Annotated in this window: 98 protein-coding genes and 4 pseudogenes; 49 read left to right on the top strand and 53 right to left on the bottom strand. The window is 62.1% G+C overall.

What is annotated here, in order from left to right; genetic code table 11:
* Nucleotides 1–170: 170 nt before the first annotated feature.
* The 3 genes and pseudogenes from AB4136_RS26785 to AB4136_RS26775 form a co-directional block, all read left to right on the top strand.
* Nucleotides 171–638 (top strand): annotated as a pseudogene (locus AB4136_RS26785) (DUF1419 domain-containing protein); the annotation flags it as partial.
* Between the two features lie 11 nt (nt 639–649).
* A complete protein-coding gene (locus AB4136_RS26780) occupies nt 650–1,048 on the top strand; it encodes a DUF3085 domain-containing protein (protein ID WP_137902143.1) in 399 nt (132 codons plus the stop codon).
* 83 nt (nt 1,049–1,131) lie between these two features.
* Complete coding sequence (locus AB4136_RS26775) at nt 1,132–6,234, top strand: lactate dehydrogenase (RefSeq protein ID WP_137902144.1); 5,103 nt, start codon at nt 1,132–1,134, stop codon at nt 6,232–6,234.
* A 91-nt stretch (nt 6,235–6,325) separates the two neighbouring features.
* On the opposite strand, the gene AB4136_RS26770 is transcribed toward AB4136_RS26775, so the two are convergent.
* A complete protein-coding gene (locus AB4136_RS26770; protein WP_441931811.1) occupies nt 6,326–7,243 on the bottom strand; it encodes a hypothetical protein in 918 nt (305 codons plus the stop codon).
* A 426-nt stretch (nt 7,244–7,669) separates the two neighbouring features.
* Between AB4136_RS26770 and AB4136_RS26765 the strand changes: the two genes are divergently transcribed.
* The 11 genes from AB4136_RS26765 (at nt 7,670) to AB4136_RS26715 (ending at nt 15,972) form a co-directional block, all read left to right on the top strand.
* Nucleotides 7,670–9,343, top strand: a complete 1,674-nt coding sequence (locus AB4136_RS26765) for a ParB N-terminal domain-containing protein (protein ID WP_137902146.1) — start codon at nt 7,670–7,672, stop codon at nt 9,341–9,343.
* An 86-nt stretch (nt 9,344–9,429) separates the two neighbouring features.
* Nucleotides 9,430–9,900 carry a hypothetical protein gene (locus AB4136_RS26760; RefSeq protein WP_137902147.1) on the top strand — a complete coding sequence of 157 codons (471 nt, stop codon included), beginning with the start codon at nt 9,430–9,432 and terminating at the stop codon, nt 9,898–9,900.
* A complete protein-coding gene (locus AB4136_RS26755; protein ID WP_137902148.1) occupies nt 9,897–10,784 on the top strand; it encodes a DUF7007 domain-containing protein in 888 nt (295 codons plus the stop codon). The genes AB4136_RS26760 and AB4136_RS26755 overlap by 4 nt, the downstream gene beginning before the upstream one ends.
* Nucleotides 10,781–11,137 carry a hypothetical protein gene (locus tag AB4136_RS26750; RefSeq protein ID WP_137902149.1) on the top strand — a complete coding sequence of 119 codons (357 nt, stop codon included), beginning with the start codon at nt 10,781–10,783 and terminating at the stop codon, nt 11,135–11,137. Before AB4136_RS26755 ends, AB4136_RS26750 begins: the two co-directional genes overlap by 4 nt.
* Before the next feature lie 12 nt (nt 11,138–11,149).
* Nucleotides 11,150–11,551, top strand: coding sequence for a hypothetical protein (locus AB4136_RS26745; protein WP_137902150.1), 402 nt, complete (start codon nt 11,150–11,152; stop codon nt 11,549–11,551).
* 34 nt (nt 11,552–11,585) lie between these two features.
* Nucleotides 11,586–11,888: a DUF7673 family protein gene (locus AB4136_RS26740; RefSeq protein ID WP_137902151.1), complete on the top strand. Its 303-nt coding sequence runs from the start codon at nt 11,586–11,588 to the stop codon at nt 11,886–11,888.
* 402 nt (nt 11,889–12,290) lie between these two features.
* A complete protein-coding gene (locus tag AB4136_RS26735; protein WP_137902152.1) occupies nt 12,291–12,881 on the top strand; it encodes a hypothetical protein in 591 nt (196 codons plus the stop codon).
* Nucleotides 12,882–13,214: 333 nt separating this feature from the next.
* A complete protein-coding gene (locus AB4136_RS26730; RefSeq protein WP_137902153.1) occupies nt 13,215–14,141 on the top strand; it encodes a zincin-like metallopeptidase domain-containing protein in 927 nt (308 codons plus the stop codon).
* A 251-nt stretch (nt 14,142–14,392) separates the two neighbouring features.
* A complete protein-coding gene (locus AB4136_RS26725; RefSeq protein WP_137902158.1) occupies nt 14,393–14,701 on the top strand; it encodes a type II toxin-antitoxin system RelB/DinJ family antitoxin in 309 nt (102 codons plus the stop codon).
* On the top strand, nt 14,698–14,991 hold the full coding sequence (locus AB4136_RS26720) for a type II toxin-antitoxin system RelE/ParE family toxin (protein WP_137902154.1): 294 nt from the start codon (nt 14,698–14,700) through the stop codon (nt 14,989–14,991). The genes AB4136_RS26725 and AB4136_RS26720 overlap by 4 nt, the downstream gene beginning before the upstream one ends.
* Nucleotides 14,992–15,654: 663 nt before the next feature.
* Nucleotides 15,655–15,972, top strand: coding sequence for a DUF736 domain-containing protein (locus tag AB4136_RS26715; protein WP_065996880.1), 318 nt, complete (start codon nt 15,655–15,657; stop codon nt 15,970–15,972).
* 81 nt (nt 15,973–16,053) lie between these two features.
* On the opposite strand, the gene AB4136_RS26710 is transcribed toward AB4136_RS26715, so the two are convergent.
* Nucleotides 16,054–17,445, bottom strand: a complete 1,392-nt coding sequence (locus AB4136_RS26710; protein ID WP_137902155.1) for an IS1182 family transposase — start codon at nt 17,443–17,445, stop codon at nt 16,054–16,056.
* Between the two features lie 367 nt (nt 17,446–17,812).
* Between AB4136_RS26710 and AB4136_RS26705 the strand changes: the two genes are divergently transcribed.
* A complete protein-coding gene (locus tag AB4136_RS26705; protein WP_167523835.1) occupies nt 17,813–17,977 on the top strand; it encodes a hypothetical protein in 165 nt (54 codons plus the stop codon).
* Nucleotides 17,978–18,011: 34 nt separating this feature from the next.
* Here AB4136_RS26705 and AB4136_RS26700 read toward each other — a convergent pair whose 3' ends face one another.
* A complete protein-coding gene (locus tag AB4136_RS26700) occupies nt 18,012–18,278 on the bottom strand; it encodes an HU family DNA-binding protein (RefSeq protein ID WP_137902156.1) in 267 nt (88 codons plus the stop codon).
* Nucleotides 18,279–18,408: 130 nt separating this feature from the next.
* Nucleotides 18,409–18,657 (bottom strand): WGR domain-containing protein, encoded by a 249-nt coding sequence (locus tag AB4136_RS26695; protein WP_137902157.1) that lies wholly within the window; start codon nt 18,655–18,657, stop codon nt 18,409–18,411.
* A gap of 1,356 nt (nt 18,658–20,013) precedes the next feature.
* Between AB4136_RS26695 and AB4136_RS26690 the strand changes: the two genes are divergently transcribed.
* From AB4136_RS26690 to AB4136_RS26665, 6 genes are all read left to right on the top strand, one after another.
* Nucleotides 20,014–20,778 (top strand): ParA family protein, encoded by a 765-nt coding sequence (locus AB4136_RS26690; protein ID WP_137901826.1) that lies wholly within the window; start codon nt 20,014–20,016, stop codon nt 20,776–20,778.
* A gap of 32 nt (nt 20,779–20,810) precedes the next feature.
* Complete coding sequence (locus tag AB4136_RS26685; protein ID WP_137901817.1) at nt 20,811–21,275, top strand: hypothetical protein; 465 nt, start codon at nt 20,811–20,813, stop codon at nt 21,273–21,275.
* A 2-nt stretch (nt 21,276–21,277) separates the two neighbouring features.
* Complete coding sequence (locus tag AB4136_RS26680) at nt 21,278–21,673, top strand: hypothetical protein (protein ID WP_137901816.1); 396 nt, start codon at nt 21,278–21,280, stop codon at nt 21,671–21,673.
* The gene (locus AB4136_RS26675; RefSeq protein WP_137901815.1) at nt 21,639–23,672 is read left to right on the top strand and encodes a hypothetical protein; all 2,034 of its coding nucleotides are present in this window, start codon (nt 21,639–21,641) and stop codon (nt 23,670–23,672) included. Before AB4136_RS26680 ends, AB4136_RS26675 begins: the two co-directional genes overlap by 35 nt.
* A gap of 103 nt (nt 23,673–23,775) precedes the next feature.
* Nucleotides 23,776–24,231, top strand: a complete 456-nt coding sequence (locus tag AB4136_RS26670) for a DUF192 domain-containing protein (protein ID WP_171021036.1) — start codon at nt 23,776–23,778, stop codon at nt 24,229–24,231.
* A 727-nt stretch (nt 24,232–24,958) separates the two neighbouring features.
* Nucleotides 24,959–25,696 (top strand): hypothetical protein, encoded by a 738-nt coding sequence (locus tag AB4136_RS26665; RefSeq protein ID WP_137901813.1) that lies wholly within the window; start codon nt 24,959–24,961, stop codon nt 25,694–25,696.
* A gap of 6 nt (nt 25,697–25,702) precedes the next feature.
* Here AB4136_RS26665 and AB4136_RS26660 read toward each other — a convergent pair whose 3' ends face one another.
* Nucleotides 25,703–26,263: a hypothetical protein gene (locus tag AB4136_RS26660; RefSeq protein WP_441931805.1), complete on the bottom strand. Its 561-nt coding sequence runs from the start codon at nt 26,261–26,263 to the stop codon at nt 25,703–25,705.
* Nucleotides 26,264–26,391: 128 nt separating this feature from the next.
* Nucleotides 26,392–27,420 (bottom strand): hypothetical protein, encoded by a 1,029-nt coding sequence (locus AB4136_RS26655; RefSeq protein WP_171021035.1) that lies wholly within the window; start codon nt 27,418–27,420, stop codon nt 26,392–26,394.
* Nucleotides 27,421–28,295: 875 nt separating this feature from the next.
* Between AB4136_RS26655 and AB4136_RS26650 the strand changes: the two genes are divergently transcribed.
* From AB4136_RS26650 to AB4136_RS26615, 8 genes are all read left to right on the top strand, one after another.
* Nucleotides 28,296–29,810 (top strand): WD40 repeat domain-containing protein, encoded by a 1,515-nt coding sequence (locus AB4136_RS26650; protein ID WP_137901810.1) that lies wholly within the window; start codon nt 28,296–28,298, stop codon nt 29,808–29,810.
* Nucleotides 29,791–30,129: a hypothetical protein gene (locus tag AB4136_RS26645; RefSeq protein WP_137901809.1), complete on the top strand. Its 339-nt coding sequence runs from the start codon at nt 29,791–29,793 to the stop codon at nt 30,127–30,129. The genes AB4136_RS26650 and AB4136_RS26645 overlap by 20 nt, the downstream gene beginning before the upstream one ends.
* A gap of 65 nt (nt 30,130–30,194) precedes the next feature.
* Nucleotides 30,195–30,797, top strand: a complete 603-nt coding sequence (locus tag AB4136_RS26640; protein WP_137901808.1) for a hypothetical protein — start codon at nt 30,195–30,197, stop codon at nt 30,795–30,797.
* Nucleotides 30,794–31,549, top strand: a complete 756-nt coding sequence (locus AB4136_RS26635) for a hypothetical protein (protein WP_137901807.1) — start codon at nt 30,794–30,796, stop codon at nt 31,547–31,549. The genes AB4136_RS26640 and AB4136_RS26635 overlap by 4 nt, the downstream gene beginning before the upstream one ends.
* 31 nt (nt 31,550–31,580) lie before the next feature.
* The gene (locus AB4136_RS26630) at nt 31,581–32,051 is read left to right on the top strand and encodes a hypothetical protein (RefSeq protein WP_137901806.1); all 471 of its coding nucleotides are present in this window, start codon (nt 31,581–31,583) and stop codon (nt 32,049–32,051) included.
* A gap of 77 nt (nt 32,052–32,128) precedes the next feature.
* A complete protein-coding gene (locus AB4136_RS26625) occupies nt 32,129–32,635 on the top strand; it encodes a hypothetical protein (protein ID WP_137901805.1) in 507 nt (168 codons plus the stop codon).
* A 107-nt stretch (nt 32,636–32,742) separates the two neighbouring features.
* Complete coding sequence (locus AB4136_RS26620; RefSeq protein ID WP_441931802.1) at nt 32,743–33,117, top strand: hypothetical protein; 375 nt, start codon at nt 32,743–32,745, stop codon at nt 33,115–33,117.
* Between the two features lie 39 nt (nt 33,118–33,156).
* Nucleotides 33,157–33,789 carry an SHOCT domain-containing protein gene (locus AB4136_RS26615; RefSeq protein WP_137901804.1) on the top strand — a complete coding sequence of 211 codons (633 nt, stop codon included), beginning with the start codon at nt 33,157–33,159 and terminating at the stop codon, nt 33,787–33,789.
* A gap of 46 nt (nt 33,790–33,835) precedes the next feature.
* Here the strand turns inward: AB4136_RS26615 and AB4136_RS26610 are convergent, their stop codons facing one another.
* Nucleotides 33,836–34,915: a LuxR C-terminal-related transcriptional regulator gene (locus tag AB4136_RS26610; RefSeq protein ID WP_137901803.1), complete on the bottom strand. Its 1,080-nt coding sequence runs from the start codon at nt 34,913–34,915 to the stop codon at nt 33,836–33,838.
* A gap of 177 nt (nt 34,916–35,092) precedes the next feature.
* Between AB4136_RS26610 and AB4136_RS26605 the strand changes: the two genes are divergently transcribed.
* Complete coding sequence (locus AB4136_RS26605; protein ID WP_137901802.1) at nt 35,093–35,503, top strand: hypothetical protein; 411 nt, start codon at nt 35,093–35,095, stop codon at nt 35,501–35,503.
* Nucleotides 35,504–35,823: 320 nt separating this feature from the next.
* On the top strand, nt 35,824–36,525 hold the full coding sequence (locus AB4136_RS26600) for a DUF4336 domain-containing protein (protein ID WP_137901801.1): 702 nt from the start codon (nt 35,824–35,826) through the stop codon (nt 36,523–36,525).
* A gap of 251 nt (nt 36,526–36,776) precedes the next feature.
* Here the strand turns inward: AB4136_RS26600 and AB4136_RS26595 are convergent, their stop codons facing one another.
* Complete coding sequence (locus AB4136_RS26595; protein ID WP_137901800.1) at nt 36,777–37,148, bottom strand: nuclear transport factor 2 family protein; 372 nt, start codon at nt 37,146–37,148, stop codon at nt 36,777–36,779.
* 377 nt (nt 37,149–37,525) lie between these two features.
* Here AB4136_RS26595 and AB4136_RS26590 point away from each other — a divergent pair.
* Nucleotides 37,526–38,209 (top strand): annotated as a pseudogene (locus AB4136_RS26590) (chloride channel protein); the annotation flags it as partial.
* 53 nt (nt 38,210–38,262) lie between these two features.
* Here the strand turns inward: AB4136_RS26590 and AB4136_RS26585 are convergent.
* Entirely contained in the window at nt 38,263–41,238 is a 2,976-nt protein-coding gene (locus tag AB4136_RS26585; protein ID WP_137901799.1) for a Tn3 family transposase, read from the bottom strand.
* A gap of 163 nt (nt 41,239–41,401) precedes the next feature.
* Between AB4136_RS26585 and AB4136_RS26580 the strand changes: the two genes are divergently transcribed.
* The 5 genes from AB4136_RS26580 to AB4136_RS26560 all read left to right on the top strand — a co-directional run bounded on the left by AB4136_RS26580 (nt 41,402) and on the right by AB4136_RS26560 (nt 47,102).
* Nucleotides 41,402–41,986: a recombinase family protein gene (locus AB4136_RS26580; RefSeq protein ID WP_137901798.1), complete on the top strand. Its 585-nt coding sequence runs from the start codon at nt 41,402–41,404 to the stop codon at nt 41,984–41,986.
* Between the two features lie 647 nt (nt 41,987–42,633).
* On the top strand, nt 42,634–43,176 hold the full coding sequence (locus tag AB4136_RS26575; protein WP_137901797.1) for a Chromate resistance protein ChrB: 543 nt from the start codon (nt 42,634–42,636) through the stop codon (nt 43,174–43,176).
* Between the two features lies 1 nt (nt 43,177).
* A complete protein-coding gene (locus tag AB4136_RS26570) occupies nt 43,178–44,431 on the top strand; it encodes an MFS transporter (RefSeq protein WP_137901796.1) in 1,254 nt (417 codons plus the stop codon).
* Nucleotides 44,432–44,488: 57 nt separating this feature from the next.
* A complete protein-coding gene (locus AB4136_RS26565; protein WP_137901795.1) occupies nt 44,489–45,046 on the top strand; it encodes a phosphatase PAP2 family protein in 558 nt (185 codons plus the stop codon).
* 10 nt (nt 45,047–45,056) lie between these two features.
* A complete protein-coding gene (locus AB4136_RS26560) occupies nt 45,057–47,102 on the top strand; it encodes a bifunctional DedA family/phosphatase PAP2 family protein (protein WP_137901794.1) in 2,046 nt (681 codons plus the stop codon).
* Nucleotides 47,103–47,141: 39 nt separating this feature from the next.
* Here the strand turns inward: AB4136_RS26560 and AB4136_RS26555 are convergent, their stop codons facing one another.
* From AB4136_RS26555 to AB4136_RS26530, 6 genes are all read right to left on the bottom strand, one after another.
* Nucleotides 47,142–47,777, bottom strand: coding sequence for an ATP-binding cassette domain-containing protein (locus AB4136_RS26555; protein ID WP_137901793.1), 636 nt, complete (start codon nt 47,775–47,777; stop codon nt 47,142–47,144).
* Nucleotides 47,774–49,525, bottom strand: coding sequence for an ABC transporter permease (locus AB4136_RS26550; protein ID WP_441931796.1), 1,752 nt, complete (start codon nt 49,523–49,525; stop codon nt 47,774–47,776). The genes AB4136_RS26555 and AB4136_RS26550 overlap by 4 nt, the downstream gene beginning before the upstream one ends.
* A complete protein-coding gene (locus AB4136_RS26545) occupies nt 49,501–50,706 on the bottom strand; it encodes an ABC transporter substrate-binding protein (RefSeq protein ID WP_137901792.1) in 1,206 nt (401 codons plus the stop codon). Before AB4136_RS26545 ends, AB4136_RS26550 begins: the two co-directional genes overlap by 25 nt.
* On the bottom strand, nt 50,703–51,392 hold the full coding sequence (locus AB4136_RS26540) for a CDP-alcohol phosphatidyltransferase family protein (protein ID WP_137901791.1): 690 nt from the start codon (nt 51,390–51,392) through the stop codon (nt 50,703–50,705). The genes AB4136_RS26545 and AB4136_RS26540 overlap by 4 nt, the downstream gene beginning before the upstream one ends.
* A 5-nt stretch (nt 51,393–51,397) precedes the next feature.
* On the bottom strand, nt 51,398–53,533 hold the full coding sequence (locus tag AB4136_RS26535) for a bifunctional TVP38/TMEM64 family protein/FAD-dependent oxidoreductase (protein WP_137901790.1): 2,136 nt from the start codon (nt 53,531–53,533) through the stop codon (nt 51,398–51,400).
* A gap of 64 nt (nt 53,534–53,597) precedes the next feature.
* Entirely contained in the window at nt 53,598–54,170 is a 573-nt protein-coding gene (locus tag AB4136_RS26530) for a peroxiredoxin-like family protein (RefSeq protein WP_137901789.1), read from the bottom strand.
* Nucleotides 54,171–54,347: 177 nt separating this feature from the next.
* Here AB4136_RS26530 and AB4136_RS26525 point away from each other — a divergent pair, with 177 nt between their 5' ends.
* The 3 genes from AB4136_RS26525 (at nt 54,348) to AB4136_RS26515 (ending at nt 56,739) form a co-directional block, all read left to right on the top strand.
* Entirely contained in the window at nt 54,348–54,890 is a 543-nt protein-coding gene (locus AB4136_RS26525) for a TetR/AcrR family transcriptional regulator (RefSeq protein ID WP_171021034.1), read from the top strand.
* On the top strand, nt 54,887–55,987 hold the full coding sequence (locus AB4136_RS26520) for an FAD-dependent oxidoreductase (RefSeq protein WP_171021033.1): 1,101 nt from the start codon (nt 54,887–54,889) through the stop codon (nt 55,985–55,987). The genes AB4136_RS26525 and AB4136_RS26520 overlap by 4 nt, the downstream gene beginning before the upstream one ends.
* Nucleotides 55,988–56,268: 281 nt before the next feature.
* Nucleotides 56,269–56,739, top strand: a complete 471-nt coding sequence (locus AB4136_RS26515; protein WP_441931793.1) for a DUF302 domain-containing protein — start codon at nt 56,269–56,271, stop codon at nt 56,737–56,739.
* A gap of 93 nt (nt 56,740–56,832) precedes the next feature.
* On the opposite strand, the gene AB4136_RS26510 is transcribed toward AB4136_RS26515, so the two are convergent.
* The 18 genes from AB4136_RS26510 to AB4136_RS26425 all read right to left on the bottom strand — a co-directional run bounded on the left by AB4136_RS26510 (nt 56,833) and on the right by AB4136_RS26425 (nt 70,539).
* The gene (locus AB4136_RS26510; protein ID WP_441931791.1) at nt 56,833–57,663 is read right to left on the bottom strand and encodes a DUF547 domain-containing protein; all 831 of its coding nucleotides are present in this window, start codon (nt 57,661–57,663) and stop codon (nt 56,833–56,835) included.
* Nucleotides 57,650–58,927 (bottom strand): radical SAM protein, encoded by a 1,278-nt coding sequence (locus AB4136_RS26505; RefSeq protein ID WP_441931789.1) that lies wholly within the window; start codon nt 58,925–58,927, stop codon nt 57,650–57,652. The genes AB4136_RS26510 and AB4136_RS26505 overlap by 14 nt, the downstream gene beginning before the upstream one ends.
* 134 nt (nt 58,928–59,061) lie before the next feature.
* Nucleotides 59,062–59,784, bottom strand: a complete 723-nt coding sequence (locus tag AB4136_RS26500) for an urease accessory protein UreH domain-containing protein (protein WP_137901785.1) — start codon at nt 59,782–59,784, stop codon at nt 59,062–59,064.
* Between the two features lie 9 nt (nt 59,785–59,793).
* A complete protein-coding gene (locus AB4136_RS26495; protein ID WP_137901784.1) occupies nt 59,794–60,198 on the bottom strand; it encodes a thioredoxin family protein in 405 nt (134 codons plus the stop codon).
* Between the two features lie 60 nt (nt 60,199–60,258).
* On the bottom strand, nt 60,259–60,930 hold the full coding sequence (locus AB4136_RS26490; protein WP_137901783.1) for a DUF1109 domain-containing protein: 672 nt from the start codon (nt 60,928–60,930) through the stop codon (nt 60,259–60,261).
* A complete protein-coding gene (locus tag AB4136_RS26485; protein WP_441931787.1) occupies nt 60,927–61,586 on the bottom strand; it encodes an RNA polymerase sigma factor in 660 nt (219 codons plus the stop codon). Before AB4136_RS26485 ends, AB4136_RS26490 begins: the two co-directional genes overlap by 4 nt.
* Nucleotides 61,586–62,110 (bottom strand): DoxX family protein, encoded by a 525-nt coding sequence (locus AB4136_RS26480; protein ID WP_137901782.1) that lies wholly within the window; start codon nt 62,108–62,110, stop codon nt 61,586–61,588. Before AB4136_RS26480 ends, AB4136_RS26485 begins: the two co-directional genes overlap by 1 nt.
* The gene (locus AB4136_RS26475; protein WP_137901781.1) at nt 62,107–62,910 is read right to left on the bottom strand and encodes an HvfC/BufC N-terminal domain-containing protein; all 804 of its coding nucleotides are present in this window, start codon (nt 62,908–62,910) and stop codon (nt 62,107–62,109) included. Before AB4136_RS26475 ends, AB4136_RS26480 begins: the two co-directional genes overlap by 4 nt.
* The gene (gene bufB / locus AB4136_RS26470; protein WP_137901780.1) at nt 62,894–63,793 is read right to left on the bottom strand and encodes an MNIO family bufferin maturase; all 900 of its coding nucleotides are present in this window, start codon (nt 63,791–63,793) and stop codon (nt 62,894–62,896) included. Before bufB ends, AB4136_RS26475 begins: the two co-directional genes overlap by 17 nt.
* Before the next feature lie 75 nt (nt 63,794–63,868).
* Nucleotides 63,869–64,213, bottom strand: a complete 345-nt coding sequence (locus AB4136_RS26465; protein WP_137901779.1) for a BufA1 family periplasmic bufferin-type metallophore — start codon at nt 64,211–64,213, stop codon at nt 63,869–63,871.
* A gap of 155 nt (nt 64,214–64,368) precedes the next feature.
* Nucleotides 64,369–65,001, bottom strand: a complete 633-nt coding sequence (locus AB4136_RS26460) for an NrsF family protein (RefSeq protein WP_171021031.1) — start codon at nt 64,999–65,001, stop codon at nt 64,369–64,371.
* Between the two features lie 2 nt (nt 65,002–65,003).
* Nucleotides 65,004–65,531 carry a sigma-70 family RNA polymerase sigma factor gene (locus tag AB4136_RS26455; protein ID WP_441931786.1) on the bottom strand — a complete coding sequence of 176 codons (528 nt, stop codon included), beginning with the start codon at nt 65,529–65,531 and terminating at the stop codon, nt 65,004–65,006.
* A gap of 38 nt (nt 65,532–65,569) precedes the next feature.
* Nucleotides 65,570–66,385 (bottom strand): lipo-like protein, encoded by an 816-nt coding sequence (locus AB4136_RS26450; RefSeq protein WP_137901776.1) that lies wholly within the window; start codon nt 66,383–66,385, stop codon nt 65,570–65,572.
* A 29-nt stretch (nt 66,386–66,414) separates the two neighbouring features.
* Nucleotides 66,415–66,867 (bottom strand): DUF6789 family protein, encoded by a 453-nt coding sequence (locus AB4136_RS26445; RefSeq protein ID WP_137901775.1) that lies wholly within the window; start codon nt 66,865–66,867, stop codon nt 66,415–66,417.
* A gap of 63 nt (nt 66,868–66,930) precedes the next feature.
* Nucleotides 66,931–67,440, bottom strand: a complete 510-nt coding sequence (locus AB4136_RS26440; RefSeq protein WP_137901774.1) for an RNA polymerase sigma factor — start codon at nt 67,438–67,440, stop codon at nt 66,931–66,933.
* Between the two features lie 675 nt (nt 67,441–68,115).
* Nucleotides 68,116–69,558, bottom strand: coding sequence for a mercury(II) reductase (merA, locus tag AB4136_RS26435; RefSeq protein ID WP_137901773.1), 1,443 nt, complete (start codon nt 69,556–69,558; stop codon nt 68,116–68,118).
* Between the two features lie 263 nt (nt 69,559–69,821).
* Nucleotides 69,822–70,109, bottom strand: coding sequence for a cation transporter (locus tag AB4136_RS26430; protein ID WP_137901771.1), 288 nt, complete (start codon nt 70,107–70,109; stop codon nt 69,822–69,824).
* A 16-nt stretch (nt 70,110–70,125) separates the two neighbouring features.
* Nucleotides 70,126–70,539 carry a mercuric transporter MerT family protein gene (locus tag AB4136_RS26425; RefSeq protein WP_137901770.1) on the bottom strand — a complete coding sequence of 138 codons (414 nt, stop codon included), beginning with the start codon at nt 70,537–70,539 and terminating at the stop codon, nt 70,126–70,128.
* 98 nt (nt 70,540–70,637) lie between these two features.
* On the opposite strand from AB4136_RS26425, the gene AB4136_RS26420 reads away from it, so the two are divergent.
* Together AB4136_RS26420 and AB4136_RS26415 are read left to right on the top strand one after the other, a co-directional pair.
* Complete coding sequence (locus AB4136_RS26420) at nt 70,638–71,078, top strand: MerR family transcriptional regulator (protein WP_137901820.1); 441 nt, start codon at nt 70,638–70,640, stop codon at nt 71,076–71,078.
* Nucleotides 71,079–71,111: 33 nt separating this feature from the next.
* Nucleotides 71,112–71,810: pseudogene (locus tag AB4136_RS26415) on the top strand (chloride channel protein); the annotation flags it as partial.
* Nucleotides 71,811–71,854: 44 nt separating this feature from the next.
* Here the strand turns inward: AB4136_RS26415 and AB4136_RS26410 are convergent.
* The 20 genes from AB4136_RS26410 to AB4136_RS26315 all read right to left on the bottom strand — a co-directional run bounded on the left by AB4136_RS26410 (nt 71,855) and on the right by AB4136_RS26315 (nt 92,070).
* Nucleotides 71,855–72,379, bottom strand: coding sequence for an OsmC family protein (locus AB4136_RS26410; protein ID WP_137901769.1), 525 nt, complete (start codon nt 72,377–72,379; stop codon nt 71,855–71,857).
* A gap of 83 nt (nt 72,380–72,462) precedes the next feature.
* A complete protein-coding gene (locus AB4136_RS26405; protein ID WP_441931782.1) occupies nt 72,463–72,996 on the bottom strand; it encodes a carboxymuconolactone decarboxylase family protein in 534 nt (177 codons plus the stop codon).
* 80 nt (nt 72,997–73,076) lie between these two features.
* The gene (locus tag AB4136_RS26400; RefSeq protein ID WP_137901768.1) at nt 73,077–74,030 is read right to left on the bottom strand and encodes a sigma-70 family RNA polymerase sigma factor; all 954 of its coding nucleotides are present in this window, start codon (nt 74,028–74,030) and stop codon (nt 73,077–73,079) included.
* A 203-nt stretch (nt 74,031–74,233) separates the two neighbouring features.
* The gene (locus AB4136_RS26395) at nt 74,234–74,698 is read right to left on the bottom strand and encodes an RES family NAD+ phosphorylase (protein WP_137901767.1); all 465 of its coding nucleotides are present in this window, start codon (nt 74,696–74,698) and stop codon (nt 74,234–74,236) included.
* Nucleotides 74,698–75,141, bottom strand: coding sequence for a type II RES/Xre toxin-antitoxin system antitoxin (parS, locus tag AB4136_RS26390; protein WP_137901766.1), 444 nt, complete (start codon nt 75,139–75,141; stop codon nt 74,698–74,700). Before parS ends, AB4136_RS26395 begins: the two co-directional genes overlap by 1 nt.
* A 134-nt stretch (nt 75,142–75,275) precedes the next feature.
* The gene (locus AB4136_RS26385; RefSeq protein ID WP_441931779.1) at nt 75,276–78,329 is read right to left on the bottom strand and encodes a type IV secretory system conjugative DNA transfer family protein; all 3,054 of its coding nucleotides are present in this window, start codon (nt 78,327–78,329) and stop codon (nt 75,276–75,278) included.
* Entirely contained in the window at nt 78,298–79,419 is a 1,122-nt protein-coding gene (virB11, locus tag AB4136_RS26380) for a P-type DNA transfer ATPase VirB11 (protein WP_083237638.1), read from the bottom strand. Before virB11 ends, AB4136_RS26385 begins: the two co-directional genes overlap by 32 nt.
* Before the next feature lie 2 nt (nt 79,420–79,421).
* Nucleotides 79,422–80,699: a type IV secretion system protein VirB10 gene (virB10, locus tag AB4136_RS26375; protein ID WP_441931777.1), complete on the bottom strand. Its 1,278-nt coding sequence runs from the start codon at nt 80,697–80,699 to the stop codon at nt 79,422–79,424.
* Nucleotides 80,700–80,793: 94 nt separating this feature from the next.
* Nucleotides 80,794–81,627: a P-type conjugative transfer protein VirB9 gene (virB9, locus tag AB4136_RS26370; protein WP_373426420.1), complete on the bottom strand. Its 834-nt coding sequence runs from the start codon at nt 81,625–81,627 to the stop codon at nt 80,794–80,796.
* A 5-nt stretch (nt 81,628–81,632) separates the two neighbouring features.
* On the bottom strand, nt 81,633–82,367 hold the full coding sequence (locus AB4136_RS26365) for a VirB8/TrbF family protein (protein ID WP_137902173.1): 735 nt from the start codon (nt 82,365–82,367) through the stop codon (nt 81,633–81,635).
* 54 nt (nt 82,368–82,421) lie between these two features.
* On the bottom strand, nt 82,422–83,483 hold the full coding sequence (locus tag AB4136_RS26360; protein ID WP_137902174.1) for a type IV secretion system protein: 1,062 nt from the start codon (nt 83,481–83,483) through the stop codon (nt 82,422–82,424).
* 227 nt (nt 83,484–83,710) lie between these two features.
* The gene (locus AB4136_RS26355) at nt 83,711–84,529 is read right to left on the bottom strand and encodes a conjugal transfer protein (RefSeq protein WP_441931814.1); all 819 of its coding nucleotides are present in this window, start codon (nt 84,527–84,529) and stop codon (nt 83,711–83,713) included.
* A gap of 5 nt (nt 84,530–84,534) precedes the next feature.
* Nucleotides 84,535–85,677 (bottom strand): lytic transglycosylase domain-containing protein, encoded by a 1,143-nt coding sequence (locus AB4136_RS26350; RefSeq protein WP_441931774.1) that lies wholly within the window; start codon nt 85,675–85,677, stop codon nt 84,535–84,537.
* Nucleotides 85,678–85,708: 31 nt separating this feature from the next.
* Complete coding sequence (locus AB4136_RS26345) at nt 85,709–88,198, bottom strand: VirB4 family type IV secretion/conjugal transfer ATPase (RefSeq protein ID WP_137902175.1); 2,490 nt, start codon at nt 88,196–88,198, stop codon at nt 85,709–85,711.
* Entirely contained in the window at nt 88,195–88,506 is a 312-nt protein-coding gene (locus AB4136_RS26340) for a VirB3 family type IV secretion system protein (RefSeq protein WP_065996915.1), read from the bottom strand. Before AB4136_RS26340 ends, AB4136_RS26345 begins: the two co-directional genes overlap by 4 nt.
* A 14-nt stretch (nt 88,507–88,520) precedes the next feature.
* Nucleotides 88,521–88,892, bottom strand: coding sequence for a TrbC/VirB2 family protein (locus AB4136_RS26335; RefSeq protein WP_137902176.1), 372 nt, complete (start codon nt 88,890–88,892; stop codon nt 88,521–88,523).
* Complete coding sequence (locus AB4136_RS26330) at nt 88,889–89,755, bottom strand: lytic transglycosylase domain-containing protein (protein WP_441931771.1); 867 nt, start codon at nt 89,753–89,755, stop codon at nt 88,889–88,891. Before AB4136_RS26330 ends, AB4136_RS26335 begins: the two co-directional genes overlap by 4 nt.
* A gap of 258 nt (nt 89,756–90,013) precedes the next feature.
* Nucleotides 90,014–90,472 (bottom strand): hypothetical protein, encoded by a 459-nt coding sequence (locus AB4136_RS26325; RefSeq protein ID WP_065996921.1) that lies wholly within the window; start codon nt 90,470–90,472, stop codon nt 90,014–90,016.
* Nucleotides 90,473–91,249 (bottom strand): hypothetical protein, encoded by a 777-nt coding sequence (locus tag AB4136_RS26320; protein ID WP_137902178.1) that lies wholly within the window; start codon nt 91,247–91,249, stop codon nt 90,473–90,475.
* Between the two features lie 452 nt (nt 91,250–91,701).
* The gene (locus tag AB4136_RS26315; RefSeq protein ID WP_171021063.1) at nt 91,702–92,070 is read right to left on the bottom strand and encodes a hypothetical protein; all 369 of its coding nucleotides are present in this window, start codon (nt 92,068–92,070) and stop codon (nt 91,702–91,704) included.
* A gap of 107 nt (nt 92,071–92,177) precedes the next feature.
* On the opposite strand from AB4136_RS26315, the gene AB4136_RS26310 reads away from it, so the two are divergent.
* From AB4136_RS26310 to AB4136_RS26280, 7 genes and pseudogenes are all read left to right on the top strand, one after another.
* Nucleotides 92,178–92,870, top strand: a complete 693-nt coding sequence (locus AB4136_RS26310; protein WP_441931769.1) for a nuclease — start codon at nt 92,178–92,180, stop codon at nt 92,868–92,870.
* The gene (locus tag AB4136_RS26305; protein ID WP_441931767.1) at nt 92,870–93,532 is read left to right on the top strand and encodes a thermonuclease family protein; all 663 of its coding nucleotides are present in this window, start codon (nt 92,870–92,872) and stop codon (nt 93,530–93,532) included. Before AB4136_RS26310 ends, AB4136_RS26305 begins: the two co-directional genes overlap by 1 nt.
* Entirely contained in the window at nt 93,529–94,149 is a 621-nt protein-coding gene (locus tag AB4136_RS26300) for a thermonuclease family protein (protein ID WP_065996937.1), read from the top strand. Before AB4136_RS26305 ends, AB4136_RS26300 begins: the two co-directional genes overlap by 4 nt.
* A gap of 1 nt (nt 94,150) precedes the next feature.
* Nucleotides 94,151–94,465, top strand: coding sequence for a hypothetical protein (locus AB4136_RS26295; RefSeq protein ID WP_065996939.1), 315 nt, complete (start codon nt 94,151–94,153; stop codon nt 94,463–94,465).
* Nucleotides 94,466–94,478: 13 nt separating this feature from the next.
* Nucleotides 94,479–94,859, top strand: coding sequence for a hypothetical protein (locus tag AB4136_RS26290; RefSeq protein ID WP_065996941.1), 381 nt, complete (start codon nt 94,479–94,481; stop codon nt 94,857–94,859).
* A gap of 18 nt (nt 94,860–94,877) precedes the next feature.
* Entirely contained in the window at nt 94,878–95,435 is a 558-nt protein-coding gene (locus AB4136_RS26285) for a hypothetical protein (protein ID WP_137902180.1), read from the top strand.
* A 315-nt stretch (nt 95,436–95,750) separates the two neighbouring features.
* Nucleotides 95,751–95,864 (top strand): annotated as a pseudogene (locus tag AB4136_RS26280) (Ku protein); the annotation flags it as partial.
* Between the last annotated feature and the right edge of the window lie 172 nt (nt 95,865–96,036).

The following is a 96,036-nucleotide window of genomic DNA, read 5'->3' as shown; positions in this document are numbered from 1 at the left end:
TCGCCCTTGGCGAGAGGACAAGAATTTGATGGCTTTCCTGAACGCCCTTTAGCCAGAAAATTAGGTTGCGGCGCTGGGTGAACTTTAGCTGATCAGCCAAGCTACGATCACGTCGCCGCAACATAACCGTCTACGCAACATATTCGAACTTATGTGCTGTTCAACATAAGTTCGAGATTTCTCAGGCCGAGCACAACTATATGTTCAACATCCTGACGCCGCTCTGGATGCGCTACGGCATGTTCGCGATGCGGGAGTTCCTGACCTGCAATGTGACGAGCGTCTTCTTCACGTTGAAGATCGATGACCACATCCGGTATTTCCACGGCTATTGCGATCTGAGCGACAGGCGCTCGCCCGACCTGATGCGCGATGTCATCGTCGAGCGCGAGTCGCGGCCGGTTCGGGCGATGACGCGCGAGGAGCGCATCGAGCACATCTGGTCGAGCACTCACGACGACTATCGCGGCTACGCGGACTGGCGCTTTCCGATCGCCCTGCGAGGAGCTCGCGTCGTAATCGTCTATCTCTCTGGTCAAGCCCATCCCTTCAAACTGCTCGACCAACTCACGGATGACGAGATCGCGGCCAAGCTGCCGGTGCATCTGCGCCACCTCCCTGACGCGATTGCTGCGTGATGGAGGCGACGATGTTCACATTCCCCATCCTTGCGGTTCGCAAGGTCATCGAGCGCGGCATTGCCGACGCCAAGGCCAACGGCGGCTTTCGCCTTCCGCACGGCGATTTTTCGTCTACCGAGCAAGCCCGCCCCGGTCTCTGGCTGATCGGAGACCAGGGCGTCTACATCATGGCCAACGGCAAGTTGCCCGAGGGCGGCAAACCCTTTGTCGTCTATTCGGAGCAATGCCATCCGAAGGGCGACATCGACTGGTGGGACTACAAGCGCCGCCATTTCGGTGGCGATGACGGCGTCGAATTCATCGCAGCCGAGCAGCTGATCCCGCTCTTCGACCGCAACCTCCGCGCCACGCATATCAACATGGATCTCACCGAGGACGAAATCGTGTTCTCGCTGATTACTCGCTGATTCCCCTTCAACCGCAACACCCATCGAGCGGCCAGCCTGCCTGGCCGGTCGATCGCGTGCGCCTTCATCACGGAGAAATCCCGATGTCCAACGATCCCTTCACCATCGACCTCTTCGGCAACACCGCGCTTTCGTCCGGACTCGGACTCGGCGTCACCGCTTTCGCGGGCGATTTCGATCCCGACGACGATCCCGATCCCGCGACGCCTGCGCCGGCGATGCCGGTTGCGCCGACGAAAAAGCCGGCATCGCCCGCCTATCGCGCGCGCGGTTCGAACTTCTACCTGGCCGACGACCGCCGCCTTGCCCGCGGCTGGAAAGAGCGTGCGCGCGACAATATCGCGGCCATTCGGCTCGCTGCCGAGATCGAGGCGGCCGAGCGGCCTGCTACGATCGAGGAGCAGGAGACGCTGGTCCGCTTCATCGGCTTCGGCGCATCCGACCTTGCGAACCATGTCTTTCGCCGGCCCGGCGAGATCGAGTTCCGAAAGGGCTGGGATGAAATCGGCTCGGCGCTCGAAGACGCCGTCGACGAGACCGAGTACGCCTCGCTCGCGCGCTGCACGCAGTATGCCCATTTCACACCCGCGTTCATCGTGCGGGCGATCTGGTCCGGCCTCCAGCGTATGGGATGGCGGGGCGGTCGCGTGCTGGAGCCGGGGATCGGCACTGGACTGTTCCCGGCGCTGATGCCGGAAGGCTTGCGCGATGTCTCCCACATCACCGGCATCGAACTGGACCCCATCACGGCGCGCATCGCCCGTCTGTTGCAGCCGTGGGCGAGGATCCTCACCGGAGACTTCGCGCGCACTGAGCTGCCGGCGAGCTTCGACCTCGCCATCGGCAACCCGCCCTTCTCCGACCGCACCGTGCGGTCGGACCGGGCCTACCGCTCGCTCGGTCTTCGTCTGCACGATTATTTCGTCGCGCGAGCGATAGACCTGTTGAAGCCGGGCGCGTTCGCCGCCTTCGTCACCAGCTCCGGAACCATGGACAAGGCAGATTGTGCGGCGCGCGAACATATCGCGAAGTCGGCCGACCTGATCGCCGCCATTCGCCTGCCCGAGGGCAGTTTCCGCGCCGACGCAGGCACCGATGTCGTGGTAGACCTCCTATTCTTCCGCAAGCGCAAGATCGGTGAGCCGGAAGGCGATCAGTCCTGGCTCGATACAGAGGAGGTGCGGCCGGCGACGGACGACGAAGGCGCCATCCGCGTCAATCGATGGTTCGCCCGCCATCCGGATTTTGTGCTCGGCACACACGCGATGACTTGCCGAGCCTTCGGCGAGACCTACACATGCCTGCCGCGGAAGGGCGAGGACCTGGCGGCCGCGCTCGACGTGGCAATCTCCCTGCTCCCGGAAGACCGCTATGACGGCGAGCCCACCGAGATCGATTTCGATCTGGAGGATGCGGTCGACGCTGCGCCCGTCGGCCTTCCCTCCGAGCGCCATGTCCGCGAGGGCAGCTTCTTCGTCGATAACGCCAAGGGCCTGATGCAGGTCATCGACGGTGAACCCGTCGCGGTGAACGTCCGCAAGGGCCGAGATGCCGATGGCATGCCGGAGAAGCATGTCCGCATCGTCCAGAAGCTGATCCCGGTGCGCGACGCCGTGCGCGAGGTGCTGAAGGCGCAGGAACTCGACCAGCCCTGGAAGGAATTGCAGGTCAAGCTGCGCATCGCCTGGTCGAGCTACGTGCGCGATTTCGGCCCGATCAATCACACCACCGTCTCTATCGTTGAAGACGAAGGTCGCCTTGGCGACGGCGAGGTGCGCGAGACGCACCGCCGCCCCAACCTCGCGCCGTTCCTCGACGATCCCGATTGCTGGCTCGTAGCCTCCATCGAGGACTACGATCTGGAGAACGACACGGCGCGGCCCGGGCCGATCTTCTTCGAACGGGTGATATCCCCGCCGGCGCCGCCGGTGATCTCCAGCGCCGCCGATGCGCTCGTTGTCGTGCTGAATGAACGCGGCCGCGTCGATCTCGACCATATCGCCGAGCTTCTGCACCGCGATCCGGACGATGTCGTCGCCGAGCTTGGCAGCGCCATCTTCCGCGACCCCGCCGATGGTTCCTGGCAAATGGCCGACGCCTATCTGTCCGGCCCTGTCCGCGACAAGCTGAAGGCGGCGGAGGCGGCCGCCGCGCTCGATCCCGCGTACGAACGCAACGTGGCGGCCCTTCAAACCGTGCAGCCGGCGGATCTTCGGCCCTCCGACATCACCGCCCGTCTTGGCGCGCCATGGATCCCTGCCGCCGACGTCGTCGCCTTCGTGAAAGAGACGATGGGCGCAGACATCAAGATCCACCACATGCCGGAACTGGCGTCGTGGACGGTCCGCGCCGGCCAGCTCGCCTATCTCGCCGCCGGGACGTCCGAGTGGGGCACGAACCGTCGGCACGCCGGCGAACTGCTCACCGACGCGCTCAACAGCCGTGTCCCGCAGATCTTCGATACGGTCCAGGAAAACGGCAAGGAACGTCGTGTCCTTAATGTGGTCGACACCGAGGCGGCCAAGGAAAAGCTCCAGAAGATCAAGGACGCCTTCCAGCGCTGGATATGGTCCGATCCGGATCGGACCGACCGTCTGGCGCGCGTCTACAACGACCGTTTCAACAACATCGCGCCACGCCGCTTCGACGGTTCCCACCTTCAACTGCCGGGCGCGAGCGGAGCGTTCACGCTCTACCCGCACCAGAAGCGCGGCATCTGGAGGATCATCGCGTCGGGCTCGACCTATCTCGCCCACGCCGTCGGCGCCGGCAAGACGATGACCTACTCGGCCGCGATCATGGAGCAGCGGCGGCTTGGCCTCATCAACAAGGCGATGGTGACGGTGCCCGGCCATTGCCTCGCGCAGGTCGCGCGCGAATTCCTGGCGCTCTATCCGATGGCTCGGATCCTCGTTGCCGACGAGACCAACTTCACCAAGGACAAGCGCGCCCGGTTCCTGTCGCGTGCGGCAACAGCGAACTGGGACGCCATCATCATCACGCATTCCGCATTCCGGTTCATCGGCGTGCCGGCCGTCTTTGAGCAGCAGATGATCCATGACGAGCTGGAGCTCTACGAGAAGCTTCTCCTCGACGTCGACGACGAGGACCGGGTCTCGCGCAAGCGTCTGGAGCGCTTGAAGGAGGGCCTGCAGGAGCGTCTGGAGTCGCTTGCCACGCCCAAAGACGATCTCCTGACCATCGCGGAGATCGGCATAGATCAGATCATTGTCGACGAGGCGCAGGAGTTCAGGAAGCTCTCCTTCGCCACCAACATGAGCACGTTGAAGGGTGTCGACCCGAACGGCTCGCAGCGCGCCTGGGACCTCTATATGAAATCCCGTTTCATCGAAACGAAGAATCCCGGCCGGGCCCTCGTGCTCGCCTCCGGCACGCCCATTACAAATACGCTCGGCGAGATGTTCACGGTGCAGCGGCTTATGGACTTCGCCGCGCTGATGGAGCGCGGCTTGCACGAGTTCGACGCCTGGGCGTCGACCTTCGGCGAAACGGTGACAGAACTGGAGCTTCAGCCGTCGGGCAAATACAAGCCCGTCTCGCGCTTCGCCAGCTTCGTCAACGTCCCGGAGCTGATCGCGATGTTTCGCAGCTTCGCCGACGTGGTGATGCCGGAGGACCTGCGCCAATACGTGAAGGTGCCGGCGATATCGACAGGCAAGCGCCAGATCGTCACCTCGAAGCCTACGCAGGATTTCAAGAACTATCAGATGGTGCTTGCGGAGCGGATCAAGGCGATCGAGGTGCGTGGTAGGCCGCCGGAGCCGGGCGACGACATCCTGCTCTCCGTCATCACCGACGGCCGGCACGCTGCCATAGACCTGCGCCTGGTCGATCCAGACAATGACAACGAGCCGGATAACAAGCTCAACAACCTCATCTCGAATGCCTACCGCATCTGGCGGGAGACGGCGGAGCACCGCTTTGTCCGGGCCGACGGCAAACCCTACGAGCTTCCCGGCGCCGCGCAGATGATCTTCTCCGACCTCGGCACGATCAGCGTGGAGAAGACGCGCGGGTTTTCTGCCTATCGCTGGATCCGCGACGAGCTGGTACGGATGGGTGTACCGGCGTCCGAAATCGCCTTCATGCAGGACTACAAGAAGTCGGAGGCCAAGCAGCGGCTGTTCGGCGACACGCGCGCCGGAAAGGTCCGATTCCTGATCGGATCGTCTGAAACCATGGGCACCGGCGTCAATGCCCAGCTCCGGCTGAAAGCCCTCCATCATCTCGACGTTCCATGGTTGCCCTCACAGATCGAGCAGCGCGAAGGCCGCATCGCCCGGCAGGGCAATCAGCACGACGAGATCGACATCTTCGCCTATGTCACCGAAGGCTCGCTCGACGCGACCATGTGGCAGAACAACGAGCGCAAAGCCCGGTTCATCGCCGCGGCGCTCTCCGGCGACACGTCGATCCGTAGGTTGGAGGATTTGGGCGAAGGGCAGGCGAACCAGTTCGCCATGGCCAAGGCCATCGCATCCGGCGATCAGCGCCTCATGCAAAAGGCAGGACTCGAAGCCGATATCGCCCGGCTGGAACGCCTTCGTGCCGCGCACATCGACGACCAGCACGCTGTTCGACGGCAGCTTCGCGATGCCGAGCGCGAAATCGAGCTCTGCACGCGTCGGATCGCCGAGATCGGAAAGGACATCGAGCGCCTGGTCCCCATCGCGGGCGATGCCTTCGTGATGACCGTTATGGGCAAGTCCTATTCCGGGCGCAAGGAGGCGGGCAGGGCGCTTTTGAAGGAAGTCCTGACGCTGGTGCAGCTCCAGCAGAAACGCGAAAGCGTTATCGCCTCGATCGGCGGCTTCGATCTCGAATATGCCGGCGAACGCGCCGGCCGGGACGGTTATCGCTATTCCACCGCGCTGCTGCGCACCGGCGCCGACGATGAGATCGATCTGCCGATCACGGTGACGCCGCTTGGGGCAGTTTCGCGCCTCGAGCACGCCATAGACGGTTTCGAGAGCGAGCGGGTGCGCTATCGCCAGAACCTGGCCGACGCGCAGCGCCGGCTAGCGTCATACAAGGCCCATGGCGACGGCGGCGACTTCGCGTTCGCCGGCGAGCTGGCAGAAAAGCGCCGGCAGCTTGCTGGGGTCGAGGCGGCACTGGCGAAGGATATAGACGGCATTCATGAGCCGGCAGCAATTGCCGCATGATCCATGAACTGGCCGGTGCGTCGCATGATGCTCCGGCCAGTTTGCTGTCGCGCTTCAAGCGCCACGGCGCCGATCGTTGTTTCTCGAGCGCTTAGGCAGCGGCGAGGTCGTCGATGATTTGCTGGATCGCGTCGCGAATCTGAGCCGTGCTCTGGCTGTCATGAACTCCGGAATAGGTGCTCGAGGAACCGTTCCAGATGCTTCCCTTGGTGACGAACATGATCTGACCGTTCAGCAGCCGCAAGACTGTCCGAGCGTCGTCGGGCAACTCGCGCTCGTTGCCGTGATGGTCGATGAAGTAACCATCGTCATAAACAGAGCGCCCGGCATACTCTCCGCGACCGACTTCGACGACTTCCTCCTGACGCCGCGCGATGCTTCGTTCACGATCTTCGCGGGTCGTTCCGGAAGGCTCGAGATCGTCCAGTTCGAGCATGAGGAAGGATTCCGCAGGATCCGATGCAATGCGCTCCAGGACGAGCCTGCGCGGTTTGACCACGACAGTCGTCCCCGAAAAAATCCCGAACTCGATGCAGCCTGGTTCGCTCCCTTTCGCAACCGAAAGAAAGTCGAAGCCGCCGCCGCGCGGCAGATGCGCGTGGTTCTTGCTCGAGCCCATGAATGGCTGCAGCGTGGTCACGATGTCGTCGACGCGCTGCCATGACAGCGTCGCGTCGCCGTTGCTGGTGATGTGGTTGACCTTGGAAGTCCACTCTGCGCGCGAGCGGATATGAAAATCAGATTGAGACATTGGTGATTGCGACCTCTTGGTGGAGGCATGCGACGTCGACCGTGGCGCTGTGCGTGGCGGCGATAGTGCATGCTTTGCGTGGATGAAATTCTGGTAGCCGGCAAGGACTGCTGCCTCATTGAGCGCAGTTGTGTGCTTGACCGACTTCTCGGACGCAATCTTCTTGGCGAGGCGCTTGATGCCTTCGATTGACGAAGGCCGGGCCGACCCAGTCGACATGTCGATTCTCCGGCTCTTGCGAAGTGTCGCCCGATCCACTCCCGAGCCCGAACCAGACATGGACGGGTGGGTGGTAGAGAGCAGTGCCGCTTGCAGCTTTGCGATATCGGGCGTCAGGCTCCTGCCGAGAGCCAGCTACAAGGTGGGCGCTCAGCCTCGCTTTGGCAAGAGGGCGTGAAGAATTTCGCTTGGCCGACGAGGGTCAGCAGGAAAGGGAGGAAAAAGGGAAGAGAAAGCCCGCTCGCAGATCGGGCGGGCCGCTGGCGCTTCCGCTCAACTGCGCTGCTCGCAATCCCGGCCCGGCGTCCTGCGCAGGGCTGTAAGCCCCGCTGGGCCGACCGGGCAGGGATGCTCGGCCGCAGTTGCACCGGCCCGTCCGCTCCGCGGGCCGGAGGGGGTCTTCGGAAAGAAGACAGAGAAGGACCGGCAAGCCGCCGCGTTCCCAACCCTGAAAAGGAGCATACCATGTATCTCATGAAGATGGACCCGCGCGCTCTGGTGGAGAATCCCAACCATTCGCGCCAGACCAAGCCTTCGCCGCAGGCCGATGCGCTTCTGCTGGCGTCGATCAAGGCGATCGGCATCGTGCATCCGCCTGTCGTCACGCCGCAGAGCGATGGCGGCAACGGTTTCGTCATCGAAGCCGGCCGGCGCCGTGTCAGGCTCGCGCTCAAGGCAGGAATCGAGGAGATCGAGATCCTTGTCAATGATGCCGATAACGACAACACCGCAGCCAACGGCGCCATGCGCTCCTTCGCGGAGAACATCGTCAGGGAGCCGCTCAACCCTGTCGACCAGTGGCGGGCGATCGAGCGTCTGGTCGCTCTCGGCTGGACCGAGGAAGCGATTGCCGTCGCGCTGGCGCTCACACCTCGCCGGATCAAGCAGCTCAGGCTGTTCGCCAACGTGCTGCCCGCCATGCTCGACCAGATGGCCAAGGGTGACATGCCCAACGAGCAGCAGCTGCGCACCATCGCATCCGCGTCCCTCGACGAGCAGAAGGAAGTCTGGAAGGCGCACAAGCCGTCGAAGGCCGATCCGAGGGTCGGCTGGTGGAACGTTGCCAACGCGCTGGCCAAGACCCGCATGTACGCCAAAGACGCCAGCTTCGACGACGAACTTGCGCGGGCCTACGGCATCGAATGGGAGGAAGACCTGTTCGGACCGGCCGACGAGGACGGCCGCTACACGACCAATGTCGAGGCGTTCCTCGGCGCGCAGCAGGAATGGATGGCGAACCATCTGCCGAAACGCGGCATCATCACGGAAGCCAACACCTGGGGTCAGCCCGTCCTGCCCCCCAAGGCCGAGCGCGTCTACAGCAGCAAGCCGGCAAAGACCGACTGCGTGGCCATGTATCTCGATCGTGACGGCAAGGTCCAGAGCGTGGCCTACCGCATGCCGGAGGCGAAGAAGAAGGGCAAGGACGCCGATGACGTCGGTGCTGTTACCAAGGCCCGGCCGCCTGTCACCAACAAGGGTATGGACATGATCGGCGACTTTCGTACCGATGCGTTGCGCGAGGCGCTCGACCGGGCGCCGATCGAGGACGACACGCTGATGGCGTTGCTGATCCTCGCCTTTGCAGGACAAAACGTGTCGGTCAGGACCGATGGGAGCCAGTCGCTCTATGGCAGCAATCGACTGGCCCAGCACGCCGCGACGCTGTTCAACGCCGAGGGTCATCTCCAGTGCAGCGAGGAGACGTTGCGCGTCGCCGCGCGCCTCACGCTCATGGAGGTCCTGTCGTGCAGGCGCAACGCCTCCAATAGCGGCATCGTCGCACGCGTCGCCGGCGATGCGATCGGTGCGAACGCCTTCCTGCCCAATATGGGCACCGAGGGCTTCCTGTCGTGCCTGTCGCGTCAGGCACTTGAAGCGGCCTGCTCCGGCACGTCGGTGCTGCCGCGAGCACGGGTGAAGGACACGCGCGCGGCCCTTGTCGAGCACTTCAAGGACGAACGGTTCGTCCATGTGAGCGCGCTGTTCGCACCGGAGGAAACGAAGCTCACGCAGTGGCTCGAGGCCAATGCACCAGAGCCGGAGCAGGACGAGGAGCCCGAATCCGCCGAGGAGCCGGGCCATGCTCCGGAAGAGCCCGACGACGTCGAGGGCGAGTTCCGCGAAGCGGCCGAATAGCTGCTTCCCACGCACTGTCGCATGACATCCGCCGCCGGCTCGTCCGGCGGCGGCTCTGTTTTCACCATCCAGAGAAGGAGGATGCTGTGTCCGCTTTACTGATCTTCGACCACGCGCCGCTCGGCGCAATCGTAAAATATTCCGACGGCACGCCGCAGCCGCCGGAGCGTCACCGCAAGAAGCTCGCGGCGTGGAAACACCGCAACAGCAGCGGCCGGCTGATCGCCAAGCAGCTCCGTCGCGTCATCGGCAACACCACGATCACGGACTCCTTCAAGCTCCACGAGGGCGACTTCGGTGAAGGCGCTGTCGTAGTGCTGCGCATATACCGCAGCTTCTCGATCGACAGTGACTTGTCCTTCACCGTGGTCGAACGGCCGTCTATCGGCTCGGTGATCGTGCTCGACCGTCCTGGCGGCGAACTCGTGCATCTCGCTGAGAGCGAGCCCGCCGCGCAGACGTGGCTGCAAAGCCACGGCTATCCGCGTGCGGTCCTCCAGCCGGTCAGCGCCGACGAGGTCGCCGCCGCTGTTGTCGAGGGGAGGGCCGCGGCATGAGCGCGCTCGTTCCCTTGGCCCAGAACACCGAAGCCCCCGGATTTCCGGGGGTTTCCTTTGGCGTCAGCGCCGACGGCATGAACGTCGCCCTGGTCGGTGAACATGCCTACGCGATGGTTCCCGCCGCCGGCGGCAGGCATTTTCTCGCCAGCGGCTGGCGGATCCGGCGTCCCATGCCCGAATGGACGCGCGACGATTTCTTCAGCCATCACAGCGAGCTTGCCGACGAGACCGCCTTTCGCAATGCCGTCATCGAACAAGCCGATCACCAGCGTGAAAAACGGCTGCTCGGCCGACGCGACGCGCACGCAACGGCCAGCACGCCGTGGGGGCCGTCGCAGGGTGCCACCTTCTATGCCGAGGACGTCGTGTTCCACAGCACGGCCGGCCATGGCGGATTTCAGCTGTCGAGCGCACGCAACGCCAAGGTCCATCCGATGCTGCGCGCGGCAGGCGGCTGGTACGAGGAAGACGAGGCCTGGGCCATCGTCGCCATCACCTTGCCGCATCTGTTCACCGCCTTCGAGCGGCGCTGCGCAGAGCGAACCCTCAAGGACAGCTGGCCCGACGCCTGGGAGAAAATCTTCGGCACGGTGCTCCAGCCGGGGGAATCCCGCACGAAGGACCAACGCGCCTTCGAGCGGAAACATATGAACGACTGGATCGTCGTCTCGGCGAACACGTCCGGCCATGAAAAGGGCTTCGTCGAGGTTGTCGCCACGCCGGGCGGCAGGCGGGGCGAGGGGACGGAGGAACGCCGGTTCCTGGTTCCCTCGCAGGAATATGAGGTCGGCCGCTTCGGCTTTGTCATCGATGTGGATCGGCATCCCGTCTATAGCGGCCCGTCGAGCTTCATCGGCTGGCAGGGGAGGAACGCGTCATGACCCGTCCACCCGAGCGCCAGGCGCAGCTTGCCCGCATGGAGGAAGCACGCCGGCAGATCCAGCGCCAGCTCGATATGATCGAGCGCCAGATCACGCGGCGCATGACCGCGCTGATCCCACAGTTACAGCCGCGCCGCGCGGCCTATAGGCGCGGCAAGCCGCCCGATCCGAGCGCATTCCTCGAACGCTACCGCTCGAATCTTGCCGCGATCACAGCCGAGCGCCAGCCCGAGATCGACGCCCTGTCACGCAAGCTCGCCCGGCAGGACCGGGCGATCCTGAAGTTTCGCGAGCGTTATGGCGCCCAAACCAGTGGGGCGGCATTGAGCGCCGGACAACCAAATGCAGCATGAAAGGAGACTGAGATGCCGATCTATACAGTGGAAACAACCTACCATTTGCCAGTCTATCGAAGGCGGAACTAYGAGGCCGCTACGCCTGAGGAGGCTTGTGGTCTCGCGCTTGACGACGAAGGCTGGGGAGACGCCGAGGAGGACGTTGATACATCCGGTGAAACCTATGTCACCGGGATATGGAAGGGCAGGAATGCCGCGCTTTCCGGCGAGGAGATTGCGGTGCCGGAGGACTTTGGCGAAACCGTTCAGCGCAAGGCCGACCTGTTCGAAGCCCTGGTCGCAATCGTGCGGGAGCCGGCGCGGCCGATGGGTCTGTCGCAGTACCAGTTCGAGCACTGGCTTCCGCGCGCGCTATCCGTACTGGCGAAGGCCGATGCGATTTCGAGCATCCCGGTGTCAGATCGCCCGTGACGTGTTATAGCGCAACGGGCAGGGAGTATTCGCCATGGACGAGCCGACACGCGACGCATTCGAGCGCCTTCTTCGCATCGCTCGCAGCGACACGGGCCAATCGCGCCGTGTCGCGGACTTCATCCTCGCGTGGTGGAACGCGGACAGCCTCGGCGGCTTCGACCTGGCGGACGTCTTCGCAGTCGACAAGGCGATCGCCCGCGACATGACGAGCGTTTTCGCCTGGCTCGCCAGCCGGGCGGAAGCCGAGTATCCCGTCGACTACCGGGCGCAGATCGAGGAGATCATCCGACTCTGGCGCCCCGAGATTCTGGAGCGGGTGTCGCAGACGGCCTGAGCCGTCTCGCGTAGGCCGCCGCACGGCGCGGGATCACGGCTTCGTCATCGGAGACCGCGGGACCGGATTCGTCATGCGGGTCCTTTCCTACCGGCGGTCTGTCGAAACGCCGGCCCTTGCCGGCCTCCCTTCGGATCAAGGTGCGTTCATAAACCGGCGGCCGTGCGCTTCAAGGCCGCTTCGCGCCGCCTTGCGGCCGGACCGTCCGATCTCGCCAAGGCAGGCCCGCGGGCTGCGCGGGGCTGGAAAGCCCCGCTAGCCCGCAAGCCGGCCTCGCTCGATTCCGTCCGCCCCGGACCCTGAAGCGCCCGTATTTCCGCCGGCTTTTCCAAGCACGCCCGAAGGGAAGGCCGGCAAGGGCCGGTCCGAGCCTTCGGCCGAACCGAAGGAAAGGACATCCCCATGACGAAGAAATCCGCTCCCGCGCCGCGCCCGGCCGCCCGCGTCGTTCCGCTGCGCAAGGGCACGACCCTCGAAATGGTCCGCCTCGCCTGCCCGGACGCCACGCAGGCCGCTCTGATCGCGGAGAGTTTCGGATCTCCGGTGATCGACAGCGACGGCATCCGCGAGCTTCACGAGCGCATGATCGTCGAGACTGCCGATGCGCTCGGCGAAGGCCTTGGCGAGCGCGCCATGCAGATCCATCTGCAACGCATCGTCGGCTCCTATGTCGGTTCCGCCCACGGCGCGGGCCAGTTCTACAGCCGGGCGGTGACGGAAGCGCGCGACCTGACGGCGAAGGCCGCCAACGACCTGCGCGACGAGGACCTCGACGGTCCGGTCGGCTTCGAGAGTGCCGCCCAGCGCAAGCGCGAGTTCGCCGCCGACATGGGAATCCAGGCCCACGCTCTGCGCATGGCTGCCGAGGGCGCGGTCGCGGCTTACGAGCACGTCGTCGGCGAGCGTTGGAAGCCCTTTGAGCGCCCCGTGGAAAACCCCGGCCATACGCTCGACCGAAAGGCGGCCGAGATGCAGATGGCCGCTCTCGGCTGAGCCGCCGATCGGGCGAGGCTCCGGCCTCGCCCCTTCTTCGAGCCGAACAGGTAGGTCGAGAACGGGGCCGGCCTGTTGTCATGTCGACGCACGCCGGAAAGCAGGGAAAGGAAGGCAAGGACGGCCGCGCCCACCGCGGCCCGTCCCGGACGGTGGTCCTGCCGGGGCCGGCGGTCCGCGCAACGGCTTCGCCGTCCTCCACTTCGTTTCGGCCCTTCCCACCCGTCGCAGTGCGACGGGCCTGGTCGGGTGCGCTGGCCCTCCTGACTGCCCCGGCACTGGACCTCCGCGACGGGCCGCGATGGGCGCGGCCTCGAAACGGAGGACAGGAAAATGACCGACAGGAAACCCGGCTCGCGCGCCGACGTCTATACCCGCATCACCGAGCGCATCGTCGCCGATCTCGAAAAGGGCGTGCGCCCATGGGTCCAGCCGTGGGGCGCGCGCAACGCCGGCGGCCGCGTCACGCGCCCGCTGCGTCACAACGGCCAGCCCTATACCGGTCTCAATGTGCTGCTTCTCTGGTCCGAGGCGATGGCGCGAGGCTTCACATCGCCGATTTGGATGACCTTCAGGCAGGCGTCCGAGCTTGATGCGCATGTGCGCAAGGGCGAAAGCGGCGCGACTGTCGTCTATGCCAGCCGCTTCACAAAGACCGAGGTCGGCCCGCATGGCGGCGAGGTCGAACGCGACATCCCCTTCCTCAAGGCCTACACCGTCTTCAACTGCGACCAGATCGATGGTCTTCCCGAAGACTATTCCAACCGGACCGAGCCGGTCAGCGATCCAGTCGAGCGCATCGCCGCGGCGGACCGCTTCTTCGCCAACACCGGCGCCGTGATCCGGCACGGCGGCTTCAAGGCATTCTTCTCGCCGTCCAGCGACCACGTGCAGATGCCGCCGTTCGAGACGTTTCGCGACGCGGCGAGCTACTACGCGGTGCTCGGACACGAATGCGTCCACTGGGCTGGCGCGAGCCATCGTCTCAACCGCGACCTCAGCCGCTACCACAAGGACCGGACCGAACGTGCCCGCGAAGAGCTGGTCGCGGATATTGGCGCCAGCTTCCTCTGCGCCGATCTCAGCATCGTTCCGGAGCTGGCGCCGCGGCCAGACCATGCTAGCTATGTCGAATCGTGGTTGCGTGTGTTGGGGGGCGACAGAAAGGCGATCTTTCAGGCCGCCGCCCATGCGCAGCGCGCCGTGGCTTATCTGCACGATCTCCAGCCCCAAGCGGCGACGAAGCGGGAGGCAGCCTGATGGTCCTTGCCGCTCCCCAGCGCCGGCTGCTGCGCGGCGCGCTCGCCGGCCGGCCACTCGCGGTATGCTTCGGCGCCGGCGTCGATTCCGCCGCCATGTTGTTAGCACTCAAGCTCGCGGACCTGCGCCCCGACATCGTCACCTTCGCCGATCTCAGCGCGAAAAAACCGGAGATACCTGGAGGCACCACGCATTATAAAACTGGCAACCGTCAATCAGTTGCATTACATTGGCGGAATAAGGAGACGCTCATGCCTGCAAATGCGCTGGTTCAGACACGGATCGACTCGGACGTGCGCGACCGCGCGTCGGCCGTTCTGGAAAACATGGGCCTCACGGTGTCGGATGCGGTGCGCATTCTGCTCACCCGCACCGCCAACGAAGGCGCGCTCCCGTTGGAGCTTCTCTCGAATAGCGAGGCCCACGACGCCTGGTTCCGCGCCAAGGTTCGCGAAGCGCTGGAGGATAGCCGACCCGACATCCCCGACGATCAGGTCGAAGCGCATTTCGCCGGACGGCGTGCCGCGGCGCGTCGCAAGATCGGCGACCTCAATTCGTGAGGCTCACCTGGTCGGCCTTCGCGCTCTCCGATCGCGACGGCATCTTCGCCTATGTCGAAGCCCATAATCCCGCCGCCGCCATCGCCATCGATGAGCGGATAATTGCCGTGGCGCGGCGGCTTCGAGACTGTCCAGAAAGCGGCCGGCCGGGCCGCGTCGCCGGCACGCGCGAACTCGTCGTCACTGGGACGCCTTACGTCGCGGCCTACCAGGTCACCGGCGAGACGGTGCGGATCCTGCGCGTGCTGCATGGCGCCCAGCAATGGCCTGACGATCTTTCGGGCGGCTGACAGCGCACGTCCGTCTCCGCGCCCGGCTGGGCGCGCCAGAATCTCCGCCCCGGCGGCCGAGGCGCATGGTGGGACCAAACGTCACCGCCGTAGGCGCACAGGAGACGAGGGCCGTCGCACGCACAGCCGGAGAGCAGCTGATGATGCGGCGCGAGTCGGAGATCGCGGCATCGGCGGGTGCGGACTTCGCCAACGTCCGAATTCCTCCACAGCACGGCGTCCGCGGCTGTGGCGGGTCATGATGCGGTCGGAGCGGCCGGGCGCGGGCGGCATCGGTCGATGCCGGCAGGGCAGGGCCGTCGGCGATGGTGGGAACGCTTCTGCGGTCCGGTGGCCGTCGGCGTGTCTTCGAATTCCACCGATGAGTATGGAGCCAGGATCAGGTTCCTGTCAGCATCCGCCTGGCGGGCGCCCACGCAGGCCTCGATGAGTCCGGTATGACCTGAGGCCGACTGCGTCTCGATCGCCTTCCCGCAACGTCCGGCTCCGGCTATTTTCCGCCGGCGGCTGCGCCGCCTTTGCACCGCGAAACAAAATAGCCGTTTCCGGTCGCCCTCCACTGCGTTCCGGCCCTGCGGGTGCGGGGGTCGATCGCCTCGGGTCCTTTCACCGTCATCGAGGCCGCGATGGGCGCGGCCCGAGCAAACCGGAAAGGAACCTACCATGGCTGTCATCGGCAATTTCGCGACCAACGGCAACGGCATCGTCGGCAACGTCCGCACTCTCTCCGTCGGCTTCCGTGCCCGCCTCAACCCGATCGAACGCGTCTCGCGCGACGCTCCGGACTTCCGCATCACCGCCGGCAACGGCGTCGAGGTCGGCGCAGGCTGGAAGGCGGTCTCGGACGACGGCGAAGAGTACATCTCCATCAAGCTGGACGATCCGAGCTTCGTCGCCCCGATTTCGGCGGCGCTCTGGCCGGGCGAGAAGGACGGCGAATACGCCCTCATCTGGAACCGCCCGAGGCGGCGCGACGCCTGATCCCGCCACCAACGAGCCCCGCCGCAACAGGCTGTGTGGAAACTGTTTGGAGGCTCCGGCATTGCCGGGGCCTCTTTTGTTTCAGGCGATGGCGGTTTGGATGTTGATGGTTCGCAGGATGTTGTAGGCGAGGACGGAAAGAGCCATTTCGGTTCTGGTTCCTTTAAGGTTTCTGGTGAGGAAGCGTCCGCCTGCCGTCATTCGCTTGATCGTGCCGAAGGGATGTTCGACGGCACATCGCCTGGCTTTCATCATCGCGGGCGTGGCGCGGGCATCCATGCGGTTGAGCGCGTCGTCATCCAGATGGCGCTTAACGAAACGCCGCTCGGCTGTGGTGCAGTGTGGCTTCAGGGCGCAGCCGGAACAGTCCTGCGAGGCATAGGTGACATTGCGCTTCTTGCGATGAAGCTGCTTGCGCGCCAGCGTACGGCCCGCCGGACAGGTGAAAGTATCCGTCTCCGGCTCGTAGATGAAGGCGGTGCGGTCGAACAGCGTGCCGTCGCCCTGGTTGTTGATCGAGCGCTGTGAGGGCACGCAGGCGACGATGCCGTCCCGCTCGCAGGCGCTGGCATGCTCGCCGTTGTCGAAGCCCTTGTCGGCCACGACCGTCAAGGCTTCGAGATCGAGGCTCTCCCTCGTGGCGCTGGCCATCGGATGAAGCTGGCGGCGGTCGGTCGGCTCGTCGGTGACGTCGTGATGCACGATCAGGCCCGTGTCGGCATCGACTGCGGTCTGTACGTTGTAGCAGGGCGGCTTGTGGCCGCTGCCTGCCCGCATCGGACGGGCATCTTCCTCGCCTTCAACGAGCGTCGTGCGTTCTTCCGCATCCAGCTTGTGAGCCATCCGGTCGAGTTCGGCGCGTCGGTTGTACAGAGCGGCGAGCGCTGCGGGAACCGCATCCGGCTCATCGTCGGTCTCGCACGCATCGGCCTCGTCCAACCCGCAGAGATAGGCGGCGATCCTGCGCTCGAGGCGCACTCCTTCTTCCGCGATCTCCTCACGGCCGATCACCTTCTTCGGGCTGGCGGCAGCACGGAACTTCGAGCCGTCCAGCGCTATGAGACGGGCCGCAAACAGGCCGGCATCCCGGCACACGAGCACGAAGACCCGGCACGCCCCGACGATGGCAGGGCCGTTGTCGCGGCGGAAATCGGCGATCGTCTTGAAGTCGGGGGCGAGCCTGCGCAACAGCCACATCGCCTCGACGTCGCGCCGGCATGCCCGCTCCAGCCGGCGCGACGAGCGGATCTCGTTGAAATAACCCCACACATAGAGCTTCAACAGATCGCGAGGGTCGTAACCGGGACGGCCCGTCGATGCTGCAACCGCGCGGCCGAAACCAAGAGCCGCCAGATCAAGGCCATCGGCAAAGGCGTCGATCACACGAACCGAGGCATCCGACGCCACGTAGTCCGCGATCCGCGATGGCAAAAGGGATGCTTGATCCCGATCCTCGCCGACAATGTATCCCATGAAAATGACCACCCCGCTCCCGAGGTGGCCATCCTATCTGATTTGGTCGACTTTCCACACAGCCTGGCAAGGCGGGGCTTCCTCGCTACGTATGGTGAGGCCGCAACCGGGCATCGAGCCCGGCTCCGGCTTGCCGGGCGCTCTACCGGGAGCGGTGGGTCTGCTCAGATCGTCCCATTGTGCCCTGGCGTTCCGAAGGCCTCAAGGACATCGCGGTTCCCCCAATTTTCCGCCGCCGCCCGAAGAGGGCGGCGTCAGAAAATCGGCTCCCCCGCTCGGCGCCTCCGGCGGTCGCTTCGCGATCCTTGACCCCTCCGGCCCGCCACGGCCGCCGACGTCGTCCTTCACAAACATCAAGGAGACGACGATGTCGATCGATCAACACATTGAGGAGCTTCGGGCCGAACTGCGGAATGCCGTCTACGCGGACGAGCGGCGCTGGATCGAGGAGGAGCTGGCGATGGCGCTGGCCGAACGCGAGGCGATCTGGGCCGAGCAGGAAGGCCTCGCGAGCAGCGAGCCGCCCTTTTAAGGGCGGCGTCGCGTCGCGGACGCGCTCGCCGGCCTCAGCCGTTGAGCGCGTCCTTGACCACTTTCGCCTGCGCGAAGGTCAGCTTCTTCGACGCCGCGATCTTGATCGTTCCCCCGGTGGCCGGATTGCGGCCCTCGCGGGCTGCCGTCTGTTTGACTTTGAACTTTCCGAAACCGGGGATATTAGTCTCGGCCCCGCTCGACGCCGCAGACGCGATCTCCTTGAACACACCGTCGACGATCGCCTTGGCCTGCGCCTTGGTCAGGTTCTGCGTTGCGGCGATCTCGGTCGCTGTCGTCATGTCGGGCAGTCTCCTCTCAAGTGGTCAATCCCTTTCCTATGGCAATGAATTCGCCGCGAGGGTAGGGCGGGCGGTCGGGCAACGGCGCGAATCCACTGAAAAGCGCAGGATTCCGGGCGTTTCGCTGTATTCAGGGTGCGCCGCTATCGCGATATCCGCGGCGGCGCTTGGTGCGTTCGAGCCGGACGGCGGCGGCATCGTCGTCGCTGTCGAATGTCTCCATCTTCGACTGGCCGCTGGTGCCGATGCGGCCCCAGTTGCGGATGACGGAAGCACCGCCGAACAGGGTCGGCTGGATGGCGAGCGTATAGAACCGTCGCATGTTCCGCGACGGGTCGATGCGGCGAAGATGAACCGGTCCTGTTTCGTCGTGATCCATGGAGAGAGTCTCGCTTCCTCCGGAAGCGGCGTCCAACGACATTGCTGAATCGATCTGGCGCGACCGATTCATGGCGATGACGGATCCGCATATTCGGCCGAGGTATTGGCGGGATTTCTTCCGGAAGGAAGACTTGGGCGAGACCCTTCGGGCACGGCTCTACTCGCGCCCTGCGGGCGCTCACCGAACCCGCTGCGCGGTTTCGGCCCCATGCGGGTGACGATCGTCTCGCGGCGCTCGACCGTTGGCGGAAAATCCCGACCGTCAGTGCGCGGGCACGACGGAGGGCCGGCTGCGCCCCGGCAAGCGGACGCGCGCTGGTCGCGCGCGGGGGCCTCTATCTATGACGTCCACACTTATCGCGCCTCAAGGACCGATGGTGCCCCCAATTTTTGTGGCCGACAGGCTGTCGCCTATGGACGCGGCCCTGGTCGGGCCGCGCGCTCCTCACTCTCTGACCGCCCATTGTCGCACCGCCTCTCCGGCGTCAAGAACATCGCGGTTCCCCCAATTTTTGCCGACGGCCGCCAGGGCGTCCGCCGACAAAATCGGCTCCCCCTCTCGCTCCCTCGCCCCCTTCCCAAACCCGTCCCCTCTCCCGGGATCGGCCTTCGGCCGCCGCTCAACAGGGAGCCCGGCGGGGGCGGCTAGGGGCTGGCCGGTGCGCATCGAGCACGCCGGCCAGCCCTGGGGGGAGAGACTTGCCGCCTCTCCCCCCAGACCTCCCTCTTCGTGTGGTCTGCTTCGCAGCCGGCCTTTCGGGCCGGTTGATGGACGCTGCCGCGACTTCGCCAACTGCCCGGGCGGCGCGCTCACGCCTCGATGCACGCTATCGCGACCGGCCACCCGCTGCGCGGCTGGTCGGCCGCTCTCGCGCATTGAGGCGTTCGCTTCGGACTTTTTGAAAGTAAGCTGGTTGGCCAGCGCCGTGAGTCTCTGTCACTCCTCGCCTTCGGCCGCTTTGCGTCCAAAGGCTTCGTCGGACATGGCTACGGCGTTGGCCAACCAGCTTACTTTCAAAAATGGCAGGATAGGCTAGCTGGTGACAGCTAGCCATTGCGCCCGCGGGGCGTCGCTTCGGTTTCGCCTCAGACGGATGAAAACAAGCTCGCATGTGTCCGCTTCGGCCAGGGTGGCCGAGCACGGAAACGCCAGCGGACGCCAGGGTTCGACGTCGGTGTCATTGTCACAATGTCACCCGGTGACAATGCCACTTGGTGACAATGTTACATTGTGAAATTGCGTCATTGGCACCGGGTGAGACTATCAAAATGACGCCCGGTGACGTTGCACTCTTCGCTCAGAGAATTATACTATAGAGAAAGTTTGTTTGTCGTTGCGAAGAGCTGCCGCCTCATGTCGATCCAGGCAATGTCCAATGCTCCATCCGTTTCGCTGGCCCTGTGCACGTTCAAAGGAGGGGGAGGAAAGACTGTCCTCAGCCTCAACCTGGCCGGGGAGTTCGGCAGCCAGGGAACTCGAACGCTGCTCATCGACTGTGACCAGCAGCAGTCGCTTTACCGCTGGTACAAGACGTCGATCGCTCGCGGCTCGATCAGCGAGATCGACAATATCGATGCGATCTCCGTGCTGCCGAACGAGGATCTGAACGAACGGCTGAAATCGGCGCCGGCGGCCGACATCCACATCTACGACGTCGGCGGGCACGCCCATGGCCGGGCCCTGGATGTTTTCAGGAGGGTCCAGGCGGTCATCATCCCGGTCATTCTCGAAGCGACGAGCGCCACGCAAGCGATCAACGTCTCGCATCTCCTGAAGCAGATCGGAGCGCAGGAGGGCAGGGCGGTCACGCCACATGCGGCCATCTGGAACAATGTCGACCATATCGCCATGACGAAGAACCGGGCCATTCCGGAAGTCATCAAGCTGCTCAACGCCGGCAACGTACCCACCTTCGAAACGATCGTCCGCAAGAGCAACCACTTCAGCGACGTCGCGGCCGGGTATGGGACGCTCTATACGAAGCTGCGCGAGATCGACGAGAATCCAAAGATGGCGCCCTCTGCGAGGAAACGGGCCCGCGAAAGCGTGTTGGACGCCATCGACCAGATTAAGTCGTTGAACAACGACTTCATAAACCTAATCAGTGCGGCGTCGTGAATATGGCTACCTCTCCCCGGAACCGCGTCGTGGTGGCAGGCAACCTCGCCGCGATCGCCCGAACCCGCAACATCGAGCCTGTCGACCCCGAAGATCCGGCAATGGCCTTCATGCCCCCGCTCGCATCTGTCGAAGAACTATCCTCGTCCGGCGCTGCGCCTATGCCGGAAGCCGACACCGGCACCCAGAAGATCGATAACCCGCCGCCCAGCAAAGTCGAGTTTTCGAACAGATCGTCATCGCTGTCGGAATCTCTTTCCAGTCGCGGCACGCCGGCACAAAAGCGTCGTGGCCCTTCCCCGGCCCGGCCGCAGGAGGAGGCATCGCAATCTGCGCGCCTCAACAAGGCGGAATCCGCCGACTACACGCGTGTCACGCTCAGATTGCGCAACGACGTTATCACACGCCTGGTTGCGCATGGCCTCTCCCAGAGCAAGCGCTACACGACTGTGATCGAGGACTTTATCATGGCCGGGCTGGACCGGCACAACGACTGACAATGCCCAGTCCGCGCTACTACCTCCGCCTCCCCCGGCACCGGGCAGATGAACTGGAGGCATTGGCGAGGCACCTCGATACCTCGCCGGCTCTTATCATCAAGCTTCTCATTGACCGGACACTTTCGGAAGTCGCCCCGCTTCTGGCCGATCACGACGAGCAGCTTGAGCATATCCATCTCACAATCCGGGACATCGCTCGCATCCACCGTGATCTCATGGGTGACGGAGCCGCAGCGACCGACCAATACTCGGTCCGGATCCTGGAGAAACTCGACGAGATAGCAAGCGCAATCGACTCTATCCGTGACGCCGCTTTTGTGCGATCTTATACGATAGTGAAAGATTTGATCGCCGCGCACGATGAGAAAGCCACGCAGGAATCCCTCCCGGTCTAAGCGTCGGCTGCCGTTCTACCACGAGCTGATCGAGGACGATCACCGTGGCGGCGGAGGAGGGGGTGGCAATGGTGGCGGTGGACGGTCACCTCATTCTCGTCGCCCCTATAGCTCGGCCAGATCACGACCTGGCCTCGACGCCGCCAGCACCGCGCTGAGCCGAGCCACCGGCCACAATGCCGTCGTCGTCAAAGTGCTGTCCTATGGCGCCGGCGCGGGATCGGCACGCAATGTTCTCGAATACCAGGCCAAGGAAGAGCGTGCGATCGACCAGGACGGTCGCGAAGTCGTCAGCATCAAGGATGCCCTCGCACAATGGGAGCGCGATTTCACCACACGCGAGGGTTCGAAGGACGTCCTCCTCCTTACCTATGAGCTACCGAACGCCAGCCGCGAAACCGTCGCCACGGCGCTGGACAATCTGGCACGCGACGGGATCGTGCAGGATGGCGACACGGATCGCACCTATGCCTACAGCATCGGCCCGGGCGTGAAGGATCAGATGCGGCTTCAGCTCGCCATCGTCCTGGCTCATGAAAAATCGGATCGAGCTGATCGCACGACCGACGGCCACATCCCCCCTTCGATCGAATCGGTTCGGGAAATCGATCGTCGTGTCGACGCCCGTCTCGCGGGGCAGGGGATCGCACCAATATCGCGCTATCCCGCCAAATTCGCGTCCGGCCCAAAAGGGTTCAACGCCACCCTGCACGCCATGCAGCGCCAGGACAACGCAGTCACGCTGTCAACCCACGCTCACCTGGTCGAACGCGGCAACAAGACACCGATCTACAAGCGCACCAGCGAGCGCCGCTCGATCACGACAACCGACCATAAGGAGCTCACGCGAGAGGGCCGCACGGTCGGCGTCCTTCTCCAAAGCCGGCAGCCTCGCGACTTCATGCACCTGCTCCTTTCCGGTCCAGCAAACGTCGACCGCGACAAGTTTATCGAGGCGGCAGGCGATTTCCTCGGCACCCAGTTTCATGGGCATCGATATGCCTTCGCGGTCCACAATCGTCACGAAATGGCCAAGCACCCGCATGTCCATGCCATCGTCAGCCTTAAAGGCCCGGCCAAGACCCGCCTCAATCCCAACATTCGCGATTTCACGGAGTGGCGTGAACGATTTGCCGACAAGGCGCGCGACCGCGGCCTGGCCATCGATCACCAGAAGCGCCTCGATCGTGCCGGCCCGCCACCCGTCAAACGCTGGGAGTGGGAAATGTTCCGCCGCATGGGCGCCTACACGCCGCCCAACGTCATGACAAAGGTCATGAACAAGATCCGCGACACGCCGACGGCGCCCACGATGCAGGCCGGCGTCGACCGCTTCAACACATCGAAGAAGGCACTCAGCCGTGTCATCGACATGCTGGACACGATCGGCAAGGACCGCGCGCAGCCGAGCACCGCCCGCGAGCTCTCCAAGGATCTGACGATCGGGTTAAGGCGCGAATATCGCCGCCTGGAAGATGCCGTCTCACACGGCGAACTGCCTTCGCATGACAAAGGAGAAACCCATATGCTACGCAACACACCCATCACGCCCAACCAGGCAAAGACCGCCATGGATGCGATCGCCTCCTCGGCGGCAGCGGTCGCAAAAGCAATCGCGAACCCCACCGAACGCGCAATCTTCGAATCCGCTACCAGGGTCATCGACAAGGTCGTCAGGCTTCAGCTCGACTCTCGTGTGGCCAAGGGCAAAGAGCGGCACGACGACAGGACCTCGAATGCGACGTCGACCAAATCGGGCGCCGGGCGCGACGTCGTGCTCGAGAAGGGCGAGATCGATCGTACATCGAGCAATCGCAGCGCCGACGTTTCCCGGATTGCCCAGGCCAATCAGGGCAGGGCTATTGTCGGCGACAGTCAGGAGCGCGGCCGCGATCGAGCGAAGGAACGCGACCAGGAAAGGCAGCAGGAGCGCCAGATCCCATCTCGGGTGGTTCTGACCCCGCCGAAAGACCGGGATCGCGGCGATCGCAGTCGGTAGAGCAGGAGATTGGGCTTTTGATTACCGACCGGCCAGCCCGGCCCGACCATCAATTTCTGGCGGATCCGATTGCGGCAATATGGGTATTGCGAGGATGGTGATCTTGAGCGCGTCGCCGGGCCTGATCCTTGGCGGTTTTGCTCTATCGGTTCTCGCCGGCGCCGGTGCAGTTCAACCTGCCGCCAATTCGAGAGAACGTTGTACGCTCTACTTCTCCGGCAACATCACTCTCGCCGATGTGCCTGTCGCCAGAACGCCCGCACAGATGGCCCAGGGGCTTATGTTCCGCAAAGATGCCGGATCGGGAATGCTCTTCTCATGGCCGGAGGCCGAACCGCGCGTGTTCTGGATGCGCAACACGCTCATACCCTTGTCCGTAGGCTTCATTTCGGCCGACGGGACCCTATTCAACATCGAGGATATGACGGCGGAAACCGACGATTATCATTACTCGGCCGAACCGGCGACAGATGCCCTTGAACTCGCCCAAGGCGAATTTGCTCAAAAAGGACTGCGACCCGGCGTGCGCTTGCTAAACCGTGAGTGCCGGTCTGATTGAGAAGCCTCGGCCAAGCTGCGCTACCTGACATAAGCTCCATCGACTTTCTACAATGTAAAGTTGCATAATATGGGTTATGGAACTAAGCTATTGATATTGAACATGAAATAGATATCCTCACCCGTGATTGATCGAGTCCTTTGGCCAATCTTGTTAGTCCACGACCGGCCGCTTGGCGCCCGCATCCCGGTCATTCAGACAGGATCTGTCTTCAGCCTAAAGCGGACGTTCGAACAACGACGTGAAAATACCTCCATCGGCCCAGGCAAAATCCGTCCGCTCTCGACACGGCACCGGAGCGCAGGGGTATCTGTGTAATGCGTGGCACTGTAGCCGCCAAACTCTTCTCAACCGAATTCATACTGATATTTGCCCGGGAAGCCCCGCCCGGACGCGGCGTGTCGTCGAGACAACCCAAATGGCCCATTCTGCAAGGCTGCTGGAACGATCCACCCCTTCGATAAGTGGAATACGGGGATCGGCCGGAGCGGCAAGACCATCGACCTTCGGTGCGATCGGCCGCTTGTTCCTGTAACAATGGCACGTATTCACCACTAGCATGGCAAGCGTCCATCTACCGAATGATAGTGTCGAACCGTACGCGAACCACTAGCATGCCACCTGAAAGTCATATGGCGGCGCCACGGGATATTACCTCTGCCCATCGCAGGAACATGGGCGAGTACACCTGTTCGCGGGAGTAAATGTCTCCAAAAGGAATTTTGATATGACCGCGACCGATGTCAACGCGACCATCGCCTTCCGCCGCGGGTGGCTGCGTCTCAAATACCTTGCCTATGGCGTCGGGTTGGCCGCGATCGCGATCGTCATTCTCAGGAAGATCCATGAGCGGGAGATGCTTGGCGACGCGCATTTTGGCGGGCTGAAACTCGCCGCTTATGTCCTTGGCTTGGCTGGCTTCCTTTTTCTTCTGCGCGAGGCTTACAGGCTCTTCGCGCCCGGGGAGCCGTTGCTGACGCTCGCTCCCAAAGGCATCACGGTCAACATTGACGGCGCAACTTGCGTCGACATCCCATGGCAGGAAGTTCAAGAGCTGACCGTGATCGACGTGACGACCCGTGCTTCCCTGCCGATCAACGTGGAAATCGGCCCTACGGTTCAGAACGAACTACGCGAAACCTACCGCAATGTGACGGCAGTTGCCGTTCCGAAGGATTTCTACGACAAGGCAATCCTGCCGGCTCACAAGTCGCTGGCTCGGAACAAGGGGCTGAAGACAGCACTCGGTCTTGTCGACGGGATGATACATCACATCGTATCGAAGAACGGTCGCGGGTCCGGCTGGTCGAGCATCTTCATCCCGCGCGGCGATCAGATGCTGGTGGCACTCCATCACAGCATGCTGTCGGTCGGCGGCAATGGGCTCAATGGCGAGGTTGAGGCACGTTGGCGTGCGTTCGGCCCGCCGTCGCAGAAACCGGCCGGCGCTGAGGCAGCACCCTGACATCGCCTAATTGGACCCGATATATTCGTCCGCATAGCGAAACAGCTTTTGCATCTCTGTCTGCCCTGTCATGTAGAGATAGATGTTTCCTGCGGCTGCGAGGCAGAAAGCCGTAATCAGCGCGGCATCCTTCAACCGTTGCCTTGATGGCTTGATCGAAGGCTGTTCGGCTCGATCCGCCATGAGCCCGTAGCGCGAAACGGGGAAATGCGGATCGAGGAGCGTGTGCGCCGCTGCTATGTCGCCGTCCAGTGGATGTGCCTGCCAGCCGTCGCGGTCCATCGACCAGTTGCCCTCGGCCACCGATATGCGCAGCCGGACGGGGCCGACGCGGACAAGCGCAGCGCCGTCGGGTTCCCATTCATGCGAGGAGTCGAATTCGCGATAGCGGCCAAGCGCGAGGACCAACTCCCGGCTGCGGGCATCGAAGACGTTGACGCTGTAGATGGGGGAAATCTCATGAATGTCGCCCGGCAGATGGCCCATCGACCGGCGCATGACGGTCCGCCCGTCCGGTGACACGTCGCGGGCATCGCCTTCGTTCAGACCTATCTCGTCTTCACGCATGGCATCCGCTCGGTCACATTGTGCGACATCGCAACCGGCCCGCTCGTTGAGGGACAACCCTCCCCCAAGCTATGTGGCATGAGCATGCCCGCGCAAGGATCATTGGAAGCGAGATTCAAGGTAGAGCCTCAGTTGGACAAGGCCATGGCGGTTGCGCAGAGCGCATAAGCTCGCGAGGCCGGATCGGCGATGTGAGTTGCCAGCGGCAGGGCCGTGGCGGTGTCGCCCATTTCGGCGAGTGCTTCGGCTTGCAGACGGCTCCAGTCGTCCCGCGTCGCGTCGTCCGGGGCGGCCGCAACAAATCGGGCGGCCTCGTCCGCCTCCCCAGCCAGCACCAGCACCCTCACAAGAAATCTGCCACGCTTTCCTGCCTCCGGACCGGGCGCGCCAAGCGTCTTGCGCGCCAGCGGCAGAATGCCCGGTGCGTGCGAGAATTTTGCAAACTTCGCTGTCGCATTCATCCGGTCGGCCGGCTCCAATTGCCGGAGGATCGTCAGCGCCTCCTGCCAGTCGCCTACGGCGGCCAGGGCGCCGACGAGCTGGGGGGCGACGGCGTAGAGATATGCACCGTCGCGGGCGGCCGCTTGCGGAAGCGGTGAAGCGGCGGCAAGGCACTTCTCGGCAAGGGCCTTGTCCTTGCTCGCCTGTGCGACCAACGCGCACGCCTCGGCCCCGTTTACGGTGCCGAGGTCCTGGTACTTAAGAAGGGGTGCGGCGACGTCCCCATGTCCCGTGCCCTGAAGAATGGCCAGCGCGTTGATACCCGCGCCTTTGCGGAAGTCGCCGTGCAGCGCGTCGATGAGTGCCAACCCTTCCGCCGGCTTCCCGGCGAGGAAATTCCCGGCCGCCTCCATCGCAACCACATTGTAGGGCTCATATCTGCGCGACATCGCAAACGCTTTGAAATCGCTGGATCGGCCGGCTGCGGCCAGCGCCGGGCCGAAAACGGTATCGGCAATGTCGTCGCTCATCTCCAACTGCTTCAGGAATGCGGTCAGATCGGCATCGCGCCCGGCCAGTTTCAGCGCGGCGATGAGTTCGGGAATGCCGGTGGTGCCGAACTGCTTTACGGCGGCAAGCGCGAAGGGCAGGACGAAATCCGGTTCTCCTATCCTTGCGGCAGTCTGGAATATGTGTCCCCATGTGTCTGCGACCACGCGGAAACGCTCGTTGGCATTCGCGCTCGTGTCGCTGCTCGAAACACGCTTGCTCGCTTCCGCATTCGCTGCCGCTGCCATGGCGAGCAGGGACTAGCGTGCGGGTGTGGCAATGCAGGACGCATCGTCGGCGACTGCGATCGTCACAGGTGCCAGCAGGGGCATCAGCAGGAACATTGCTGCGGCAAGCGATCTGCGCATTGGCTCTCGTCCTTCTCTTTGCGGACCGCCCTGCAATCCTCCCGATACGGTCGGATGCCGCCGACGATAGTGGCCCGATGCCGCCGCCGCACCACTATCGAATGATAGTGTCGGACGCCGATCGCGCCCGCTAGCCTGCCTCGGCTAATCCAACTGCAAGCTGAACTTTCGAGGAGATCATCATGCTTTCGCGCCTCTTCATCGTTGCGGGGCTTTCTCTCATCGTGACTGTACAGCTTGTCTCGACGAGCACGGCACGCTCGCGCCACGGATCATTTTCAGTCCATGGTGGATCGACATATGCCGGCTGCGGCGCCCATGCTTGCGATGGCTCGGTGAGACCGGCCGGTTCGACGGGATTTCAGAAGGGTCCGAGACGTTTGGGTAACGGCTCGGTGAGGTCGACCGGCTCGAACAGATTTCAGAAAGGTATCAGCCGCTTCGGCGATGGATCGGTGCGCACCGGTTGCTCGTCTCACGCTTGTGACGGGTCGGTGCGCGTTTTGGAGCCACGCACGCGCCGTTGATAAATTGCCCGGGCGAGAACAGGGCTCATTGGAACCTCTATCGCGGTGCGCGGACGAGAATAGGAATCGACATTAGTGGCTCGATTGGCGGACATATGTATAAATCGTGGCGGGCCTCTACAGGTACCCCGGACGATTTGGCTTGGCTTGGCGGCGTTCCTGAAACGACTAGCCGTCCTGCTTGGGTTCTGGCTGGTCACGCTCTCGATGACCGGCGCGGCATTCGCCGCCGAACTCTACGAGTCGCGCGTGTTCAGCGTGGACGAGACCGTCCATGCCGTCCGCTTCAGCCCGCCCGGCGACCGCGTCGCGCTCGCCACCGACGCCGGCACGATCGTCTTCGACACGTCGGACGGCAGGCAGGTGGCCGAATTGGAAGGCAAGGCGTCTTTCGTGGCCTGGAGCCCGGACGGCTCGACGGTGATGGTGGCGACGGAGGAGACGTTGCGCTTCTGGAACACAGCCGATTATAAGGAATTCGCGGCGATCCCACGGGATGCGCAAACGCTCATCGTCGGCCTTCCGCGGCAGCCGTTCAGCCTGGACGGCAAGTCCATCGTCGTGCTCAGGCAGGACGACACGGCGGCGGTCTGGCAGATCGAAGGTCGGCGCGAGGTCGTCATCCTGGACGGGCATTCGGCGCCGCCGACCGACGTGGCGTTCAGCCCGGACGGCAAGCGCGTCGCCACCGCCTCGATCGACAAGACCGCGGTCGTGTGGGACGCCGCCACCGGGAAGAAGATCGCCGGGCTGGAAGGCCATGAGAAGGCCGTCGACCAGGTCGGCTTCAGTCCGGACGGCACGCGCATCCTGACGGTGGGGCGGGACCGGACCGTGCGGGTCTGGGACGCCGCGAGAGGACAGGAGATCGCGGCGCTGCGGCATCAGGCCGACGTGGAAGTGGCGGTGTTCGACCGCGAAGGCAGGCGCATCGTGACCGGCGCCGACGACGGCGTCGCGCGCGTCTTCGATGCGGCGAGAGGCGCGGAGATTGTCAGTCTGAAGGAAGACGGCGTCGAAAAGGTGCTGTCCGCGGGTTTTAGCCCGGACGGCGCCCGCATCGCCACTGGCTCGTCGGACGAGTATGTGCGCATCTGGGACGCGGGTTCCGGCGAACAGATGGTCAAGCTGAACGGCCTGTCCGAAGGCTATGGTGTCGGTTTCATCGACAATCAAAGGATCGTGGCGCGGCCGCACGGCGCCATGGGCGTCATCTATACCCTGCAACAGCAGCAGGACGATGTCCGGCTGGCGGACGGGATTGCGGGCCTATGGGCCTTCGGGCCGCCCGACGACGCCGACGCCACCGCCGATGTCATGCACCTCATCTGCTCGACCAGCCCCTACGTCATCCATTCGGACGGGCTCATCGAATATCTTGCCGGCGGCGAGGACCAGTTGCTCGAGTCCAGCCAGTTCATGCGCTGTAAGGCCGACCTGACCTGCGACGTGTTCGAGGGCGCGCCGCATTCGCTGACGGCCGAGCCGTTCGACAAGGCGACGTTCAAGCTGGCCGGCGGCAAGGGAACGCTGTGCATGACCAGCGATCCCGACAACTGCCAGACGCTGCGCAAATGCGCGAAGCTGGAATGGGACGACGCGGCGCGCGCCAGCGGCCATGCTGGGCAATGGGACAAGCTTTATGCGGCCTTTGCCGACTGAAATACGCAAATTGATCGTGTTCGTCGTCGCGATCGCGATCGCCGCCTACGCGATATACGGCCTCATCGCCGATGTGGCGCCCTGGCGCCTTAGACATCATGAAGCTCTGCATCTGCGCGGCATGTGGGCGATCGGAGGCGCGGCGTGCGTCCTGCTCGGCGCGGCCGGCTTCGCTATCCTGTCTTACGGCGTCATCGACACGAAACCGAGAGCGGATTCCAGGGCGAGATTCTGTCTGAGACTGGCGACCCCAATGATCTCGATCGGTGTCGCGTTCTTCCTCGGAATATCGTTTTTCGCCGAATGGTTCGTCCGATGAGGATCGTCGCCGGGGCTGCACTGATCGGTGGAATGAGCGGTCCGTTTCGGCCAGGAAGGAGCGCCATGCGGATAGCGGCCGTTCTCTTTTCGACCATGGTCATCACCGCTGTTTCGGCCCATTCGGCCGGCGCAGCCCAAAGCCGCTTTACCTCCATCGCCAACAAGGATTGCAAGTTCGCGCCGATCGGCCACGAACCGGGCGAGGAGGACGATCAGCTCAAGACCTGCTCCGGTCTCGGCAACTCGCAGGTACTGGTCAACGCCTTGGGAACCCGACTTCGGATAGGCTTCCGTTGGCCGAACGGTGGCCACCCGAAGAAAGTCATCTGGATCGTGGAGGCATGGAGCGCGGGTTTCGTAGTCGATTGGCGTGGAAATGAAGGCACGAAGGGTTTCATTCCCTACGCAGCGATCGTGCGAATGAAGTTTGCCAAGGATGGCGGGCCGGAGGTTGGAGACCAGGTGCTCGCTGTCCTCCGCGTGACCCCCCGCATGGCCTGCGTGATGGGCGCGGTCGATGCGGCCGTCAATCGGAACGCCAACGAACTCGCCCACGAAATTGCCGACGCTCAGCCATCCTTCATATGCGGCAAGGACAAGCCTGCGGTTGGCGGCGTCAGCACCTCGGCAGCCGTCGAGATCGTCAAGGGCATGGTCGACCAATGATCAAGGCGCTCGCGACGTTTCCGACAACTCTCGGTATGGCACTGTCGATCGCCGTCGGCACATTTTCCACTGCACGCGCCAATGAGTCCGAATCGCAGAATCCGCATCCCTGTGCGCGGGAACAGGCGACCATGGTTTGTCATCGCGATGGATGGACCTTGCGTGTCGTCGAAGAAACAATCTCGCCTTCTGGGCGATATGCGGTCGCGTGGGTTGTGCCGGAGGATGCCACGGCCATTGCTCGCCTCAAGCTTGATCCGACCGATGGGTCGATTTCGTTTCTTGGCGGCGGACCGGAAAACGCTGTCGTGCGGTTGCGTGACGGCGCGATTATCGCAGATGCCGGCAGCACGCATTCCGGCGACCATGAAATCTACAACTATGCCGAGTTGGCCGTGCTGTGGTCGAAGGACGAGACACGCCTGCTAATGCGGCAGAATGACAGATGGGACACGCTCGCCGCGGAGGTCTTCCGCTTTGACAAGGCGGGCAAGCTGTTGGTCCGCGGCGACCTTCTCGCCATCGTCAGACGCATCGGCAGGCAGCATCTCGCGCGCAGGAAGCACGACGGCGCCGTCGACTCGTATGAAGCGCATGTCGTCGCCGGCCGGTTCGATAGGGGCAACCGGATGGAGATCAAAACGGTGCTGCAAATTCCCGGTGCCGACGATCCGGGCTTTTACTTCAAAATGAGGGTCAGGCTGGAAAAGCGCGAAATCCGCGTCGTCGACACGGGACGGTTACGGCGATGAAGGGCGAACGTCAGGGGCAAGGAAGGATGCGATGAAGAGAATCGGCACGATGGTCTTTTGTCTGGTAGCCGCATCGACGGCAGCGACCGCAGAACCACTCTATGGCGCGAGCACCGAGAAGCTTGAAACCATCCAGATTCGATCGGACGAGCCCGAAACCGACGCCTTGCTGTTCGCCACCTGCATCACCCCCGATATGTTTGAGGTGCTCATCGGCAACGAACTGCCCCTCGGGCGCGGCGAGCATGAACCGGTCAGCCTCTCTCTGGCTGCCGGCACGCTCTCGACCAAGGTAGACGGCGTTTCGGTCAAGAGCCCCGATTATGAGATGACTGGAAACGCGATGTTGCTCACCACGCTGGAACCTAAAGGAAGGGCTTGGCGCATCCTCACCTCCGGCCAGCCGATAGAGATGCGGCCAAAGGGCAGCGAGCCGGCAACGGTCCCGCTCGGCAAGGCGGAGACGGATGCGCTGAAAGCGTTTGCGAGGAAGTGTTCCTAAGAAGGAAAAGCGAGCCCGGCGAGCCGGCAGGAACGGGCTTCGCCAACGGAGACGACATGATGCGATTTCTACTATTCATGGCCCTGCTCACCACAAGCCCGGCATTTGCCTTCGACGCCCAGAAGCTGGACAACACCATTGACGTCTTTCGAAGCAGTACGACAGCCGAAGGCTATATTGCCCATAATTCGGACCGGGTTCTGGCCAATCTGCGCGGCCATTGGTTCGGCATCATCTTGTTTTCCGCTGCTGAAGTCGAAAACGCCTACGACAGACTGTGTCAGAAGAACTATTCGGCGATCGACGAAGTCGATCCGAACGGTTTCACCTTAACGTCGGGAAAGGAGAGCGGGGCGCTACTCCATGTGCGGTTCGAACTGATCACGGGAAACGTCTATTCGGTCGTCACGCCGCAGGATGACTACGTTCGTTATATGGGTCTGGAGTCGGCTACAGATTTCCAGAAGCGAGTAGGAGCGCTCGCACGCAACGGCATCGCCACGATACACAGGGTCGACGAGAATACGCTCGTGGTCCAGAAAAACTACCAGATGCCGGAAATCTATGTGAGGTGCCCGGACTGATATCGGCGAAACGATATCCGAGCCTGGCCGCTCAGGTCACTGGACCTGCCAAGCCTGCGCTGGTCGACGCTGACGCCGGACAGTCGGATGAGCTCGCTACCATTCTCTTGAGCCCGGCGGTCGCTTTCGCTCAGGCATCGGAGAAAACCGCCGCGCCGCATGCTTTGCAGACGGAGTTCGAGAGATTCATCACGAAGTTTCGAGCGGCTCTGAAAGCCAACGATTCGGCCGCCGTTGCCGGCATGACCAGGCTGCCCTTCATGGAGGACACGACTTATTCTGATGCCGCAAAATTTCGTGCGAAAGCTTATCCCGAGTTCTTCACCAAGAAGAATCGCGCCTGCATCCGACGCGAGAAAGCCGTCTATGATCGCGACGAGGAGAACAACGACAACTACCATATCTCCTGCTACGAAAACATCTTCACCTTCACCAGAAGGCCGGCGGGATTCCTGTTTACGGACGTTAGCGTGAATGATTGAGCTGGTGACCACTTCGGCTTCCATAGCTGTTCTGGACCGATGATCGGCAAAGAAGGACCACGCCCCAACCATAACACAGCAAGCGCAGCGCCGTGGCTGCGCGCACTTCGCGCGCTTTCGCTGACGGCGCGGTTGGTCATCAGCTTGTTCTTGGGCACCATGATCGGGGTAGCGGGCGGCGCTCTCTTTCCAGCACTCACCCATATCGCCGCGCCGTTGATCTGTAGCGGCAAGCTGGAAACGGTGTCGTCCCCATATTCCTACAAGCCGGGGCAGTACGGCGTCACCCGCGAACTCTTTTGCGTCGGCGATGACGGCTCGCGACAGCCGATGACGGCAAGAGGTCTGTTCTTTTCCAGCCTTATCTACGCTGTCGCGCTGTTCGCTTTGTGGCCGTTGCTCATGCTGTCGTTCCGGTACTTGCTGTCGCGGGGCGCACGCCGCGTTGGCTCCTATGCCGAAGACAGGCTGCGCGGATTCGTCTCGCAGGAGACCACGACGCCCACTTGGGCGCGGCCGATAAAGGGAATCCGAATTGAAACCGTTCGGCAGCCGGCTCCCGCTGATACGATTGAGGACCGTCTCCGTGAGCTTGCCCGGTTGAGAGACATCGGGGCGATTACACCGGAGGACTACGAGACCCGGAAGCGGGAAATGCTCTCCGAACTGTAGCCGCCGCTGCCTGCGCCATTCAGGTTCCGAAACCTGTGGCCTCGCTTCAATGCACGGCCGAAAGACACAGCGCGATGAGCTGGGCCTGCGAACCCGTGCCGGTCTTGCCGAAGATGCGGTTCAGGTGGCCACGAACATTCCCGAGAGAAATTCCCAGCCTGGCCGCGATGTCCGCCGGTCCTTCTCCTGCCACCAGCAACGCCACGATGTCGGTTTCGCGTGGCGTTAGCCCGAAGGCGGCACAGAGGCCCGCTATGCCGGCCGGCGCCGGGCGATTTGGATCGCTCACGAACAGGATCGTCGCCGTCTTTCGCGGAAACGCGATCGCGCCGCCTTCGGGAGCAGGCATGCGCAGCGCCCGAACCGCCAGCGGCAATGCCATTTCACTCCGGACAAGCGTGATCGCGCCGGAACTCTCGTCGATGATCTGGGCAAGCCGGCGGCTCTCCATTCCGCCGCCACCCCACAGCATCGCCGGCATGGTCAGCAGTTGCCCTGTCCGAGCGAAAATCGTCTCGGCGGCGCTGTTGACGTGAAGGATACGCCGCTGCGCATCGAGGAAGATCACGCCGGTCGAGAGATCGTCGAGGGCGGCTTCGAGCGTGGCGACCCGACCCTTTAGCAACTGCATATGCCGTTTCAGGTTCAGGGCCGATGTTAGTATCGGCAGCAGGTCCGTCAGGGTCGTCCGCTCGCCATCCGAGAACGGCTTTCCCCACCGGCTTCGGCAGGCGGCGACAAAGCCGCCCGCCGTTGTGCGCGCGACGGCGGCGTGGCGCCCGCCCATCGGCCTGATCGCGCCCTCGAACACCGCCAGCTGACACAGGACCGGCAGCGGCACCACGTCATCCTGCACGACCATCCTGCCCGCCGGCAGCAGGCGCGAGAGCACCGCCACGTCGGCGGGATAATCTGCCAGTGCCCAAATGTTCTCGTCGGCAACGCCACTTCCCCAGGCAAGCGGCATGACGAGCGCGTGGGGGTCATCCATCTCTTGCGGAAGAATGGCGACGAGGTGGTCGGCGCGCACGGCCCGCGTAATGGCCGACAAGCCTTCGTCCCAGGCCGCGCTGTCCAGCACGCCTTGCATAACAAGGTGTCCGATCCTGGAGATCGCAACGCCCATTGGCGTCTCCCCCTCCACACCCGCCGACACCGCCGGGCGGCCACTATCGTATGATAGTGGTCCGTTATTGCGCGAGGCACAATAGTCTTCAGGTCGCCGAAAGGCGAAGGTGCAGCCGCCATCAGAACAGATTTTGACAGTCGTTTTTGGTCGGCCAGTTGATAGAAATGGATTCTGATGCGGCATCCCATTCTTGCTACGGCCATATTGGCTCTTTTTGTAGCAAGCGCGGCCGGAGCGCAGACGCTCACAGGTGAGGCCGCCCGGAAATCACCGCAGGCCGATGCCTTTCTCGCCTACGAGCACTCTCTCATCGGAGGAGGTCTCAAGGCCGCGATCCCTTACATGACTCCCGAGAAGCTCGCCGACCTGAAGGGCATGGCGGAAATGTTCGGAGAGGCAGGATTCAACGAGTTTCTCGCCCGCATGCGCGGCGGCGCTCAGGGCGAGGCGCGGCGAAAGCAGATCATGAGCGTCGCGATCGACGACGACCACGCGATGCTCGAAGCGCGCGATGACCCCAACACGATTACCGAACAGCATCTCGACAGGACCAGGGAGGGTTGGAAGGTCGGCATGCGCCCCTGAGAAGCGGCTGCAATCCGACTGACCGCACATGCAGACCAGTCGGAACCGGGTCTCCCAGGTCTTCAAAGCCTTTGCAACCGCACGAAGAGCGTGATACTTCGCGACCAGATCGGCAATCATACCGCCAGCGGTATGCCGAATGGCGGCAATTCGCCGGGCACGCAGTGGAACCGAACGGTCTGGTGCCGGCCCCCGAGCGGCCTAAATGAATCCTTGTCGCTGCGGGGCTGGTCTGTCCCCGACGGTCCGGGTTGGGATGGACAGCGGACCATCAGCTTCGGGCTGGAAAGCGTCCTCCTGGCAGACTAGACTTCGCAACCATGCTGGAACCGCTGGGATCGAATCTGTGGTTCGCGGATGGCGGAGTCGTCTCCTTCAAAGGCTTCGACTATCCGACACGCATGGTCGTCGTGCGCCTTGCCGACGGGGGGCTGTGGCTATGGTCGCCGGTCGCCAGGACGGCCGCGATCGAGAACGAGGTTCGGACGCTGGGGCCTGTCCGGCACATCGTGAGCCCCAACAAGCTGCACTACCTGTTTTTGGACGAGTGGCAGGCCGCATTCCCCGACGCGAATTTATGGGCGACGGCGGCGACAGTCGCCAAGTGCAGGGAACTTCGCTTTTCCGGGGTACTGGCCGACGATCCACCAGCCGAATGGAAAGGGCAGATCGACCAGTTCTATTTCACCAATTCGCCTTTCATGGACGAAGTGATCTTCTTTCACCGTGCGTCCCGCACCGCCATCATTGCCGACCTATCGCAGACTTTCAGCGAGGGATTCTTGAAAAGCCATTGGCCTTGGTGGATGCGGCCGATTGCAAGACTCTCGAAAATGGTCGAGGGATGGGGCTATCCGCCGATCGACTATCGGATCAGTTTCCGCAGCCGCGCAACCGCGCGCCCCAAGATCCGTGAGTTGATCGGAAAACATGCCGAGCATGTCGTCGTCGCGCACGGCGAAATTGTCAGGACGGGTGGCGAAGCCTTTCTGCAGCGTGCCTTTTCATGGCTGCTCCAGTAGCCCCAGCGTCAGCAAATTGGGCGGAACTTTCGACAAGCCCACTGGGTGGTTTGCTGTCGATCTGCATTCTTGAAAGGCCGCCTGGCCCAGTTTCGAGCCATGGCTGCATTCCGAAATCGTCAAACTGGATTGGGCGGATGGCCTGCTGGCCTGGAGCTTTCGGGTTGTCGCAGGGTCGGCAGGCGCGGATGGGTTGTCGCCCCGGCCTTGGCCTTGAGAGCGGTTCTTAAGGAACCAGGATCATTTCCGATTTACTCCACAATTTTCCAGTATGAGTCCTTGCGGACCACCTTGCCGTTGCTAAACGTGTAGAAGTCGCAACCCCGGACATCGACTTTTGTCCCCTCGCGGGTCGTGCCGGTGAGGGTCCATTTTGAAATGCCGGTATCGGCCGTCGGGTCCACAAAATGTTCCTCGCTGCCGTAGTGGACATCGGGCAAGCCCTCAAAGCGCGTCGCCAGCGCTTCCCGCACATTCCGTTTGCCCTCGAAACGAGAGCCCCATGGCTCGCTGCCCTTCGGCATCTCCAGAGCGCAATCGTCAGAAAAGAACGCCATGATGCGATCAAGATCGTGCGCGTTGAAGGCCTTGCATAGCTCCCCCAATATCCTCCGTATGTCCATCGCCCGTCTCCCTCCAGTCAGATAATCGAATATTTGTTCGTTTGTATGATGTTCGAAATAATTCGCCGGCGACAGGACCGACCAAGGCCGTAGGCATCGAGAGGCCGCCGAGCCAGAAACCATCGTAGCGTGCATTGCCGTTACACGCACGCGACAAACACGCGGCCTTTCCTGGATGCTTACTCCGCGCCGGGCCGTTTCTGTCACCAACGCGGGCGGTGACGCACCAAGCGTAGCTCAAGGCCCATCTCTCGGGCGACATTCCTTCGTACGCTTATTCGTACCGCCCGTTCAATAACTGAAATGTCTCACCGCCATGGCCGACCTAACGCCGCCATTCACTAGGCGATAGCTCCATGTCGGTCTAAAGCTGTCGAATGCGACGGACATTTCCACGACATCCAATGCTTCGCCGGACGCGCGCCATGTGGGGCTCGCGCCGTGTATGGCAGCCTCGGCTGGTGTTCTGGACTGGGGCATTGGTCGTCGGCCTCGTCAGCGTGCTGTTCGCGAAACTGGCCGACGTCGCGCAATCCGGCTTCCACGCCATCATCGGCGAGGGCGGCGGCTGGCGCGGCCTGCTTCCGCTGCTCATCACGCCGCTCGGCTTCATCCTGTGCGCCTGGGCGGCGTATGTCTATTTCCCCAACTCTCAGGGCAGCGGCATTCCGCAGGCCATCGCCGCCCGCCATCTCCGCGCCGAAGAGGAAAGGGACCGCCTGCTGTCGCTGAAGATGGTGGTCGGCAAGATCGGCCTGACCCTGCTCGGCCTGCTGTGCGGCGCCTCGATCAGCCGCGAGGGTCCGACGGTGCAGGTCGGCGCCTCGATCATGCTGCAGGTGGCCCGCTGGGGCGGCATGTCGCAGGCGCGCGGCCTGATCCTCGCCGGATCGGCAGCCGGCGTCGCCGCCGCCTTCAATACCCCGCTTGCCGGCATCGTCTTCGCCATCGAGGAGATGGGACGCACCTATCAGGCGCGCACCAACGGGCTGGTGCTGACGGCGGTGATCCTGGCCGGCCTCGCCTCGCTCGGTCTGCTCGGCAACTACACCTATTTGGGGGCAGAACAAGAGCTGCTCGAAATCGTACGCTAAAGCTGAACGGAGCGGGAACATCATGCGGCACGAAGAGCTGCCCCAGGTAGACGCAATTGCCTGAAGCCCTCGGGCATTTGCTGTTCGGCGTCCCAGGAATAGATGCCGGTGAGGTTGATGTGCTCCCAGCTAAGCGGCGAGACGTGCTTGAGGAGGGTATCGGGAGGGGTTCGGCCACCCTGCCGGAGGTGGGTCACGGCGCGGCTGAGGTAGACGGTGTTCCAGTGGACAATGGCGCTGACGACCAGGTTAAGGCCGGAAGCGCGGAAAGCCTGGCTCTCGAAGGATCGATCACGGATTTCGCCGCGCTCGTGAAAAAAGACGGCACGCTTCAACTTATGGGCTGCCTCGCCCTTGTTAAGGCCGGCCTGACAGCGACGGCGCAGCGCAGGGCTCGAATACCACTCGATCATGAACAGGGATCGCTCGATGCGGCCGAGTTCCCGCAGAGCCCTGGCTATAAGGCTCGGCTTCGATGAGGCCGCGAGCTTTTTGAGGATCATGGAAGGGGCAACGGAACGGGTCGTGATCGATGCAGCCAGGTGAAGGATGTCATCCCAGTGTTCGAGAATGAGGGCCGTGTTGATCGGTGCGCCGATATGGCTGGCAAGGGCCGGATATGCGTTGGCTTTCTCGAAAGTGTGGAATTTGCGGTCCTTCAGGTTGCGCAGCCGGGGCGCGAAGCGCTTGCCGATCAGGGAAAAGAGGGCAAATACATGATCGCTAGCGCCGCCGGTATCGGTAAAATGTTCCTCGATTTCGAGGATGGTGTCGTGGTCGAACAGGCCGTCGAGCACATAGGTTGCCTCGCTCTCGGTCGGACTGATCGGCAGGATGCTGAAATAGCCGTACTGGTCGGAAAGGTGGCTGTAGAATTTCGAGCCTGGCTCGCTCCCGTAATGGAGATTGACGTCGCCGCGCTTGGCAGCGCGGTCGCTGGCCCGGAAGAACTGCCCGTCTGAGGATGCCGTGGTTCCATCTCCCCATAGCTGGGCATGAGGATGCTGCGCATGCGCGTCGGTGATGCAGGCCTGCGCGGCTCGATAGGTGTCGGAGCGGGCGTGAAACATGCGCATCCAGCCGATCTGATGGGCGCTGATGCCCTTTGAGGCCCCGGCCATGCGTTTGGGGCCAAGATTCGTGGCGTCGGCGAGGACACCGGCAAGCATGGCGGATATGTTCTGTGGCGCATCGCCCGTGCGGACATGGGTGAACTGATCGGCAAAACCGGTCCATTGGTGGACCTCGCGGAGAAGATCCGGGACCTCCACGAGCGGATACATTTCGTTCAGCTCTACATTCAGTTCGTCGGCTGCGGCGGGAACCTCACTGGCGAGCGGCGTCACGATCAGCGTTCCGGCCTCGAGCCGGACACCTTCAAGCTTGCCGTTGCGGGCGCGATAGGCGAGGTGCTTCAGGTTGAAGTCCAAGAGTTGGTGCATTTCGGCGAGCCAGGTCGCGCCATCGCCATGTATGCCCAGGCCGAGTTGACCGGCTTCCTTCAAGGCGGTGAACGCCGGTCGCGGCATGAGGTGCTCGTTTATCGGACGAAAGGCGCGGCTTCCCTCAACCCAGATGTCGGCGGAACGTAGCCGCTCACGCAAGGCCGCGAGCGTGGCAATTTCATAGAGACGACGGTCGGGCCTTGCCTGCCCGAAGATCAATTTGCGCTCGGTCGTGCCGAGATGCGCTACCGGAACACGATCCGGAAGCACGCGTCGCCCTTCCGCATAAAGCTGTTTCAGGACTTCAATAGCGGCAAGTAGCGGGTCGTGCCGGCGCGTCGAATGGAATATGAAGGTTTCGAGAAACCGGCCCGCATATTTGCGAACATTGGCATATTGTTCGGCAGCTAGTGCCAGCGGCGACGCCTCGTTTTCCTCCACCATGGCTTCAAGCTCGGGTTTCATACGCAGGAGCCGGTGCCAGCCGACCTTGCGGTCGAGGGTCTCGAACGCATTTTCCTCACGATCGTTGGCCGCCTGAAGGGCCAGTATCGTATCGAGGAACAGCCGCAATGCCTTGGATGTCTCGGTCCGGGCGTTGACCTGGCGCTGTTTCTTGGGGTTATTTGCCTGGGAAAACAGCCTGCCGATCAGCTTAATGAACATGGTCACGGCATCGTCGGTGAGCTTCTGGCCAAGCTTGATGATCTGGGCGACGATCGTCGCGTGCCGGCGTCTGGCGTTGAAGTCGCCGGCAAGCCATGCTGGCGTCACGTCGCTCTCCTGGATCATCTGCTCCCACCGCCCGGACGGAATGCGCGCTTGTAGACGCGGGTCGATGCCGAGTGCACGCAGGAAGCCGATCCTGTCCATCAATCCAACCAAATTCGCCGCACCCGGCGCTTCCGCGGCCGACCGCAGCCAGTGGAACCGTGTCTGGCCAATCACGGGATCAACATTCAGAAGGCCATCGATCATCTGAAGCCTTTCAGACGAAAGATCGGAGATCAATGCCGCTTCCGCGCGACGGCGGGCGATAGACCGTGCCGCAAGACCAAGACGCTCTATGGTATCCGGGGCGGGCAGCAACACGCGGCGGTCCCGTAGCGCGGCGACAATGGCCTCGGCGATCGGACGCCCCTTGTCGGTTTGCGCCGCCGCTTCGATCGCCGACTGCATGGCAGCGCGCCTGTCCTGAGCCATTGCCGATCGCTTTCCCAGATAGGACAGCAAATGTGCGATGTGCTCGCGACGGGTTTCCTCTCGCCGGGCATAGAAAGCAAAACTACCCGGATCGGCATCAAGCTGCTCGGCGACATAGTGGAGCATGGCCCTTGGCGGGGTCTCGCCCGGCATCAGCGTTCGCCCCGGGTGGCGCATCACGCAAAGCTGAATGGCGAAACCGAGCTGATTGTGCTTGCGCCGGCGTATTTCGATTTCCAGCCTGTCCGCCGGCGAGAGGGTATAGTGCCGGATGAGGCTGTCTTCATCGATCGGCACTCCGAAAAGCTCCTCTCGATCCTGAATCTTCAGAAGCTCACGACGCGCCATTTTCTACTCCACCCAACTTTCGGACTGCTGCACCGATGGCTAATCGCCATGTACGAAACCGGTCGATTTCGTACAGGCTGAAATCGTACTGTCCACAAATTATCTTGACATAATTTTGGACATGGCTCATATTTCGGACATCCTATTCGGACGAAATTGACCCATGCCGCGTACCTTTGCCTATGTCCGTGTCTCGACAACCGGGCAAACCACCGAGAACCAGATTCAAGAAATCGAAGCCGCCGGTTTCCACGTCGAGCCGCGCCGGATCATCACCGAGACGGTTTCCGGAAGCACAGCAATCGCCCAACGGCGCGGGTTCACCCGGCTCATGGATCGGCTGGAGTCCGGCGATGTGCTGATTGTGACCAAACTCGATCGCCTCGGCCGTGATGCGATCGACGTGAGCATGACCGTCAAAAAGCTGGAGGACATGGGCGTGCGGGTTCATTGTCTCGCTCTCGGTGGCGTCGACCTCACCAGCTCGGCCGGCACGATGACCATGAACGTGCTTAACGCCGTCGCACAGTTCGAGCGGGACTTGCTGATCGAGCGGACACAATCCGGCCTCAAGCGCGCCAAGTCGGAAGGAAAGGCCCTCGGCCGCCCTGCGACGCTGAGCGACAAGCAAAAGCAGGATGTTCGCGACGATCTCGCCAGGGGGACGAGCGTTTCCGCTCTCGCCAGGAAATTCAGCACCAGCCGCCAGACCATCATGCGCGTCAGGGACAATTCCTCATCATCGTGACTGCGACACCAAGCTTATTGGAGGCGCCGCTTCGGTGGTGTCATCTTTTGCGTGGGAGTGTCGATCATGCGCATAGCATCGTCCAAGATGGTGTCGCATGGGCACTTTGAGTCCATGTCTTCGAGTGCCTGAAGCATGAATTCGGCAACGGTAAAATCTCGCTCGCGCAAGGCTTGCTTGAACGCGCGGGCTACTATTTCCTGAAGCGAAGAAGCGTTCCTCATTGCGCACCTCCATTTGGTATTCCAACACCTGCATCGCAGCAGCGGAAAGACAGCGTGCGCCTTCCAGCGATTGGAACGTCAAGTGGGAAGTACGCTATTGGCGACATTTTTCTTTCTATCCACGTCTGATCTGGCTGATGCGGTGGTGGACGCCGCCGGCGCGACACTATGGGTGTTTCGACGTTGGGGTCGTGTGCGGATGCCCCGATTAAGCAAGGGATTTTTCAAACCGTGCCTTACGGCGTCGTTTCGCCCCTTGCCGGAACCGCCCCGCTAAGCAAGCCTCTGCCGAGCAAAGCGATCTTACGTAGCTAGCGACCGTCGCCTCCAACACGAGGCCGTTGCCTCATAAAGCGTGACCCAGCCGGATTCGAACATGTGGTACTGATTGATTTGTAACGGTGGTTTCATTATGATGAGGCCATGGTTTCTTTGTCATGGCTTTTGCTCACGTATAAAGTTCCGCCCGAACCGGCCACAAAGCGCGTTGCGCTATGGCGGCGGGTGAAGGGTCTGGGGGCGGTCTATCTGCAAAATGGCGTCTGCCTGCTGCCGAAGACCGACGATCACATCCGCCGGCTGAAGATGATCGAAAACGATGTTTCGGGGATGGGCGGTGAAGCCGTGATCCTGGAGACGGTCGCACTCGATCGTGCCCAGGAGGAGAAGGTCGTGGCCAGGTTCCGGGCCGATCGGGACGATCAGTATCGCGAGTTTCTCGGGCGATGCGCTGATTTCGAGAAGGAGATCGCCAAGGAAATCGCGATTAACAAATTCACCTATGCCGAGCTCGAGGAGGAAGACACCGACCTGAAGAAGCTGCAAGGCTGGCTGGAGAAGATCAGGAAGCTCGATTTCTACGGCGCGCCGCGCGCCGAGGAAGCAGCCGCCGGTCTCCGGGCCTGCGAGGAATTGCTCGACAGCTACGCGCAGCGCGTCTTCGACGCTCACGACGAGAACCGCTGACATGAGCGACCGAGTCGGGAAGCCTGCAATTACCATCGAAAAATCAACCCCGACCAGAGCCTATCGCGGCGTCCCGGCCGGCATCTGGGCGCTGGGTTTTGTGTCGATGCTGATGGACATCTCCTCGGAGATGATCCACGCGCTGTTACCGGTCTATATGGTGGCCGTGCTCGGCACCTCGACGCTGGCCGTCGGCATTATCGAAGGCATAGCCGAGGCGACCGCCTCGATCACCAAGGTGTTTTCCGGCGCGCTCAGCGACTGGCTCGGCAAACGGAAGTTCCTCGCCGCATTGGGTTATGGCCTTGCCGCATTTACCAAGCCGATTTTTCCGCTGGCTTCGTCTCTCGACTGGCTCATCGCTGCCCGTTTCATCGATCGGATCGGTAAAGGCATTCGCGGCGCGCCGCGTGATGCGCTCGTCGCCGACATCGCGCCGCCCGAGCTGCGCGGCGCAAGCTTCGGCCTGCGCCAGTCGCTCGATACGATCGGCGCCTTTGTTGGGCCGCTCCTCGCCATCGGCCTGATGTGGCTGACGGCGGATCACTTCCAGGCAGTCTTCTGGATCGCCGTTATTCCCGCGTTCCTGTCCGTCGCGCTCATTCTCGTCGCCGTCAAGGAACCGGGGCGCTCGAAGGAGTTGCGCAAGATTCGAATGCCGCTGCACCGTGAGGAGCTGTGCCGCCTGGATGCGTCTTACTGGTGGGTCGTGGGGATTGCCGCGATCTTCACGCTTGCCCGATTCAGCGAAGCGTTTCTTGTCCTCCGTGCGCAATCGATCGGCCTGCCTCTCGCACTGATCCCGGTCGTGCTGGTTCTCATGAGCTTGGCCTATTCGCTGTCCGCCTATCCGATCGGCATCCTGTCCGATCGGATGGATAAGGTGATGATCCTAGTCGTCGGACTGGTTCTGCTCGTTCTGGCCGATGTGGCGCTGGCCTTTGCGACCGGCATTGTCGCGGTCGGAATTGGCGTCGTGCTCTGGGGCCTTCACATGGGCTTCACCCAGGGCCTGCTCTCGACGCTTGTTGCCGAGACCGCGCCGGCCGAGCTGCGCGGCACCGCTTTCGGCATGTTCAATTTGATCTGCGGTCTGGCGCTGCTCGTCGCCAGCATTGTCGCCGGGGCGCTCTGGGATATGACCGGACCCAAGGGGACGTTTCTCGCGGGCGCGACCTTTGCGCTGCTGACCGTGCTGGGGCTTTTTCATATTCGAGGGCGGCTCGTGAAGACGGCCGTGCCCGAGGCAAAATGAGATCATTGACGCGCCGCAAACGCAGGCGGCGCCAATAAATAAGAAAAGGATACAGCGTTGCAACTCTACGATCTTGATGCCGCCGCTACGCGCGCCATCAACAGCCTTGCCGGGACGAGCGCCACGGTCGATTTCCTGATGGTCTGGGTGTCCACCATTGGCGTGCCGCTGCTTGTGCTGGCGGTGGCCGCGCTATGGTGGCGGGGAGCGGATAGGCCGCACAATAGGCACGTTCTCGTCGCGACCGGGCTCTCCTTCCTGCTCGGCCTCGCGATCAACCAGCTCATCCTGCTGTTCGTTCATCGCATCCGCCCCTACGATGGCGGCGTCTCTCGCCTACTGATCAGCCCCAGCGCCGATCCGTCATTCCCCTCAGACCATGCGACCGCAACCTTCGCCATCGCTGCGGCATTCTTGCTGCACGGAATGCGGCGGATCGGGGGGTGGTTCCTCGCGGCGGCTGTTTTGATGGTGATCTCCCGCGTCTATATCGGGACGCACTATGTGGGCGATGTCCTCGGCGGAGCCGCGACAGGTGTTGTTGCCGCCATGGTGGTTCGCACGCTCTACCGGGAGGGGACGCACCTCGATCGGCTCGTCACCTCGATCTTGTAGGAAACGCAAGATGGTGACGTCGATCTTCACAGCCGTCACCACGTTCATCGCGGCGCATCCGCATTTGGCCTATGCGGTGGTGCTTCTGCTGGCCCTCTCGGAATCCGTCCCGATCATCGGCGTCTTCATTCCAGGCACCGCCGCAATTCTGGCGATCAGCGCGCTTGTGCCGAGCGGCATCGTAAAACTTTGGCCGCTGCTCGGCGCGGCTACCATCGGCGCCATTATCGGAGACGGCCTGTCCTTCTGGGTCGGCCATCGTTATCACCGCGAAATCCTCGAACGATGGCCGCTCAGCCGGCACCCGGATCTCATCGCACGCAGCGAGGCCTTTTTCACGCGGCATGGCGACAAAAGTGTCTTCATCGCCCGCTTCACGCCCGGTGTACGCGCCTTTATTCCCCTGATCGCGGGCATATTGCAGATGTCGGTCCGGAGGTTCTACGTCGCCAACATTCTGTCCGCACTGGTGTGGGCGCCGTCGCATATCCTGCCCGCCGTGTTCGTTGGCGCGGCCTTCGGCATGTTCGGCGCTGCCGCCAAGCCGCTCGCCATTTTGGTCGTCCTCATTGTAGTTTTTATCTGGGCGATGATCCGTCTGGTCCGTCTCGCGCTGCGTCACGGCCCGGCGCTCCTATCGTGCCTATCAAACCGGCTACGGCAACGTGCGGCCGTCAGCCAATCTCGCTGGGGTCGCTTTGCGCTCGATCTTCTCGATCCGTCGCGACCTGACGTTCGAGGACTGGCGTTCCTCGCCGTGCTACTGATCGGCTCCGCCTGGCTGTTCTTCGGCATTCTCGAAGACGTCATCACCGGCGATCCGCTGGTGCGGGCAGATGCCGCCATCTATCAGGCGCTTCAGGAGCTACGCACCGTCCCGGGCGATTCCGCAATACTGATAGCCACCGAACTCGGCGACACGGTCGTCGTGGTGGTGGTGACGATCGCTGTGCTTCTCTGGCTTGCCTGGAGGCGGGCATGGCGTCCCGCCGCCTACTGGCTGGCGGCCATCGCCGGCGCATCCGTGCTCAACACCGTCATAAAGGTCTCGCTCCATCGCGACCGGCCGACCGAATTGTTCTATACGGGCTGGAGCGCATTTTCCTTTCCCAGCGGCCACAGCACAGTCAACCTCGTTCTCTATGGCTTCCTCGCTTTCCTGATTGGACGCGAACTCCGTCCAGCCCGGCGTCTTCCGGTCGCCTTTGCCGCGCTTTCCTTTGCCCTGCTGATCGCGTTTTCGCGCGTCTATCTGGGTGCGCACTGGTTCTCGGATGCGGTCGGCGGACTTGCCTTCGGCACGGCATGGCTGGCGGCGCTTGGGTTCTTCTACATACGAAAGCCGGCCCAACCTGTTGGCACGATGTCGTTGATGGTCATCGCCTCTGTGGCGCTCGCACTCGCCGGGGGCCTGAACGTCTATCGGCATCATTCCCTCGATGTCCAACGCTACGCTGTGAAACCCATCACACCCACGATGTTGGCCGGCGATTGGTGGGCTTCGGGATGGCAGCGGCTACCGTCCCGACGGACCGATCTGACCGGAGAGATCGAAGAGCCGCTGACGGTCCAATGGGCGGGCGACCTGTCTGCAATCCAACGGGATTTGCAGGACAAGGGATGGCGCTTGCCGTCGGCATGGGCGTCATCGAGTGCACTGGGATGGCTGACCGCGACGACAACTCCTGTCGAACTGCCGGTAACGCTTCGTCTCTTGAGCGGCAAACTTCCGAGCCTGACGCTCGTCCTGCCGGATAGCGCCGCCCCCGATGGTGCACGGCTCGTGCTACGGCTTTGGGATGCCGATCTCGATCTCGTGGATGGAGACGCATTGCCGGTCTGGATCGGTTCGGTCGTGAGGGAAGAAGTCGCGCGGCCTCTATCGTTCTTCTCATTCGTCTCGCCCCAAAGCGACGCCAACACGCCTCAAGACGTTCTCGCTCGGATGTTCGGAACAGGGCGCATTGCAAAGCGCTCCGACAATGAGGTGGATGCCGATTGGGACGGAGGCGTCCTGCTGCTGCGCCAAGCCACTAGCGCGGCCAATTCGCAATGACCGTACAAGGCGAGCGTTCCTCAAAGACAGGCCCCGACCTCATAATCTCGCCAAAGGCCCACCAGCCGCCGTGGCATCCGCAGGGTCATGCGTGACGAGGAGAACCGGAAGCTGCTTGGCGGCAGCTCGATCGAACACGAAACGGCGGAAGTCGCGCCGCAGGTTGGAATCGAGCTTGGAGAAGGGCTCATCGAGGAGCAGAGCCGTCGGCGACGCCAGAAGGGTTCTCATGAGGGCGACACGGGCGCGCTGGCCGCCCGACAGCGTTGCCGGATCGCGGTTCTCGAAGCCTGGAAGGCCGGCCTCCACCAACGCCTCGGCAATCCGCACACGCCGTACCTCCGATCCGACCACCGAGCGCGCAAGCCCGAATGCGAGATTCGCGCCGACCGACAGGTGCGGGAAAAGCAGGTCGTCCTGGAACAGAATGCCGATGCCACGTCGTTCCGGTCGCAATCCGGTCACATCGCGATTGCCGATCAACACCGCTCCTGTCGCCTCGAAGGCCGGATCAAGGTGGCCGCCGATGAAGGAAATCAACGTGGATTTTCCCGAGCCGCTCGGCCCCATGATGGTCGCCACGGTGCCTGGCTCGACCACGAGGTCGAGGCCAGAGATCAAGCTCTTGTCTCCAATGGAAATCGTTACCGAGCGAAGCGCCAACGTATTTGTCATGCCCGCCCCGACAAGGCTCGACGATCGGCGAACACGATGCATGGCACAGCCAATGCCGCAAGATAGACGATGAGCGGCAGAAGGCTCTGCAGCACGGCCAGGGCGCCGACAACCCGCCGGTCTCCGCCACTCGCCAACGCCACGGCCTCCGTTGTGAGCGTGGCGACACGCCCGCCGCCGACAAACAAGGTCGGCACGTATTGCGCGACGCTCACGGCGAAGCCAATAGCGGACGCGATCAGGATCGGCCGTAGAAGGATTGGCAGCTTGATCCGGACGAGTGTGCCTGTCGGCGACGAACCAAGGGCGGCTGCGGAGCGCGCGTAGCGTGGATCGAGAGCCTTCCACGGATCTGCCAACGCCAGCAAGACATAGGGGAATACGAAGAGGAAGTGGGCCCAGGCAACTGCCGGGAGTGTGCCATCGATGCCAAGTTTCACCGCGAACACCTGCGCGCCGAACATGAAGGCGATCTGCGGCAGGAGGAGAGGAAGATAGATTGGATGAAACACGTTGGCTCGCCGCTTCACGCCCGCGCGGTCCTCCGCCTCGAGCCAGGCGATCGCCAGGAGAAGCGCAGCAACAACAGTCAAAGTCGCGAGCGCCAGCGTGTTCCCAAGCGGCCAGATCAGTGCATGAGCCTGACGTTTCCAGATTTCGAGGCTCCAGGCCGAAGGCAGCGCATCAGGAAATGGCCAGCGCCAGGCCAGCGACCAGATGGCCAGTGCCGCAAGCGCGCCGAAGCCGAGCACAAGCACAGTCATGCCCAACATCGCCGCAAATTTCAGACCCGGCTCGCCGGTAAACCCTCGGCCGCCACGCATCGTCCACCAGAGGCCAAAGCGGGCTGTGCTCCATTCACCGAGGCGCCATAGACCGATCACTGCGGCGACCAGCAGCAGTTGCAACACCGCTGCGGCCGCGGCAGGCATGTAGCGCGCAATATCGGGCGACATGAACCATTGGAACGCGAGTACGGCAAGGGGTGGTGGATTCGTCGGCGCCAGGATCAGGGCCATGTCGACGACGGAGAGCGAAAAGGCCAGGACCACGTAGAGAGGCAATCGAATCTGGCGGTAAACCTGCGGCGCGATGATCTTGACCCAGACGATCCCCTGTCCGTATCCGAGAGCTCGACCGGCACGCATTTGCTGATCGACCGGAATCTGGTTCAGGGCAGCGAGGATAACGATCAACAGGAACGGCATTTCCTTCACCAGCAGGCCGATCACAAGAGCCATGCCCCACGGATCCTGGACGGAGGCAACATTGGGCGGCACGGTTGAGCCGGTAAGCCAAGGGCTGACCAAGCGGAGAAGCCAGCCGCTCGGGGCGATGAGGAACGCAAGACCGATCGCCATTGCGGCATGGGGAGCGGCCAGGAGAGGCGCCAGAAGGCCATCGGCGCCGCGGTTGCGCATTCGTCCGTGCACGACCGCGCAGAAGCTGAAGGCCAGGGTCAGCCCCAACACAGTCGCGGCAACGCCGGTTGACAGCGTCAGGCGTACGCTCGTTGCAAGGCCCGGTGTAGTGAGGAGATCGCGCCACGGCTGTACGGTGAGCACCTGTTCGCTGATCGACGGCAGATAGCCGAATGCGGGCAGCAGCGTGAAGATCACGCCGGCCGCGATCGGAACGCCAAGCGTGCCTCCGACGACGATAGCGATGACATGCCGGGGTTGTAGCCTCTGCAGGGTGGGAGCGAAGCCGCGCAGGCGGACGCTTATCTGCCGTAGCGCTTCTTCCATTCGTCCGTGATCCTCGTCATCCATGACGGGTGTGGTTCAAGAAGAACCGGCCCCAGTTCGGCGTTGGTCGGGAGCGTAGGGCTGGCGGGGAGATCGGCAAAGAGCTTGCGCTGTTCCGGCGACAGCCTTTCGAGATCGAGGACGCTGAAGCTGCCGAGCACACGGATGTCCTGCGCATGCGCCTGGGTGGCGGGGTCGAGTAGGAAATCGGCGACCACCATGGCCGCTTCCTTGTGCGGCGAGTTGTAGGGGATGGCCACGAAGCTCGTATTGCCGATCGTTCCGCCCGAAAGCGTATAGGTGCGGATCGTATCGGGGAGCAGACCTGACGCAATCGATGCAGCGGCTTCCGCCGGATCGAAGGACATGGACAGGTCGATCTCGCCGTCGCCGAGCAACTGGCGTTCGGCCGGACCGTTTGCCGGAAACTGTTCGCCGTGGCGCCAGAGCAACGGCCTCAACTGGTCGTACCACGCCCAAAGCGGCGCCGTCTCGCTGACGAAATCCTTGTCTGTCGCGGGCTGCTGCAGGCGCTGCCGGTCGGGAGCTAGTTCGATGAGCGCCTGCTTGAGGAAGGTAGCGCCCATGAAATCGCGCACGTCGGGATGGGTAAAGCGGCCCGGGTGCGCTTTGGCCCACGGCAGAAAATCGGGAAGCGTGCGCGGCACGTCCTTTACGCGGGCAGAATCATAGTTGAAGACGAATTGGGCGAGGCGCCAGGGCGAGGCCATTCCCTCGACAGGTGTTGTGAAGTCCGTGACATTTGACTGCTTGTTCGTCACATCGACATAGCGATAGTTGGGCAGAAGCTGCGTGAACGGCCCATAGAGAAGCTTCTTCTCCTTCATCGACAGAAAATTGGGCCCGTTGATCCAGATGAGATCGACGGAACCGTCGTCGTCGCGGCCGGCGGTCTTTTCAGCGATGACGCGCGAGACAGCCTCCGCCGTGTCGGAAAGCTTCACCTGCCTGACGGTGATCCCGTATCGGGCCTGCACCTCCTTGCCGACCCAGTCGATAAAGGCGTTGGTTCTTTCATCGCCACCCCAGGCGTTCCAGTAAACCGTCTGGCCGCGCGCCTTGGAGACGGCCTCGTCCCAACCGCTGGAAGCGTGGGCGGGGCCGCAAACCAGTGCCAGAGCGGCCATTGTCAAAGCGGCGAATGTCATTCTTGCGGTCATGATCTCGGTTCACCCTGTTTCTTGAGTTTCTTGAGCTGGGCCGTCGTCCCGGTCCGGGCCGGTGCGCGACGGAGCGTGGAAGCCGCAAAGGCTCGCCACCCCCACCACCAGCGGGTGACGGTGGTGAGCGCACACAGCCCGGCGAAGCCGAAGGCCAACAACGGGAAAGCGAACGGCCACAAACACATCGCGATGAACACAGCGATGGTTTCCGCCCCTTCCGTGAGCCCACCGAGATAGTAGATGCCCTTGGTGGGATAGCTGACTGAGGATAGGCCAAGGCGACCTGCAACGGCCGCGAAGGCGAGGAAGCTGCTGCCGGTTCCGATGAAGGCAAGCAGCAGCGTGGCGGCTGAAAGTGCATTTGCGGCCGGATCGGCCAGCGCGAAACCAAAAGGTACGAGCGCGTAGAAGACAAGATCGAGTGCGATGTCCAGGAATGCGCCGCGATCGGTGGGCTGTGTCTGCCTTGCGAGCGCGCCGTCAAGCCCATCGAGGATGCGGTTTGAGACAATGACGATGAGCGCCGAGATGTAGTGCCCACCCGCCAACAGAGGCACGACAGCCAGCCCGATCGCGAAGCCGAGAAGCGTCACTGCATCGGCCGACACGCCCCTTTTGGCGAGCCAGGCTGCTGGCGATCCCAAAAGGCGCTTTTGCAAGGGAAGGAGATGACGGTCGAACATTGCCTTCACCCCCTCAGCCATCGAAGGATGCGCGCCGACAAGGCGAGCGCCCAGGCCGGAGCATGCGCCCTTCGCCATTCGCCGGCCGTGGCTCTCGCTGCGTCCGTCCATCCCGGATAGGGATGGATCGTCCGCAGGATGGCGTTGAGACCGAGACCATGCCGCATGGCGAGCGTGAACTCACCCAGCATGTCGCCGGCGCGAGCGCCGACGATTGTGACGCCTAGAATGCGATCCTTCCCAGGAACCGTCAGGACCTTGACGAATCCTTCATTGGCACCGTCGGCGATGGCGCGGTCGAGTTCGGCGAGGTCATATCGCGTGATCTCATAGGCGACGCCGCGTTCGCGCGCCTCGGTCTCGTTCAGGCCGACACGGGCGATCTCGGGATCAGTGTAGATGACCGAGGGGAACACCTTCGTGTCCGCCTTCCAGGTCTTGAAGTCGCCGAATAGCGCGTTCATCGTCGCAAACCAGGCGTACTGGCCCGCGGCATGCGTGAACTGCAGGCGCCCGATGACGTCCCCAGCCGCATAGATGGTCGGAACGCGCGTCCTCAGCCTGTCGTTCACGACCAGCTTGCCATCTTCGAGAAGGCCGAGTTCTTCCAGACCATAGCCGCGCGTGCGCGGTCGTCGTCCGACCGCGATGAGAACGCGGTCGAAGCGAAGTGCCCTTCCATCCGCGAGGTGCGCCAGCCACGCTTCACCATCGTTGCCAAATGACTGGACGGCGACGCCGGCGATGACAGTCACCCCGTCCGAGTGGAGAGCGGCGTGCATCATCTCGCTGGCGTCTTCGTCCTCGCGGGCGATGAGGCGTGGCAAGGCCTCCACGACGATCGTTTCGCTTCCGAGGCGGGCGAAGCTCTGGGCAAGCTCGCAGCCGATGGCGCCGCCACCAAGGACAAGCAGGCGCTTTGGCCGCTCGGTCAGGCTCCACAGTGTTTCGGAGGTCAACGGCTCCACGTCGACCAGACCCGGTATCGCCGGCATGGCCGGCTCGGCGCCGGTCGCCAGCACGATCCGCCGCCCGGTCAGGCGCCGTCCCTCGACCTCGACGGTCCACGGGTCGGCAAGCCTCGCGTGCCCCTTGATGATCTCGACGCCCAACGTGCGATAGCGCTCTGCCGAGTCATGCGGAGCTACGCGTGCGACCACCTTTTCGATCCGGCGCATGATCGCTGGAAAATCAGGCTCCAGCCGGCCGTGAAGGCCGAGCCGTTCGGGTTGCATTGCCTCATGCGCGAGTTTTGCCGACCGGATCAGCGCCTTTGACGGCACGCAGCCGGTGTTCAGGCAGTCGCCTCCCATCTCGCCTTCTTCGATGAGTGCCACACGAGCGCCGGCCGCCGCGGCGATATAGGCGGTCACGAGGCCTGCAGAGCCGGCGCCGATCACAATGAGGTTGTAGTCGAACCGTTGCGGCCGCCGCCATGCGCGCAGCGCGCCCCGCCTACTCCACCATGCGTTTCCAGCCTTGGCCACGAAGGGCAGCGCCGCCAGGGCTGCGAACGCGAGCAGGATGCGGGGGCTCAAGACGTCGCCTGCGCTTTTGATGGAAGCAAGCTGTTGGCCGGCGTTGACGTAGGCAACGGTCCCCGGAAGCATTCCGACAAGGCTGACCCAGGCGAAGGTACGTACCGGCATGCGTGTCAGGCCCATCGTCAGATTGACGAGGAAGAACGGGATCACCGGCACGAGCCGCAATGCAAACAGATAGCGGGCGCCGTCCGCCGCAATGCCGCGATCGACCCTGGCGACAGCATCTGGAAAGCGGCGCTCAATGGCATCACGAAGAAAAAAGCGCGCGACGGTCATGCCGATCGTCGCGCCAGTGACGCTTGCGAAGGAAACAAGCGCCGTTCCCGCCCATAGGCCGAACAGGCTGCCGCCGATCAGGGTCAGTGCCGTGGCACCAGGCAGCGAAAGGCTGGTTACGGCAATGTAGCCAGCGGCGAAGATCAGCGCCGCAAGGCCAGGATGCAGGTTGATCCAGCCTCTAGCGGCTGCAAGCCTGTCCACCATGTCGGCGACATTGACATGGCCGCTGACGAACACTGCCAGAACGATGACGAGAGCGACGAAGAGCGCCGCTCCAACAGTCTTGCTCGGACTGCGCAATGTTCGGGCTTGATCCATGCGTGACCGGCCTCCTTAAAAGTCGGCGGCCACGCGCGGCGCCGAAAATGATAGGGTCTTATCCCTATTTCGCTCCGGCGCTCTCAAAGGTTACGTCGGCCTCGCCGCGGGCCGGATAGTCGTGCTTCACGACGTAATCGATCGCTCCCAGAATGTCGGCGAAATGGGGGCGCGCGAACGGCATGGTCTGAACACTGCCGAAATAGAGCGTGCTGTCCGGCCGCACGAGATAGATCGCCGGCTCGGAGAAAAGCTCGGGCTCGGCTATCCCAATTGAAGTGTTGCCACGGCCGCGAGAGATATAAAGACCCCATTCGCGCGCGACCGGCAAAGGCAGGTCGTAGCCGATGCGCAAATGCGGCAATTGCCAGTCAAGGCCGGTTTGGAGGGCGCGCTCCTCACTGTCGGTCGATATCGCGACAACCGAGACGCCCCGGCGTTCGAACTCGCCAAGCTTGGCTTCGAGGTCTTTGAGTTGCGTCTTGCAGATCGGGCAATGTAGCCCACGGTAGAAAACGATGAGCGAGAATGTCGCCGGCGTCTCCTTGCGGATATCATAGGAACGCCCCCCAACGATCGGGGCGCGCAGTTCAGGGACAGTCTGGCGGGGAATAAGATGAGGAAAAGAGGCGGTCATCGCACATATCCTTTGTGAGGCTTGTCAGGTGGAATGTTTTCATTTTAGATCGATCGCTATAAAACATGCAATGCCTGATGCCGCTTTGCAAGGAGCGAAGGCACGAAACAGGTCGTTGGAGAGTAGTGAATGGCGCGACCACGAAGTTTTGATCAGTCGACTGTGCTGGACGCTGCAATGGATCAGTTCTGGCGTCACGGTTACGAGGCAACGTCCGTTCGGGATCTCGCCAGCGCGATGTCGATCACCGGGGCAAGCCTCTACAATGCGTTTGGTGACAAGCGCTCCCTGTTCCGGCATTGCCTGGATGCCTACCTCGATACTTATGCAAGGCGACGGATCGCGGAGCTCGACGCCAGCGACGATCCGATCTACGGAATCCGCACCTTTTTCGACGGTCTCGTCGAGGCTTCGTTCAAGGACCGCCGGGGCTGCCTGCTCGTCAATTCGGCAATGGAGGTTGCGCCTTGGGATTCCGAGATGGCTGCGTTAATCCAGGCAAGCCTTCGTGAAATCGAAGACGGGTTCCACCGTGCGCTCCAGCGGCTTCCTGCCGCTGCCGGCTCTCGACCTCAGCGAGATGCCCGTGCGACGGCGCGGCAGATGCTGTCGGCCGTAATCGCCTTGAGGGTGCTGGCACGGGCAGGTGGCGATGGTGACCGACTGCGCAGTATCGCAAGATCGGCAGTCGCCCTGGCGGAAGATTGGCACGGACAGTGACCAAGCGCGTTGTGCTCGTCGGAGTCGGCCACGCCCATCTCCATATCCTCAAGAATGCCGCCGCACTTCGACATGCGGGAGCGGAGGTCGCGGTTATTGCACCGCACGATTTCTGGTATTCGGGCATGGCAACCGGAATGCTTGGCGGGCTTTTCCCACCAGAGGCGGATCGCGTAGACATCGGCAAGCTCGCGATCGATACCCATACCACACTTCATCGCGGCACGATGATCGGGCTCGACCGGACAGCCCGGGAAGTGCTTCTGGAAGATGGGCAGCGGGTAGGCTTCGATCTGCTTTCGCTCAACCTCGGAAGCGCACCGCCGCCGGTGCCAGGAAAGAGCGAGCCAATCTATTCCGTCAAGCCGGTTCGCGCGCTGGTCATGCTCCGGCAACGGATCGAGGAAGAGTGGCAAAGTGCCAATCCTGCCATGCTCCGAGTCGCGGTGGTCGGCGGCGGCGTAACCGGGGTCGAGATCGCAGCCAACCTTCGTGCCTTGGCCGATCTGCATGGGCGCGGCATGGCAATCACGGTCTACAGCCGATCCAAGCCGTTGAAGCAAATCCCTCCACGTGCCGCGGCAGCGCTCATGCGGCACCTTGCCGACGTTGATGTTGGCGTTCGTTGGCCGATCGCCGTTGTGTCCGTCAACGAGAGCAATCTTACCCTGAGTGATGGCACGCGCGAAGCGCACGATATCGTCGTCAATGCGACGGGCCTTGTCCCGCCGGGCCTCGTTGCCCGGCTCGGCCTTCCAACTGACAGTGAGGGAGGGCTGATTGTGGACAGGTTCCTGAAGTCCGCCGGCGATGACTCGATCTTCGCCGTCGGCGATTGCGCCGCCTTTGACGGACATGCCCTACCGCGCGCCGGTGTCTATGCCGTCAGACAGGCGCCAGTCTTGCTCGCCAATCTCTGCGCGACCCTGTCCGGAAGGCCGCTCACGCCGTTCGCGCCCCAAAGGCGCTATCTCGCCATTGTCGGCCTCGGGGCGACGTCGGCACTGATGATGCGCGGCTCCCTGTGGTTCAAGGGGCCGCCCGCGTTGTGGCTCAAGCGCTGGATCGACCAACAGTTTCTCGACCGCTACCGCTGAGGTAGCCGTCTGTTATTCGGCACTGAACGAGATATGGCTGCAATAGGTCTGCGCGCTACCCTTGTGATCATCGGCATCGGTCATGATTCCTGAGAGAATAGAGATCCGGCTGCTCATCGCCGGAAAGGGCCGACGTGACTTTCTAGATCGATCGCTCTAATTTGTACTCCTCATAGTGAAGTTGGGAAGATCGCGGTCAGCGTAGCCGGAAATGGTCACGGGCGAATAAGAACCATTCAGGGTGCGGTAACGCCAGTACCTGTGTCATGCAAAGGGAGGAGATGATGTTTCGAATATTTGCTGTTGCCGCTACGGCCATGATCATCGCAATGGCTGTCGGTCGTATCGCCCGCGCTGAAAGCCCGGATTTGATCGTGAAAGAGAGCGCCGTTGATTTTTCGACGACAGTACAACGCCTGCAGGCCGAGATCGAAAAGCGAGGCGCCAAAATCGTCGCGACCGTCGACCATGCCTCTGGAGCCAAGGCGAATGGACTTGAAATGCGGCCGACAACCGTAATCATCTTCGGCAATCCAATGCTCGGCACACCGCTGATGGAGAGCCTCCAGACAGCGGGACTCGACCTGCCTCTCCGCGTGCTGATCTGGGAGGATGCAGGCAACAATGTGCGGATCGGGTATTGGCCGCCATCGCAGATCACCGATGCTCACGGGATTGAGGGGCGGCAGGACGTGACCGACAAGATGACGGCCGCTCTCAATGCAATCACCGACACTGCTGGCGCGCCGTGATCAGTTTTTGAGACGGAACAACGTTCCAACCGCTCGATGGACGCCAAGAGCCCTGCTATCCAGGGGCTCTGACGCCGCAGGCATTCAGCGGTCTCAATTGCGGACCTGGTCGTTGATCGACCAATCGTAGTCGTTAAAGACAATTTTATAGTCGGCCGGCACCGGCGAGAGCCGGTACTGATTGATATAGGATTGCAGAGTCGGGGCCTTGGCCAGGAAATCCTTGGTATAAAACTTGAATATTTCCGATATCCGGATTTCCCTTCGGCTGTCGTCCACATCCACGTTGCGCTTCTCAGCCACAAATTCTCGCGCGGCGGCGTCGAGTTCTTGGTCGAGACCCCTCGCGGTGAAGGCGGACTGTGGCAATCTAGGGCAACTCACCGACATACAGTTCAAGGCGAAATGCACGCGCGGGTCGCCGAGAGGGCGGATCACGCTATTTTCAAGCCGGTAGAGCGAGACCGCCCGGCCACCGATCGTAAACTTGCGCAGAACGAAGAACCGTGTGCGATCAATCCATCCAAACCGCTTCGGCACACCCGCATCCAGGACGCCGTACATCGCCAGGGCATTGTATGCATTGAGGTAGTACGCCATGCGGGCGTTCGGTGTTGCAAACCGGCCCGGTGACGACAAGGGATCGACGGCCGCAATGTATTTCACGACCTCGTCTAAACCTGCCCGGTCTTTTGCCAGGCCTGAAAAATCCACACGGCCGCGTGCATCAACATAACGCTTGAGCACGTCGGTCCACGCTACGTCCCATTGATCGAGATCAAGACGAGCTGGCGGTCCTGATTGCGCGGGCGCTTCGCTCGTCACAAACCCACTGATCGTGGCAACAATGAAGCCAGCCAAAAGCGTGAGCCGTGCTCGGCGCCAGACCCACGACTTTTGTTCCATACGATTACCTTGCAGCATCTGATCGGCCTTCGAGCGCCTCGACTTTTGCGAGCCGCCGTGTCCCCACTTCAGGGGTGGTGATCATGGGCTCGCCCTTCGTAACCTCTCCCGAGAGCGGGTTCCAAAACCGCTCGCCATCGGCGTCTTGCAGATGGACTGGTCGAAGAATGGAGGTATCGCGACGGGCGTTGAAAAGGCACATCGAAACGGGGCCATCCTGCGTGACCGCCATGAACACGCACGCTTTGATCCGCTCCGGGTCCAGTTCGCAGGCATCCATGAAGTTGTGAATGAAGAAGGACAGCTTGTTCACTCGGCCGCGCGCTGCGATCAGGTCGTACTTCATGCGCCAGAGCTTGCAGGCGAACCACCAACTGGCCCGTGCCACAATGTCGGGATTTAGGGCAAGGCATCGCAGAAACGTCACGACCGCGCGTCGCGGCTGTTTGCGATCAAAGCGGATCTTTGCCGTACGGGCTAGGAGAGCGTTGTAAAGGGGCTTGTGGTCCAGAGCGTCGTAGGCCCGACCATTCGCGATAAACGTCATTGCGTAGCGATTGCAGCGCGTATGTCCGACATGTGCCGTATCGAAGGTGATCGAGGTTCCCACACCTTTCTCGATCTGCCTGATCACGGCGTTTGTTGCGATCGATGAGCGTTGGCCCAAGGTTCCGCGTCCCGTCTGTGCGACCGGCTGGAAGGACACCAACCTCACGACATCACTATGTCGAGCGAAGAAAGCCACGACATCTGGAATCTGATCGACGTTTCCGTCGAAGACGGTGGTGTTGAAATAGACAGCCAGAGGCAATTCGCGAGCACGCTCGATATAGGCGAGGCGCAGCTCGTTCAGCTCGGCCTCGCTGGCATAGCCCCGCCGCCCCTGGGTCAGGTCGACATGGAAGGCGACATCGATCAAACCGGCATCCACCAAGCGTGTCAGCAGAGCGCGTGTGGCCCGGATACCGTTAGTGAACAGCGCCGGTCGCATTCCGCGGTCGCTGATGCGGCGAACGATCGCGACCAGTTCGTCGGCCTTGCGCAAGGTGGGGTCACCGCCGGTGATCTGTACGTCGACATCAGAGCCATAGGCATCATGGATCATGTCGATGCGGCGGAAAACCTCGTCCAATGGCAGATCTTTGACGGCTTGCGAGTGTTCGGACAGATAGCAGGCGCTGCAATCGAGGTTGCAGCGCTGTGTGATTTCCAGCGCGACACAGCCGATAGCCGTCCGTCGCCCAACAAACTGCGCACGATCCCACTGTCCGGTCTCGACCATTCTTCGCCGAGCCCGGTCCAGTGCAGTCTCCTCGCTTCCTTCCGCAGGCCCTCGCGCCATTGGCATCCCCATGAGGTGTCGATTCATTGGCCTGCGTCGCCCCGTCACGCGTGAATGTTGAAGCACGTCCTGGTTCAAAACTGAGTTGTCAGACGCGTTAGCCACATGGGCGAAACGTCGACCAAGAACGCCTCAAGTTGCTTGTCGAGGCCCGAAAGGATCAAAATTCCGATCACCGCGAGAAGGCCGCCCAATACCGCCTTTCCTCCTTGGCCTGCTCGTAGCAACCTTTCCCGCCACCGCATCATCGCTTCCCGCGAGACAAGCCCCAGGAGAAGCAGCGGCAACGCGGCGCCGATACCAAACACGATCATGACGATCGCAACTTGCCTCAGGTCCTTGCCTTGCGCGGCCAGAACCGAGGCAGCGCCAAGCGTTGGGCCGACACAGGGGCTCCAGACGGCTCCGAGCAACAGGCCGACGGCAAACTGGCCCTTCAGGCCCGATGCCGAGAAACCGCCAAAGCGACGGTCGGCCCAGCCGCTGACAGGTCCTCCTGCGACGGCGAGTCTCGCCTGGAGCTTGGGGACTAGGAGAACCAGGCCGACCGCGAGCAGCAATAACGCAGCCACATTACGCAAGACGCCGCTATCCAGTCCGATCGAGAAACCAATCGTTGCCACGAACAGCCCGATTGCCACGAAGGAGAGAGCGAGGCCTGCAGCGAGCGCGGCTGGCCCCAATTTGTGTTCGGAAACGGCTGCCCCGAGAACGAGCGGCAAGAGCGGCAGAACGCAAGGCGATAATGTCGAGAGAATGCCGGCCGCAAAGGCGAATAACGCACTGCCACTTGCCATTGACTGCCCTCACTTTGCCTGTGTCGATTGAACGAGCGAGGCAATCGAATCGGGATTGGTATCCCCGACCGAGCGGGCCGTTTCGCTTGTCCCGCGAAAAGCGATCAGCGTGCTTTGGCTCTGCGCGCCGAACTGGCGCACGACAGATTTCTGGCTGTCGAAATCGACGGCGAAGATAACAAGATCCTTGTTGGTCGGATCTTCGGCGAGCTTGTCGATGATCGGCTTCTGCGCCTTGCAAGTCGGGCACCAGCTCGCCGAAATGTCGACGAGAATGCGGGCGTCACTCTGCTGCGCTGCATCGAAGCTCGCTTTGTCAAAAACCTTGCGTTCGGCTGCGCTCGCCGTGGGGATTGCGATCCATGGCGCAATCGACATGGTGAGAGCAAGAGCGAGGAACTGACGTTTATGCATGTGGATCTCCTTCGGTTGGTTGAGGCGACGGATTGAATGGCGCCGGGGAATGCTTGGTCCTCAGTCGAGAGCTGCAAGGGTGCGGGGCGCGACCCATCGGAACATCTTTCGTGCAAAGACGCTGCCGAGAGCGACCAGAACGATCGCTGTGCCAAAGTTCCACATCAGGATCATCACGGTGGCGTCCATGCTGTGAAACAATGAGAGGGCGGTTGCCGTGATCGCCGCAACGGACAGGCTGCCCATCACCGTCACCATCCTGGGGCGAAGAGGCGCTGCATGGCGCAGCATCACCAGCATCATGAGCGACAAGGGCAGGCTCGTCAGGACCAGCGTCGCTAAGCAACGCGCAGCTTCACCGAGAGCGATACCGTCCGGGCCGATGCTGATCCATTGGGAAAGGCACTGGTAGCCAATGTTCGACAGCCAGATGCCGAGTGCAGGCAGTGGAAGAAGAAGCCAAAGGCGCGAACGATCAGGGAGACTGACAAGGAAAGCGGCGATCGCAGCGAAAATGCCAGTTAGAAGTGCCCCGAACAGGCCCACGGCGAAGGCGGGATCACCGAGGCGTTGGGCAAGATCGGGACGAAGCCCCTGGGCGATGGCAAGAAGCGTCAACACGGCGGCAGCGAGCGCGAGCCAGCAGCTCGCCCGCACGAGCGGCGGCCGCAAGCGACGCACGGGAGGCAGGTCTTTTGCCAATGATGAAATAAGGTCGGGTGTCTTGATCACGTGTCTTGTCCGTCGGTCAGCATCTTGCGCAGGCTTTTCAAGGCGCGATGCGTCGCAACCTTGAGAGAAACAATCGACAGACCGCTCACCTTCGCGGCCTCTTTCAGGGACATTTCCTTGAGCTTGAGCAACGAAATGGCCTGCTGCTGTCTGGGTGGGAGTTTTTCGATGGCCGCCACCAGTCCGATCCGATCCAGTCCTTCTTCCAGATTCGTCCCAGACTCGATAAAGGTTTCGTGCTCCGCCGTCAGAGGCGTTTCGTGCGCCCTTCGACGACCTTGGCGGCGAAGGCGGTCAACAAACCGGCGGCTTGCGATGGCAACCAGCCACGGCCCGAACGGCCGGGAAGGATCATAAGTATGCCGGATGGCGTGCATGGTCAGAAAAACGTCCTGGACCGCATCTTCGATGTCCTGCTGATCGTAATACCAGCCCAAGGCGAGCGAGCGCAGGTAGGGCGTCGTTTCCTGGAGAAGCCGGAGATAGGCTGCGGAGTCACCGTCTTGGGCGCGTGCCATGAGAATTGCCCAATCGACATCGCGGATCGTGCGAGGCGTATGATGCGCGCCATCATTCGCAGTCGCGTGATGCTGCGCGTCGCCGGGCACGAGCCTCAAATATGGAATGTCGCTGCGTGGCTTCTGGATCATGGCCATCAACCATTAGTCCCCGGAAACCGGGTACGGCCGAGTAACTGGATGAGGTGATCCAGCGACAAACGGCCAGGACCGATCGCAATGATGGACAGCGCCATCGCGGCCCAGGGCAAATGGAAATTCGCCCATCCGTCGGGCACGACAAGCTGGATGACACCGGTCATGACGAGCAGCCCGAGCGCGCTGAAGCGTGTCGCAAGGCCCACAACCAGCAGGATCGGCAGGACGATCTCCGCAACGCTATCGAACAGCGCCAGCAGGTCCGGCGCTGGAAGATCATAGACGCCGCCGAAGATATGCAGTTTGAACTGCTCCTCGAACAGGAAGGTCGCCGCAGGAGAGAGCTCGAGGAAGCCGTCCCATTTGGTCAGGCCTGAACGGAAGAATGGAACGGCCAAGGCGATCCTGAGCGCAAGCGGCGCGACGGCTTGGGCTGCCCATGCCAGCCATTCGAGGATGATGCGAACGCCTTGCACCAGACCTGACATGCTGATCCAGCTCGTCCGGGTTTGCACTTCGCTCATGGCTGGACACTCCGCGCCAGCAACTCCGGTTCATTGCCGGCAAGACAGTCGACGAACGCGCCGGCAGCAACGAGGTCGCGAATGTTTCCCGAAAGATCGAAACGCGGGTCTGAGCCGAGTGCCGTCTTCATCGCCTCGGTCAGCGTCCGACCCTGCTGCAGGGCCTTCACGAATTCGAAGCCGCCAGGCGGCATCACGCGAAGTTCAACCTCGGCCTCCGGGCGCACCAGCAGCACGTCTTCGCCGGTTGTGAAATCCACCGGCGCCGGCACGCCGTCGCCAACATTCATCCGCCAGATCGTGAGGACCGGAAACCGGGACCAGATCAGGCGCAGCGAGGGGTGGAGACCGAATGTGAGGCCGGCCACCTCGTCACCCGGGATGGCGGCCAGCGCTTCCGGCCTCAGCGGACTTGCCTCCGGCGCATGGTAGGCTTCGAGCCAAGCGCGTTCGAGCCGGGCGACGTCGGCCAGGTACGGCAGATCCGCGACCGGCTCGAAGCCCCAAATGAAGTCGGCAAATCCGGCGCCGTAATCGAGAAGGATCGGCGAGGTCGGCGGCTCGGAAACCACGAAGACACGCGCCATCGCCTGGAAGAATTCCTCGCCGACGATGCGGCAGACCGCCGGATAGTTGGCTTTCAGCGCCTCAACGAGGCCGACCACCACATTGTTGCGATAGACCGCGAACCGTCTCGGGCTTGGCTGGCCGTCCGGTCCGACAAGTCCCGCTGGCGTGGCGAGCGCGGGATCGAATAAAGCCGCGGCAAAGCCGCCCAGCCTGTCAGCCAGCGACAGCATGAGCCTGATCCTTTCGATGGGCGTGAAACATGGCTGCCTCCGCCCGTTCCGCTTCAGCCTTGAGCTCAGGCCATGTCGGCACGTTTGCGTCCCATTCGATCAAGGTCGGAACCGGGCCGAGGCGTCCGATCGTGTGTTCGTAAAGATCCCAGACGATGGCGTCGACCGGGCGGTCATGCGTGTCGATCAGCAGCGGCCGCCCTTTCTCGTCCGCTTCAGGCGTATGGCCTCCCAGATGAATCTCCTGCACGGAGCCAAGCGGATAGTCATCGATGTAGCTGATCGGGTCCCATTGCTGATTGGTCGATGCGACATGGACATTGTTGACGTCGAGCAGGAGCCCGCAGCCGGTTTGCCGCACGATCTCGGCGATGAAGTCGGTCTCCAGATAGGTGCTTTCGGCAAAGGCGAGATAGGTCGACGGGTTTTCCAGCAACATCTGCCGCCCGAGCGTGTCCTGTACTTCGTCGATATGGGAAACGACACGCGAAAGCGACTGCTCCGTATAGGGCACCGGCAGGAGGTCGTCGAAATACGCCGTGTCGTGCGTCGACCAGGCAAGGTGCTCGGAAAACAGCCCAGGCTCATAACGCTCGATAAGCCCCTTCAGCCGGTTCAAATGGCTGCGATCGAGCGGTCGGTCGGCGCCGATGGAAAGCCCCACCCCGTGCAGCGACAGCGGGTAACGCTCTCGGATTTCGGTGAGATAACGGTGCGGCGGGCCGCCAGCACCCATGTAATTCTCGGCGTGCACCTCGAAGAAGCCAATATCGGGGGCGGTCTCGAGGATCGTGCGGTAATGTTCAGGCTTGAGGCCAACTCCGGCACGCGCAGGAATTCGGCCGCTCCCGAACACCCGGGCATTTTCGTTTCTGCAGGCCATGTCACGCCTCCACCTTCTACTTTTCTGGGAAGCTTCCGGAGCGGACGATGCGGTCCGCTCCGGGCTTGGATCGTATCAGGACTTGATCGGCGTCAGGCTGCCATGGCCATTCGGTGTGCTCATTGTCGTGCACGAGCCCTTGGCGACGAGCTTGAACGCGTTTCCTTGATAATTGACCGTGCTCGTTCCGGCACAGGTGGTGCCAGCACCCGCGAAGCAATCGTTCTGGCCCTTCAGAGCGACGCCGTAGCACTGCTCGAACTTGCCAGTTTTCATCGCCTTCATGGTCTTGGCCTGGTTCTCCTTCATCATCTTTTCCATCTCCGCCTTGGTGGCGGCGCCGGCAGGAGCGGCGGCAAGAGAGCCGATGGCAGCGGCAAACGCGGTGGCGACGACGGCAGACAGCACGCGGTTGGACATAACTTCCTCCAATTAATCGAGACGGCCCTGGCGACCGCCATGCCAGCAAGTCATCAAGGCTTGCTTTTGTTTAATTCGCCCGGACCGGCATAAAGGTTACGGAGCTTGAGCAATGAAGAGCGCAGGTGCGCGATCGGACGGGTGCGCCCGCAACATCACTGGAGAAGCACGCCGCCACTCCAGCCAGCGAGCACGGAGAGCAGCAGCACGCTTCCGAGCTGCCAGGCCGAGGCCACAAGGCCAGCGTCTTGCGGGTCAACCAGCCGCGATCCTACGCTTCCGAGGGCGGCGGAAGCGAAGACACCGAGCAACATCGTCATGCGCGGCGCCAAGGGCACACCGCGGCGCAGCATCACCACCATGATCAATGCCGGGATGGCTCCGGCTATGATGATGTCTGGAAAGTAACCCCAGTCGTCGGTCAGCCGGGAGGCGTCCAGGCCTTTCAGCCAAGCCGCGAGCCCATCTTGTCCAAGGCTCCCCAGCCAAACGGCAGCGGGGGCCAATGGCAGCAGGGCCATTCTTCGGTCCCGGCCCGGGATGACCATGACAAAGGCGGCAGCAGCGGCCGTTATTGCAGATGCGAGCACAACTGCTTGCTCTGCCAGGAAATGAAAATCGGCGAGCTTTACGGCTAGATCGGCTTGCGGAACTTGCGCTACAGTCACGACCGCAACGGCCGGCAAAGCTATCGCCAGCCAATTCACGGAACGCCGCCAGGGCGGCGGCAGGCTCCGGATCGGATGTGCGTTTCTCGCCAGAAGGTTGATCAGCTCGTCCGTTTCCACGTTCAAGCCTCTTGGCTTAATAGCTGCCGTAACGCTGCCACTCCTCTGTGCGTGGCGACCTTGAGCGCGCTAATGCTCATGCCGGTCGCCGTCGCGGCCTCCTTGAGCGACATTTCACGCAGCTTCAAAAGCTCAATGGCCCGACGTTGTCCGTCGGGTAAACTCTGAATTGCCTGGTGTAGTGCCTCAGGGTCTCGATAATCGTCTCCTGATATATTCGCATCGGCATCACAAAAGGTTTCCGGGACGTCGGCGACAATCACCTCGCGGGCTGCCCGGCGGGCGTTGCGCCGCGTTGCGTCGGATATTCGGATGCGTGCTATGCCCAGCAACCAGGGAAGAAAAGGCCGCTCCGGATCATAGGCCGCGCGAGCAACATGAAGGGAGATGAGGACATCCTGCACGATGTCTTCTGCTTCCTGCCGTCGGAAGGCAGCGATTTGCCGAAGCACAAGCTTGCGCACAACGGGCGTGATTGCATGAAGCAATGCCGCATAAGCGGACCGATCGCCGTCCTGAGCCGCCCGCATGAGCTCTGCGAGGCGCCTATCATGTCCAAGCCCCCGAGTCATGGGGGACTCGCCCCGAGGGAGACAGTCTTTGGCCTGTTGCTGGTTGCTGCATGCTCGGGCCCGGCCCAGGCCAACGCGCGATAGTCGACGACGTAGCCCAGACTCGGCTTGATCACCGCAAAGTAGGGCGAGACATCGAAATCCCGCGGCACGAACAGGCTGTGGTGACGGATGTGATAGATCTCGCGCAGACAGTCCCGGCAGTCGGGAGCATCCATCACCTCGGTGTCGATGACGGGCAGGATCGGAAAGCCCACGGACTGAAAGGCCTGCGCGATCAGTGTCGAGCAGATCGCTCGCGTGGGATCGCCGCTGCCCAGCGCCAGCATCCGCCGCCGCCAGGGCGTGGGCACTGGAGGTGTCGGCAACAGATAGCGCACGAGATCGAAAACATTCTTCAGGTCGTAGCGGTCGCCAAGCCGCGCCAGGACGTAATCAATTACACAGCGGGCATCCTCGGGCGAGAGCCCGACCGGCCGACAAATGCGCAGATGAAGGCCTTCCAGCTCTTCCAGGGCAAACGCGCGCACGCCATGCTCGGTGTCTGCCTCGACCAGCCTGCAGATGCGCCCCTTGTCATCGACAACACCGCTCTCGCCGACATAGAGCGCCGCATGGGACCAGGTCGACTGGGTTAGGTATTTGATCGCGCCGCTGATGCGGCGGTTCCCTTCCATCAGCACGACGTCGGCCGGCTGGAGGAGCTGGCTCATTGCCTCAAGATCTGTCGGCGGATGAGGATAGGGACCGCTGGCTCGCGCGTTCAGGTAACGCGCGAGCAGAGACCCCAATCCTCTCGACAGGCGGTTCATGCAAGGTCCTCCCGTCCCTCTTTTTGTTATCAGGCCGGAAGAGCCGTCTCAGTCGGCAGGCGGCTGAAAACGAAGCCGAGCACGGCGCCCCAGACGAGGTGCAGGATGAGCGTCATGACGGGCGCCATCATCCCAAGCCCCATGCCGAAGAAGCCGGCGCCGGCCATCGGCATCACCAGGATCATCATCAACAGCCAGGCGAGCACCCCGAAGGACATGCCCTTGGTGACGGCTCCCGAACCCGGCAGCCGGTCATAGAAAACAGCGAACAGGATGCCCCAGAGCACCGTGCCGATAAGGAAGTGCATCAACCAGCCAACGCCGACGCCACCCATTCCTAACGTACCCTGGGCCATGCCGCTCAACATGGCGATCGGGTTGAGCTGAGGCATCACACCCATCGCGGCCTTCATCATCATGAGCAGTGAGAGTATGACGGTTGCCGTGAAGCCGGCGATCATTGAACGAACATAGATATTCATGACGGTATCCTTTCTTCAGTTGCCTCGTCTCGGGAGCGAACCCGGCAGCGGTCCCTGTTCGGGCTAATCCTCGAGATATTCGCGGATCATCAGGCGGGCGCGGTGAATGCGGCTCTTGACGGCCTCGCGCGTCAGCCGGAGCTCGGTCGCGATCTCGCCAATCGAATATTCCTGGACGTCGCGCAGCAGGATCGCCTCGCGATACCTGTCTGGCAGCGAATGAATGGCCGCGATCAGGTCCGCGCGCAGCTCCAGTTCAGGCCGGTCGATGAAGGCAGGATGATCATCCGACGGCAGTTCGGTCTGACCATGCATTTTGCGCCACAGGTGATTGCACTCGCGCCGCACGATCGCGAACACCCAGGCGGAAAAGGAAGTGACTGTCCTGAGGGCGCCGATACGCTGGTAGACGAGCCAGAGCGTTTCCTGCACCGCATCGTCCGCGTCGCTCGTGCCGGCACACTGCGATTGCGCATAGCGCCGGATATCGGGTTGACTTACGGCAAGGAGACGCTCCAGAGCTGCCCGATCGCCTTGCCGGGCGGCATCGATTAGAACAAAGCGGTTTTCCATCTTTCGCCTCCAGTCGGGACTCGGTTTCCGTGACGCCCTCCAGACACCTCGAAACGTTCCCGATGCTTCATAGAGGAGCCGGATCGGCAAAAGGGTTCGGGTCGCGGATCGCGGGTCGATCACAGATTCGTGAAGACCGCACCGAGTCCGTAGCGATGAGAGCACTCGCAGAATGCGCCCAAACGTCCTCGAACGCCCGGCGATACAACCATGCCATCCGATGATCGATCAGCGCAGTACGGGCTTACTGTCTTTAACAAGTAGGGCAAGAAGCCAAGCGTCAACCTAAGAATATTCGCATCGCTCGAATCCAGCTAGCACAAAAGAGTGCCGCACGATGAAAGTATAGGATCGCTGCGAATACGATAGTCTCAATAATTCGTTCTATCGTTTGCACTCGAAGTGGGGGCGCTTCATAACGGACGCGTGCGCATCATCCGCGCAATCGGTGCAGATCTGCCCGCAAATCCAGGCGATCTCCAATCGCGCGCGATGAAACAATGCGAAGCCCAGCACCTACGCTTGGCGGAAGAAACGGGCACGCGTCACCCCCTCAAGGGTATGGATGCGATAGCCATCCACGGGCGTTAGACGCCGGGCGATCAGGCCCCGCCGAACAGAGCAAACGACAAGGAAACGGAAAATCTATGACGCTTGTCATAGCCGCGAACCACCTCAACCGGCGCAACATGAAAGTTTGGCCAAGTCCTTGCCAAACGACAGAGCCGCGAGCTTCAGCCCCTCGACGGTCGTCAGATATGGGAAGATCATCTCGGACAAATCGTCGATCGTCAGGCCGCCGCGGATGGCCAGTGCCGCTGTCTGAATGCTGTCAGCACCTTCCGGCGCGAGAATGTGCGCGCCGAGCAACCTTCGTGTCGCCCCATCCGCCACCAGCTTGATCAGGCCGCGCGTGTCGCGTGCCGCGAGCGCCCGCGGCACGTTGTCGAGCGGGAGGATGGAGGTACGAACCGAGTGTCCGGCGGCACGCGCCTGCATTTCGGTCATGCCGACGCTCGCTACCTGCGGGTCTGTGAACACGACAGCGGGCACCGTGGTGTTGTCGTAACGCAGGCCATCGCCGTTCAATGCGTTCTTGGCGGCGAGCTTTGCGCCATAGGCGGCCATATAGACGAACTGATCTTTTCCGGTCACGTCTCCAGCGGCATAGACGCCGACCTTTGACGTGCGCATGTGGTCATCAACGATGATGGCGCCGGTCGGCGTCGCGGCAACACCCGCCTCAGCCAACCCAAGGGTTTCGGTGTTCGGGCGGCGTCCCGTCGCCACGAGAATCCGCTCGGCCGTCAGGGTTTCCTGACGGCCGCCCCGCGTGATCGTAAGCGCTACACCGCCGTCATCGGTCCTTCGGGCGGATTCGTAGGCGATCCCGCCGACGATCCTGATGCCCTCATCTGACAGGTAGGTGGCAAGCGCTGATCCGATTTCAGGTTCAGCCTCCGGCAGAAGCCGGCTGCGGTAAACGAGCGTCACCGTGACACCGGCGCGTGCGAAAGTCTGGGCAAGCTCCGCGCCAATATAGCCGCCGCCAAGCACGATCATCGAACGCGGCAGTTCGGTCAGGGCGAGCGCCGTCGTGCTATCGAGCGGCGACACGTCGGAAATTCCCGGAATTTCCGACAGCGCCGGCCTTGCTCCGGTGGCGATGATGATCCGTTCGGAGGCGAGGCGCTGGCCCGCAACCTCGACGCCACCGTCAACGAGGCGGGCCTGCCCTTCGCGGTAGACCACATTGTTATATTCCGGCAGCAGATCGGCGTATTTCGCCCGCCGAAGACCGGCAACCAAGGCGTCTTTCTGGGCGATCTGAGCGGCCCAATCGACCACGCGCGCGCTGCTTTCAAGGCCATCGAAGCGGGCTGCCGCATCATTGGCGTGGCGAACAGCTTCCGTGGCCCGGATCAGAGCTTTCGAGGGAACACAGCCGATATTGACACAGGTGCCACCGATTGTGCCATGCCCGACCAAAGCCACTTGCGCGCCCTGTTCGGCGGCCGTGATCGCAGCGGAAAACCCGGCTGACCCAGCTCCGATGACCACAAGGTCATAGCGGCCGTTGCCTTTGTTGGAAGTTGTAGCTTCGCAAGCTTCACACATTCAATCAATCCTTGTTTTCTGTCGCTGATCTGCGTCAAGCGGCTCCGCCGCGCCGGAATGGCGGCGCCGATAAAGATAAAATGCCGCCAGCCCAATGGCAGCGAGAGCGATCGGGATCACCACATAGCCGGCTGCTGCGAGCCATGCCGAAACCCCGAGTGAGCCGGCAGCAACCAAAAGAAATGGGGCGGCGCAGCAGATGACGGCGAGAAGCCCAACGCCGCCTAGGCCGATAAACCTTCCGTCCGTCATGCTGCCCCTCTCTACTGCGAAACCTTGGAGGGATAGCCGGCATTGGTGGTTGCGGTGATCAACGCGGCAATATTCGTCCGACTGTCGTCAAAACGCACCTTGGCGATCGCCGCGCCCGTCGCCTCCAACACGTCAACCGCAAGCACCCCCGACACGTTGCTGAGCGCCCGCTTTACGATCGGACCGCAAAGTTCGCAGGTGGCGTTGGCGACATTCAGCGTCACCGCCTGTTCGGCGGCGAAGACCTGACTGCTCGTCAGCAGGAATACAGACAGGGCTAGGAGGGGGAGGGTTTTCATCGGGAACTCCTTGAGATTAGGCCGTGAGGAAGAGGCGCACAGCGTGAGGAAAGCCCATGGCGACGATGATCAGAACAGTTGCGATCCAAAGGCCGATCTTGGCGTTGCGATGGGACGACGGACGCGCGCAGTAAGAACCCTCAACGCATTCAGTCACCCTCGGCTTGCGGTAGACGAGATAGAAGCCGTAGCCGAGGCAGGCGAGTGCGATCGTGACGAACACGGGCTGATAGGGCTCGAACGCGGTCAGATTGCCGATCCACGCACCGCTGATGCCGGCGAAGAACAAGGCAAAGGGCACCACGCAACAGGTTGCCGCTCCCAGTGCCGCCACGATGCCGCCAATCGAGAGGAGCGCCGCCCCATCAAAATGATTTTTGGCCGGTTCTTCCGCTGTAATCGCCACCATCTGGGTATCGTTCTGCGTCATCGTTCACATGCTCCCGCAATTAATCTATGGTGACCCTAGTGCCTGTAGCGACTACAGGGTCAAGCAGGAAAATTTCACAGACTTGTGCGAGCTATGTGATGAAACAGACTGAGGAATTTTCGATCGGCGTGTTGTCCGAACGCAGCGGCGTCAACATCGAGACCATCCGCTATTACGAGAAGATCGGCGTCATGCCGAAACCCGCGCGCAGTGCCGCCGGCTATCGCGTCTACGGCAACAATCACGCAAGGCGCCTGCATTTCGTGCGCCGCGGCCGTGAACTCGGGTTCAATCTCGACGAACTGCGTGGGCTATTGCAACTTGTCGACGGCCACGCCTACACCTGCCAGGAGGTTCACGCGCTCGCTATCGAACATTTAAAGGATATCCGTCAGAAAATCGCCGATCTGCGGCGTCTGGAGCGGGTTATGTCGGATATGGCGGCGCAATGCACCGGCAACCAGGTTCCTGAATGCCCCATCATTGACGCCCTATTCGAGATGCGTCCTGTGAGCCGTTCCCGCTCCGTTCGGCCTTAGCGTACGATTTCGGGCAATTCTTGTTCTGACCCCTATTTCGGCGTCGCGAAGGGCACCGTGTCGTTCGTCGCCGACACGCCGCTGATCCTAGCCTGTGGCATCATCGGCGGCGCGCTGGGCGCGGTATTCTCCCTGCTGGTGCTGAAAGGAACCCGCCGGATAAGGCGCTGGAATGCGTTGCAGCCCTTGCCGCGCACCCTGATGGTAGCCGGGCTATGCGGCCTCGGCGTGGCGCTCATCGGCCTCGCGTCCGGCGGCCTGACCTTCGGCACGGGCTACGTGCAGGCGCGCGGCGCGATTGAGGGCACGCCGCTGCCCTGGCTCTTCTTCGTGGAGAAGCTGGCGGCCGGCGTGCTGTCGACGGTTTCCGGCATACCCGGCGGCCTGTTCGCGCCGTCATTGGCGGTGGGGGCCGGCGTCGGTTCGTCGCTCGGCCTGATCTTCGGCGGCAGCACCGGCGTCGCGGCACTGCTCGGCATGACCGGCTATTTCGCCGGCGTGGTCCAGGCGCCGATGACCGCCTTCGTCATCATTCTCGAAATGACCGGCAACCACGACAATGTCATCGCTTTGATGGTCGCCTCGATGCTCGGCTACGGCACGGCCCGCATGATCTCGCACGAGCCGCTCTATCACGCGCTGTCGCGCATCTTCGTCGCCGAGGCAATCCGCAGGCGCCGGAACGAAGGTGGAATGTCGCCAACCATTCAGCAGAGCACCCATGGCAGCTAGGGTTTTGGTCTCGCAAGGACTTGCCGGCTCTTCGATCCGCGTCTCTACGCTTGCCGAACGATCAATTCGCTGGTCATGGGGATTCCCCTCAGTGCGCCGAGCACCATGTTGTGGGAAATGGCGCGCTCGTGGAGTCTCTCGAGGTCGGTACGCGGCGCGGAGGAGCCCACAGTCGCGGCGAGGTGCAGGGACACAAAGCAGTGCCGGGCATCCATCGGTGCTTCGAGCCCGTCGAAGCCGTCGAACTCGCCGCGCGGGTCGAACACGCCTTCCGCCACGAATTCGATCGAACGCAGGTCGATCCCTCCATGCGCCGCCAGCATCGGATAGTCCGAGCCGGCACAGACAGCCGCGGCGGCGAATATCTGCTCCCAGGGATAGATGACGTCGGGTGGGTTGTCCTTGAGGCTTTCAGGCCGTTCTACGAGCGGGGTGGTGTAAGGATTGTTCGATTGGGGATCGTATCGGTAGCGCGCACGGTACGTGCCCCGCACCGCATCGCCGTGCTTCTTCAGCACCGATACGATGTCCTTGACGGTGCTGACAGCTTCTCCGAGGACGATAGGCATTCTTCTCTCCTTTCGATGATGGAGTTCTCAGACGCGGCGTTGGGGGGCGGGGCGCCGGGGACGAGCAATGTCGACGGGCCCATCTATTTCGCCGGCGCGGCGGCCTGCGCGTCGCCGCCAAGATCCTTCTTGAAGGTCTCGAAATCGACCTGCATGCCGTTGAAGATGGTGCTCCAGTGACGCGTCGACGCGGCGATGGCGACCGCCTCCTCGATCTCGTCCTCCGTCGCGCCTGCCTGCCTGGCGCTCTCTGTGTCTTCCCAGACGCAATAGCTGCACGGGATTTGCGCCGAGACCGCGAGCGAGATCAGCGCCTTGACCTTCGCCGGCAGAGTGGTCTCGCCCGAGAACTGCAGCGCCTTCACCTCAGCCCAGGCGCCTGGAAGTGCCGTCTTGGACACTTGGTGGAGGAACGTTGGCACCGAGCCGAGCGTCGCCTCGACATCCTGAAAGGTGGCATCGACCTCGGCCTGACCGGCCGAGGCGGAGCTAGAGATCGGCAGCGCCGCAAGCATTGCCGCCAAGGCGAATGCGCTGGGGAAGAAAGACCGCAACCCGACGGATTGCGCGAGGATTGCATTGGTAACGAAACCAGGGACTACGGCACTGAACATCATCTCACTCCTATGATGAAACTACTCGCGCCATGTTGATGGCCGCGTACTCAAAGGAGGCGCCGGCGGAAGAGAAAGTTCGATCAGTCGTCTTCGAGGCTGGGCGGCCGCGATGAAAGGTGAAGATGAAGGTGCTGCGCGACGCCGTGCTGGTGGAAGACCACCAGCGCAACGCCAGGCGGGCAATGGAACGGGTCTTCAGGCGGATTGAGAAACGCTCCCTCGATCACGGTGATCCTGCCGGCACTGAGAACGCGCCGCGGTTCGAGTCGAACGCCAGCCTCGGTGTCGGAATCGATCTCGTAGGCAAGGTGAGAACGGCCCACCGTCGGCATCCCTGCTCCGCGGACGAGGTGAAGGTTCTCCGCGAAATGGCCGAGGAAGCGGTCGCGCTCGCCGTGCCGATTGAGACGATCGAACATCTCAAAATAGAAGCGCTGGTGTTCGTGTGACTGCAACCTAGCATCGGAATCTATAAGGCCTGCTGTCTCGAGCAGTATCTCGGCCAGCTTGCGCTTGGCCTCCGAGAGCCGGCTGCGGACGGTGCCGATCGGGACCGCGAGGATGGCGGCCAACTCCTCGTAGGACTGATAGCTACCGAAGTAGCGCAGCATGGCCGCGACCCGCAGCGGCTCGGGAAGCTTGCGCACGGCGTCCCAGATCCATTCGCGAAGCGCTGCTTTCTCAAGCCGCTCCTCGATATTCGCCCCTTCATCGGGGCGGTCGGGAACCTCCGCGACAAGCACCTCGCCTCGCCGTCGACGCAATTGCCGCAGGCAGCAACGGTGCAGCACCATGTGGAGCCAGCCGACGACCGCCTGCGGCTCCTTGAGATCTCCGATGTGCCTGAGCGCGATCAGGAATGTGTCATGGACGGCGTCCTCCGCCTCCGGGCCATAGCCGAGCACCCGCAGCGCGGCCGCATGGAGCCGCCCGCGATGACGCTCCAGCAACAAGCCGAGGCAACCGCTGTCGCCGGCTTGGGCGGCGATGACAAGCTCGGCGTCGGTCGGGCTGATACGAGGTTCATGACCCATAGCCCAAGGATGCGCCTGCGAACGGAAAAGTTCGAATCCAATCCGCACAGTCGACCGTGAATTGTAGAACCACTAACGACCGCATTTAAAGCCGGATGGAGAATGGCCGCTTACCGCCGGATTTCACCATGACCGGACTGTCTGGAGTCGGCCCCATTGAGGCCGTGCTGGCAGAAGGCCGCGCCAGCTTTAATAGTTCCCTCTCACCCGAGCAATCGACCGTCCAGATCAAACGGTTCGATCCGCTCAATTCTGATTGCCGCAGCCGCGGGATGGCGATGGTTGACAATAACGTTCCAGTCCGGGCTGCCAGCCACCGGCACGATCGCCGACGGGACAAACAGAAGCGCGTGTTCAAGCCCGGCCAGCCACTCGTCTCCCATCCGCTGGGTGTCGGCTTCCCTGCGGCGCCAGTCAGCGGGCAGGTCGGACAAGGCCCGTTGCGTGAGCGGCGTCTCGTCGGAAACGTCATAGAGGACCATGGCAAGCGCCGGCAGCAGTGCCGGATCCTCGACGTGGACAAGCTTTTCAAGGACGCAAAGGGACGGCGACGTGGCCGTATAGGTCACCGGACGGCCGACGGTGTTCCAGCGTCCGTTGAACAACAATCCGTACCCGCCATCCATGGCGTCTGCGAATTGCCGGCTGGAAAGCCGCCAGAGCTGCATTAGGCGGCAGCACCCCAAGCGATCTTGCCGAGGATGGTTTCAATGACCCGCGTGCCTGCCTCAGTTTGTGCCACCGTCAGCGGGGTTTCGCCGCCTAATTCCGCCAGTTCCTTGCGCAGCCAACGGTTCGCCTTCGCGGGATCTCCAAAGGTCTCCTCCGCGAGCGACTGTATACGGGCGAGCCGCACGGCCCGGTCGGATTCGTCGACGGTCAGGGGCTCGTTCTTCTCCGCGCGATGCCGGCGCGTGCGTTGCGGAATGACGAAGCGCTCGATCTCTTGTTCACTGAGCCCGGCGAGAGACAGGCCCTTCAGCGTCGCAAGCGGAAGCCGCCGGCGCACCATCATCGCAAGGTCCGCCTGCGATCGGACATCGGCTCCCAGCACCGCGGCGCCGCCGAGTTTGCGTGCTACATCGTCAATGAGTGCGACAGAGGTGCCCATATCCAATCTCCGGCAATCTGCCGAGATATTTAGGGCATCTTGCCGGAAATGCAAGACCTGCAACGAATCTCTAATGTCGGCCGTTCGCCAGATGTGCGTCGCTTCGGATTCAACCACGAATCCATACGGCTCATTTACCCCCCTTCCCCGATTGGATCCATCACCAATGCGGCATGGCCGCGAACAAGCTCCTTTGTCTCCTCGCTTTCCATCCGGTCGATCGTTGCCCGCCACATCGACTCGAGACCGGCATTCAGGGCGAGCGCATCGATATTTTCGACGCCCTTGGCGCTCTCGTCGAGCATTGCATGCAACGCCGCGTTCATCTTACCGAACTGGCTGCTCACATCCTGCCGCTTCAGGATCGGTGAGCGCACAACGTTCGCCTCGTGCCTCGTCACGTCCTTTCGAGACAATGATGCCGACCGATCGTGGTGCGTGGGTGGGACGTAACTCTCTTTCAGCAACGCCTGCACATTGACCTCGAGCTCATCATCGTCGGCTCGATCTGTCGCCATGAGATCGCCCATATCAACATCCGGAAGATCGGCGTCGTCCATGCGTGGGCGCTTCCGATCGGCATCCCTCTTCTCGTCCGCGCCGCTTCCGTTTCCGGCGTGCCACCGTTGCCTGGTTGCCGTGTCTTCCGCCCGATCCTCCGATTGCTGCGGCGCCTCCCCTGGCGTTATGCCCGGAACGCGCGTCGCATCGAGATTCAGCCGGATCGTCAGCTCGTCGAGCGATGAGAAGAAGACATGCCGCTGGCCGCCGACATCCTGCCACAGAAAATCGACCGGGCGCGGCCCCGAGGGCTTTTTCAACGCACCGCCGGTGAGGCCGCCGGCTTTCAACGCAGCAACCCGCCGCTGTACGACCCGAGCGTCCGGATAAAGCATCTGACGCGTTGTCACGCCTTTAAATGCTGTGGGCTCGGCTTCCAACTTCTCCTCGTCATCGAGAGTCCAGGCCCTCGGCTGGATCTGTGGCTTGCGGATTTCCTGATATCTGTCCATCGCCCGGAACTGGCGCTCGCCACCGGAATCGAGTTTCATGATGCGCATGATCGGCATGCCGGTCACCTGCAGGATCGCCTCTTCCGGCTTCATCTGCATCAGGGCGTGAACCGGCAGCAATTCCACGCGCATCGGCATCATGGACCCGCCACGGTCCCGGCGGCCATGGCGGTACGAGTACGACGGCTGCGGCATCAGCTTTGTGTCGACGCCGGCAATCTGGGACACGGCCTGCGCGTCCTCGACATTCTGGAAATTCATGTAGAGCTTGATCGTCGACGTCCCCATCAGGATCTTCTGGCCTGGTCGCTGGTAAAGCCGCTCCAGCTGCGCGCCGTCCTGCAGGATGAACACGAACCGCACCCCATTCTTTCGGATCAGCGGCGCAAGCGTCAGCACGGTGTCGAGCCGGCCGCCGTTGCCGAATTCGTCAAGCATCATCAGAACCTCGTATTCGCCATTGCGCAGCGGGCCGAGCCGCACCAGATTGTCGGCCATCTGCTGCACGAAAATCGAGATCAGCCGCTCGTACATCTGGATGACGTTCCAGTCGGCCTGCAGGTAGATGACCATCCTGCGCTTCCGAATCTCGGTGATCGGGATGGTCGTCACCGACGTCATCGCCTCGATGAGCTCGTTCTGCAAAAAATTGAATTTGGCGCCGATCTCGGCCGCTATCCCCTCGCCCAGCTTTTCATGTCGGCCGATGAACTTCGTCAACTGCATGCGCGTCTGGTCGGACAGATGATCGCCATACCGCGATAGAAGCTGTGCGATCGCCGTGCGTTCGTCCGACATGGAATTGAGGATACGATAAAGCTCGCTCAGGGACTTGCGCGTGTCCGGGCACTCGATCACGAAGCCCAGCATCGCGACGAGCAGGATCCTGGCGCTTTCCTCCCAGAAATCGTTCGAGTCCGAGCGAAGTCGTTCCGGCATCAGCATCTGCGCCAGCTTCTGCAGATCGGTGATACGCTGATGTGGATCCTTGCTGATCACGTCGAGAGGATTGAAGCAGTGCGTCCCGTGCTGGCCCGGCGCCATGAGGTAGACCTCGTAGCCCTTCTTCTTCATGTATCCGGAGGTTTTCTCGTAGAGCTCCCCGCTCATGTCGAGGATGAACATCGATCCGGCGTAGTTCATCATCGTCGGCATGACGAAGCTGCGTGACTTGCCCTGCCCCGGCGAGCCGATCACCATGACATGCTGATCGCTGTCCGAGCGCAGCAGCATCCCCTGCTTGTATCCGAGCACGATGCCGCTCTTTTCGCGCAATCGATAGTCCGCGGCATCCCGCAGCGTCGCCAGTCGGGAATGACCAAACACCTTTCGCTCGCGCTGAATCACCGCCCTGACGATCGGGAATCCGATCAAAAATCCTGCCGCGGCCAATCCGCCCAGGCTGGCGAGGACCGTCAACTTCGCCGGCTTGATGAGCTGGCCGGCGGCATTGGTGCCGCCGAAGGGCGCCTGGTACATGGCGGTCAGCGCGTTGCCGTAGTAATTCGCGACGGCGTCCAGCGTCAGGCCATTGGTGGCGATCAGGTAGAAGGCCACGCCGTAGACGACGACACCCGCCCAACAGGCCGCGAACACCAGGCCGGACGTTGCCAGCAGACTGAAGATCGACCGGACATGCAACAGGTAGAGGATCAGGCGCGACAGCGACCGGCCGCCCTTCAACATCCACCAGGTCAGCCAGACATAGATGAACGGAAACGCGACAAGGAGGGCGAGCAGCGACAGCCCGATCGTGTTGCGCGTGAACACGATCACCATGGTCTGCCTCGCCCCATCCATGATCGGCGCGCGGCTCAGATAGTCGATGAACGACGCCTGGCCGAACGACGTCGAGTACAGGTCGTAGATGAAAACGAATGTCGTGAGCCACATCAGCCCTGCGACCACGATGACAACCGGAAAGGTCAGAAACGAAAATCGCCGCAGCGCCGTCGGCCGTTTCGATCGCGGCACCTCGTCCATAGCGGCGCGCAACGTCGCCGCATCGATCTCGAAGGGGTCCTGCAGCAACCCGCTGTCGTCGGAGAACCTGACCGGCCCGTCATTCGCTGCCTGCCGCGTCGTCTTGACCTGCCACTGCGCCTCGTGTGCGGTGTGGTCCGCCGCGTGCCGAGGCGCGTCGTCAAAAGACCTGGCTGTGAACCTTTTCGCCATCTTCGTTGACCTCGTCCCGAAAATAGATCTCGCTCACCCCCCGGCTGACCGTTTCGTCGCCCTTGCGCAGCTGCACCACGATCGGGATGATCGAGCGGATGTATTTGAGGATGTCATCCCGCTCCATCCGCACGCCGGCGTTCACGATCAAGGTCGACAAACGGTTGAACGCCTGATGCGGCGAATTCGCGTGGATCGTGGTCATGGAGCCGGGATGGCCCGTATTGATCGCGTTGAGGAAGTCGAAAGCTTCCGGGCCGCGCAGCTCGCCCATAAATATCCTGTCCGGGCGCAGGCGTAGCGCCGTCGCCAGCAAGTCTGCCATCGATACCTTCGCCTCGCCCTGGTCTCCTTTCGAGACCAGAAGCGACACCACGTTTTCCTGCCGAGGCTCCAACTCGCGCGTGTCCTCCATCAGGACGAAGCGCTCGTGCATGGGAATGGCCGTCAGCATCGTGTTCAGGAACGTCGTCTTTCCCGAGGACGTGCCGCCCGACACCAGCATGGAGCGATGCTCCGAGGCCGCGAGCTCCAGGAACTGCCGCACCTGCCTGCTGCGCAGCAAGGCCGACAATTGCCGGTCGACCTCGTCCATATCGTCGTCTCCCGTCACCTTCACATGATCGAAGGCGCCGCGCTTCTCGTAGTCCTCCAGCGACAGCCGCCGGATGAACTGCTTGCGGATCGAAAACGCATGGCCTGTGGCGGAAGTCGGATGAAGCACGAACTGGACGCGTTCGCCGCCCGTCAGGACGGCCGAGAGCAACGGGTTTTCGCGATTGATCACCTGGGCCGTCAAAGCAGCGGACCGTACGGCCATGTTCTCGACCGAATGTTCGGTGAGGGCCGGTTCCTCGATCTTCTGCATCACCAGGCTGCCGCCTTTTTCCAGCCACAGCTCCCCCGGCTTCTGGCAGGAGATTTCGACCACCTCGGGATCATCGAGGTATGGCCTGATCGGCTTCAGCGCCTCGCCGAGCCAATGAAGATCGATGTCCCTTCGGCTGGTTGCTGCATCGACCTTCTTAAGCGGAGTCACCACCTTCTTGTCGAGCAGTGCGTCTACGCGCGTATCGTTGGCAGAATCCATCGCTACTTGCCTACCCGCTTCGACCTTTTCAACCGCTCGAACTCTTCAACGACCGGGTCTGGGTACAAATCGGAGAAATCGAGATCACGCGTGACGAAGACGTTGATGTCCGACCCCTGGTCGATATGGATCGTCGGCCTGATATCCTTGGTATTGCCGAAAGCCTCAGCGGCCATCTGCTGGATGCCGGCTGCGATCGTCTGCGCCGCAATGCCACGAGCCTGCTCTTCCGGTGTTTGCGTGCTGCTTTGCGGTATCCGCGTCACCGAGCCATCCGGATTGACGATCGTGATGTCGTTGTTGCGATCGGGATTTCCGAGCGTCGCCACATATTGCGCCGCCCCGCCGATCATCGTGAGCAGCGCCGGCGGGCCGAAGCGCTCCCAATATTTCCGGTCGACCTTCCCTGTTATGCCGGACCGGCCGAGCCGGTCCGTTCCGAACGAACCGAGCTGGACCGAAACGCCGTCGCCGCGGATCATGCGCGTCCAGACGATGAAAACCCGCTCCTGGCCCTGCTGAATGTCGGCCTTGTAGTCGCCGATCAGGCTCGATCCGGCCGGAATCAGGATGCGGCGGCCGTCGAAAGAGTAGACGTCGTCTCGCACGCTTGCCTTCGCCATGCCGGCGAGGTCCGAGTTGATCGCGGTTTCCAGCGTTCCCCTGATCATTGTGCCCTGCGCGATCCAGGCGTCGGTGCGATTGTTTTTCACCGCCCGCGAAACCGTGACGTCCTGGTTGCCCATCGCCGCCAGGAAAGCCCTGTTGGCATCTCCTCCCGTGCCGTCGCGGCCGCTAACGCTCGCGCCGCCCTGTGCGGAGAAATCTTCGCCGCCATTCAGGCCGGCCAGCCCTTGTGCATCACCACCCAGCTGCGTGGATGCCTGCGCCATATCCGTGCCCTGTTGGCCACGCGACTGGTCGTAGACCATTGCATTCGCCTTCACGCGCTCGAGCAACTTCTGCTGGCGTTCGAGTTCGATGCACTTCGGGTCGTCCGGATTGTTTCCGTTCGAGCAATCGACCGGCTTCTCCAGCACCGGCGGCAACTCAACCTGTTCCACCGGTGGCGGCGGCGGTGGGGGTGGCGGCGCCTCCGGCACCACCACGGTGGGGATCGGCGGCGGGGGTGGCGGCGTGTTGAAGCCCGGGCTCTCCGGTGCTCTCACCGGGGCGAAGGTCTCGGGTTCTGCCTGGTTCGTCGCGATCTTTTCCTGCGGTGTCGAGAAGGCCAGGTAGAGCACAATCCCAACGCCAAAGAGCGCCACCAGCAGCGCCAATGGCCGTCCGATGCCTATTCCGCGACGCCGCACCGCGCCACCAATTGCGGCTTCGTTTTCGATGCCATGGCTATATTGCGGATCAGACATCGGCCTACCTCATGCTCCTGTCCGGAGGGCGGCTCGAATACGCCCCTCGCTTTCCCAACGGCTTCGGCCCGACCACGCCCTCGATCGGCGCCGGCTCGTCGGCCGGCCCCGTGCGCAGATTGAACAGGCAGGTTTCCGTCTCCGTCCCAAAACGGAGCGTCCATTGGCGCGACACCGCGTCGATCACGATGTAGTCCTGCTCCCGGCGGTAGTTGACCAGCGACTCGCGCCGCTTCCTGTCGACAACAAAAATCGCCGGCGTGTCGCCCGAAAACTTCATGAAGGTCTTGATGCCGTCGTCGAACACCCACACCGGTTTCGCGCCGGGATCGCCCTTGAAGCCGTAGTCATAGTTCACGTTGTCGCGGCGGATATTCTTGATGTTCGGATTCTTCTGCGCCTCCTGGGCCTGCTCCCACAGCTCCGCCATGCCCTTCATCCCGACATCCTCAGGATAGGAAAATCGAAGCTTGTAGGTCTGATTCCGCTGGCTTTTGGAATCGTTGACCAGCAGCTCGAACGAATAGGTGCGCTTCGTCGTGATGACCGACATATTCGTGGAGGCTTCTTTTTCCATGGGCTTCAGCGTAAGCGAGCGACGGTCGGCCGACGTCAGGATCTGCCAGGAGACCGTATCGCCGGCGACGACCTGCGTGATCTCCTCGTCCGTCCCGAACAGGATCACCGTGACCATGCCGTAGGTGCCGGTGACCTCGAACACCTGCTCCGAGGAATAGGGAACCGTGCGAATGCGAGGATCATAGCGTCCTGGCTGCGCCACCAATTCCGCGTGCGCGAGTGCCGTGCCGAGCAGGACCGCCAGCGCTGCCAGTCCCACTCTCCTCATTGCGGCAGCCCGCTTGGCATCATTTCCGGAACCCTGGTGTAGTCGGTCACCAAGAAGCCCAGCGGATTGAACATCCGCACCCTCTGGCTCATTTCCAGATTGCCCTGCCGATAGCGGATCGTCGCCGACCACCGGCCGACTTTGGCCATACCGCCTTGGCGGCGCTCTTCCGTCTCGAAGCGCACGTTCATGGTCTCGTTATTCAGGGGATTGACGGACAAGAGGTTCACCCGGACGTCTCCCTCCGCTCCGATCCTCTTGACCGGCGACTTCGGATTGCCTGGGTTCATCAGCTCTTCATAGTCGCGAAACGCCCGCCCGTTCGGGTCCGACCACAACTGGATCATGTCGAAGGTGTCGGCGAGATACCTGGGATCGTAGGTCTCCCGCTTGATCACGTAGTTGCCGATGAAGGCTGCCCTCACCGCCTGTAGTTCGGAGACCGACCTGTCATGGTCGAGCGTGGTCACCGTCTCCATGTAGCCTGTTGTCTTATCGACGATCAGCGGCACCACCTCGGTCGATTTCAGCGGGAACAGCTGTGCCGAGGACCAAATCGAGATGCCGGCGACGGCCCACCCCGCGATGGCCCCCAGACCGAGCATGAACGCAAGCAGGGAAAGGAGCGACCTCTGCCGCGCCCCCCATGTCAAATGCTGCTGATAGATTTCCTCAGGACCGGAGACTTTCCCGTCAGGCTCGCCGATTGCCTTTTTCCTCAACAATGCCACTCGAATTCATCTCCGCACAATCCCGGGAATCGCCGCGAACCGTGTCCCGGATCACTATCCGGAACGGCCCCGCATGCGGCTGGCAAGCATCCGGCCCATGGCACGAGTTCCACGTCCCATGTCGCCCGCCATGGCCATCGTGCCGCGCACGGCGTTACCCGAAATTCCTGCTGGGGTGAGGCTCGTTGCGAGATTGGCGGCTCTCGAGCCACTGTTTCTGGCGCCTCGCAGCCCCTCGCCTACGCTGCCGGCGGCAGGGAGCCCAAAAAACGCTGCTCCATATGCAAATGAAAGCGCCAGTGACGGCACCCGGACCACGAACGCAGCAACAACCAGCATGTAGAGCACCAGGCCCGCCGCCACGCCGAAGGATTCCTCCTGTGTGGCCGTCGCGATCTGGATGGAGTCCAGATAGGAACGCACAAAACCGAAGCAGAAGCCGGCAATGATGTAAGAAAAAAGCAGCGTGAATATTCCGAATGCGATTCCCTTGACCCAGCCCTCGAACACAAATCTGGTCATGCCGAAGAAATTGCAGAGAATGGCAATCGGCCCTACCGCCAGCATCACGGCGACCGTCATTTTTGCAAACAGCGTCACGCCGGTCAGAACCAGGAGCATGGGGATCAACCCGCCGCCCACGATGAACAGATCGAGCAAGGCACCGACGATCGAGCCGATCCATCCGCCGGCCTGCGCGGTTGCGATCGCCGATGCGAATTCGTAGACTTTCTCGGCGACCTGACGGACTTGTTCCGCCATGTTGGCGCCGCCGGCGATCCCCGCCATGCGCGACGACAGAGCTGCGCCAAGCTGTTCCGGCGTCTCGAGGATCAGCTTGCCCACTTCCTCATGGAAGACCGACCAGGACATAACGAACGCATATGCGAGGGCGACCTTGCAGCCGGTGATGGCCATGTCCTGGAAGCTGATGTGGGTCCGGCCCAATGCTCCCCACAGAAAATAGATGATGAGGAACAGGGCCAGAAGGGAGGTGACCAGTCCCTTGTTTTCGGCAAACAGCCCCCAAGCCCGCTCGATCGTATCCTGGTTGATCTTGTCGAAATAGGTGAGCGCGGTTCCATAGAAATTGGTGAGCCCGTCCCGCGGATCCATCTGGCAACGCTCCGATCAGAACTGGTTCACCGGCCGCATGGGGCCACATTCATCGGTCAACTGCTGGACGAGAATCCCGCCGGCATCCCAGCGTCCGGGATCTCGAGCATACGCAAGTTCGCCAACCGGATTCTCGTCAGCCGAGCACTTCGCCAAACGCTCCTTATGGCCGGCGCAGCCGGCAAGAGCGATGAGGCAGGCCAGCAACGGGATGGAACAGGGCGGCTTCACTGCGACTGCGCTTCGAACTGTTCGAGCTGCTCCCTGACGGACTGGCCGTCCTGCTGCTGGCCGTTGCGTCTGCGCACTGCCCCCGCTGCGAAGGTCTTCAGGAATTGCGATTGCTCGGAGAGGGCTGCCTTGTACCGCTGCGATTCCAGCACGACGGCGCTGTTCAAGGCGCCGACCGCTTCGTTGGCGGTCTGGTTCCCCTGCAACACCATCTGCGTGTTCTGCTCCAGCGCGCCCTTCATATCCGGGGCGCTGCCAATCTCGCCGGCGGCACCGGTGAAAGCGTCTGTACGCTTCTTCGACGCGGCGTTCATGGCGTCCGTCATCGCGGTCAGGGCCGTCACCGTCTGGACCCCCTGATTGTAGGCCTGGTTCGCACCGGTGAGCTCGCCGCCGGTCACCGCGTCCTTCACCATCTTGACGAGGTTCAGGCCATTGATGACCTGGGCCGCCATGTTTTGAAACTGCCCGCCAATCCCGCCGAACGATGCCTGATTTCCCTGCAGGATCGCGCCAAAATCCGGTGCCTGGCTCATCGTAAATCCGCCGCCGGTCGCCAGCGACGAGAACTTGCTGGCATCCTGTGTCCTGTCGCCGGTGATCGCCTGCAGCGTCCGCGTCGTGTTGTCCTTGATGATGGTCGTGTCCGACTGGATCTGCGACGTCAGCGCCTTGATCTTCTCGTTGACCGCCGTGTTGGCGCCATCCGTCACGGGCACCTGTGCAAAGGCCGCCGTCGACAACAGCAGCGCGGCCGCACTTCCAAGAATGATCGTCTTCATCGGTTGACATCCTTCCGCTTCGTTACCGTTCATCTCGCTCACTGCGCCCGCCGGCTGTCGACGATCGCGACCAGCCCGACCACGTCGTCTTCCATCGCCGCGAAGGTGGGATTGAGGCCCTGTGTCCGCGCCAGCTCCTGCAGGTATCGAAGCAGGCGTTGGATATCGGACGTCGACGATTGCGGTGGAACCGCATAGCAACGCGTCGACCCCGTGTTCACCACCGTCGACGGACAGGCGATTTCGGCGATCTTGATCTCGCCCGAGCCGTCACCGAAATTGCCGTTTTGACCGCTGCCCGATCCCCTCAGGAACGCCGACGCCTCTTTGAGTTGCCCAAGCATTGCCTGCTGCTTCAGCTGGTTCGCCTCGAGCGCCTTGCCGACGAGCGCATTCCATGTCTGGGCTCGCTCGAGCTGTGCTTCGGTGTTGCGATCCACGGCCTTCTTTATGGGTTCGCCGCAACCTGCTGGCGCCGAAACCATCTGGGGGATCGGGGCTCCCATCGGTCTTTGATCGCCAAATTGCCGTTTGTTGCCATTGTAGAACTGGCTGACCATGTTCACGTAGTTCTGCGTCTCGCGGATCTGCGGAATGTTGCCGTTACGCAGCGATTGCCGATGCGGTCCTGCATTATAACCGGCCGCCACCAGATCCAGCCGCCCCGGATACATGCCCATGATCTGCTTGAGATACGTCACTCCACCACGGATGTTGTCGCGAAGATCATAGGGATTGACGCCGAGCTTGGCGGCGGTTGCCGGCATCAGCTGCATCGTGCCGAGGGCTCCGACTGCGGAAACCGCGCTTTGGCGGAAACGCGATTCCTGTTCCGCGATCGCCATCGCGAAATTCGGATCGACGCCCTGGCGCCGGGCCTCATCCGCCACCATTTGCCGGATTTGCTCCTGGCTCGCATTGCGCGGATTGTTCGGCCCGGCCTGATCGCCCCAACCAGCGCCGCCGCCGAAGGACGAGCAATCCATGCCGCCAGTGCCCCGCCCCGGCGCATAGCTGTTCGTCGTGTCACCCGAGTTGCCGCGCGCGATCTGCTGGTTCTTGCGGTAGTTGTCGTACCACTGCTGCGTCGTCTGCTGGATCTTCAGCCGAGCCCCGTCATTCACCGGTACCTGGGCATACGACGACGACAGCATCACGCCCGCAAGCAATGCCGCCGCCATCGCCCCGCATAGCATCGGTCGCCGCATCGCCTTACCCCTTCCAGTCACAGAATTTGTCCAACCAGTCGCGCGGATCCCCGCCATATTCCTCGCGCAGCATTTCGACCTGGCGCACGGTGTCCTCCCGGCCGGACAGCACCTTCACGAAATCCATCATGTGGCCCATGTCGACACGGGCCACGACACTGTCGCGGGCGTGCTTGATCAGGACGAACCGCTCAGCCGGATCGCCTTCCTTGACCCAGGTGAATTCGGCGTCCGACAGACCGAACGGCTTCTTGAGGCTGTCTTCGTCGGCCTTGGGGAACGGGAAAAAAATATTCGTGCTGGTCTGCTCGATGATCGTGCGCGACACGCTCGAGCGGACAACATCGTCTGGTGACTGTGTGCCGAAAATGATCATCCCGTTGCGCTTGCGGATGGTCTTGAAATAATCCTTCATCGAGCGCTTGAACTCCTCGTCATCAAGGAGCTTCCAGGCCTCGTCCATCAGGTTGATCACCGGCGTCTTGCCGTCATAGATCTTGTCGAGGCGATGAAACATGTAGAGAAGCGCGGCCGTCCTGGCCTGCGGGTCTTCCAGTATCGAGGTCATGTCGAAGCCGATCATCGGCCTGGAAATGTCCAGACGGTCCTCGGCATTGTCGAACAGCCAGGCGTATTGCCCGTTCTCGACCCACTTATCGAGCCGAGCCATCAGGCCGGTTTCGGTCCGCTGTGAGCCGGCAAGAAGCGAGCGCAGTGCCGACATGCGTCGGAACTTCACATCGCCCGAGGACATGATCTGCTTGATGGCGGAGCGGATGATCTGCTCCTCCTGAGGGGTCAGTGACTCGCCCTCGCGGTTCGGCTTCAGCATGAAGCTGATCAGCCGGTAGAGGAACACGCGGTTCTCTTCCGTGTTCTCCATCATCAGGGGATTCCAGCCAGACGGCTCGCCCGGCTCCAGTGTCATGTACGTGCCGCCTGCGGCGCGCACCATGATGTCCAGACCACGGTCCTTGTCGAACACCACGGCCTTCAGATCAGGATTGACCCGATAGGCCTGATTGATCAGGAAGCCCATCAGCACCGTCTTGCCGGAGCCGGTCGGGCCGAAGACGGTCGTGTGCCCGACATCGCCCTGATGGAAATTGAAGAAGAAGGGCGTGCCCGACGTCGTCTCGAAAATCGTGATCGCGGGTCCCCAATGGTTGCCGTCGGGCCTGCCATAGGGATAGGCGTGGAACGACGACAGGCCAGCGAAATTCAGGGTCGAGATCGTCGCCCGTCTGGCGATATAGGCCTGGTTGCCGGGCAACTGCGCCCAATAGCATGGTTCGCAATTGAGGTCCTCGCGCACATAGCTGGCGCCAAGGGCGCCGAACTCCGAGCCGACCACGGCCACCGCCTCGTCCAGCGCGTCAACGGTCCTGGCGATCGGCATCACCGTCAGATGATGCTCCGCGTACGCCACATTCTTTCGGGCCAACTGGTCGCGCGCGAAATCGAGGTCGCTCTGGATCGAAGAACCGCCTTCATCGGATTTCGACAATTGCCGGTCCAGACGATCGATTTTGTAGCGGGCGGCCTGGTCGTCGACGAAGGACAGAGATTGCGTGACCACCATCTCGAAGGGCTGCTTGAGCACATAGTCGAGCATTCCGGCGCCGGTCTCCGGCGGGTACTCCCGCAACGAGATCATTGCGGCATAGCGATCCTCGACCCGCGTATCCCCTTCCAGATGGATCGTGCGATTGCCGAATGTGGTTCGCCGCGATGGCACCATCTCGTCGATCGGCATGTTGCCCAGGAGCATCGGCCGAACCTTGCCGGCATTGAGCAGAGCGTAGAAAAACTCGCACTGCTCGGAAAACCAGACGACACGCGCATCCGGATCCACGACCATGTCTTCGCTGACGTCGCGATAGATCCGCCGGCCATCCGGGATGGACACCTCGACGCGCTTTACGTCGCGCAATACCTGCGGACCGTATGGGTCGAGGCTCTTCTCCAGCGCGCGCGTCGCTTCGAGCAGCTTGTCGCGCATATGGCGCAGTTGCTCCCGCGCCACCACAGTGCCGCCCGCACCCAGGATGCGGCTCAAAACCGTGCCCTTCCTGAATACCGGTCGCACCACGAGGGACACATAGGTGTCGTTCACGAACATCTCGTTCTTCGAGATGCTGGTCTGATACACCGCGTCCATGCGGGCCATGAAAGGATCGGCGAAGTTGCCCGGCAGCGAGGGCTTCACCTTGTGGCGCACAACGTGGGTGTACACCGCGAAGCTTCCCAGGTTCGAAATCGCCCGAAATGCCGTGTTGCGCTGTCGCTGCAACAGATTGACGTAGTCGATATCGGCCGTTTCGAACGAAAACCCGTTGAGTCGCAGCGTCGTGACGAGACAGTCGTTCTTGAGCCGGATGATCCCGTTCTCGATCGGCGCGAAATAAGGCACATGCGTCGATATCCCCTTGTCGGCGAAGATGTCCCATCCCCGACTGAGATTCGACCGCAAGGCACTCGCAACCGTCGTCATTTGCCGTACGTCCTGATCCGGCCTCCAATCCGCCTCCCGAGCGGATTGACGCCGCATGCACTGTGCTTTTGCAGAATGTCGAAGAACCACAGATCGATCTTCGTGCTCACCACGTACAAGACCGAATGCTGGACGATGAAGGCGGCCGGGAACCAGAGAATGGAACCGAGTGCCAGGAACAGCATGAGCGAGGTGAAGCACTCAGCCAGAAAGAAGGTGTAGGGGATGCCCATCACCGTCGGCGGCCGCGTCATCGCCAGGATGACGGGGTAGGTGTCCACGATCTCTTCTTCGTCTCTGTTTGCCATGACGATGAAGGCGCCTACTGTGCGCCGCCGGCCAGAAAATCGACAAGCTCGGCCGCCGCGAACATGCCGGCGAGCGAACCGCCGACCCGCAACAGGGCGCCCCAGCTCCAGTAGCCAAACGCCGCGGCGAGAAACATGCCGATAAAGGCGATCGCGCCGATGCTGCGCCCGAATGGTCCGGTGAAGAACTGGACGATACGGTCGGCGGCGTTCTGCAGGGCCTGCAGGTTCTGCGCCGCTGCCGGTTCGATCGCGGACATGAACAAGATTCCCGCGCTCACCGTCGCCATGGTCGAATGGACGATCACCCGCTTGCCGAATGGTGAGTTCCAACCTTTCCTGGCAGCGTCTTTCAGCCCGCCGCAAAATGCCTTCACGCTGTTCATAGGCTGCCTTCCTCTTTCACTCTCACGGGGCCGTCCGGACCCGGTATCTGCTCAGCCGCATCCGTTCCCATGGGGCCCGGGTCATTTGTGGAAAACACCAGCATCGTCGATCGTGCAGGGCTGGAGGCCTCTGGGTTCGCCTCTCTCCGCTTCCCGTTCGAGCGGAACCCCTGGCGCGGCCGTCCAACCGTCTGAATGTCGCCTCCTGCGTATGCGTGGGTGTAGAGACCCACCACGCGCGTCACATAGTCGGCGGTCTCGCGGATAAGCGGCAGCGATGTACGGGCGTCCACCTTCGGCTCGCCGGCGTTGTACGCCGCCGCCACGAGCACCGGATTGGTATATTTATCGACCAGCACTTTCAGGAATTTCGCCGATGCGCGCACATTCTGCGCCGGATCGGTCAAATCGCTCGCGCCAAATGCCGCTCCCGTTTCGGGCAGCATCTGCATGATCCCGATCGCCCCAGCCCCGCTGATCGCCGCAGGATCAAAAGCGCCGTTCTCGGCTCGAGCGATCGAAAGCATCAAATTCGGATCGACGCCCTCGTCGTGCGCCGCCTGAACAATCAACCGTGCGACATCGTCAGGCATTCCCGCCAGCAGGTCGGGCCGAACCTTCGCGCCAACGTTGCCGATTCCCGACGACGGCATCACATCGGCGGCGTCTGCGATGCTTTCGGCCGACAGGTCGTGCGGCGGCTCGACCCGAAGAGGCTCGGCCCGATAGGCAAAGACATTGGCGCTAGCCCGAACGGCCTTCACTCGGACCGGCACCAGGGCAGCTTTCGCTGATGTGCGCGGCGCCGCCATCGCGGCTCCGGTACGGGTGGAGAACGCCTCATCGCTCAGCGGCGTCTCCACGCCTGAAGGTCGAGCCTCCAGACCCTCCCCGACAGCCTGCAGGGGTATCATCGCGCACAACAGTGCAACGGCCGTGACGCCGTGAGCACTGGAAAATCGCGTCGCTCTCCTCGACAGAAACCGCATTCTTGACCCTGAATGGTGGACCTTAGATTACACTCTAGTATAATCTAATTCGCAAAGGTCAAGGACAAACTGTCACTATCGTATAATTTAACTCCTGGGCTACCGATCGCATTCGCCGGTCTGAGTCTCCGATCAGGAGCCTTTTCGCTCCCAGGGATCACGCGTCCGCTGATAGCGCAGTTGCTCCTGGTCGCCGAGGAATTTGGCCAGATTGACCGCAGTTGCGCCTTTGACGAACACCGACCCCGCATCGGCCCCAGTTCGGTACCTAACGATGCGGCAGAGGTAGTTCGGCAATGGTCTGTTTACGCGCTCAATCTGGTAGCAACCCGTGATCTGATACTGATAGTCGTCGCTCAAGGTCTGGAACCGACGGTTCTGTTGCTGCACCGGACCGAGCCGATATCGCCGGTACTGTGACGTCGACGTTTGCACCAACTGGCATTCCGAGAACGTCCCGTATGCCTTGCATTGCGTCAGCTTCAAACCTGTCCATGGACGTGGAGCGGAGTAGCTCGACGGACCGACCGGTGACGCGCACCCTTCCACAGCCAAACCCAGTGCTATCGCCGCGATGACCGGCACCTTCATTCAACTTCTCCCCGCGTCGCAAGCATAGCCGCTCGCCATCAGCCCATTGACGATCTGCTCGAACGCGAACCGGCAAACGGGTCCTGCATCGTCAATGCAGCCCAGCGATGTCAGATCGATCTCCGCCAGCGCCAACTGCTCCACCATCGTTGCGATTTGCCTGCCCGAGACGGCGGACAGCGTCGACCACGCCTTCTGCGACCCGCGGTTTCCGAACATCGTCGACCAGGCGTAATGCCCTGCCGCCAGATCCAGCAGGATCTCGATACGTCCTTGCCCGCGGCTATCGTTATGGCAGGCGCCGCGCGCCACCACGGCGAATGACGGACCGATCGCCCGGTCGAAATCAATGACCGTGCCATCGTGAAACTTCGCAATGTCCGCCCCCTTGGCGACGATCATTCGCCGTTCATTGCGCATCGCGCGCAGCGATCCCCACTGCACGAAATTCTCCATCGCAGTAGGTGCCACCGCGCCCAGTCCGGTTCTTCCGCCACAATGCTCGCACGCGAGCAACAGCTCGTCCTTGGTGAAGCGCAGCCTTCCTTCGCTCATGGCGGTGATGAACTCGCACCGCTGTGGGCCGGCGCGCTTCCAACCGCATACGGCGCCATAGGTGCCAAGTCGGTCCACGTCCCAATTCTCGGCCGTCGTCCCCTGTGATACCTGCGTGTTCGGTCCGAGCACCAGCCCATATCCGTCCGCCTGCGTCCCGCAATGCCGACAGTCGTATTGCAGCGGTACGAGATACCAATCCATCGACCACACTTCGCTCACGGGCGACTCTGTTCTCTCATTTCGCTCCGAATTCGAGCGTGCAGACGCTCAATGCAAACCCCGGCGCCTCCTCAAAATGTTACTATCGTATAATTTTAGATGCCGCAATTCCTATGCCGCTGGCCCGACGCAGCAGCGGCCTTTGGCCGTGCTGCCGCGGCCATCAGGACTTGGCCGGGAAGGAGGAGGTGGCGCGTGGATCCGCCGCGTCAGCGCCTGGGGCGGAGAAACGCGAAAGCGCGCAATAGAAGGTACGCCTTTCGTCGCCTTTGCTTCGTAGGCTTTGTGGCAATCGTGATGCGAACGCACCGACCCACACCGCGTGTCGAGGAACTGACCGGCAAGCCGATCCCGCTACGAAACTTCGATAGTGGCTGTCAGTCCGACGTTGGCCACTGGTTTCGCGCTGCTTGGGTCTGTCTCAGCAGACAATGACCCGAGCGGAAGCCATTCTAGCGATGAAAGGCTGCTTGATTGCGCCGCGAGACGAGAGACTGTTCAACCTGCATTCGCCGCTCCTCTTCTTTCTCGCGCTCGGCTTCCAGGTTTGAATCCGGCCTGGAATGGCGGCGGCGGGTCGTCTCACCCGAGATCGCGCCGAGAAACGTCAGGAATGCGAGGATAGCGACAAGCTTCACCCAGAAGTGCTGGACGAGGAAATCATAGCCCCACGAGCCGATCGCAGGGGCCCATGTCGCACCGATAGCGGACGACCCGATCCACAGAAGAAGCCAACCACCGAAAGCGATCCAGACGAAGAGCATGACAAGGCCAGCAAGCATCCAGAACGCCTGCACCGTCTTTTTGATGGCCCTGATCATCGTCATCGTCCGTACAATTCGACCGCGTCATGTGCTGGAAAAGCGGCCCTGTGCCTCTTGAAGCTTGCACTATCGTATAATTATCGTCTATAGCATTTTCCCGTCGGTTGGAAAAGGCCGAACTGAAAATGCGCGCTATTGCTCCAATCTCCGTCTCTGTCCTCATGGCTTTGGCCTCGTCCGTCGCTGCCCAGCAGGCGACGGCGCCGCGTCCTGCCAAATTTGTCGAGTATTACCAGAATGCCTACGCAAGCGGCCGCGATCTGGTCCCCGGACCGCAGCGCACGCTGGACCCGACCAGTCTGGCAAAGGCCCTGAAACTCGAAACCGTCGTTCCCGAAGCGGCATTGACCGGCAATGCCTTTGTCGATGCCGAAAACACCATCATCAAGCTGGCCGGCGCTCAGGGCTGCCAATCGACGCAACAGCTGCAACTGGACGGGATGCGGGCGTCGTGCACCATGCTGTCGCTCGCTGGCCTGAACGCTGCTCTGCAAACAGCCGCAGCATCTGCGGACGGCGCGTTTCCGTGCCACTTTCTTGGCGCGAACACCGGAGAGCCTTCAGTTCGCTTTGCCGAGTGCTTCTTCATTGGCGCTGACGATCGCGTCCAACCGCTGTCGGAATACCTCATTCGGCGCGGATTGGCTTTCGCTGCGAGGGCGCCTGACGGCGCAGCGCTCTTTCCTGAATACGCCGCTGCCGAAGCCGCGGCATCGAAGGCCCATGTCGGCATTTGGTCGAACGCCTCGTTCCAGCACCCCTATGGTGAACGGTACCGGCAAAGCCAGACGAATTGATGCAGGTCTCGACAATCATGCTTATTGCTATCGTCGCCGGTTCTCTTGTGTTCGCCTATGCGGCCGTTGTGCCGGCTGTTCAGGTGCCGGCGCGACCGGAGCCAGTTCCTGTCCAGGCGCAGGCGCCGGCGCCGGACGGAAGAGATCCGACCCCGTCGGCAGACGGGAACGGCAGCAAATTCGTGCCCTTTCCCATGACGGCGCAATTTGAGACCGCCGATAGCTGGATCGCGGATGGCAAGCGTTACCGGCTCTATGGCCTACAAGCCTGTCTGCGTGGCACGTCGGTGACGATAGCACCCGGCGTAAAGCGTGATTGCGGTGAGCTGAACCTGATCATGGCGCAGGCTATAGTCCGGGACAGCAAACCCGTCTGTACGACGATCCGGGAACTCGATGCCAGCAATCTGCTTGTTGTCTGTCAGACGACGACGGGAAAAACCCGCTACGACCTCGCGACCTTCATGATCGCGCAGGGATGGGGATTTGCAGCTGTCAGCTCGACCGGCCAGCTGGTCGTTCCGGGTTATCGGCTCGCCGAACAAGGCGCACGCGAAGCGCGCGAAGGGCTCTGGGCCTATTCGGATCTTCCCCATCCTGTTTCCATCCTCATTGGACAGGGTCAGCAGCAGTCCTCAAAAGACGTAGTCGGCAAGCAATGAAACCCCTCAACGGCATCGCGATCTTCGTCATGCTCGCCACGATATGGCCGGCGAGCGCGCAGGGCCCAGCGGACACGGTCCTGCCGAAGCAAATCTATGGACGCGTGCAGGTGCTCGACGGATCGACCATCGAGTTCATCACCCCTAAGAAGATCGTCCGCCTTGCAGGGTATCTTGCACCTCGGCTCGATCAGGTTGCCACGACCGAAAGCGTCGAATGGCCCGTCGGTCAGGTGGCCCGCGCCTGGTTGATCCTTCGCACCCTGAAACACGATGTGAATTGTGCATCCGTGACGACCGATGCGAATGGCACCGTTCTCGCGCATTGCTTTGTCGATGAAACCAATCTGGCCGCGACCGCGATCGCCGAAGGCATTGGATACGCGTACAATTTTCCCGGCGAGCCGCAGGTTCCCGCTTATTTCGATATCGAACGCCGCGCGCGTGGCCTGGGGTTTGGCGTCTGGTCCGATCCGAAGCTCACCCCGCCCTGGAATTACAAACCCGACAAGCCGGCGGAGCCTGTGGCGCGTTCGACGTCAAAGGAAACGTCGGAATTCGGCCTACCCCTTCCTCCCCCCGCTCCAGTGCCACCCGAAAATCCTCCGCGAGGTTAAGATGAAAAGCCTATTCTTCATGGTCCTGATTGTTGGCGCCGGCGCGATCCTCGCTTCGCCGGCGATATCGCAGACTTCCCAGCAGCCGTCTCAAAACACCGGCATCGACCCGGATCAGTGTGGCGCCGGCGGTATGGGGTGTACGCCTGATGATGTCCAGAAGTGGATGGATAAGGGCAACGAGCTCGCAAATCTCTCCAGCGCCGATCTCAGCCAATACGCCTATGGCTGCGCCAGACATCCGGACTGGAAGCATGATTGCGAGACCGACCCGGGCAAAGTCCTGCGCCGTCTCGGCATCACTGACTATCAGTGACGGACATTCTCCCATGAATCAGACGGTGAATTTAGGCGTCACGGGACTCGTGTCGTTGATCGTCGGGGTTGCTGGCGGCTACGTCTACGCGAGCTCGATCCACGCGACCAAGGTCGAGGAACTCGCTGGCCAGATCACCACGCTGCAAAAGAAGGTTGACGAATACGAGGCGGCGACCAGGCTTGAAGTGCCATCCGATGGAGAAGCGCTCGCCGCAATCCGCAAACTCATATTCTTCGGCGGCGTGAAAAAAGTCGCCATCGATCAGTGCCAGAAGGACGCGGCCGGTCCAGGTGTCCTCTGCTCGCTCACGATCACCGACAAGCACGACCACGTTCTGCCCAAGGTGCTCCGCTTTGTCAAAATCGACGACGTCTGGGCATCACAGAATTGACGAGACAAGGAGAGAACCATGAAGCCCCTACGATACCTGCTTCCCGCTATCGCCAGCATCGTCATCGGCATTTCGGTTCATAGTGCCCAGGCCCAGGATGCTTCCTTCGGCTGCAAAATCCTGCTGTGTGTTGCGTCGCAAAATCCTTCATGGCAAGGGGTTTCGTATTGCGTGCCGCCCGTTTTGAAACTGCTGTCAATCCGCAAGGTTCATCCCGGCTATTGGCCATCCTGTCCCGAGGCAGGAACCAAAGAGCCGGGTTATGCCGAATATGAAGATTGTCCGGCCGGAACGACTGCGACCACTATCAACGCCTACAGCGGCCATGGCGGCAACATGCGCGACACCGCCGTTTGCGCAAAGCCGGTTCAGGTCGCCTGCACCACGCTTTTCAATCGCAGTAGACACTTCGGAAATATCGACTACCTGAAAAGTGACCAGTTTCGGCGCGATGGCAACACTTGCATGACGACCGAGATCATTCCGAGACCGAAGCGCAAAGATCCCTACTATTTCGACATTCGCAACAAAGAGACCGGCAATGTTGCGCGCTATCATTTCAATTTGAGGAACTGAGATTGAATTCCCCATCACTGAGCAGCCTACAATGAAGGAATGGGCTTTGATGCCATTCAATCGTGATGCGCAAATGCGGATTCTTTCTCGAAATATCTGTACCTGAAGGGGGTTGGAGCGTCCCAGTTGGACGACATGTTCGTTCAAATCACCATTCCGCCGCCCTGCGCCTTTTTCCGCCTGCGCAGGCCATAAACGGCATCCTGGTCGACGAATGTCCCAACCCTTTGAATTCAGATTCTTTTTGACTCCGGAACCATATCGGCGGTCCATGGCTTTATTGACTCGCATAGGTTGTGCCGGAGTGCGAGTGTCATGGTTGCAGCGCGGGCAAACTGGAAGGGTTACATCAAGTTCGGAGAAGTTGCCTGCGCGGTAGCGCTCTACACGGCCGCTTCCTCGTCCGACCGCATCGCAACGATGAGTCTGCCGGCTTGCTCGGCGGTTGAAAGGTGAGCGCTGTTGCGGCACCACCTTTCGCGCGTGGTCATGAGCCACGATGCTCGGAGCCTTTGAGGGCTTCGACACATGACGATTTCAGAGCTTACGCTTAAGTCCAGGGACGAGGAGCCGGTTCGACGGCTTGAGATATTCACGGGTT

The sequence above is a fragment of the Mesorhizobium sp. 2RAF21 genome, from assembly GCF_052115345.1.
Taxonomy (GTDB): domain Bacteria; phylum Pseudomonadota; class Alphaproteobacteria; order Rhizobiales; family Rhizobiaceae; genus Mesorhizobium; species Mesorhizobium terrae.
This window is presented reverse-complemented; position numbering and strand designations above follow the sequence as displayed.

Bases quoted from the DNA above. Each gene is read 5' to 3' on its own strand.
- AB4136_RS26425 (WP_137901770.1), bottom strand. From the start codon at position 70,539: ATGACGCAGAACGATACCCAGATGGTGGCGATTACAGCGGAAGAACCG.
- virB11 (WP_083237638.1), bottom strand. From the start codon at position 79,419: ATGGATTCTGCCAACGATACGCGCGTAGACGCACTGCTCGACAAGAAG.
- AB4136_RS26455 (WP_441931786.1), bottom strand. From the start codon at position 65,531: ATGCGGGCGGCTCAGGACGGCGATCGGTCCGCTTATGCGGCATTGCTT.
- AB4136_RS26345 (WP_137902175.1), bottom strand. From the start codon at position 88,198: ATGACGACGGTTGCGAGTGCCTTGCGGTCGAATCTCAGTCGGGGATGG.
- AB4136_RS26450 (WP_137901776.1), bottom strand. From the start codon at position 66,385: ATGAACCGCCTGTCGAGAGGATTGGGGTCTCTGCTCGCGCGTTACCTG.
- AB4136_RS26610 (WP_137901803.1), bottom strand. From the start codon at position 34,915: ATGGGCGTTGCGATCTCCAGGATCGGACACCTTGTTATGCAAGGCGTG.
- AB4136_RS26625 (WP_137901805.1), top strand. From the start codon at position 32,129: ATGGCCCTGCTCACCACAAGCCCGGCATTTGCCTTCGACGCCCAGAAG.
- AB4136_RS26430 (WP_137901771.1), bottom strand. From the start codon at position 70,109: ATGAAAACCCTCCCCCTCCTAGCCCTGTCTGTATTCCTGCTGACGAGC.
- AB4136_RS26605 (WP_137901802.1), top strand. From the start codon at position 35,093: ATGCGGCATCCCATTCTTGCTACGGCCATATTGGCTCTTTTTGTAGCA.
- AB4136_RS26680 (WP_137901816.1), top strand. From the start codon at position 21,278: ATGCCCAGTCCGCGCTACTACCTCCGCCTCCCCCGGCACCGGGCAGAT.
- AB4136_RS26755 (WP_137902148.1), top strand. From the start codon at position 9,897: ATGAGCGCGCTCGTTCCCTTGGCCCAGAACACCGAAGCCCCCGGATTT.
- AB4136_RS26530 (WP_137901789.1), bottom strand. From the start codon at position 54,170: ATGACCGCCTCTTTTCCTCATCTTATTCCCCGCCAGACTGTCCCTGAA.
- AB4136_RS26630 (WP_137901806.1), top strand. From the start codon at position 31,581: ATGAAGAGAATCGGCACGATGGTCTTTTGTCTGGTAGCCGCATCGACG.
- AB4136_RS26405 (WP_441931782.1), bottom strand. From the start codon at position 72,996: ATGATGTTCAGTGCCGTAGTCCCTGGTTTCGTTACCAATGCAATCCTC.
- AB4136_RS26495 (WP_137901784.1), bottom strand. From the start codon at position 60,198: ATGCATAAACGTCAGTTCCTCGCTCTTGCTCTCACCATGTCGATTGCG.
- AB4136_RS26730 (WP_137902153.1), top strand. From the start codon at position 13,215: ATGACCGACAGGAAACCCGGCTCGCGCGCCGACGTCTATACCCGCATC.
- AB4136_RS26445 (WP_137901775.1), bottom strand. From the start codon at position 66,867: ATGAATATCTATGTTCGTTCAATGATCGCCGGCTTCACGGCAACCGTC.
- AB4136_RS26325 (WP_065996921.1), bottom strand. From the start codon at position 90,472: ATGAAGGTGCCGGTCATCGCGGCGATAGCACTGGGTTTGGCTGTGGAA.
- AB4136_RS26660 (WP_441931805.1), bottom strand. From the start codon at position 26,263: ATGCGTGAAGACGAGATAGGTCTGAACGAAGGCGATGCCCGCGACGTG.
- AB4136_RS26675 (WP_137901815.1), top strand. From the start codon at position 21,639: ATGAGAAAGCCACGCAGGAATCCCTCCCGGTCTAAGCGTCGGCTGCCG.
- AB4136_RS26540 (WP_137901791.1), bottom strand. From the start codon at position 51,392: ATGTTCGACCGTCATCTCCTTCCCTTGCAAAAGCGCCTTTTGGGATCG.
- AB4136_RS26480 (WP_137901782.1), bottom strand. From the start codon at position 62,110: ATGAGCGAAGTGCAAACCCGGACGAGCTGGATCAGCATGTCAGGTCTG.
- AB4136_RS26735 (WP_137902152.1), top strand. From the start codon at position 12,291: ATGACGAAGAAATCCGCTCCCGCGCCGCGCCCGGCCGCCCGCGTCGTT.
- AB4136_RS26385 (WP_441931779.1), bottom strand. From the start codon at position 78,329: ATGGCGAAAAGGTTCACAGCCAGGTCTTTTGACGACGCGCCTCGGCAC.
- AB4136_RS26290 (WP_065996941.1), top strand. From the start codon at position 94,479: ATGAATCAGACGGTGAATTTAGGCGTCACGGGACTCGTGTCGTTGATC.
- AB4136_RS26780 (WP_137902143.1), top strand. From the start codon at position 650: ATGTTCACATTCCCCATCCTTGCGGTTCGCAAGGTCATCGAGCGCGGC.
- AB4136_RS26505 (WP_441931789.1), bottom strand. From the start codon at position 58,927: ATGGTCGAGACCGGACAGTGGGATCGTGCGCAGTTTGTTGGGCGACGG.
- AB4136_RS26400 (WP_137901768.1), bottom strand. From the start codon at position 74,030: ATGGGTCATGAACCTCGTATCAGCCCGACCGACGCCGAGCTTGTCATC.
- AB4136_RS26585 (WP_137901799.1), bottom strand. From the start codon at position 41,238: ATGGCGCGTCGTGAGCTTCTGAAGATTCAGGATCGAGAGGAGCTTTTC.
- AB4136_RS26465 (WP_137901779.1), bottom strand. From the start codon at position 64,213: ATGTCCAACCGCGTGCTGTCTGCCGTCGTCGCCACCGCGTTTGCCGCT.
- AB4136_RS26500 (WP_137901785.1), bottom strand. From the start codon at position 59,784: ATGGCAAGTGGCAGTGCGTTATTCGCCTTTGCGGCCGGCATTCTCTCG.
- AB4136_RS26575 (WP_137901797.1), top strand. From the start codon at position 42,634: ATGGTTTCTTTGTCATGGCTTTTGCTCACGTATAAAGTTCCGCCCGAA.
- AB4136_RS26305 (WP_441931767.1), top strand. From the start codon at position 92,870: ATGCAGGTCTCGACAATCATGCTTATTGCTATCGTCGCCGGTTCTCTT.
- AB4136_RS26700 (WP_137902156.1), bottom strand. From the start codon at position 18,278: ATGACGACAGCGACCGAGATCGCCGCAACGCAGAACCTGACCAAGGCG.
- AB4136_RS26525 (WP_171021034.1), top strand. From the start codon at position 54,348: ATGGATCAGTTCTGGCGTCACGGTTACGAGGCAACGTCCGTTCGGGAT.
- AB4136_RS26715 (WP_065996880.1), top strand. From the start codon at position 15,655: ATGGCTGTCATCGGCAATTTCGCGACCAACGGCAACGGCATCGTCGGC.
- AB4136_RS26315 (WP_171021063.1), bottom strand. From the start codon at position 92,070: ATGATCAGGGCCATCAAAAAGACGGTGCAGGCGTTCTGGATGCTTGCT.
- AB4136_RS26560 (WP_137901794.1), top strand. From the start codon at position 45,057: ATGGTGACGTCGATCTTCACAGCCGTCACCACGTTCATCGCGGCGCAT.
- AB4136_RS26295 (WP_065996939.1), top strand. From the start codon at position 94,151: ATGAAAAGCCTATTCTTCATGGTCCTGATTGTTGGCGCCGGCGCGATC.
- AB4136_RS26635 (WP_137901807.1), top strand. From the start codon at position 30,794: ATGATCAAGGCGCTCGCGACGTTTCCGACAACTCTCGGTATGGCACTG.
- AB4136_RS26410 (WP_137901769.1), bottom strand. From the start codon at position 72,379: ATGCCTATCGTCCTCGGAGAAGCTGTCAGCACCGTCAAGGACATCGTA.
- AB4136_RS26355 (WP_441931814.1), bottom strand. From the start codon at position 84,529: ATGAACGGTAACGAAGCGGAAGGATGTCAACCGATGAAGACGATCATT.
- AB4136_RS26475 (WP_137901781.1), bottom strand. From the start codon at position 62,910: ATGCTGTCGCTGGCTGACAGGCTGGGCGGCTTTGCCGCGGCTTTATTC.
- AB4136_RS26285 (WP_137902180.1), top strand. From the start codon at position 94,878: ATGAAGCCCCTACGATACCTGCTTCCCGCTATCGCCAGCATCGTCATC.
- merA (WP_137901773.1), bottom strand. From the start codon at position 69,558: ATGTGTGAAGCTTGCGAAGCTACAACTTCCAACAAAGGCAACGGCCGC.
- AB4136_RS26350 (WP_441931774.1), bottom strand. From the start codon at position 85,677: ATGGCGGCGGCATTGCTTGCGGGCGTGATGCTGTCGTCGTCGTATGCC.
- AB4136_RS26710 (WP_137902155.1), bottom strand. From the start codon at position 17,445: ATGGGATACATTGTCGGCGAGGATCGGGATCAAGCATCCCTTTTGCCA.
- AB4136_RS26515 (WP_441931793.1), top strand. From the start codon at position 56,269: ATGATGTTTCGAATATTTGCTGTTGCCGCTACGGCCATGATCATCGCA.
- AB4136_RS26665 (WP_137901813.1), top strand. From the start codon at position 24,959: ATGACCGCGACCGATGTCAACGCGACCATCGCCTTCCGCCGCGGGTGG.
- AB4136_RS26750 (WP_137902149.1), top strand. From the start codon at position 10,781: ATGACCCGTCCACCCGAGCGCCAGGCGCAGCTTGCCCGCATGGAGGAA.
- AB4136_RS26775 (WP_137902144.1), top strand. From the start codon at position 1,132: ATGTCCAACGATCCCTTCACCATCGACCTCTTCGGCAACACCGCGCTT.
- AB4136_RS26615 (WP_137901804.1), top strand. From the start codon at position 33,157: ATGATCGGCAAAGAAGGACCACGCCCCAACCATAACACAGCAAGCGCA.
- AB4136_RS26765 (WP_137902146.1), top strand. From the start codon at position 7,670: ATGTATCTCATGAAGATGGACCCGCGCGCTCTGGTGGAGAATCCCAAC.
- AB4136_RS26335 (WP_137902176.1), bottom strand. From the start codon at position 88,892: ATGAACAGCGTGAAGGCATTTTGCGGCGGGCTGAAAGACGCTGCCAGG.
- AB4136_RS26645 (WP_137901809.1), top strand. From the start codon at position 29,791: ATGCGGCCTTTGCCGACTGAAATACGCAAATTGATCGTGTTCGTCGTC.
- AB4136_RS26340 (WP_065996915.1), bottom strand. From the start codon at position 88,506: ATGGCAAACAGAGACGAAGAAGAGATCGTGGACACCTACCCCGTCATC.
- AB4136_RS26535 (WP_137901790.1), bottom strand. From the start codon at position 53,533: ATGGATCAAGCCCGAACATTGCGCAGTCCGAGCAAGACTGTTGGAGCG.
- AB4136_RS26510 (WP_441931791.1), bottom strand. From the start codon at position 57,663: ATGCTGCAAGGTAATCGTATGGAACAAAAGTCGTGGGTCTGGCGCCGA.
- AB4136_RS26555 (WP_137901793.1), bottom strand. From the start codon at position 47,777: ATGACAAATACGTTGGCGCTTCGCTCGGTAACGATTTCCATTGGAGAC.
- AB4136_RS26595 (WP_137901800.1), bottom strand. From the start codon at position 37,148: ATGGACATACGGAGGATATTGGGGGAGCTATGCAAGGCCTTCAACGCG.
- AB4136_RS26440 (WP_137901774.1), bottom strand. From the start codon at position 67,440: ATGGAAAACCGCTTTGTTCTAATCGATGCCGCCCGGCAAGGCGATCGG.
- AB4136_RS26695 (WP_137902157.1), bottom strand. From the start codon at position 18,657: ATGGATCACGACGAAACAGGACCGGTTCATCTTCGCCGCATCGACCCG.
- AB4136_RS26580 (WP_137901798.1), top strand. From the start codon at position 41,402: ATGCCGCGTACCTTTGCCTATGTCCGTGTCTCGACAACCGGGCAAACC.
- AB4136_RS26545 (WP_137901792.1), bottom strand. From the start codon at position 50,706: ATGACCGCAAGAATGACATTCGCCGCTTTGACAATGGCCGCTCTGGCA.
- AB4136_RS26360 (WP_137902174.1), bottom strand. From the start codon at position 83,483: ATGGATCCGCGGGACGGGCTCACCAATTTCTATGGAACCGCGCTCACC.
- AB4136_RS26725 (WP_137902158.1), top strand. From the start codon at position 14,393: ATGCCTGCAAATGCGCTGGTTCAGACACGGATCGACTCGGACGTGCGC.
- AB4136_RS26570 (WP_137901796.1), top strand. From the start codon at position 43,178: ATGAGCGACCGAGTCGGGAAGCCTGCAATTACCATCGAAAAATCAACC.
- AB4136_RS26740 (WP_137902151.1), top strand. From the start codon at position 11,586: ATGGACGAGCCGACACGCGACGCATTCGAGCGCCTTCTTCGCATCGCT.
- AB4136_RS26395 (WP_137901767.1), bottom strand. From the start codon at position 74,698: ATGCAGCTCTGGCGGCTTTCCAGCCGGCAATTCGCAGACGCCATGGAT.
- AB4136_RS26420 (WP_137901820.1), top strand. From the start codon at position 70,638: ATGAAACAGACTGAGGAATTTTCGATCGGCGTGTTGTCCGAACGCAGC.
- bufB (WP_137901780.1), bottom strand. From the start codon at position 63,793: ATGGCCTGCAGAAACGAAAATGCCCGGGTGTTCGGGAGCGGCCGAATT.
- AB4136_RS26485 (WP_441931787.1), bottom strand. From the start codon at position 61,586: ATGGCCATGATCCAGAAGCCACGCAGCGACATTCCATATTTGAGGCTC.
- AB4136_RS26690 (WP_137901826.1), top strand. From the start codon at position 20,014: ATGTCGATCCAGGCAATGTCCAATGCTCCATCCGTTTCGCTGGCCCTG.
- AB4136_RS26705 (WP_167523835.1), top strand. From the start codon at position 17,813: ATGTCGATCGATCAACACATTGAGGAGCTTCGGGCCGAACTGCGGAAT.
- AB4136_RS26640 (WP_137901808.1), top strand. From the start codon at position 30,195: ATGCGGATAGCGGCCGTTCTCTTTTCGACCATGGTCATCACCGCTGTT.
- AB4136_RS26300 (WP_065996937.1), top strand. From the start codon at position 93,529: ATGAAACCCCTCAACGGCATCGCGATCTTCGTCATGCTCGCCACGATA.
- AB4136_RS26600 (WP_137901801.1), top strand. From the start codon at position 35,824: ATGCTGGAACCGCTGGGATCGAATCTGTGGTTCGCGGATGGCGGAGTC.
- AB4136_RS26550 (WP_441931796.1), bottom strand. From the start codon at position 49,525: ATGGAAGAAGCGCTACGGCAGATAAGCGTCCGCCTGCGCGGCTTCGCT.
- parS (WP_137901766.1), bottom strand. From the start codon at position 75,141: ATGGGCACCTCTGTCGCACTCATTGACGATGTAGCACGCAAACTCGGC.